The sequence below is a fragment of the Niallia sp. MER 6 genome (assembly GCF_023714395.1).
GTDB lineage: Bacteria > Bacillota > Bacilli > Bacillales > Cytobacillaceae > Niallia.
In genome coordinates, this window is sequence record NZ_JAMAUK010000021.1 from 1 (window position 1) to 84439 (window position 84439).

87 protein-coding genes, 21 tRNA genes, 1 pseudogene and 3 riboswitches are annotated in these 84439 nt (G+C 37.5%); of the genes and pseudogenes, 88 read left to right on the plus strand and 21 right to left on the minus strand.

Going from position 1 to position 84439, the window contains the following annotated elements:
* Window positions 1–302: 302 nt before the first annotated feature.
* Window positions 303–836, minus strand: coding sequence for an MEDS domain-containing protein (locus M3600_RS19985; RefSeq protein WP_233314919.1), 534 nt, complete (start codon window positions 834–836; stop codon window positions 303–305).
* A 437-nt stretch (window positions 837–1273) separates the two neighbouring features.
* Here M3600_RS19985 and M3600_RS19990 point away from each other — a divergent pair, with 437 nt between their 5' ends.
* Window positions 1274–2677 (plus strand): M24 family metallopeptidase, encoded by a 1404-nt coding sequence (locus tag M3600_RS19990; protein ID WP_251647207.1) that lies wholly within the window; start codon window positions 1274–1276, stop codon window positions 2675–2677.
* A gap of 357 nt (window positions 2678–3034) precedes the next feature.
* Here the strand turns inward: M3600_RS19990 and M3600_RS19995 are convergent, their stop codons facing one another.
* Window positions 3035–3670: a pentapeptide repeat-containing protein gene (locus M3600_RS19995; protein WP_233314921.1), complete on the minus strand. Its 636-nt coding sequence runs from the start codon at window positions 3668–3670 to the stop codon at window positions 3035–3037.
* Window positions 3671–4590: 920 nt separating this feature from the next.
* Between M3600_RS19995 and M3600_RS20000 the strand changes: the two genes are divergently transcribed.
* The 4 genes from M3600_RS20000 (at window position 4591) to M3600_RS20015 (ending at window position 8769) form a co-directional block, all read left to right on the plus strand.
* Window positions 4591–5142: a DUF5412 family protein gene (locus tag M3600_RS20000; protein ID WP_233314922.1), complete on the plus strand. Its 552-nt coding sequence runs from the start codon at window positions 4591–4593 to the stop codon at window positions 5140–5142.
* A gap of 398 nt (window positions 5143–5540) precedes the next feature.
* The gene (locus tag M3600_RS20005; RefSeq protein WP_237943116.1) at window positions 5541–6524 is read left to right on the plus strand and encodes a metal-binding protein ZinT; all 984 of its coding nucleotides are present in this window, start codon (window positions 5541–5543) and stop codon (window positions 6522–6524) included.
* 115 nt (window positions 6525–6639) lie between these two features.
* On the plus strand, window positions 6640–8181 hold the full coding sequence (locus M3600_RS20010) for a metal ABC transporter solute-binding protein, Zn/Mn family (RefSeq protein WP_251647209.1): 1542 nt from the start codon (window positions 6640–6642) through the stop codon (window positions 8179–8181).
* Window positions 8182–8598: 417 nt separating this feature from the next.
* Window positions 8599–8769 carry a hypothetical protein gene (locus M3600_RS20015; RefSeq protein WP_233314925.1) on the plus strand — a complete coding sequence of 57 codons (171 nt, stop codon included), beginning with the start codon at window positions 8599–8601 and terminating at the stop codon, window positions 8767–8769.
* A 55-nt stretch (window positions 8770–8824) separates the two neighbouring features.
* Here M3600_RS20015 and M3600_RS20020 read toward each other — a convergent pair whose 3' ends face one another.
* The 4 genes from M3600_RS20020 to M3600_RS20035 all read right to left on the minus strand — a co-directional run bounded on the left by M3600_RS20020 (window position 8825) and on the right by M3600_RS20035 (window position 11094).
* Window positions 8825–8992, minus strand: coding sequence for a hypothetical protein (locus M3600_RS20020; RefSeq protein ID WP_251647211.1), 168 nt, complete (start codon window positions 8990–8992; stop codon window positions 8825–8827).
* Window positions 8993–9055: 63 nt separating this feature from the next.
* A complete protein-coding gene (locus tag M3600_RS20025) occupies window positions 9056–9196 on the minus strand; it encodes a hypothetical protein (RefSeq protein WP_233314927.1) in 141 nt (46 codons plus the stop codon).
* A gap of 61 nt (window positions 9197–9257) precedes the next feature.
* The gene (locus tag M3600_RS29405; protein WP_396953830.1) at window positions 9258–9668 is read right to left on the minus strand and encodes an MFS transporter; all 411 of its coding nucleotides are present in this window, start codon (window positions 9666–9668) and stop codon (window positions 9258–9260) included.
* A gap of 88 nt (window positions 9669–9756) precedes the next feature.
* The gene (locus tag M3600_RS20035) at window positions 9757–11094 is read right to left on the minus strand and encodes an aminotransferase-like domain-containing protein (RefSeq protein ID WP_251647302.1); all 1338 of its coding nucleotides are present in this window, start codon (window positions 11092–11094) and stop codon (window positions 9757–9759) included.
* 116 nt (window positions 11095–11210) lie between these two features.
* Between M3600_RS20035 and M3600_RS20040 the strand changes: the two genes are divergently transcribed.
* From M3600_RS20040 to M3600_RS20075, 8 genes are all read left to right on the plus strand, one after another.
* A complete protein-coding gene (locus M3600_RS20040) occupies window positions 11211–12140 on the plus strand; it encodes a DMT family transporter (protein ID WP_251647214.1) in 930 nt (309 codons plus the stop codon).
* A 197-nt stretch (window positions 12141–12337) separates the two neighbouring features.
* Window positions 12338–12856 carry a general stress protein gene (locus tag M3600_RS20045; RefSeq protein WP_251647216.1) on the plus strand — a complete coding sequence of 173 codons (519 nt, stop codon included), beginning with the start codon at window positions 12338–12340 and terminating at the stop codon, window positions 12854–12856.
* A 60-nt stretch (window positions 12857–12916) separates the two neighbouring features.
* Entirely contained in the window at window positions 12917–13474 is a 558-nt protein-coding gene (locus M3600_RS20050; protein WP_251647218.1) for a hypothetical protein, read from the plus strand.
* A 638-nt stretch (window positions 13475–14112) separates the two neighbouring features.
* A complete protein-coding gene (locus M3600_RS20055) occupies window positions 14113–14394 on the plus strand; it encodes a hypothetical protein (RefSeq protein WP_233314932.1) in 282 nt (93 codons plus the stop codon).
* A gap of 175 nt (window positions 14395–14569) precedes the next feature.
* Entirely contained in the window at window positions 14570–15010 is a 441-nt protein-coding gene (locus tag M3600_RS20060; protein WP_233314933.1) for a MerR family transcriptional regulator, read from the plus strand.
* A 305-nt stretch (window positions 15011–15315) separates the two neighbouring features.
* Complete coding sequence (locus M3600_RS20065) at window positions 15316–15918, plus strand: GNAT family N-acetyltransferase (RefSeq protein ID WP_233314934.1); 603 nt, start codon at window positions 15316–15318, stop codon at window positions 15916–15918.
* The gene (locus tag M3600_RS20070) at window positions 15902–16894 is read left to right on the plus strand and encodes an alpha/beta hydrolase family protein (RefSeq protein ID WP_251647220.1); all 993 of its coding nucleotides are present in this window, start codon (window positions 15902–15904) and stop codon (window positions 16892–16894) included. The genes M3600_RS20065 and M3600_RS20070 overlap by 17 nt, the downstream gene beginning before the upstream one ends.
* Before the next feature lie 171 nt (window positions 16895–17065).
* Window positions 17066–17554 carry a pyridoxamine 5'-phosphate oxidase family protein gene (locus M3600_RS20075; protein WP_251647222.1) on the plus strand — a complete coding sequence of 163 codons (489 nt, stop codon included), beginning with the start codon at window positions 17066–17068 and terminating at the stop codon, window positions 17552–17554.
* Window positions 17555–17623: 69 nt separating this feature from the next.
* On the opposite strand, the gene M3600_RS20080 is transcribed toward M3600_RS20075, so the two are convergent.
* Window positions 17624–18040 (minus strand): hypothetical protein, encoded by a 417-nt coding sequence (locus M3600_RS20080; RefSeq protein WP_251647224.1) that lies wholly within the window; start codon window positions 18038–18040, stop codon window positions 17624–17626.
* A 217-nt stretch (window positions 18041–18257) separates the two neighbouring features.
* Here M3600_RS20080 and M3600_RS20085 point away from each other — a divergent pair, with 217 nt between their 5' ends.
* From M3600_RS20085 to M3600_RS20100, 4 genes are all read left to right on the plus strand, one after another.
* Window positions 18258–18644, plus strand: a complete 387-nt coding sequence (locus tag M3600_RS20085; protein ID WP_233314938.1) for a hypothetical protein — start codon at window positions 18258–18260, stop codon at window positions 18642–18644.
* Between the two features lie 52 nt (window positions 18645–18696).
* The gene (locus M3600_RS20090; RefSeq protein WP_311315945.1) at window positions 18697–19341 is read left to right on the plus strand and encodes an NAD(P)-dependent oxidoreductase; all 645 of its coding nucleotides are present in this window, start codon (window positions 18697–18699) and stop codon (window positions 19339–19341) included.
* Between the two features lie 585 nt (window positions 19342–19926).
* Window positions 19927–20133 (plus strand): hypothetical protein, encoded by a 207-nt coding sequence (locus M3600_RS20095; protein WP_251647226.1) that lies wholly within the window; start codon window positions 19927–19929, stop codon window positions 20131–20133.
* A 110-nt stretch (window positions 20134–20243) separates the two neighbouring features.
* Window positions 20244–21371, plus strand: coding sequence for an SH3 domain-containing protein (locus tag M3600_RS20100; protein WP_251647228.1), 1128 nt, complete (start codon window positions 20244–20246; stop codon window positions 21369–21371).
* Between the two features lie 125 nt (window positions 21372–21496).
* On the opposite strand, the gene M3600_RS20105 is transcribed toward M3600_RS20100, so the two are convergent.
* Entirely contained in the window at window positions 21497–22369 is an 873-nt protein-coding gene (locus M3600_RS20105; protein ID WP_233315622.1) for a YitT family protein, read from the minus strand.
* 213 nt (window positions 22370–22582) lie between these two features.
* Between M3600_RS20105 and M3600_RS20110 the strand changes: the two genes are divergently transcribed.
* Complete coding sequence (locus tag M3600_RS20110; RefSeq protein WP_233314941.1) at window positions 22583–23092, plus strand: CBO0543 family protein; 510 nt, start codon at window positions 22583–22585, stop codon at window positions 23090–23092.
* A gap of 313 nt (window positions 23093–23405) precedes the next feature.
* Here the strand turns inward: M3600_RS20110 and M3600_RS20115 are convergent, their stop codons facing one another.
* The gene (locus M3600_RS20115) at window positions 23406–23855 is read right to left on the minus strand and encodes an RrF2 family transcriptional regulator (protein ID WP_233314943.1); all 450 of its coding nucleotides are present in this window, start codon (window positions 23853–23855) and stop codon (window positions 23406–23408) included.
* Between the two features lie 165 nt (window positions 23856–24020).
* Here M3600_RS20115 and hmpA point away from each other — a divergent pair, with 165 nt between their 5' ends.
* The 26 genes from hmpA (at window position 24021) to M3600_RS20245 (ending at window position 30998) form a co-directional block, all read left to right on the plus strand.
* On the plus strand, window positions 24021–25217 hold the full coding sequence (hmpA, locus tag M3600_RS20120) for an NO-inducible flavohemoprotein (RefSeq protein ID WP_251647230.1): 1197 nt from the start codon (window positions 24021–24023) through the stop codon (window positions 25215–25217).
* A 312-nt stretch (window positions 25218–25529) separates the two neighbouring features.
* Window positions 25530–25604: transfer RNA gene (locus tag M3600_RS20125), tRNA-Glu, on the plus strand.
* Window positions 25605–25610: 6 nt separating this feature from the next.
* Window positions 25611–25686: transfer RNA gene (locus M3600_RS20130), tRNA-Val, on the plus strand.
* A gap of 7 nt (window positions 25687–25693) precedes the next feature.
* A tRNA-Thr gene (locus M3600_RS20135) sits at window positions 25694–25769 on the plus strand.
* Between the two features lie 16 nt (window positions 25770–25785).
* Window positions 25786–25861 (plus strand) — tRNA-Lys (locus M3600_RS20140).
* Between the two features lie 5 nt (window positions 25862–25866).
* Window positions 25867–25951 (plus strand) — tRNA-Leu (locus M3600_RS20145).
* A gap of 19 nt (window positions 25952–25970) precedes the next feature.
* Window positions 25971–26045 (plus strand) — tRNA-Gly (locus M3600_RS20150).
* 7 nt (window positions 26046–26052) lie between these two features.
* A tRNA-Arg gene (locus M3600_RS20155) sits at window positions 26053–26129 on the plus strand.
* A 3-nt stretch (window positions 26130–26132) separates the two neighbouring features.
* Window positions 26133–26209 (plus strand) — tRNA-Pro (locus M3600_RS20160).
* 21 nt (window positions 26210–26230) lie between these two features.
* Window positions 26231–26306: transfer RNA gene (locus tag M3600_RS20165), tRNA-Ala, on the plus strand.
* Between the two features lie 29 nt (window positions 26307–26335).
* Window positions 26336–26412: transfer RNA gene (locus M3600_RS20170), tRNA-Met, on the plus strand.
* 6 nt (window positions 26413–26418) lie between these two features.
* Window positions 26419–26495 (plus strand) — tRNA-Ile (locus M3600_RS20175).
* Between the two features lie 18 nt (window positions 26496–26513).
* Window positions 26514–26606 (plus strand) — tRNA-Ser (locus tag M3600_RS20180).
* Between the two features lie 22 nt (window positions 26607–26628).
* Window positions 26629–26702: transfer RNA gene (locus M3600_RS20185), tRNA-Met, on the plus strand.
* Between the two features lie 3 nt (window positions 26703–26705).
* A tRNA-Asp gene (locus M3600_RS20190) sits at window positions 26706–26782 on the plus strand.
* Between the two features lie 29 nt (window positions 26783–26811).
* Window positions 26812–26895: transfer RNA gene (locus M3600_RS20195), tRNA-Tyr, on the plus strand.
* A gap of 12 nt (window positions 26896–26907) precedes the next feature.
* Window positions 26908–26983 (plus strand) — tRNA-His (locus tag M3600_RS20200).
* An 18-nt stretch (window positions 26984–27001) separates the two neighbouring features.
* A tRNA-Gln gene (locus M3600_RS20205) sits at window positions 27002–27073 on the plus strand.
* A 34-nt stretch (window positions 27074–27107) separates the two neighbouring features.
* Window positions 27108–27181: transfer RNA gene (locus M3600_RS20210), tRNA-Gly, on the plus strand.
* A 9-nt stretch (window positions 27182–27190) separates the two neighbouring features.
* Window positions 27191–27267 (plus strand) — tRNA-Ile (locus tag M3600_RS20215).
* Between the two features lie 9 nt (window positions 27268–27276).
* Window positions 27277–27351, plus strand: a tRNA-Asn gene (locus M3600_RS20220).
* Between the two features lie 37 nt (window positions 27352–27388).
* Window positions 27389–27462: transfer RNA gene (locus tag M3600_RS20225), tRNA-Arg, on the plus strand.
* Window positions 27463–27563: 101 nt separating this feature from the next.
* Entirely contained in the window at window positions 27564–28535 is a 972-nt protein-coding gene (locus M3600_RS20230; protein WP_251647232.1) for a tyrosine-type recombinase/integrase, read from the plus strand.
* 159 nt (window positions 28536–28694) lie between these two features.
* A complete protein-coding gene (locus M3600_RS20235; RefSeq protein WP_251647234.1) occupies window positions 28695–29372 on the plus strand; it encodes a helix-turn-helix domain-containing protein in 678 nt (225 codons plus the stop codon).
* Between the two features lie 807 nt (window positions 29373–30179).
* Entirely contained in the window at window positions 30180–30716 is a 537-nt protein-coding gene (locus M3600_RS20240) for a tyrosine-type recombinase/integrase (protein WP_251647236.1), read from the plus strand.
* Window positions 30717–30812: 96 nt separating this feature from the next.
* Window positions 30813–30998 carry a DUF4177 domain-containing protein gene (locus tag M3600_RS20245; protein WP_251647238.1) on the plus strand — a complete coding sequence of 62 codons (186 nt, stop codon included), beginning with the start codon at window positions 30813–30815 and terminating at the stop codon, window positions 30996–30998.
* 10 nt (window positions 30999–31008) lie between these two features.
* Here M3600_RS20245 and M3600_RS20250 read toward each other — a convergent pair whose 3' ends face one another.
* Genes M3600_RS20250 through M3600_RS20260 form a run of 3 tightly spaced genes read right to left on the minus strand, consistent with a single transcriptional unit; the run spans window position 31009 to window position 32310 of the window.
* Window positions 31009–31434, minus strand: coding sequence for an endonuclease domain-containing protein (locus tag M3600_RS20250; protein ID WP_251647240.1), 426 nt, complete (start codon window positions 31432–31434; stop codon window positions 31009–31011).
* Between the two features lie 42 nt (window positions 31435–31476).
* Complete coding sequence (locus M3600_RS20255; RefSeq protein ID WP_251647241.1) at window positions 31477–32070, minus strand: restriction endonuclease; 594 nt, start codon at window positions 32068–32070, stop codon at window positions 31477–31479.
* Window positions 32071–32124: 54 nt separating this feature from the next.
* The gene (locus M3600_RS20260; protein WP_251647243.1) at window positions 32125–32310 is read right to left on the minus strand and encodes a helix-turn-helix transcriptional regulator; all 186 of its coding nucleotides are present in this window, start codon (window positions 32308–32310) and stop codon (window positions 32125–32127) included.
* A 286-nt stretch (window positions 32311–32596) separates the two neighbouring features.
* Between M3600_RS20260 and M3600_RS20265 the strand changes: the two genes are divergently transcribed.
* From M3600_RS20265 to M3600_RS20275, 3 genes are read left to right on the plus strand one after another with little or no spacing between them, the layout of a single operon-like run.
* The gene (locus M3600_RS20265; RefSeq protein ID WP_251647245.1) at window positions 32597–32782 is read left to right on the plus strand and encodes a hypothetical protein; all 186 of its coding nucleotides are present in this window, start codon (window positions 32597–32599) and stop codon (window positions 32780–32782) included.
* Window positions 32782–33909, plus strand: coding sequence for an FtsK/SpoIIIE domain-containing protein (locus M3600_RS20270; RefSeq protein WP_251647247.1), 1128 nt, complete (start codon window positions 32782–32784; stop codon window positions 33907–33909). The genes M3600_RS20265 and M3600_RS20270 overlap by 1 nt, the downstream gene beginning before the upstream one ends.
* On the plus strand, window positions 33899–34543 hold the full coding sequence (locus M3600_RS20275) for a replication-relaxation family protein (protein WP_251647249.1): 645 nt from the start codon (window positions 33899–33901) through the stop codon (window positions 34541–34543). The genes M3600_RS20270 and M3600_RS20275 overlap by 11 nt, the downstream gene beginning before the upstream one ends.
* Before the next feature lie 15 nt (window positions 34544–34558).
* Here the strand turns inward: M3600_RS20275 and M3600_RS20280 are convergent, their stop codons facing one another.
* A complete protein-coding gene (locus M3600_RS20280; RefSeq protein ID WP_251647251.1) occupies window positions 34559–34780 on the minus strand; it encodes a helix-turn-helix domain-containing protein in 222 nt (73 codons plus the stop codon).
* A gap of 247 nt (window positions 34781–35027) precedes the next feature.
* On the opposite strand from M3600_RS20280, the gene M3600_RS20285 reads away from it, so the two are divergent.
* The 15 genes from M3600_RS20285 to M3600_RS20350 all read left to right on the plus strand — a co-directional run bounded on the left by M3600_RS20285 (window position 35028) and on the right by M3600_RS20350 (window position 45618).
* Window positions 35028–35348: a hypothetical protein gene (locus M3600_RS20285; protein ID WP_251647253.1), complete on the plus strand. Its 321-nt coding sequence runs from the start codon at window positions 35028–35030 to the stop codon at window positions 35346–35348.
* A gap of 109 nt (window positions 35349–35457) precedes the next feature.
* Window positions 35458–35700: a hypothetical protein gene (locus M3600_RS20290; protein WP_251647255.1), complete on the plus strand. Its 243-nt coding sequence runs from the start codon at window positions 35458–35460 to the stop codon at window positions 35698–35700.
* Between the two features lie 113 nt (window positions 35701–35813).
* Window positions 35814–36176, plus strand: a complete 363-nt coding sequence (locus M3600_RS20295) for a hypothetical protein (RefSeq protein ID WP_251647256.1) — start codon at window positions 35814–35816, stop codon at window positions 36174–36176.
* A 757-nt stretch (window positions 36177–36933) separates the two neighbouring features.
* Window positions 36934–37167, plus strand: coding sequence for a helix-turn-helix domain-containing protein (locus M3600_RS20300; protein ID WP_251647258.1), 234 nt, complete (start codon window positions 36934–36936; stop codon window positions 37165–37167).
* Between the two features lies 1 nt (window position 37168).
* Window positions 37169–38083, plus strand: a complete 915-nt coding sequence (locus M3600_RS20305) for a hypothetical protein (RefSeq protein WP_251647260.1) — start codon at window positions 37169–37171, stop codon at window positions 38081–38083.
* Complete coding sequence (locus M3600_RS20310) at window positions 38055–38351, plus strand: hypothetical protein (RefSeq protein ID WP_251647262.1); 297 nt, start codon at window positions 38055–38057, stop codon at window positions 38349–38351. Before M3600_RS20305 ends, M3600_RS20310 begins: the two co-directional genes overlap by 29 nt.
* Before the next feature lie 11 nt (window positions 38352–38362).
* Window positions 38363–38518, plus strand: coding sequence for a hypothetical protein (locus M3600_RS20315; protein WP_251647264.1), 156 nt, complete (start codon window positions 38363–38365; stop codon window positions 38516–38518).
* A 228-nt stretch (window positions 38519–38746) separates the two neighbouring features.
* Window positions 38747–39052 carry an HNH endonuclease gene (locus M3600_RS29410; protein WP_396953831.1) on the plus strand — a complete coding sequence of 102 codons (306 nt, stop codon included), beginning with the start codon at window positions 38747–38749 and terminating at the stop codon, window positions 39050–39052.
* 56 nt (window positions 39053–39108) lie between these two features.
* A complete protein-coding gene (locus tag M3600_RS20320) occupies window positions 39109–39882 on the plus strand; it encodes a hypothetical protein (RefSeq protein WP_251647265.1) in 774 nt (257 codons plus the stop codon).
* 16 nt (window positions 39883–39898) lie between these two features.
* Entirely contained in the window at window positions 39899–41806 is a 1908-nt protein-coding gene (locus M3600_RS20325) for a phage tail protein (protein WP_251647267.1), read from the plus strand.
* 61 nt (window positions 41807–41867) lie between these two features.
* The gene (locus M3600_RS20330; RefSeq protein WP_251647269.1) at window positions 41868–42140 is read left to right on the plus strand and encodes a hypothetical protein; all 273 of its coding nucleotides are present in this window, start codon (window positions 41868–41870) and stop codon (window positions 42138–42140) included.
* Window positions 42133–44097, plus strand: a complete 1965-nt coding sequence (locus M3600_RS20335) for a phage tail tape measure protein (RefSeq protein WP_251647271.1) — start codon at window positions 42133–42135, stop codon at window positions 44095–44097. Before M3600_RS20330 ends, M3600_RS20335 begins: the two co-directional genes overlap by 8 nt.
* Before the next feature lie 17 nt (window positions 44098–44114).
* The gene (locus tag M3600_RS20340; protein WP_251647272.1) at window positions 44115–44546 is read left to right on the plus strand and encodes a hypothetical protein; all 432 of its coding nucleotides are present in this window, start codon (window positions 44115–44117) and stop codon (window positions 44544–44546) included.
* A 52-nt stretch (window positions 44547–44598) separates the two neighbouring features.
* Window positions 44599–45174 carry a hypothetical protein gene (locus tag M3600_RS20345; RefSeq protein WP_251647274.1) on the plus strand — a complete coding sequence of 192 codons (576 nt, stop codon included), beginning with the start codon at window positions 44599–44601 and terminating at the stop codon, window positions 45172–45174.
* A gap of 12 nt (window positions 45175–45186) precedes the next feature.
* Window positions 45187–45618, plus strand: coding sequence for a phBC6A51 family helix-turn-helix protein (locus tag M3600_RS20350; RefSeq protein ID WP_251647276.1), 432 nt, complete (start codon window positions 45187–45189; stop codon window positions 45616–45618).
* Between the two features lie 134 nt (window positions 45619–45752).
* Here M3600_RS20350 and M3600_RS20355 read toward each other — a convergent pair whose 3' ends face one another.
* Complete coding sequence (locus tag M3600_RS20355) at window positions 45753–47447, minus strand: hypothetical protein (RefSeq protein ID WP_251647278.1); 1695 nt, start codon at window positions 47445–47447, stop codon at window positions 45753–45755.
* A 152-nt stretch (window positions 47448–47599) separates the two neighbouring features.
* Between M3600_RS20355 and M3600_RS20360 the strand changes: the two genes are divergently transcribed.
* The 12 genes from M3600_RS20360 (at window position 47600) to M3600_RS20410 (ending at window position 60533) form a co-directional block, all read left to right on the plus strand.
* Window positions 47600–48421 (plus strand): ATP-dependent DNA ligase, encoded by an 822-nt coding sequence (locus M3600_RS20360; RefSeq protein WP_251647280.1) that lies wholly within the window; start codon window positions 47600–47602, stop codon window positions 48419–48421.
* Between the two features lie 122 nt (window positions 48422–48543).
* Window positions 48544–49833, plus strand: a complete 1290-nt coding sequence (locus M3600_RS20365; RefSeq protein ID WP_251647281.1) for a hypothetical protein — start codon at window positions 48544–48546, stop codon at window positions 49831–49833.
* Window positions 49834–49910: 77 nt separating this feature from the next.
* Window positions 49911–50261 carry a YolD-like family protein gene (locus M3600_RS20370; RefSeq protein ID WP_251647283.1) on the plus strand — a complete coding sequence of 117 codons (351 nt, stop codon included), beginning with the start codon at window positions 49911–49913 and terminating at the stop codon, window positions 50259–50261.
* A 458-nt stretch (window positions 50262–50719) separates the two neighbouring features.
* Entirely contained in the window at window positions 50720–51799 is a 1080-nt protein-coding gene (locus M3600_RS20375; protein ID WP_233314945.1) for a GGDEF domain-containing protein, read from the plus strand.
* A 411-nt stretch (window positions 51800–52210) separates the two neighbouring features.
* Window positions 52211–53635 carry a D-xylose transporter XylE gene (xylE, locus tag M3600_RS20380; protein WP_251647285.1) on the plus strand — a complete coding sequence of 475 codons (1425 nt, stop codon included), beginning with the start codon at window positions 52211–52213 and terminating at the stop codon, window positions 53633–53635.
* A 233-nt stretch (window positions 53636–53868) separates the two neighbouring features.
* Window positions 53869–54014: riboswitch (cyclic di-AMP (ydaO/yuaA leader) on the plus strand.
* Window positions 54015–54089: 75 nt separating this feature from the next.
* A riboswitch (cyclic di-AMP (ydaO/yuaA leader) is annotated at window positions 54090–54236 on the plus strand.
* A 42-nt stretch (window positions 54237–54278) separates the two neighbouring features.
* On the plus strand, window positions 54279–54443 hold the full coding sequence (locus M3600_RS20385; RefSeq protein ID WP_233314947.1) for a hypothetical protein: 165 nt from the start codon (window positions 54279–54281) through the stop codon (window positions 54441–54443).
* The gene (gene kdpF, locus M3600_RS29415) at window positions 54440–54520 is read left to right on the plus strand and encodes a K(+)-transporting ATPase subunit F (protein ID WP_396953832.1); all 81 of its coding nucleotides are present in this window, start codon (window positions 54440–54442) and stop codon (window positions 54518–54520) included. Before M3600_RS20385 ends, kdpF begins: the two co-directional genes overlap by 4 nt.
* Before the next feature lie 20 nt (window positions 54521–54540).
* The gene (kdpA, locus tag M3600_RS20390) at window positions 54541–56214 is read left to right on the plus strand and encodes a potassium-transporting ATPase subunit KdpA (protein ID WP_285854825.1); all 1674 of its coding nucleotides are present in this window, start codon (window positions 54541–54543) and stop codon (window positions 56212–56214) included.
* A gap of 14 nt (window positions 56215–56228) precedes the next feature.
* A complete protein-coding gene (kdpB, locus tag M3600_RS20395; protein ID WP_251647287.1) occupies window positions 56229–58283 on the plus strand; it encodes a potassium-transporting ATPase subunit KdpB in 2055 nt (684 codons plus the stop codon).
* 27 nt (window positions 58284–58310) lie between these two features.
* Complete coding sequence (kdpC, locus tag M3600_RS20400) at window positions 58311–58874, plus strand: potassium-transporting ATPase subunit KdpC (RefSeq protein ID WP_233314949.1); 564 nt, start codon at window positions 58311–58313, stop codon at window positions 58872–58874.
* A 67-nt stretch (window positions 58875–58941) separates the two neighbouring features.
* On the plus strand, window positions 58942–60114 hold the full coding sequence (gene kdpDN, locus M3600_RS20405) for a KdpD-like non-kinase potassium sensor (RefSeq protein WP_282581467.1): 1173 nt from the start codon (window positions 58942–58944) through the stop codon (window positions 60112–60114).
* Window positions 60111–60533 (plus strand): CBS domain-containing protein, encoded by a 423-nt coding sequence (locus M3600_RS20410; protein ID WP_233314950.1) that lies wholly within the window; start codon window positions 60111–60113, stop codon window positions 60531–60533. Before kdpDN ends, M3600_RS20410 begins: the two co-directional genes overlap by 4 nt.
* A 41-nt stretch (window positions 60534–60574) precedes the next feature.
* Here M3600_RS20410 and M3600_RS20415 read toward each other — a convergent pair whose 3' ends face one another.
* Window positions 60575–61771 carry an ornithine--oxo-acid transaminase gene (locus tag M3600_RS20415; RefSeq protein WP_251647289.1) on the minus strand — a complete coding sequence of 399 codons (1197 nt, stop codon included), beginning with the start codon at window positions 61769–61771 and terminating at the stop codon, window positions 60575–60577.
* 285 nt (window positions 61772–62056) lie between these two features.
* On the opposite strand from M3600_RS20415, the gene M3600_RS20420 reads away from it, so the two are divergent.
* Together M3600_RS20420 and M3600_RS20425 are read left to right on the plus strand one after the other, a co-directional pair.
* On the plus strand, window positions 62057–62794 hold the full coding sequence (locus tag M3600_RS20420; protein ID WP_233314952.1) for an IclR family transcriptional regulator: 738 nt from the start codon (window positions 62057–62059) through the stop codon (window positions 62792–62794).
* A gap of 71 nt (window positions 62795–62865) precedes the next feature.
* Window positions 62866–64530 (plus strand): M20/M25/M40 family metallo-hydrolase, encoded by a 1665-nt coding sequence (locus M3600_RS20425; RefSeq protein ID WP_233314953.1) that lies wholly within the window; start codon window positions 62866–62868, stop codon window positions 64528–64530.
* Between the two features lie 8 nt (window positions 64531–64538).
* On the opposite strand, the gene M3600_RS20430 is transcribed toward M3600_RS20425, so the two are convergent.
* Window positions 64539–65012: a CBO0543 family protein gene (locus M3600_RS20430; protein WP_251647291.1), complete on the minus strand. Its 474-nt coding sequence runs from the start codon at window positions 65010–65012 to the stop codon at window positions 64539–64541.
* A 107-nt stretch (window positions 65013–65119) separates the two neighbouring features.
* The gene (locus tag M3600_RS20435; RefSeq protein ID WP_233314955.1) at window positions 65120–66322 is read right to left on the minus strand and encodes a CynX/NimT family MFS transporter; all 1203 of its coding nucleotides are present in this window, start codon (window positions 66320–66322) and stop codon (window positions 65120–65122) included.
* 292 nt (window positions 66323–66614) lie between these two features.
* Window positions 66615–66716, plus strand: a riboswitch (SAM riboswitch).
* A gap of 76 nt (window positions 66717–66792) precedes the next feature.
* On the opposite strand from M3600_RS20435, the gene mmuP reads away from it, so the two are divergent.
* The 5 genes from mmuP (at window position 66793) to M3600_RS20460 (ending at window position 73581) form a co-directional block, all read left to right on the plus strand.
* Window positions 66793–68199 carry an S-methylmethionine permease gene (mmuP, locus tag M3600_RS20440; protein ID WP_251647292.1) on the plus strand — a complete coding sequence of 469 codons (1407 nt, stop codon included), beginning with the start codon at window positions 66793–66795 and terminating at the stop codon, window positions 68197–68199.
* Window positions 68174–69109, plus strand: a complete 936-nt coding sequence (mmuM, locus tag M3600_RS20445) for a homocysteine S-methyltransferase (RefSeq protein WP_251647293.1) — start codon at window positions 68174–68176, stop codon at window positions 69107–69109. The genes mmuP and mmuM overlap by 26 nt, the downstream gene beginning before the upstream one ends.
* Before the next feature lie 803 nt (window positions 69110–69912).
* Window positions 69913–71034, plus strand: coding sequence for a CdaR family transcriptional regulator (locus M3600_RS20450; RefSeq protein WP_251647294.1), 1122 nt, complete (start codon window positions 69913–69915; stop codon window positions 71032–71034).
* A gap of 123 nt (window positions 71035–71157) precedes the next feature.
* Complete coding sequence (locus M3600_RS20455; RefSeq protein WP_251647295.1) at window positions 71158–72426, plus strand: GntP family permease; 1269 nt, start codon at window positions 71158–71160, stop codon at window positions 72424–72426.
* A gap of 24 nt (window positions 72427–72450) precedes the next feature.
* Window positions 72451–73581, plus strand: coding sequence for a glycerate kinase (locus M3600_RS20460; protein WP_251647296.1), 1131 nt, complete (start codon window positions 72451–72453; stop codon window positions 73579–73581).
* 34 nt (window positions 73582–73615) lie between these two features.
* On the opposite strand, the gene M3600_RS20465 is transcribed toward M3600_RS20460, so the two are convergent.
* A complete protein-coding gene (locus tag M3600_RS20465) occupies window positions 73616–74389 on the minus strand; it encodes a DeoR/GlpR family DNA-binding transcription regulator (RefSeq protein ID WP_233314961.1) in 774 nt (257 codons plus the stop codon).
* Window positions 74390–74608: 219 nt separating this feature from the next.
* Here M3600_RS20465 and M3600_RS20470 point away from each other — a divergent pair, with 219 nt between their 5' ends.
* The 5 genes from M3600_RS20470 (at window position 74609) to M3600_RS20495 (ending at window position 80601) form a co-directional block, all read left to right on the plus strand.
* Entirely contained in the window at window positions 74609–75361 is a 753-nt protein-coding gene (locus tag M3600_RS20470) for an ABC transporter ATP-binding protein (RefSeq protein ID WP_251647297.1), read from the plus strand.
* Complete coding sequence (locus M3600_RS29240) at window positions 75354–77996, plus strand: extracellular solute-binding protein (RefSeq protein ID WP_311315949.1); 2643 nt, start codon at window positions 75354–75356, stop codon at window positions 77994–77996. The genes M3600_RS20470 and M3600_RS29240 overlap by 8 nt, the downstream gene beginning before the upstream one ends.
* A 14-nt stretch (window positions 77997–78010) precedes the next feature.
* On the plus strand, window positions 78011–79099 hold the full coding sequence (gene phnW / locus M3600_RS20485) for a 2-aminoethylphosphonate--pyruvate transaminase (RefSeq protein ID WP_233314963.1): 1089 nt from the start codon (window positions 78011–78013) through the stop codon (window positions 79097–79099).
* Between the two features lies 1 nt (window position 79100).
* Window positions 79101–79940, plus strand: a complete 840-nt coding sequence (gene phnX, locus M3600_RS20490) for a phosphonoacetaldehyde hydrolase (RefSeq protein ID WP_251647298.1) — start codon at window positions 79101–79103, stop codon at window positions 79938–79940.
* A gap of 166 nt (window positions 79941–80106) precedes the next feature.
* A complete protein-coding gene (locus M3600_RS20495; protein WP_251647299.1) occupies window positions 80107–80601 on the plus strand; it encodes an LURP-one-related/scramblase family protein in 495 nt (164 codons plus the stop codon).
* Window positions 80602–80972: 371 nt separating this feature from the next.
* Here the strand turns inward: M3600_RS20495 and M3600_RS20500 are convergent, their stop codons facing one another.
* Window positions 80973–81605: an esterase/lipase family protein gene (locus M3600_RS20500; protein ID WP_237943054.1), complete on the minus strand. Its 633-nt coding sequence runs from the start codon at window positions 81603–81605 to the stop codon at window positions 80973–80975.
* Between the two features lie 324 nt (window positions 81606–81929).
* Here M3600_RS20500 and M3600_RS20505 point away from each other — a divergent pair, with 324 nt between their 5' ends.
* Window positions 81930–82424, plus strand: coding sequence for a hypothetical protein (locus M3600_RS20505; RefSeq protein WP_251647300.1), 495 nt, complete (start codon window positions 81930–81932; stop codon window positions 82422–82424).
* Window positions 82425–82770: 346 nt separating this feature from the next.
* Here M3600_RS20505 and M3600_RS20510 read toward each other — a convergent pair whose 3' ends face one another.
* On the minus strand, window positions 82771–83178 hold the full coding sequence (locus tag M3600_RS20510; protein WP_233314968.1) for a helix-turn-helix domain-containing protein: 408 nt from the start codon (window positions 83176–83178) through the stop codon (window positions 82771–82773).
* Between the two features lie 339 nt (window positions 83179–83517).
* Between M3600_RS20510 and M3600_RS20515 the strand changes: the two genes are divergently transcribed.
* Entirely contained in the window at window positions 83518–83982 is a 465-nt protein-coding gene (locus M3600_RS20515; RefSeq protein WP_233314969.1) for a hypothetical protein, read from the plus strand.
* A gap of 325 nt (window positions 83983–84307) precedes the next feature.
* On the opposite strand, the pseudogene M3600_RS20520 reads toward M3600_RS20515, so the two are convergent.
* Window positions 84308–84439, minus strand: a pseudogene (locus M3600_RS20520) (IS110 family transposase); the annotation flags it as partial.

The window sequence follows — 84439 nt, forward strand, 5'->3', positions numbered from 1 at the left end:
CTCCGTAAATTAATGAATTAAACCATCATCATACAATGGAGGAGGCATATATTTTACTGGTATATTTGGGTAAATAAGTGTTTCATCTTATCTAGCGAAAACTGTCTACTTTAGTTTAGCAGTCACAAGAAATGGATATTGATGAAGATGAAGAAGAATAACCATAAGTGTTAGTAATTTCATTTCTGCAAAGTTGCTGCCTCACAGCAACTTTTTTTATGGGATTACTTTTGGCAGGATATTATAAGAAGGTAAAAAAACAGCTTCATTCCGAAAAAAGAGTGGGAAACTGTATAATTTTTCTAATTCCTTATAAGAAAGTTATGGTGACATTGAAGGTTTGTTTTAAGCTCCTCGCTCATTCTATCTGAATCATAGGCACAAACAGACAGAATTCCCTTTCTACTGACTATTATTTCAGCTTCCTTTTCAGACTCTGTTAATTTGTTATGTATATAACTAATATCTCCCCATTCTATATGGGCCCAGCTACGTACACGAAATTCTTGTTCATTATAACCCTTATAAAGTCTAGGAAGATAATCAAAAATAGAATTGCATGCAAAATCTCCGTTTGCAAAGTAGAAGTCATAATTATTGATGAATTTAACTTTGCTAATTTGACTTTCATTCAATAGCACAGCAAGTTTTTTTTCTATCAATGGAACAATCCGATCATTCTCAATGATTAAGGAATATTGGTTATGATCCAATCCAGAGATAACAAAATCAATAATATTATTTATATAAGCATTTATATCTTCGAAGAAATATAATACATGACCTTCTGTAAGGTCATTGAGTTGATTGATAACTTTGACATCCCGCTTCTCCAAATTTATAACCGCCTTTAATGGATTAAGTTGTTAAACAGAGGTAAAGTAACGGCCTGGTTATTACTTTCAACAGGACAAAGCCAATGATTATTCTGTTTATACTTACTTACTAAAATAACATTGGTATAAGGAATTTAATAGTAAAAGTACTTATAATGAGTAAATAGTTATAGGGACGATTTTTTATGAGGATTATATTGAAAATTTAGCGTAGAACTATCGATTATGAAAGGGTGATCCTTAAAAGAAGAGGCAATATTTGAGCTGCTAATATTTCTGTATTCATTATGATATGATAATGGTTAAGCAAGAAAATTTACTTTCTAAAATAAATTCAAGTTTTAAAATGGTGTATTAAAAATTAGCTGTTACATATCAATTTATCGACAAATGAATTTTCCGATAAATAACAATTAGAGAAGTGGAGTGAAGCTTTTATGAAGTTTGGCTATAAGTATGAAAATGTTACTTTAAAAGAGATAGAAAGACCGTTAAGTGATTTTAATAATAATACTGTTGTTCTTTCAGATGAAACGATGAATCAACGTAAAAATAGGCTTTTAAATAAAATGAAAGAACATAATATTGATACGGCGATTATATATGCTGACCGTGAACATGGTGCGAATTTTGAATATCTCACAGGTTTTATACCGAGATTTGAAGAAGCCTTGCTAGTTATAAGTCAAGATGGAGAAGCTTACTTATTATTAGGGAACGAAAATCTTAAGATGGCAAAATTTTCACGATTAAAGGCAGAAGCAATTCATGTTCCTCACTTCTCCCTTCCAAATCAACCGATGGAAAACAGCATGAATTTTGCAGATATTCTTAAAACTGCCAATATAAACGAGCAATCAACGATTGGGCTTGTAGGCTGGAAACTGTTTACTAGCAAGTATGATGATAATAAACAGTTATTTGATATTCCTTATTATATTGTGGATTCGTTAAAACAAATTGTTGGCGATAGTGACAATATTATTAACTGTGCAGAACTTTTTATTGGGCAAGAGGGAGTTCGAATAGTAAATAATGCTGATGAAATATCTTATTATGAATATGGTGCCAGTTTATCATCAGATTGTGTATTAAAAGCAATGGATGAAATAGAGCTGGGTAAAACAGATATGGAGCTTGCTAGTTATTTATCTGTTTATGGCCAACCGCATAATGTAACGAATATTTTTGCAACAGGAGAACGATTCACAAATGCTGTTCTTTATCCGCAAAATAAAAAAGTTCACCTAGGAGATAAGTTTTCCATTACTACAGGATATAAGGGTGGTCTAACAAGTAGAGCAGGTTATATTGTAGCTGATCAAGCAGAACTACCGGAAACTGTAGGAGACTATTTAGAGAAAGTGGCAAAACCCTATTATACAGCTGTTGTAGCTTGGTTAGAAAATATCAAAATTGGTTTAAGCGGGGAAGATATGTATAACTGCATTCAAAATGTCCTGCCTAAGGAACAATTTAATTGGTCATTAAACCCAGGCCATTTAGTAGCGGATGAGGAATGGATGAGCTCCCCAATATACCCAGAATCAACAGCGAAAATACGAAGTGGTATGCTGTTTCAAGTAGATATTATTCCGTCTGTTCAAGGCTATGGTGGTGCTAGTGCGGAAACAGGAATTGCGCTGGCAGACGAAGAGTTAAGAAAAGAAATACAGGAGAACTATCCGCAATTATGGGATCGGTTTGAAAAACGAAGAGAATATATAAAAAATGTACTAAATATAAATTTACATCCTGAAGTTTTGCCTTTATCAAACACGGTAGGCTATTATCGACCATTTGCTTTAGCTAAAGACAAAGCATTAATTTATAAAAATTAAGATGAATGATATATTCCTTTTGAGATGAGGAATAGCTTTTCATTACAGTTGCCAATGGCAACTGTTTTTTTTATCAGAATCATCTGTAACGCATTTATTCGGGGACTAAAACCAACTTTCGTATAATATGGTAGAGCAAAGCTAGTAAACAAAAACGATTAAGGTTGATCGGTTAATGGGGCCTTAGAAGGAAAACTTTTTATGGAGGTTTCCTTCTATGTTATATAAACATAATTACCCAGTAAAAGATATACTTCTTTTTTACCTGCTACTTTGTAAATCGCAAAAATTAGCGTTCACATTTCGAGACTTAGAGTAATAGTTTAATTATCCCTATCTATGCTAGAGTTAAAATCATTAATCTTTTATAACTAGTCCCATTAAGGCAGAAAATTGAATAGCTTGATGAGTAGAAACGGTACAACCATTTAAATTATCAATGGAGACGATAAGCGATTCAAAACTAGACGAACTAATGTCTATCCCTTTAAGAGGTGTTTGTTCAAAATTCGCACCATCAAGGTCACATAATTCAAACTCTACCTTTTTAAGTTTACATTCATAAAAATCACTATTCTTTAGAGCGGCTTCTTGAAATACTACTTTCTCAAGTTTCGAATGCCCAAATGCAGCCAAATTTAATATGCTATTATTAAATTTCACATTACCAAGACTAGACTCTGGAAACGTGGTTCCTAATAATTTGCAGTTAGTAAATTCAACTCTATGGATAGAGGATCCACTTAAATTAGCATTGGAGAAATCACAATTCTCAAACACAACATCCGTAATAGAGATATTACTAAAATCAGTGTTAGTGAACTTACAATTCTTTATTAAAGCCTTGTCTAGCCGAACCCTGTTTAAGGACTCATATGTAAAATCTGAGTTTGTTATTGTACACATTTCCAATATGGGATCTTCCTCATAATAAATATCACTAAAATTCTTCGCAGGTAATTCTAGTGAGATTTTAGGTGCTGCAATCTTCATAAAGCAACCTTCTTTCATTATATTAAATAGGTATTAACTAGCGAGAAGTATAGCATATCCAATAATACCTAGCTAATTATAATGTTAAATTTCTTGTTAGCTTATTTTGTAAAAGAAGCTATTAGCATCCTAGATGCTTATATATGTAGAAAGGAATGTAAATCTTCGCGTATAGAAAAGGGTTAATGGCTAAAGAACCACAAAAAGGCTATTTAATCCAATTCACAGAAGATGGATATATTTTGAGAACCAGCTCATGTAGATGTATCTAACAAGTTCCATTGCGAGTAATTTCTGTAATATGAACTAATTTTATCGAAAAAGGATGTTTTTTAATCTCTACGAAACCGCTCTCATAAATGTATAAAATCTCGTATTTTTCTGAACAATGTAGAACCTTTTCGCCTACTTTGTACATATGATCACTCCTTTTTTTCTTCATCATTACTAATAGAATTGCATACTTCTAAGAACTATTGCAAAAGTATTTTTATTTAGTAAATAGGATGAAAAGAGGAGAGTAAAAAATGGTAAAATATCCTATAAGTTTTAACACTTACATTTTGTAAAATTTGTAGAAAGAGCTTCGTAAAACATATACTATATTTAAGCAGAGTCCTCAGGCACTTTTTTACTTAAGTTATTGAAAATTGGTAACGTTTTTGAAGATGTACTGCCGTACTATACGGTACATCTTATTTATTGTAGGTAAATACCTATACCTTAATAATTAAAAATAATAAGATATATTGTCAGCCAGTAATTAAACTTTTTTCTTTGCTCCACTAATACAATTTTTGTCAACCTTCTTAGGTTGACCCTTTTACATAAATGTCAGTAAATTTAACGCTGCATTTTTATAAAATGTACAATGTATAATAAACAATATTAGCTATAAAGTAACAGGAGGATCTATATATTTGTTGAATATAATCGGTTTTTTACTATCCATATTGACAATACTCTTGCTAATTGTTTCTTTTATTTATTTAATAATCTACTTTTTGAATAAGAAACATTTTCCCAAAAAGCTACTACTTGTCACTTTGACAAGTTCACTTCTATTTATAGGAGTACTACTATATGGGATTTATTTTTTTTCGTTTGATAATATTAATAAAGATTATACCCAAAAAGGACCTGGACCGTTATCGTCACCCACAGAAAAGTATACAGCTAATGCTTTTTATGAACTATATGGAGGCGCTGCCGGAGGAGTTAATGTATGGATTGAAGTCACTAATAATGAGGAAAATAAAGTGAAAACTATATATTATAGTGATGCAAAATCTACTTTTTCTATGCATTGGAAGGATGAAGATACTTTGTATATTGTAAACAACGATCCTGAATATCCAAATTCAAATAGAAGCATTGAATTAGAAGTTGATAAAGAAATTTATCATGAAAATGGTTTGGCTTGTACTAGTTGGCTCATGAAAGACGAATTTGAGCAATGTTATCAAAATTGACTACACCTAATGAGTATAACGGGTTTTTTCTAATCAAACAGAAGCTAAAAAGCTTAGAAAAACCGACGACTGTAAGTTGTAGTTGAAAAAAGTTTTCATTCCGTACAAAGATGATTTTTTGGGTGTTTATTATATTAAGATATCGTTAGCTCTCTTTGGTTTAAAGGAGAGTTTTTTAATTAGAGCACATAAAAACCAAGTATAAGGTATTTAGATATCAATGAAATAGGACAGCGTATTAAAGGGTAATATTATATTTAAAAAACGTTATTGTTCTTGTCACTTTCTATTTTTTATTAAATAATTATTAGCAATGCTTGACAGAAGGCTAAGTAAGTGTTAGTTTATAAAACGTAATAATTACGATTTAATTTTACATAAAAATAGGAGGGGAAAAAATGAAAAAGTTATATCTTAGCTTATTTAGCATGTTATTAATTAGTGTTCTTTTAGTAGCATGTTCAGGAACAAAAAGTGAGGAAGTAGATGGAGCAGGGGCGAAAGAATCAGAAGTACAGGAAGATGAAGTGAAAAATATAGATGATGCTCCAGAAGATATAAAAATTGAAGGAATTGGAGATCATTATCATACCGGTGATAAGATTGAGTTAACTGCAGTTTTAGATAAAGAAACAGAATCTGGACATTGGCACTGGTATAGTAGAGAAAATGCCAAGGAAGAATGGAAAGTAGTTGAAGGGCAAGAGAGCGAAATCTTTACAGCTGAAGCAACGGTTAATGGATTAGAAGTAAAAGCTGCTCTGTTTGACAATGACAACAAACCAAGTGCCCAATCAGCACCAGCTAAAATTGTCATTGATGATCATCATGGAACTGACGAAGAAAGTAAAAAAATATATCAAGGATATTTTGAAGATAGTCAAGTAAAGAACCGTGAATTGTCTGACTGGGAAGGTGACTGGCAATCTGTTTATCCATATCTTTTATCTGGAGATTTAGACGAGGTATTGGAACATAAAGCAGAAAACGGAGATATGACAAAAGAAGAATATAAAGAATATTATACAGTAGGCTATAAAACGGATGTTGACCGCATCCTCATTAAAGACAATGTTGTAACTTTTTTTGAAGGTGACAAGGAGTATTCAGGAAAGTATGAGTCAGACGGATACGAAATTCTTACCTATGAAAAAGGGAATAGAGGAGTGCGTTTCATTTTTAAATTAGCAGACGGAACAGAGGACATGCCTAAATACATTCAATTTAGTGATCATGGTATCTTTCCAGCTGATTCCCATCATTTCCATCTATATTGGGGAGATGACAGTGAGACATTGCTAAAAGAAGTCACTCATTGGCCAACATATTATCCTTCTAATCTAGATGCAGCTGGTATAGTGCGTGATATGTTAGCTCATTAATAAATATTGAAATTATTAAGTTATTAATATACTAAGTTTGAATTAAATTCTAAAATCTAGCTTTTAAATCGTAATTATTACGCTTTATTTGGTTGTTTGGAGGTTTATAACGCAAATGAAAAAAAGTTGGTTAATTTTCATTTTGATGATGTCCACTTTTCTTTTTGGGTGTCAAAATGCAGAAGAAAGCAGTACGAATGATGAGAAGCTTTCTGTTGTAACATCATTTTACCCTATGTATGAATTTGCTCGTCAAGTTGCAGGAGATCGAGCGGATATAAGTTTAATGCTATCAAATGGAGAAGATCCCCATCACTATGAGCCAAGTGCAAAAGATGTCGCTCGTGTCAATGATGCAGACGTTTTTGTATATAGCAGTGAAGAAATGGAGTTTTGGGTAGGAAGCTTATTAAAGACGATTGAGAACGATAAATTAGTGATAGCAAGAACGGCAGATGGTGTTGAATCAGAGCACCATCATGAAGATGAACATGAAGCATCTGATGAAGATGCAGAAGGTATAAAAATTCAAGGTGTTGCAGATCATTATCACACTGGTGATAAGATTGAATTAACAGCAGAATTAGAGGATGATTCAGGTTATGAACATTGGCACTGGTACACAAGAGAAAGTGCTGATAAAGAATGGGTTACTGTCCCGAATCAAGGCGGACCTGAATTTAATTATGAAGCTGCAGGGAAGAGTTTTGAAGTTCGAGCAGTATTGTATGATGATGCTCACAATGAATTTGCCGAGTCCCAACCAGTAGAGATTGTTATTAATGATCATGGACAAGCTCATGGAGACGGTGAAGAAGCTGATCATCACGATAACCATGGAAGTGAAGAAAGTGCTGGACCAATAGAGATTATTGGCTTAGCAGATCACTATCATACAGGCGATGTCGTTACACTTGTTGCTGAGCTGCAAGAAGAAGCTGACTATGAGCATTGGCATTGGTATACTCGTGGAAGTGCTGATGAAGAATGGGAAGCAGTGTCAGGACAAGGAACTGATCATTTTGAGTACAAAACAACTGGTGAAAGCTTTGAAGTAAAAGCAGTACTTTTTGATGATTCTCATAATACATATGCAGAATCAGAGCCAGTATCTGTTTTAATTGATGACCATGAAAGCCTTGATCCACATATTTGGTTAGATCCATTATTGGCACAAGAGCAAGTAAATATTATTCGTGATGCACTCATTGAAGCAGATCCAGATGGAAAGGACGATTACGAAAAAAATGCAGCAGCTTTTAATAAGGAACTTCAAGCAGTACATGAAGAATACCAGGCTGCGTTCGAAAATGCAGAGAACCGTGTTTTTGTCGTACAACACCAAGCTTTTGGATACATTGCGGAGCGATATAATCTAAAGCAAATCGCAATTGGCGGTTTATCTACAGAAGTGGAACCGAGCGCATCACGTATTGCAGAAATTAGAGACTTAGTGAAAGAAAATGATGTACCAGTTATCTATTATCAACAAGGTGCTAACTCAGCAATTGCAGAAACAGTAGCAGCTGAAACAGGAACAAAGACAGCTAGTCTGTATGATTTAGAGGTTTTATCTAAAGAATTACAAGATAAGAAATTAGGCTACGTAGCAGCGATGCGTGAAAACTTGAAAGCTTTACAGTTAAGTATTAAATAATTATTCAAAAAAGGAATTGCTTTTTCATAAGCAATTCCTTTTTTATTCGCATAATCTGATGAATTAACAGGAATGCCTCTGACGGGATTCGAACCCGCACTCCTTTCGTAAGCATAGGCTAGGGGGAACACGCTTCCCTACGGACTTTCACCGGCTAGGAATTTCACCTGCCTCAGCTATTTTTGCTTTTCGGTGCTTCTGAAACCCTTGCCTTGCGACCCGGTACTAACAATGTTTTCCGGCGCTCTTCCCTTCTATAGCTACAGAGGCGAAAATAAATTATTATTTAAATGTATCATGATTATACCACATTAAAAAGGAATAATATGTAATAATTTTCTTGCTGTTTTTATATCCTTATTTTGATAAAATCGAGTAAAATAGCTCAACTTAAAAAGAATAATGGGAAGATATAAAATGAAAAGATATAAAGTGAAAAGATATAAAATGAAAAATAAAAGCAGAATAAGAGAATTTTTAAAAGAGAGCTTTTTCGAGGTAGTAGGTGAAGTGATTTGGAATATCTTAATGTTTATACCTAAAATGATAATCCGCTTAATAGGTCGCTTAATAGATAACATTTGGTGAAGTGGTTAATAAAAAAGCATTAATCAGAAAGAGTTAATGCTTTTTTGTGTTCATTTTACATGTAAATGGAATGCTCATTTAATCTTTTTACTTTAAATGAAAATACTGTAGTAATTAATGCTGCTAATACGGTTATTCCCCCAATCCAACCTAGATTATGAATAGAAGTATACTCAACAACCAAGCCTCCTAATCCTGCTCCTAACGTCATTCCAATATTCATTAGTGCTGTATTAAAACTTAGAACTATTTCAGATGATTCTGGTTTTAAAGTTATTAAATAATATTAATTAGCTGGAGTAGTTATCCAAGCAGATGTGCCCAATACCATAAGGACAATAATAATACCGATTGTTGAAGTTGAATTGGATGTAAATGTAATTAAGATAAATGAGTGAATGATTAAGCTAATGATAATTGTCCGCATCGGCCCCCGTTTATTAACAGCAAATCCTCCAACGCGAGAACCGATAAACGAAGAAACACACCTAGAATAAATAGAAGCTAATTCTTGCTGATGGGATATTTAATAAGTTGTTTAGTAATGGCGCAATATAGGCAATTACCATAGTTTTCCCAAGAATCCAAAATACGGTTGTTAATAGGCCAGTAAATACTTTCGTATCTTTAATAATAGAGAATTGCTGCTTGAAAGACATAGAATTGTTACCAGCTAAAGGAGGAATTAATTTAGATAATAGTAGCAGGCTTATCAGTGTAATAAAAAGATACCGCCAATTAAAAAAGTTGGCAATTAATGTTCCAATCGGCACCCCTAATACTAATGAAACCGTAAATCCAGTAATAACAGTTACAATCGCACTACCTTGTTTTTCTGGTAGACTAATTTTTGCAGCATAATAAAGGATAGCTATAGTGTTACATTGAACTTTTTCAATGAGTTTATTTTTGAAGAGTTAAAAGGGAGAGGGATATTATAAGACAAATCACACTCAATCCCTTTTTGCTTGCGAAGCAAGGCATTCATTAAAAATAGTTTTGAGGATTTTTTAATGCTCTTGCTATTTTGAGAATTCCCTCTTGAATTCGATTGTCTTCTACATTGGAAACATTCAGCTTCAAAATCCGTTCTTGGTAAAAGTCATCTAAATAATTTCTTTTAACTGAATCTAGTTGTATGCCTTGGTTTTGCAACTGGTAAACTAATGATTTAAAATTCATACGCTTGTCTAACTGAATATGATTATGCATAACAATTTCTGATGATGATTCGTAAGCAGGTAAATAATCTTGTATAGACTGATGCAGAATTTTAGCACGTGTATGATAGATGGTACTGACTTTCGTTTTATTGTGTTCATAAATTCCATTTTTTAAATAGAGATATAATGCGGCTTGTGAAATCATAGAGCTGTCGATATCTGTTGTCATTTTGTATTTTTGAAAGATATTAAGGATAGAGGGAGGTAGAACTGCCAATCCAACTCTTAATCCTGGAAACATAATTTTAGAAAAACTTTTTAAATAGATCACTTTATCATGTAAATCATCTGCAAAAAGAGGGTCATTCTTAGGGTTGAAATCAAAATCTGCTAAATAATCATCTTCTATAATAAAAACATTATATTTCTCTGCTAATTGTAATATAGCTGCTTTTTCTTTTTTACTGTATGACGAGCCTAAAGGATTATGGAAGCGTGGCATCGTATAAAAGAATTTAATTTCTTTTTTATGAAATAATTGTTCAAGTCGTCCTAAATCAATTCCTTTTGCGGTGCGTTGAATTCCTATGACCGGTAGTTGTAACGTTTTTAGTAAATCCATGTATAAATGGTAGCTAGGTTGCTCTACTAGTATAGTGGAACGATTATTTGGAAAAGGCATCAAACTTAATATAGAAAGAGCCTGCTGAATACCAGAAGTGATGAAAATTTGCTCTTCATGCGTAAAAACTTGGTATGATTCTAACAGTTTTTTTGATGCTGCTATAAGCGGAGGCCAACCGTTGGGTGTTCCGTAGCGAAATAATTCTTCTTGATACGTATCAATAGCTTTATTTATACAGTGTTGAAATTCCTTGTAAGGAAAAGCATGCCAAGTAGGAGCAGAGCTTGCAAAGTCTATTATGTCCGTGGCCGATGGGGTTTTGAAGACATGATTATCTACAACATAATATCCACTTTTTGGTAGTGCGTAAATAATATGTTGTGCCTCCAATTTTTTTAAAGCGGTCAAGACCGTGCTTTTACTACAAGAATATTGTTGTGTTAAATCTCGAATGGATGGTAATTTTGCACCGGTTGAAAATTTATTAGACTGAATTTGCATAAGAAGAGATTGATAGATTGATTCATATTTAAGCATCATAAGCCTCCATTGCATCTGTATCGGTACAGATCGGTATTTTTTATATCGTAAAGGTTAGCGTAATCTCTTACGATAATGGTACCGGCCGGATCATCATAAAGGGGGTAATGAAGATGAATGAAAAAAGAAATGCATATATCGCTGCAATCATCTATGCATTCATTATCGGTTTGTCATTTATGTTTGTTAAAGTGACATTATCTGTTGCAACACCGTTAGATACACTTGCACATCGGTTTACTATTGCGTGGATTGCTGCCACTGTGTTGTTGTTAAAAAAAGGATTAAATAAAGTCAATGTAACAAAAAAAGATGTACTGCGAATTGCCTTGTTAGCCATCTTATATCCGACACTCTTTTTTAGCTTTCAAGTATTTGGGCTAGTGCATACTTCCTCTTCAGAAGCTGGTATTATTCAAGCAACAATACCAATTTTTACGTTAATTCTTGCAAGTATCATCTTAAAGGAAACAACTACCAGTAGTCAAAAAATAGCAGTTAGTTTATCAGTATTTGGTGTCATATCTATTATGTACATGAACGGGGCAGGAGGTACAAAGGCAAGTCTTGTTGGAACGGGGTTAATCTTGCTTTCAGCACTTACCTCCTCCTTATACAACGTATTTGCTAGACAATTAACACAGCGATATTCATTATTCACGATCACATATATAATGACCTTGTTTGGATTTATCGCTTTTAATGGAGTCGCACTGACAACTCATGTTATAAATGGTACACTCCGTCAATATATGCAACCTTTTGGACATTGGGATTTTGTTCTTGCGATTTTGTATTTAGGTATCTTATCGTCTTTAGGAACCTCCTATCTATCTAACTATGCATTATCTAAAATAGATGCATCAAAAATGAGTGTTTTCAGTAACTTTGCTACACTCATTACTATTGTAGCAGGAGTTATTTTTTTAAAAGAGGAGTTTCATTTATATCACATAGCAGGTTCCATTATGATCATTCTTGGTGTCGTTGGTACAAATTATTTGGGTACAAGTAGAAATTTAAGTAAAAAAACTTCTCGCTAATTGTATGCCTACAATGAGATATATAAATTAGAAACAAATGACGAAAGTTCTGTAGTAGCTAAAAGGGCTAAAAGGAGGAAACTGAAACCTTTTAGCTCTTTTTCCGTAGTATTGAATAAATAAGTCAGTGGAAAGGGAGGCGTTACTAAGAAAATATCAACAATTACGATTGGTAAAAAATTTTATAGGGAGATATTATGAAGAAAACTTTAGAAAAAAGATTGAAATATTTATTTTCTGGGGAATTAACTTCCCTTATAGTTTTCCTTTTTTTAAGTTACCTATTAAATTCCGTATATCCTAATTTACACTTATATTCGTTAGGGTCATTTTGGATTTCATTTTTCCTGCTAGAGTTTTTATTATTACAGGGAACAATATATTGGCATCTTAAACTAAAGCAATTAAAAAAACAATATACTCCTAATACAACTATTAATAGTATCCAAAAGTTTAAGTTTTTAAAGAAGCTTAATGGTTTTCTAATTTTTGCTCCTTTTATAGCGTTCGTAACTGATTTGTATTTGTGGAAATCGAACTTACCTGTTGGGGGGGTAAGTATTGCGCTGTTCATATATCTCTTTGCAGTCTTAGAGTATATTAACTATTATTATATTCAACTTTCCTATGATAACATCTCGGATATAAATTATTTATGGAGGACTAAAAAGTTGAAGAGGGCGTGTTTAGATAAAGACTTTAAACGGTTTTATTAACGAGAGAAACCTGCCTGTTCATTTATTGTTTTTCAAATCTACACCAAGGGGAGATAACCTATGGAAATAGAAATTATCCAGAGTATTGAAAAGGAACAAGATTGGGTAATCGTGGATGGGGAATTTGAGCAATTTCATATATCAGGAGATAATGTTGACTATGTGGAAGATACGATAAATCTGATGCAGAAGGCAGCAATTACCTGCTTTAAGTATCCTTTTTATATTCACTTTGAAGGGTATGCTGATGGAATAACATCGGTATTAGCAAAGAGAGATAAATTAGAAATATATTATCAAAATACAGGAAGAAAAGTGCATACAATGTCAAATGGTAAATCCTACCATGCGGAGATACCAGCATACTCTGTGACCATTCCGAACTATGAAGCATTACAAACAGCATTTTCAGAATGGTTTCAATTGGCTCAAGATAATAATATGTGGATGATAACACAAGGCTCATGTGTTCATTATAAAAGTAAGTTTGCTTCTACAAATATAAGCCAAGAACCTATCATTTTAATCCCTGGACACGATGCACAAGAGTTGATTTTTATTACAAACCAGCCTTCTTATCAAAAAGAAGACAGCTTGCGTGTAATCTTTGAAGAATAATTGCCAAAATAACAGTCCATTCATAAAGGACTGTTATTTTATTTCATGAAATATCTCTTCTTTATTACTTGAATAAATATGACAACATCTATAGGCTGCTTCACTATGTTATTCTTTGTTTGTTGGATGGATTAAACCATTTCGTGGGCATATTTATTTTTATTATCCTCATCAAGTTCTGAGTTATTTTTTACAGATAACTGTATGTAATAAGGGAATTTTTCTTTAGATTGTTTATCCATTAAATATTATTCTTGGAGAATATCAAAATTAATACTTTCTTCTGTGTAATATGTTTGGTAGTAAAAAAAGACTCTTTAATAAAGTTATTCTGAATTAGCTGTAAAAGAATCGACAGAACCAAGAAAAAAAAACGGTCTGTTTGCATTTTCACTCTGCATTATCATTTTTTCTTTATTTAGTCTAATAAATGAGGACAATATTAATAAGTTAGACGAGGGGGAAATACACGATATAAGGTAACGGTCGCTTATTTGTCAGAAAGTGAGCATGGAAGCATTGTAATTTCTATTTACTGGTTAATTTGAAACTTTTAAGATAGCAAAACGTATATATAATTACCAGATAATATTAATTAATACTATAAATGGAAGTATAGAGAAAGAAGTGAAGATGATATGGCAAAAGATAAATGGAAAGGTTTCGTTGCTTTAGGGATTTTACTAACTGCTATTGGATTTATTCTACTATTTTTCAGTATTAAATTTGGTACATTCACTGCTGAAAATTGGCTTATTAAACAAGGAGGGGCAGACACTCCTACATACCATTTAGTAATGAAAGGCTACATAAATAATTTTTTGACTGCTGGCAGTATACTTTTTGGAATTGGTCTTGTCACAACGCTGGTTGGGTATTTTAAGATGCTTACTTCTTCGTCACTTAATAGAATGAACTAAAATCGGGCGCTTACCCATAGAAATTATGGGTGTGTCTTTTTTTATGTTAGCCAATGGTGTTATAAAGCAATCATTAGGTTGATATTTCTTTATGGCTTGTAAAAAGTAAATGGAAAATGATTGACTGTGTGGTAACCACACGGTTTTTGCTGTAAATATGATTGGAGGAATAAGCATGCAGCACTTAACAAGTGGAGAATTAGCTAAATTACTGAATATAACGAAATACGTGGTAAGGCATTATGAGGAACAACAATTAATACAGCCCGCATTTATTGATGTAAATGGCTATCATATGTATGGAGAAGCGGAAGTGTATGCGATGTCACATATTTTGCTGCTAAAGCAATTAGGATTTTCGTTAAAAGAAATAAAAAACATTGTGGAGAAGAAAACAGATTATACAGAAGCATTATCTAGTGTACTAGTACATTTCGAGAATGAAATTACACGTCTTACTAAGTTAAAGGGGAATGTACAAACCATTCTCGAGCTTCAACAAACTGAAACATACAAGCTGGTCGAAGAGAATAAAGAAGACAGATATTTTGCCTGCTTTGAGGATGAATTTGTAGATGAAGCATACAACCTAAATTTGAAAAAGCTAGCTAAATAGAAAAATGGCAATAGAAATATTGTAGAAGATGTCTCTTATGCAATATTAGAGAATGGAAGTAATGTCAAAGTAATGTATAGAACGAGTTTGGAAGAAGCAGATTATGCTTTTCGTGCAGGAACCTACTATTGTAAGAAAATATGTGTAGAACTAGAAGACCAACTTTTAGAAGAGATAGAGTGTTTTTACAAGAATCTCGATCTGATAAATGCCAAATTTGAACATGATTTATTGATACTAGAGGAAGCGAATTTATCAGCATTTTATATCAAAGAGATGGTATATAGTTTAGAGGTTAAGGCGAAATGAAGCGAGGAATTGCTAGTTCTAGAAAGGATATAGAAGAGATAGCGGTTCTATTATTGGAAGGATTTCAGGAAGAATTTCAAGCACTAAACTTGCCAGAAGTCGAGCGGAGTTTTGTTTTGCGTTGCCTAGCAGAGCATATTTTACAGAATCACCGAGATAATTTGCTCATAGTAAGAGATAAGAAAATAGAAGGAATTTTATTTATTAAACCAAAAAAGTGGAAGGGACTAAAATTATTGGGTCGGTTGTTTATACAGTTAAATTTACAAGCATTTTTTAAAACATGTATTTTCCTTGTAGCGTTCGATCATAGAAGCAAAGCTAAAGAAATTCACATAGACTTTATAGCCGTAACTAAATGTAACCGAGGAAAAGGAATTGGTACACAGCTTATTAAATTGGTTAAAAACTTGGTGAAGGGTGATCAGTATGTAACATTATATGTTTCTGCAACTAACGCTGCTGCTAGTAGACTTTATGAAAGACTAGGATTCCAGATAAAGAAAAAAGGAACAAGTTTAATAGGAAGGCAGTATGGAATAGAGAGGTGGTATTTCATGGAGTGGAAAGGGATAAAAAATAATGAATACGAGGTTTAAATTACTTATTAGCATTGTATTGATAATAATGACAATCGCTAGTTTCCTTTATGAAAATGACTACGCTATGCTGGAGAAAGAGGTGAACATTAAAACCAAGCAAGGAAATTTAGAAGGCTTTCTTGCCATGCCTAAAGAGAAGAATGAAGGAATTGTTATATTTGTTCATGGAGATGGACCGCAAAACGCAACACAGGATGGAGGTTATAAGCCTTTAATGGAACGGTTTGCAAAACAAGGCTATGCATCTGTATCTTGGAATAAACCAGGAATAGGAGATTCAGCAGGGAATTGGTTAGATCAAACAATGGACGATCGAGCGAAGGAAGTAGAAGAAGTAATCGAATGGGCAAAGCAGCAGAAATCTATGAATACAGAGAAAATCATCCTCTGGGGAGCTAGCCAAGCTGGCTGGGTAGTTCCAAAAGTACAGCAAAATCGCACCGATATTACAGCAGCTATTTTAGTGGGTCCTGCCATCAATTGGCTTAGACAAGGAGAGTATTTTACGACCATGGAAATGAAAAGAGCTGGCAAAACGGATGAAGAAATACAGAGTGAACTAGACAAGGATGAACAAGCGTCTAATCTTATTGAATCAGGCGCTTCCTATAAAGAATACATGCAAAAAACGAATGACAACAGCTTATCCGAAGATAGATACACATTTGTGCAAAAGAATATTTCAGCAGATGGGACAGAAGATATTAAGAAAATTAACTCCCCAGTATATTTGATATTAGCTGAAAATGATGAGAATGTGGATTCTAAGGATACAGTGAAGACATACAAAGAATGGTTACCGGAAACGCAATTAACAGTAAAAACGATATTAGGAGTCAAGCATTCTATGTTAAATCCATACTTGCATGATTCAGAATTTTTAATCTATGTAAGTGCCATCTTAGCTCCAAAGGATACACTGATAAGTAAAGACTATTTGGATTATTGTGAGGAAATAGTTCGTCACATATAAAATAAGGTTTAGATTTTCGTATTAAAAAACATTGTATAATGCTTGATTTAAGGAAGCATTTCGCAGAGATATTATTAAATAATTCAACTAATCATTATTAAGCAGTCCTCCCTGATTAAAAGTTTTGGAAAAGGGTAATATACCTCTATAAACTTAAATGAGGTGATGGAGATGTCTAACATGATAAAACAAGAAGAGTTGGAAACATTAAGAGAGTTAATTAAAGACATAGACACAGCCATGCTAACGACGGTAACAGAAGAAGGGCTTGTGTCTCGTCCTATGAAAACACAAGAAGTAGAGTTTGATGGTGATTTGTGGTTCTTCACGAAAAAAGAGACGGATAAATATGAAGAAATCTTAAATGATCAAGACGTTAATGTTGCTTATGCAGGTAAATCCTATGTTTCTGTTCGCGGAAGAGCGGAAATCGTAGAGGATTTAAATAAGAAAAAGGAATTATGGAGCAAAGCATACGAGCAAATTATGCAAACTTCTTATGATGATCCTAGCGTTGTCTTAATAAAGGTGAAAGCAGAAGCGGCTGAATATTGGGAAACAGGTAATTTCACGAAGAAGATGGCCTTTTTCTATAAACGGATGACAGGGCAAAGCTCTAAATCTACAGATGTTAATGAAACAGTTGAATTGAATCAGTAATAAAATGGGTTGTCTGAATATCAGGCAACCCATTTTATCTTTCTCTTGCTATTAATAATTGCATTTATATTATTTGATTTCGATAGTATCTTTATGAGATTTTCCATCTTTCTCATAAGTAATAATTAATTTGTATACATGTCCCTCAACTAGTTCATCTCCTAATAGAAAGTCAGTAAAGAATGGGTTTGCGGTTGTTACAGAACCATCTTCAGCTCTTCCATAACTAAACTCATCCTGCTCAGCTATTATTTCACCATTATCCATATATTCTAATTTGGACACATTAACTTTTTCGTTATTTAATTGCTTTATTTTACCTTGCCAACCGCTTGGCGCACTTTCATCAAGGTTTTTCTTGTATGTATATTTCCACATACCGTTGTCAGATTTACCAGAAATAGAAATGCTTGAAATGTATGCATATATACCAGAAAAAATAATGAGGAGACTTAAAAATCCAATCAAAAATCTCTTTTTCTTCAACAATTTCTCTCCTTTATGTTTAGTGGGGGGCTTTATGTTATTAAAATAGCAAATACATTGTGTCAATCTTGAAACATTAGACGATGATAAATTGGAAAAGTTTCTTTTTATGTATAATTATGGAACTTTTTTATTTTCCGTTCGTATAGAGAATAGATCGCTTTTTGTAACGGTTTAATAAAAGAGTATCCTGATTAACCAAAAAGGAGTATCAATTATGGTAAAAAGACTTTCTATGATGTTAGTGATTATGATATTGGCAGTCATTACTTTATTCCTAGCTGCTAAAAATCCGACAGGCCCTAATACTGTTTCATTTGATGAACCGCAAAATTTTTTAACGTCCCTTGGTACACTTATAGTTCTGTTATTACCACCATTGATTTTAGCTTTTTTTAATCATGTTGCTTTAAATATTATTTCTGCAGTTTATCAAGCGTTTATAGTACTGACCTTTTTAGGGGTAGTTATCGTAGGTTTAGTGATTCCCAGTATTTTAATAAGCATTATTGGTGGTTTAGGAACCATTGTTGGAATAATTAGTATTGTTATGACCCTATTTGACCTTGGGAATGGAAGGAATTCAGTGGTAGTAAAAAAATGAGGGCGTGGCAAACTCTGAATAAATGGTATAGTGACTATTTTACTTGAGGTGGATGATGGATAATCTAAATAAGATTGCTATTATTGGAGGAACAGGAAAGGTTGGACGTCGAATTGCTGTTAAAGCGTTAGAAAACGGCTATCAAGTTCGAATGCTTGTTAGAACTCCCAAAAAGTTATCTTTAAATGACGATAGGATAGAAATAGTAGAAGGGGCTGTCCAGAATAGAGAAGATATTCAAAAGCTGCTAAAGGATTGTCAAATAGTAATTAATACTTTTGGGCAACCCCTCAAAGAGAAACCGATTTATAGCAGTGTTACGAAGACAATTATTGAGATAATGGCAGAATTACAAATTGAACGTTATATAGGTGTTACTGGAGGTTCCTTAACTATTTCTAACGATAAAAAAAGTCTTATAAATAGACTTGGTGCAAAGCTGTTTGAAAATTTTTACTCTGATATGATGATAGATAAGAAAAAAGAATGGGATTTTCTTAACAGTAATGAACAGATTGAAAAATGGACTCTAATTAGGCTGCCATTCATCACTGATCAGGAGGATATAGGATACATAAAAGAAAATCTAACAGATTTACCAGGAATAAAAATAACAAATGGAGATATCGCTACTTTTATAATTAACCAAATTGAAGATTCGAAATATATACAAAAAGCACCTTTTATTTCCAATTAATTTTATTTAAAATGGAAGGTTCTGTAATAAAATGAATTAAAGCAGACAGTAATTGTAACTTTGGAGGAGAGATATGAGAATCTTCTTTTCAATCTTATCAATAATATCCACACTGTTAGGATTTCTTATGATTGTATCATTTTCTCAGGATGGAGAAATTGCTGAAACATTATCTTTTGGAACAAAGGGAATGTCATTTATGTACATACTAAACCTTTATAATTTTCTAGGAGTATTGTTTGCATTTCCTGCAGAGAGGAACAAATACAGATTCATATTGTTCACTTTTAGCACCATTATGCTCTTGATAAGTCTAAGCCTAACCTTTGTTGGTTTGTATGGATTTCAAGAACCTTAAATTTAAGTAAAATGAAAACAAAACTGGTCATAAACTAATAAGACACGTCGAATATCAATTGGCAAACTGATTCCTTCCTAATTTTCCTACAAAAATAGATAATATAAATAACATTAATTAGCCATCACTACATACGGTATAAATTAGAGTAAGACCAGAAGGAGAATCAGTTACTTTAATGGTGATTTTTAAACGGATTGGTTAAATTATCTCTTAGGAGTGATGACATGAATTTTTTGCATTGGTATGATTGGATACAGCCTACAACACCGTCTGCATCGATTATTTTCGGAATTCTCTTCACTGTGATTGCCGCAGCAACTGTGTGGTTTAATACAAGAAAAAAGAAAAGTACTGGCATTGCCTTTTTAACAGGATTGAGTGTAACGGCTATAGGGGTATATATTTTAGTAGTAACAGGGTTCTATAGCTGAACCCTGTTAAATGTATGTCAACCATTACATTTTGGTGATTTTTATGTGATGGAAACTAGTAATCAGCAAAAAACTGCTACAATATGGTTGTGAAGAAAGGGAGTGATAGGATGAAAAAGTATATTTATATGGTAGTAACCTGCTTTGTGCTAAGTGCAAGTCTTGTTGCAGGTCAAGGGATTTTAGGAACGCCCTCTGCAAAAGCTGCCAGTTCTGTAACATATACAGTAACAGCTGATACACTGAATGTAAGAAGTGGTTCGAGTACAAAGCATAAAGTGATTGGTTCAGTAAAAAAAGGTAGTAAGCTGTCTGTACAAAAGAAGGAATCGAACGGCTGGTATAAGATAACCTTTAAAGGAAAAACAGGTTATGTGAGCGGCAAATATGTGAAAGCGGCTTCAGCAAGTACTACAACTTATACGGTAACCGCAGACACTTTGAATGTAAGAAGCGGCTCGAGCACGAAGTATAAAGTGATTGGCTCTGTAAAAAAGGGAACAAAGCTTACAGTTCAGAAGAAGGAATCAAATGGCTGGTATAAAATTGACTTTAAAGGGAAAACAGGCTATGTCAGCGGTACATATGTAAAAGCAGCAACATCATCTAGTGTTTCATCAAAGTCTTCCATTGAGGATACTGTAAATAATATGAAGACACTTGGTAAGGCCCAACAGTTGATATTAGTGACATCATCGAATGCTTCTTCTAAAACAGCGACAATACGTACATTTGAGAAGACTAATGGCAAATGGAAACAAGTTCAATCGATGACAGGCGTGCTTGGCAAAAATGGAATGACTGACAAAATGTCAGAAGGCTCTCAAGCTTCACCGACAGGGAAATATACAATTGGGACAGCCTTTGGGAGAGGAGCTAATCCAGGTACGAAATTGCCGTATCGCAAAATTACAAGTGATGATGTTTGGGTAGATGATCCAGCCTCCTCCTTATACAATACTTGGCAAAAGGCTTCTAAAAACAATGGACGCTGGAAAAGTGCCGAAAAGATGAATATTCCTGAATATGATTTAGGATTTGTTATCAATTATAATACGAAAAACCCAGTTGCAGGAAAAGGAAGCGCGATTTTCTTCCATGTTGCAGGCAAGTATGGCTATACAGCCGGCTGCACAGCCACTTCTAAAGCTAATGTAACGACAGTGTTAAAATGGTTGAGTCCAGACAAAAACCCTGTAATTATTCAAACGCCAGATTCTGGTCTAGGCAAATACTAGGTTCATTACTGTCTGTCTTAAGTAAAAGGACAAGCCTCACTCACTCTTCGTGAGTGAGGCTTGTCCTTTTATTAGTAAATAGAAAAAAGGCGAGAAAGAATATTTTTCTTTCCCGCCTATGTTGTTTAATGGATATCTTTCTTTTTGAAATTACCGCCTTTAACTTCTGCTACATCATAAACTGTAACGAAGGCGCCACTGTCAATTTCATAGATGATTTCTTTCATTTTGCTTTCTTCCAGTCTGTTGATGACACAAGTGATTTCTTTAAATCTTTCACTAGAATAGGCTCCCTGTACTAGACTGTATGTAGCACTTCTGCCTAGTCTGTCACGGATAGTCTCTACCATCAATTCTGGTTCATTTGTAATGATTTTAAAGGTTTTAGATCCGCTTAAACCTTCTTCAACGATATGGATTACTTTAGAGGCGATAAAGTAGGCGATACCAGAGAGGATTGCTCCTTGTAGACCGAATACGATTGATACAATAGCAAATACAAAAACATTAAGAAATAAAATAAGGTCGCTCGTACCAAAAGGCAATTTTCGTGACAGTAATACTGCAAGCATATCAATTCCATCAAGTGCTCCACCGTTACGCAAAGCAAGACCCATACCAAAACCGATGATGATTCCGCCGACTACAGTAACAAGCAATGTATCTCCATGAATAATCGTATTGATATGGTGCATAAGTACTGTACCTGCAGCCAGTGAGGCGATGCCGATTATGGAAAATATCGCAAAACTCTTACCTATTTGCTTATATCCTAAAAATACAAATGGTAAATTTAAAATAGCAATCAAAATGCCTAGCGGTAAATCTGTCAGTTGGGATATAACAATGCTGATCCCGGTAACTCCACCGTCGGAAACATTGTTTGGAATTAATACTGCTTCAAGTCCATAAGCTGTAATGAACCCGCCAATAATTACTAATAAAATCCGCGATAAAAACTTAACATTATTGGGCTTTTTTTTCGTGATCACACTCATTTCTTTTTCCTCGTTTCTTTCTACACTTTTTTATTTAGCACAATTAATACTACCATAAATTCCGCCTTTTTTCACAAAAGGAAGGTTATTAAGACAAATTCCAAGCATTTTTTACATCATCTTTTCTTACTATGGAAAGAATAGATTCAAAGGACCTCGGTCATTTGTACTAAAGGGATTTGCTGTTTATATTATTACCTGAAAGGGCTGTGTATGATGCACGTCGCCATCACACTTCTGACTATTATAGCCTCTCTTAAATGGGGAGATTGGAAAAACTGGCGAAAATATCATGCCAGTATGTTTTTTATATCTACAGGTGGTCTGCTTTATGAGTATATCGTGAATGAAAATACACTTTGGAAGTTTCATCCCGATTTTTTATACAGCCACGAGATGATTGTCGTTATTTATGCACTTATAACCATGCCGATTAGTATCTTTCTCTTCTTGTCCCATTTCCCTGAAGGGTGGGTAAAGCGCATAATTTACATAGTAGTCTGGTCTGTAATCTATATAGTGATAGAGTGGATACTATTTTTGACAGGAAGAATATCGTACCAAAACAGCTGGCAATTTGGATATTCCTTTTTGTTTGATCTTATTATGTTCTCTGTCATTGCATTGCATCAGCAAAAACCAGGTCGAGCATATATAATATCTATAATCGTTATCGTTTTTCTTATTCTTTGGTTCGATGTCCCATTTAAAGTGCTAAAATGATTTATATGGAGATATATGTATATAATTAACCAACGATTGAGGGGTATGTTTCTATTGGAAAAAATAATCATGAATAATGATGATTCAAGCAAGGGCTTTTACTTATGTATGCAATTGTTATCACTTATAACATGTAAAAGAGTCAGCTTAATAGAAAGATGGAAGGAACAGTTTGAGAGTTGTGATGTAAGAGACAATGAAAAGATTTAATAAAAGCATGCAGTGTCTTCAATTTAAGCAGTATAAACAATGAAGACGTAAGGATAAAGAGGTAAACCTCAAACGCAGTAGTTTGAGGTTTTTTTGTACTCATTTATTTATTAGAAAATGGATCTCCAATTAAGGCATTAAGTTCGTCATCATTATGAAGGAAATCTTCTAGCGTATAGCTGTTAAGAACGGACAAGAATGCCTGAAGCGCCTCATTTAGAGCATGCTTTAGCTTACAGGAAGGGGTTAGGATGCAGTAATTTCTTCCTTCAGTGAAGCAGTTGACAATATGGAAATCTTCTTCTGTTGCTGTTACTACTTTCCCGATATTGATCTCATTAGGTTTCATAGCGAGTTTTAATCCGCCGTTTCGCCCTCTGATTGTTTCAATATAGCCAAGTTTTCCTAAGTGATGAATGATTTTCATTAGATGGTTCTTAGAAATATTATATGTATCGGCAATTTCTTGAATAGTACTTAATTGACCGTCCTTTTTTAATCCTAAATATACTAACACGCGTAAAGAATAATCCGTATAATTTGTTAATCTCATTAGAAAACCTCCATTGAAGCTCTCTTTATTATAGCACCTAACCGCTTAATGTGTAATTGTGACAAATTTATGAAAGATGTATTCAAAATATATCTTTTGTAATTAAGTTAAGTATAATGGAAACATGTAGAACAAATACATGTTTAAATGATGGGGGAAATAATCATGTTAAATGAAAAAACAATTGAAATTATTAAGAGTACTGTGCCTGTATTAGAATTGCATGGAACAGAGATAACAACTCGCTTTTACAAAACACTATTTACTAATCATCCAGAACTGTTGAATATCTTTAATCATGCTAATCAAAGAGAGGGTAAGCAGCAAACGGCTCTCGCTAACGCTGTTTATGCAGCAGCGGTTCATATTGATAAGTTAGGTGCGATTATTCCGGTTGTTAAACAAATTGCGCAAAAACATAGAGCGCTAGGTGTATTGCCAGAACATTATCCAATTGTTGGGGAAACGTTATTACAAGCTATCAAGGATGTATTGGGCGATGCCGCAACAGATGAGATTATCGGTGCATGGGCAGAGGCTTATGGTGTTATTGCAGATGCCTTTATCGGTATTGAACAAGATATGTACAGAGAAGCAAAAGAACAAACAGGCGGCTGGGAAGGCTTCCGAAACTTTGTCGTTACAAAGAAAGTAGCAGAAAGTGATGTAATAACATCCTTCTATTTAGAAGCAGAAGACGGACAGGAAATTGCATCATTCCTACCAGGTCAATACTTAACAGTAAGAGTGCATCCAGAAGGAGAAGAATATTCACATATTCGCCACTACAGCTTATCTGATGCGTCAGGCAAGTCTTACTATCGTATAAGTGTGAAGCGAGAAGAACATGGGGTAGTTTCCAATTACCTTCATAATGAGATCCAAGCAGGTTCTGTCTTAGAAATAAGTGCACCAGCTGGGGAATTTGTTCTTGACCAAAAGGAAACTCCAGTTGTACTAATCAGTGGCGGTGTCGGCATTACCCCAATGATCAGCATGCTTAACACAATTGTCAAAGAGCAGCCAGAGCGAGAAGTAGTATTTGTTCACGGTGCATTGAACAGCTCTGTTCATGCAATGAAACAAGAATTGCAACAGCTAACTGACAAGCATACTAATATAAGAAGTTATGTTGCATACTCTTCACCAACAGAAAAAGATATAGAAGCTAAGGTATTTGATAAAGAAGGCTATATGGATCTTGAATGGCTGCAGTCAATTGTTCCAAGTAAGGATGCGGATTTCTATTTCTGCGGACCAACTGCATTTATGAAACTAATAAACGCTCATTTAAAAGAATTGCATGTGCCAGCGGCTAATATTCATTTTGAATTTTTTGGTCCAGCAAGCAATTTGGAATAGTTGAATAGGGAGGAGCGGGCAAATGTCCGCTTCTTTTTCATCTATTCTAAAAATCAATCTTCGTTTTCATTAGTTTTTTTGGTGCAAAGGGTGCTTTTTTTTAAAACATATTTCGTTTAAAATAAAAAAACCGTCTTAAAAACAGGGCGGTTTTCCTTGATATGACGGCATTTTGCAAAAATAAGCCTATTTTTTTAAAAAAAGTTTTAAAAAAGTGTTGACGTTAACTTGAATAGAGTTATATAATATTACTTGTCGCTGATACAACAAACGAAATAAACGCTGAATCAGCAAGGAAAAAATATAAAAACTGGCCCATTGGTCAAGCGGTTAAGACACCGCCCTTTCACGGCGGTAACACGGGTTCGAATCCCGTATGGGTCACCAATATTCGGAGGATTAGCTCAGCTGGGAGAGCATCTGCCTTACAAGCAGAGGGTCGGCGGTTCGATCCCGTCATCCTCCACCATATAAATGCCGATGTAGCTCAATTGGTAGAGCAACTGACTTGTAATCAGTAGGTTGGGGGTTCAAGTCCTCTCGTCGGCACCATCTTTTAAAATGAGATGAGTCATTAGCTCAGTTGGTAGAGCATCTGACTTTTAATCAGAGGGTCGCAGGTTCGAATCCTGCATGACTCACCATTTACGCGGGTGTGGCGGAATTGGCAGACGCACTAGACTTAGGATCTAGCGCCGCAAGGCGTGGGGGTTCGACTCCCTTCACCCGCACCATGTAATTTAATAATTCTAAGCGGAAGTAGTTCAGTGGTAGAACACCACCTTGCCAAGGTGGGGGTCGCGAGTTCGAACCTCGTCTTCCGCTCCAAAAAAATGCGCCCGTAGCTCAATTGGATAGAGCGTCTGACTACGGATCAGAAGGTTATGGGTTCGACTCCTTTCGGGCGCGCCATATCGGGAAGTAGCTCAGCTTGGTAGAGCACTTGGTTTGGGACCAAGGGGTCGCAGGTTCGAATCCTGTCTTCCCGACCATTAATATTCTAAAATAATAACGGGGCCTTAGCTCAGCTGGGAGAGCGCCTGCCTTGCACGCAGGAGGTCAGCGGTTCGATCCCGCTAGGCTCCACCAATTTTATAAAAATGTATGGATGATAATATGGCGGTGTAGCTCAGCTGGCTAGAGCGTACGGTTCATACCCGTGAGGTCGGGGGTTCGATCCCCTCCGCCGCTACCATATTTCGGACCTTTAGCTCAGTTGGTTAGAGCAGACGGCTCATAACCGTCCGGTCGTAGGTTCGAGTCCTACAAGGTCCACCATCGGAATGCTTTTATCAAGGAGGAATACCCAAGTCCGGCTGAAGAGATCGGTCTTGAAAACCGACAGGCGGGTCAAACCGCGCAGGGGTTCGAATCCCCTTTCCTCCTCCATTAGTTAAATAAATAATATTATCGCGGGGTGGAGCAGTCTGGTAGCTCGTCGGGCTCATAACCCGAAGGTCGCAGGTTCAAATCCTGTCCCCGCAATCTGGTCCGGTAGTTCAGTTGGTTAGAATGCCTGCCTGTCACGCAGGAGGTCGCGGGTTCGAGTCCCGTCCGGACCGCCATTTTTAAAATATGTTTGTAATATAATATCGGAGGGGTAGCGAAGTGGCTAAACGCGGCGGACTGTAAATCCGCTCCTTCGGGTTCGGCGGTTCGAATCCGTCCCCCTCCACCATTTATAACCTTGGCGGTTGTGGCGAAGTGGTTAACGCATCGGATTGTGGCTCCGACATTCGTGGGTTCGATTCCCATCAGTCGCCCCATATTTTCTTCATATTCATTGGGCTATAGCCAAGCGGTAAGGCAACGGACTTTGACTCCGTCACTCGTTGGTTCGAATCCAGCTAGCCCAGTCATAAGGGAATGATTTATTCCCTTTTTATCCTTGCGGGTGTAGTTTAATGGTAAAACCTCAGCCTTCCAAGCTGATGTCGTGAGTTCGATTCTCATCACCCGCTCCAAAATAATATGGGCCTATAGCTCAGCTGGTTAGAGCGCACGCCTGATAAGCGTGAGGTCGATGGTTCGAGTCCATTTAGGCCCACCATATTATTGTTCCGCAGTAGCTCAGTGGTAGAGCACTCGGCTGTTAACCGAGCGGTCGTAGGTTCGAATCCTACCTGCGGAGCCATATAAATTAATATATATACATAACGAAAACAAAACATGCGCCTTTAGCTCAGCTGGATAGAGCATACGCCTTCTAAGCGTACGGTCAGAGGTTCGAATCCTCTAAGGCGCGTACCAAAAACGTTAATAAAGCGTTGAAAATACGCCTTTTTATTCGAATAGTTGTAACGGTCAATGAATCGGTCAACTTGCGAATAAGGAGGCGTATTTTTTATGGCGAAAAAGAAAGCATCGTTAACTGTTGAAACCGATTTAACCGGCTTATTCTCCCAAAAGAAACCACGAAAAAGGTCTTTCGTTGGCATCCCAATCGATAAGGCCCTCGCAACTGTACTCCGTCAAATGAAGGCGGTAGGGTTAAGGCAACGAACCTTAACTGACTACGAAACACACGTAAATCATTTCTGCAGAATTACCAAAGTGATATACATCGAAGAAATAACTGCGGAAAGTATCTTCGAATGGTTGTCCTCCATGAACGTAAGTAACCAAACGAAACTAATACGTTTAAAATGCTTCAAAGCGTTTCTTGGTCGCTGTTTTAACAACGGCTGGATTGAGACGAAATTTTGGATTGATATAAAAATAAAAGCGGATCGGCCGGTAAAAGAAGGAGCGACAGACAGAGATATAAATGTCCTTTTATCTATACTCGACCTTACAAACTTTATTGAACTACGTGATGCTACTGCGGTTTGTTGCATGTATCAGACGGGGATACGCGTTGGAACTCTTGCGCAATTAGAAACGAAGCATGTAGATCTTGAAAATAATCTGCTGAAGATAGATGGTGGCATTCTAAAAAATCACGAATCTATATATCTGCCGTTTGATAACGTTCTATCTAGGTTGTTTCAGGCACTAATAAAACAGAATGATTTAATTCGTAAAGACAGAAGGGTTAAAAATAACTTCTTATTTCTTACTATACACGGGGGACAAGTTGCATCAAGTCCCACTAACAATAACATTACTAAGCGTTTAAGTATGTATGTGAAAGAATACGGATTAAAAAATATCAACGCACATGCTTTAAGACGTGGATTTGCAAAAAAACTCCTTAATAAAGGGGCTAACATAGGACTTATCTCAAAAGCGCTTGGGCATAGCAACTTAGATGTAACAACTCGTTATATCCATTTAGACAAGGAAGAAGTTGTACAAGAGTTAAGAAATTACTTATAAAAAGAAAAAGAGCGCCAGCCGCGGCAACGGCTAACACCCTCTCGAATCGATAATTCCATACTATCGAAAAAAAGCGTAACAGTCAACGCTTATTTAACTACGAACTTTTTTTCGAATACTATGTTTGGGTTTGCGCTCCTTAAACAGGGAGAGAACGAAATGAATGAAAATACGTTTAAGTCAATCGAAGAACTAAACGCTGCAGTACGTGAGCATAGGGACCGCCATGTCTTGAGCGCAACAGAACGGACAGTACTCGATATACTTTCGCAATACTCATGCAAGACTATCGGCGAGTCATTTCTTGCGAAGTCAACAATCGCTGAATTGATCGGCAAGTCACGTCGCACTGTTATTCGTGTTTGCAATCGACTAGAAGCACTCGGTATTATACGCCAAGTTAAGCGCATGCGACAAACGGGTGACCGTAGGCAAACGAGCAATTTAATCGTTATACTGCCGGTAAAAACCGCCGTTGTCACACCAGCTTGTCACAGCGAAGAAGCTCCGCAATTAAACTCAAAATCTATAAATAATGCTAAAGAACGTACGGCCAAGCCGGCGTGGATTGCGCAATCATTCTTCGATTTAGTTTCTGCGCATCATAGTGACGTTAAAACAATCGAGGAGTATTGGCGAGCAGCTTACGCTACTACATACGCATATAACTTTACGTCCGCAACTAAGGCGGAAATAGCGATTGATGCATTCTACGCCATGAAAGCTAAACGCAAGAAACTACGTAAGCCTATTGCGTTCTTTGTTGGCGTAATAAAGCGCCAGGCTAAGAAACGATATGTGACTGAAATGTTTAACGACTATTATTCGTTTGAGTAAAAACCTTGCAGTCGTCCTTACGTCCGCCTGCTGCCCTATTATTGCATATTATTTTATTGCATAAGATTTAAACGAAGTGATGATATGTAGCGCCGTTTGAGCGTTAGCGAAATAAAGGCGCAATGTTGTAGTACTGACTAAGATATACCAGACTTTACGGAAATGGGAGGAAAACGGAGTAATCTGTTGATATATAAGGGTTTTTCGGCTGAAATGGCGATTTTTAAATGCACCCGAAATGTCCCCTTAAATGGCGATTTTGCACCCGAAATGTCCCTATAGATTCCGATATCTTCCGAAATACAGTGATTATAAAGGGTTAGATATCAGGCGCAAGCTGCTGACGCGTGCCTGCCTCCGAAACATCAGGGTTAGATATATTCGTTTATGCAGTATCTTATGCAGAATATACGAACCACTTACGATAAGTAACCGTTGATATACCAACTCTAAACGACTGTATAAAGTCATAGTGAATCGTTAACGCAATGAATATCGAACGAAGACCGTCATATCAACGTTTGAACGACCGACGTTATGTAACAATACATGCAATTGATACATAATTTATGCGGAATAATGAATTCGTTATACAATACGAAGCGACAACCCGAACGAGAATTTTAGAAGGGGGCGGCCCTCCCGAAAACCAATCCGTCTCCAGGCCGTAGCAACTTCCGAGCAACAAAAATGAATCCCGAGGGTAAAAAATTACGCAGCAAAAATTTTAAACTCCGGGGTTGCAAACGCAATGCCTCAGATATACAATGAATGTAACAAAATCGGAGTTATTGGAGGTAACGTTACATGAGTACTGTCGAACCTATTCGCAAAAAGGCGGACATCGAACGAATGAAAAAGTCGCTACATGGCCGTGATCTATTGTTATTTATAGTCGGAATCAATTCAGCGCTACGTATTTCGGACATACTTGCGTTGAGGGTCGGAGACTTGCGCGGTAAGGATTACATCGGAACGGAAATAAAAACGGGTAAGACGAAGCGATTCGAAATAAACAACTCGATTAAGAAGGCGGTAAAGGAACTCGTACCTGCAGACGCAAAGGATAGCGACTGGCTATTTCCGTCACGTAAAGGCGATAAAGCAATCAGCCGAGTTCAGGCATATCGTATTTTAAACGCAGCAGCAGAACGTGCCGACCTTAGCATCGAAATGGGCACTCACACGATGAGGAAAACGTTCAGTTATTTCGCATATAAGTCCGGAGTTGACCTTTCGCAATTAATGACGATACTAAACCACACTTCGCAAAGAGAAACGTTAAAATATATCGGTATTACACAGGAGCAGACTGACGACGTATATAGGGCGATTAATCTTTGACACAAACACATGCAAATTGCGAATTAAAAAACGCTTGGAATTTTTTACAATTATGTTTTTTAGTGCGATATAATGATGTTAAAGGGAGGCGATTGTATGACTACATACGAATACAAGACTATTAAGTTTGACCGAAAAGGTGTGTTCAAATCGAAGGTAGATCCCGACACTGAATTGAACAAACTGGGAGCGGAAGGCTGGAAGGTAGTAACGAGTTTTACTGCAGGAGTTGGCGTCGGTAATTCTGACGAGATATTCTATACTCTTATGCGTGAAAAATAAGCCCGCGACGTTATGTCGGGGCTTTAATATCGTCAATAGACGAATATGTCTCCTTCTTTATCCTAGTTAACACTTTTGGTAGTTGACCATTAATTTGTCTCCCAGAGAATCTTAATACTTTCCATCCATTCTTTTGTAAATATCGATTTTTTCTTCGATCATGTGCCTTTTGTTCAGGTGAAGAGTGCCATTGCTTTCCGTCACATTCAATTGCAAGACGATAGGAGATGAGCGCAATATCAATACGATAAGAACCGCAATGAACCTGTGTTGATACATCGTAACCATTAAATACTAAAGCATCATAAAGTCGTCTTTCAATTGGACTTTCGCATCTATCTCTAGGTGTGGCTGGTGGGGATTCATTGGGCTTATGAAGAATAAATGCGAGTAAACTTAGTGCTAGTAAACCAAAAAATACTATATATTCAAGCATGAGTTATAGTTATACACTCCTAAATTAAAATAAGTACCGCAATTAAGACGGTACAAATTTATTACGGATATTTCTTTCCTTGTTAATCATATATACTAGTTCGTCCCGATCGATTAAGCGTACTTTATTAGCCTTCGCTAGATTCTCTGCAGCAGGTGTAAAATAATTGTTAGTTATAACCATTGCACCATGTGCATTATAATATCCCATTGCAGCCACTATTTCTTGAACGGCCGAAACCCCAATTGTACCGTTATAACGTTTGGCTTGTACCACAAACTTTTTTTGCCTTTTATGTAGGATAAGGTCCGCCCCGTAATCTCCTGAACCTTTTGTTACTTCAGCTTTATAACCGATTTTTTCGAACAGAGGCACTAGAAAATGCTCGAACTCTAATCCCTTCATTTTATCTACTTCACTAAGATCTATAATATGTTGAAATACTTTTTTCCTTCTTAAATAGCGATACAGCAAATAGGAAATACCGGCAAGTATTAGAAGATTAAATATGATTGCGACTATTCGTGCGCCTTGTTCTGTACTTAAAAAGCCTACAAATAAGCAGAATCCAAAAATAATATTGGTCGGTTGTTTCCACCATACTTTGCTGTTTTTCTTTGACCTTTTATTCTTCATTTAATCACCTATGTTTTTTAAAATTAACTTTTCCATAAATAGGTGACTTTATTCTTATACATCGAAATAATCGTCTACTTTAGCTCCGGGGTCAATCTTACGGACCGCCTTCATTAGCTTTTTCAATACATTAGGTGAAGGTACATAGTCTGGATCGTTGCATGCTTTACTTACCGTATTCCTACTAACCCCAGATTCCTCGCGTAATTCTTCCTGCGAATACCCATGACGATCTATCATTTTCCCCAACTTACTGCGTTTTTTTCCTCCGAATCCAAATAACGAAAACACTCTAATGACCTCCTAATGTAAAGATAGTACTAGCATTCTCGTCCAACTTTCCCAAAATTATACGAAAGTTTCTCGAATTTTTGCGAATAATGTACAAACAGTGGCTAATAGGCTTATAACACGATAGCTTCACGTTAATTTCACATTATCGAATAAGTAGTGTAAAAGAATTTTACGACGATAAATGTTATAGGCATGCAAAATAACAAATCTGTTAAGAGAGAAGGGAACATCAATGTTATTTACACCTACAATTATTATTGCGGGAGGAACAATGCTTGCAATAGCTTTACTAGATAAGACTGCAGAGGCATATGGATTCCAAGGCCTTGGCCTAACGCTAAGAATTCTCGTCCCTATTGTCGCTATGATTGCCGGCGTTTACTTTTTGGAAACTAATGCGATATTGAGGTGGCTGTAATGAATTTTTGGTTAAAATTAAGTGTACGTAAGAAACTAATTAATGCATTCCGTTCCGCTGATCTTTACAAAACAATCGGAGACGACCGCAAACTATACCCTCGAATACATTCCGTAGTCACAAACGAAAATTCAACTCAAATTACATTCTCCTTACTAAACGGCATGAATCCCGACTTACTTAAAAAGAACTTTTACGTATTTCAGCAATACTTCGGTAGCAGCATTGAACTTGAAGGCGAAATAAAGAAGTTTACTCTTACGACTCACCAGCAATCAATGCCAAGCGATTTAACCTATAACTTTGCCGATATACAGCCGGTAGTTTCTCCGTTTAGACTCGGTATAATTTGCGGAAAGGACCGCAACGGGGAGTACCATGCGTTTGACTTACTCGAACAGCCCCACATATTAATTGCTGGCGCCACTGGTAGCGGAAAATCCACCCAGATACGCTCTATTCTTACAACGCTTATTAAAACTAAGCGACCGGAAGAACTACAGTTATTTCTCGGAGATTGCAAGCGATCTGAGTTCCATTTGTTCCGCAAAGTGGAGCACGTACAATGCGTCTATAGCAGCGCCCGAGATATTGAACGAATGTTATTGAAGATAAGTTTAGAAATGGAGAGGCGAAGTAAGCTGACAGAGTTATACGAAGTTGACCATATTGACGACTTACCGCCAGAACAACGGTGTCCGTATTGGGTTGTTTGCATTGACGAGTTCGTAATGCTGAGGAAAAACGAAGAGATAATGTCTATGTTAACGGAGATTGTAGCAATTGGCCGAACTTTAGGGGTTATAGCACTTTTATCTATGCAACGTCCTCATAGCAAAGTACTCGATACGACTATTCGGGCCAATCTGACCGTCTCTATGGGGTTTAAATTGCGCGATCGCATCGAATCAAATATTGTGAATACGCCAAATGCCGAAAAAATCGAAGTGAAAGGGCGTTTCATTATGAACAGCGATAAGATACGGGAGATACAAGCGCCTTATCTTACGATGGATAAAGCGAAGAAGCTACTCAATCCGTTTATGGTAATGAAAGAGCAAGCGAAGGAAGTAAAGCCGGAAGAACCGAAACAACTAACCGAGGAGGACGTATTCAATGGCAACTAACCGAGACAAAGCGATTATAAAGGACCTTAATAAATTCCGTGTGATGGACCGTGATAGTATCGCCGAGTTACATTTCGCCAATTTGAAGAATCCACAAGTTGCAGCGAATAACGTTCTATTACGGTTAGTACGTGATGGCAAGTTACAACGTTCCAATGCTTTTGTGCCTTACGTTTATTTCGGTCCTGACGTTAGTATGAAGAAGAATAGCGCCAAGATAGGGCACTTCCTTGCAATCTTAAACGTTTATAAAGAGATGCGAAAGTTAGGACGGTTAGAATCATTTTTGCCGGAACCTAAGTACGGAAAGAAAGGCGTTGCAGAACCGGACATATTCGCCGTATTTAGGGGAACCGGATTCTTTATCGAGGTGCAAAGAACGCTATACAGTCCGAAGCAAATGAACGAAAAACTGGAACGATATGTAGACTTATATAACAGCGGAGTGCTGCCGAATCCCTTTCCGCACGTTTTAATTCTTTCTGCAGAACCGTACAACATTAAAGGCGATTACCCTTTTCGCATATTCCAAAGTAGCAGTTTCGCCGAATTTGTTGAATCGTTACAGCCTCGCAAAGTAACAAAGACCGCTATTAAAAGCGAAGGTGGCGGAATAAAGATGCTCGTAAAATAAAAAAAAGGCCTCCGATTACTTTTCGGAGGTTTTTACGCTTACCCATATATCATAGACCGATAAATCTAATACTTCTGCTATCGCATATGCTTTGTCTAAAGCAGGAACCCCACCGTTTATATACGTATGAATCGTATTACGACTAATACCTGATTGGTTAGATATCCAAGAAACTTTTATTCCTCTGCTTTCAATAATCTCTTTTAATGTGCTCTCAATAGTTTTTTCTTTCTCCACAGGTTATCACCTCTTAATTAATATATCACAATTTCAGTAAATTGCTAAATAAAATAATTTTTTATTTATTTTACTTTACAATAATGACGGTATGCAGTACACTAAGTACAAGCAGAACGTCAGGGGGTGAAATAATGATTTTGTTGAACGATAATCACTGGCTTTGGAAAGTAGCTTTTTGGATTGTACCTGCTAGCATCTTTACATTAATCATGACAGGAGTGATCAGCGGATGAGAGAAGTAAACGTGCTTTACACATGCCCGAGTAACCCGGCATTTGAAACGGTTAGCGGCGTGGCAAAAGTATTAGCACCAAATATAGTTTTATCGTATGTAGAGCAAGGAGATTGGGCATTTCGAGTATTAGAAGAAGAAATAAGCGAAGAGCAAAAATCGGTCGAAATCGACCTGTGTAACTGCGTGAGTGTCTTCTTCACAATGGAAAGTACTACTGGACTTGAGGTTAATGCAGAATTTCTTTCGAAGGCAAACTTTTTAGAAGTTATTGAGGCATTAGCGGGTAAAAAGAAAATGCCCAGCGACGCGGGAACGTCGACGAGCAAATGAAAAAACAATGTATATAAATTATAGCAAATACCGTTAAGAAAAGTAAAGATTGACTATAGAGAGACTTGGCAGCCTCGCAAAATGCAGAGGGATTGAGGAGGAAAATAAAATGGTAAAGGTGACAATTCAATATAGATATCAAGGGGAAATCAACGAGCAAGAAAATACAGAAGGTGTGCTATTTCCAACGGGACAAGTATTTTCGGTTGCAGATGGGGAATTTGATATTTACACCGCAATATATACAGACATTCCTGGCGTTGTTATTGTGGATCTCGATAAAGAAGATAACGGATATATAAATCTAATCAGCAATCCGAATGCATTAGTGGATTTACTTGTAGCGAACTAATACAAGAACGTCTGGCTGGCGGGCATAGCCGTTACGGCAATAACGGTTAGTTTCACGCTCGGATCGGCGGCAAACGACCGAGCTTATCAAACGAATAAGGGAGATAAGCGAAAATGGAAAACTATTACGAAAAATTAGTAGGACTTTATGAAGAAACGAAGGCTACATACGATAAATTGAACGGTCTGCAATCTGCGTTAGATAAAAAAGTATCGAGTATTTACCACGATATCGAAAGAAGCGAGTTTGATTCCGAGGGCGGACATTCCTACGCTTTGAAATTAAAAGAGACTTTGCAATATCGTCGGGTAATCAAAGATACTCTTCAGCAAGTAAGTCCGGTATACACAATGCTACGAGATAATATCGAAACTGTTGAGGAACGATATACAAGGGCTACGGCAAAAGGGTACGAACTAAGAGAATCGTTAAATGTTCGAATGGACATCGACGAGGTATTAGAATTAATCGGTTAAGGGCAGGCTGAACGCTTAGCCCTTTTTTGATAACGTTATTTTTTGAATTAAAATAATGCCCCAAAACATCATTCTACGCACCTATAGGATGAGAAGTGTACTTGCGCAGTTAGTATGATTTTTATTTTGAATAACCGACATTTTATCGCTGTACGCACGTATAGGAGGGAAGTGCGATTTAATGCGCCCCATTCCCACCGAATAAAAGATAATTGGGTCAAAGTGAGAGTTTAGTGGCTTACTTTTCAATAATTTCGTCGTAATAAAGGTGAGGAGATTACTTTTTATTAGATTTCTTAGCAAAGTATATAGGCAATATTTTTAAAGACAGTTACTTTTTAGTGGAAATTGTATCAGGATAGTTGTGAAGGTACCTTTTTATCCCTTCAGTTATCTAGCCTTTTATAGAGGAGTAGTACCATTTTTGCCGAAATGTCTGGCTTATATATGTAGAAATAAATTAACAAAATAGGTTGTTTTTTCTGCGGATTGTCTGCCTTATATATGAGAAGAAATTTTAACAAGTTAGGATGCTATTTTGCTTTCTACGCACCTATAGGGTGAGAGTGTAGAAATATTACATTTGTGTTAAATCGAAATATTATAGGTTGTATTTTTGTTCTCTGCGCACCTATAGGTGGGAAAGGTTAATTTAATAAAACATATCCAGCGTCTTTCAATCGCGATGCCTATGCGATTGAGGGCGCTTTTTTAGTTTCCACTAAAGTTAATAAAAACTCACAAGGAGGTCGAAACAATGTATTTAACAGCTGATGAATTTTATAAGATTCGTAAGGTTTACCGATTAACCCAAACCGAGGTAGGCGCTCTTTGCGAAGTCTCCCCGGCATATATCAACATGATCGAAAAAGGCAGCCGTAACTTATCGGAGCGAGTTAAAAGGAGGCTAATTACGGAGTTAAAACTAACGCCTGAAAAGCTCGCTCGCATTCTCGCAATATACGAAGAAACCAATATTAGGGGGATTTAACTTGGCGATTAATTATCTTGAGGAACAACGCGCTTGGATGGGCCTTACACCGAATCAGAAACGGGCTGTAATGGATGAAAAGAAAGGTCTACAGGTAATCAACGGTAAAGGTGAGGATGTTACACACCGTTATGACGTCGGCATTAAAGTTACGCAACAGCAAATATACGGAAAGAAAACGAAAGATGAATTAGAGGCGCATGAAACCGCGAACGGCGGATTTGTGTACGCCTTTTTTAGTGCCTGCAAATCGATGGAGCAAGAGTTACCGCGGTTTAATCAATCGGACCTCGCACGCGTTATGTTCATCGGCACGTATATCGCATGGGAAACAGGCCAGCTAAAGTATGACAACGGCGTGCCTATCGATAAGAAAGGCCTCGCACAGCTAGTCGGTATTAGTCGCAATAAGTTCAGCGAGTTCTACACTAAGGCGTTACAGAGCGATATCATTCGCGAAGAAGGTTCGGAGCTATACGTTAATCCTGGCTTTTTCTATCGCGGATACCTAAAGGACGTTAAGACAGTGACGCAATCCTTTCGCTATACTCGTCTTTTCCGCAAGACAGTGCGCGACCTATACGCAATGTATAACGGACGCCCTATTAAACAACTTGCGCTCATCTATGCGGTGCTGCCTTACGTTAATTTTAAGTACAACATCATAGCGCATAACCCGGAAGAAAGTAACTACGACTTAATTGAGCCGATGGAGTTGGATGAGTTGGCGACATTACTCGGCTACACAACATCGAAAAGGCTATCGACTGCATTACGCGCTATTAAGTACGAAGGTCAGCCGGTGTTTGGTTTCTTCGATGCCTCCGGAAAGAAAAAGAAAGTCGTAGTAAATCCTCGCGTAGTCTACGCAGGAGACGGAAAGAGCCTTGAAGCTATCCGCATCCTTTTTAAGTAGGTGCGAAATGAAAAGCGTGATTATACAGCAATCAACTATGGCAATGCCCGGCGGTTTCTTGCTAACGACTACCACTGCGGATGAGGAAACAGGAGAGATAACGGAACAACAAACAATCGTTAGATCTTCTTTCGCAAGGGATAGCGCAGTAGAAGGCGCCTTCGATGATGCGGTGAAAATCGCGGAGAGCAAAGGGGCGACCGACATACAAATAGACAGTCCATTTTATGAAGCAATTAAATCAAGACGACAAATGTTAGAGGAATGAGGGGGATAACTATGGCACGAAAAAATTCAAAGAAAACACGTTATGAAGGCATGAGTCAACGCCAACAGCGAAGGGCAGACCGTTCTTTTACACGACGAAACGATGCAACTAATTGGACTAACAAATTATTCGAGAAATTAAAGGAGAATGACAATAATTTAAATTAATAATATTTAAGAAAATGAGGGGTTTAGGTGTTAACTAAAATTTGTAGTAAGTGTGGATTAGCTAAGGACCGTAAGGATTTTAACAAGGATTCGAGAAGTAAAAGCGGGATAAGGTGTCTTTGTCGAGATTGTCAAAAGAAGGAGAACGTAACTTATAGATCTTCCTATAACGGAATTATCCGGCGGGCTTTTCACGTTGCTAAATCCAGGGCTAAAAAGTACGGTGTTGTGGATGACTTAACATTCGAGCAGCTTCGAGATATTTTTGATTTTTTCGATGGGATTTATGCTTATTGTGACCAGAAATTAGAAGACACGCCAAGCGTCGATCATATTATTCCCTTTTCAAAAAACGGGACTAATACAGCATCAAATATAGTGATTTGCTGTCAGAGGTGTAATACAGTCAAGTCTAATTCCTCGGTTGTAGAATTTGCTTGTAATAACGTAGAGCACATAATCACCTACACCGAATGTATGTCAGGACTTCCTCGCGAAGGAGTACGAGATATGTTTAATCGAGGAGTAATGTAATGAATTATGCAATATTCAAAGGAATGAAAATTAAACCTAACTAAGGAGATGGAATTATGAATTATACAGAAATTTATATGGTAGAAAGTGTTATAGACAGAGGAACAAGAAAGTCAGCTGATTATATTTACTCTGTGGAAAAACATGTAGCAGACGAATTAATTAGCCAAGGAAAAGCAAGAGAAGTTAATTATCAATCATTAAATGCACATAAGGAGGGCGTAGATAAATTACTAAAAGAATTTGAACAAAAAATCACCTCAATTAAGGAAAACTATCGTCTTACACCAGAAGGAAAGTTAGAGGAGATTGCTGCGTTAAAACAGGCAACTGAGGTGAAAGTGGAGGAATATCAGAACAAGTATGAGCAGGATTTAAAGACACTAAAGCAAGCAGCAAAAAGAACCGCAGGTACAATAGAACTAACTAATAATTATGATGCAGATAAAGTTCGCCAAACAGTTGGAATCATTAAAACTGAGGTTAGTATGGCAAGCAGTTTTACGCAAGCAATTAAGGCGATTGACGAACATGTTATGAATATCGATCAAGATTCAGCGCGTGAGCTTTTATCGCAATTCAGCGAAATTAAAACTATGTTAGAGCTTAAAGGTAAAAAAATGCAGGCAAGAGATGACATCTCTAGACAAGCAACTGTTAACAGTGTCATTCGTCGAGCCTATGAGTCAATTAAGCAAGTATCAACAAATGAGAGCCAAAGAAATGCCTCCGTTGAGTTTAGAATGCTAGAAGCAGTTGAAAAGTATAGTGGTAATATTCGAGGGGATTTTGATCGGATTGCTCGTAAATACGAGCGAAACATAATTTAACAAGGGGGGAATGTTGATGATTTTAAAAGTCCTGAATAGTGACCGAAAACTAGTCGCATACCTCGAAAATGCATACGAAGTTTCCTATGAAAAGAAGCTGAACGAAATTCCGTTGGCTTCTTTTTCTTTGCCCTTAGATGATCCGAAGGTTGCAGAGTGCAAGCCACTTTATTATGTAGATATTCCAAACCATGGACTATTTCGAATAATGCCAAGTTCTACATTGCGTAACGAAACAGACAAGAAAATAACCTTTAACTTAGAGCACGTTTTAGCCACACTGTTGGACGACGTGCTTTTTCAATACCATCAAACAACAAATCGAACAACACGCTACAACATCGAGTATATTCTATCGCAGCAATCTACAACACATTGGAAGCTTGGTACATGTGCATTTGATAAGTATTTTGCGTATAAGTGGGAGAACGAAAACGGCTTACTTGGAGCAATAAACTCAATAGCCGAACCGTTTGACGAAAATTACGAGTGGACTTACGATACAAGCTCTTATCCGTGGACGTTGAATCTAATTAAACCGAGCAGCACACCTACTTGCGAAATAAGGTACGCAAAGAACTTAGTAGAAAACAAACGCGACGAGGATCCAACAGACATAACTAATCGTATTTATGCACTTGGATATGGCGAAGGAGTAAACCAACTTAAAATCGATAAAGTCAACAGCGGCAAGCCATACGTTGAAGATACTACTTCGATTGCGACATACGGGCTCAAAGCGTATGTATACGCCGATACTTCCATCGAAGATGCTGCGACTTTACTAGCAAACGCGAAAGCGCTATTGAAGCAGTCGAGTGTTCCGAAAGTTTCTTATAGCGTTACTGCTGCGGACTTATCAGCACTAACAGGTGTGAGTATTGACGAATTTAAATGCGGAAAGGTCGTTAGGATAGTCGATCCTGACTTCGGAACATTTGAACAGCGTATAGTTAGCGAATCAAGGTCCGACATTAAAGGGGCGCTGGAAGACGTGTCGCTTGAAATCGCCAATAAGTACGAGGATATAGCGGGTTCTATCGCTGGATTGGAACGGTCTAGGCAAATAAACGAAGTGTACTCACAGGGCGCAACCAACATCGATTCTCATAACTTTGCCGATAACGCTGACAGTGATAATCCTGCGGAAATTACCATCTATTTGCCGGACGAGTTAGTTCGTATAAATAAGCTCGTTATGTCTTATAAGACCGATAAATTCCGCGCATATGAACGCTCGATTAAAGGTGGTGGGGCAATCGTAGACACGACTAGTTCTGGCGGTGGCTCTACTCAAACTAGTTCCAGCGGAGGACAGTCGACACAGACGAGTTCAAGTGGTGGCGGAGTAAGTACTTCAACGGAAAGCGGAGGAGGAACGGTTCAGTCCACGAGTACTAAGTCTTTCGCACAGTTAAACCTTACGTCACAAGTTCCGCAAAATGCTATCGGTGGAAGCGCAGAAGGATATCCAGATTACGGATTCCACTTGCACGAAGTCCAAATACCTGGCGACTATTTTGAACATAGTCATTCCGTTACAGTGCCAGCACATACGCATAATTTCAGTGTTCCGGCTCACACGCATTCTGTTTCAGTTCCGGCTCACACTCACAACGTAACGATTCCAGCGCATACACACGAATTAACATTGCCGAACCATACTCACGATATCGAGTTCGGTATCTTTGAGTTGGACGAATCTGCAACGTCTGTACAGATAGTTGTCGATGGAAACACCGTGCCATTCACGGCTACGAGTGGTAACTTAATCGATTTGATACCGTACCTTGATATCGATTCAAACGGAAAAGTTAATCGTGGTTGGCATACGATTCAAATTAAACCAAATAAGCTGGCCCGCATTACTGCACAAGTATTTTCTCAAGTATTTCTGCAGAGTCGTGGTGGCGGCGATTATTGATAGGAAAACAAGGAGCTGATTAATTTCGGCTTCTTTTTTATTTATAAAAGGAGGAATAACAATGTCCATGAAAAAGAAGGTGCAAATATTAGAGTCGTCTTTGCAGGATCATAAGCAGTTACTAAAGGAGTTTAAACAAGTAACTAATCATGACCAACTCAGAACATTTGCAGCAGAAGGTTTAAAGAAAATGAAGCCGGTAAGTCAAAAGATTCGCAAGTTGAACAAAACGGTTACTGATCGCGAGTTACGAGCCGAATGCCTCAAGGCGGAAGCCGAAGTGTTGAAGTTACTGACGATGTTTGAGCAGATAGTCGGTGAGTCTAATGGCTAATCAAAACAATATTTCTTTTCGAATAAGCGCCCAGGACGACTTTACACACGTATTTCGTTCGCTTGAAAACTCGGTAAGTGGCTTACAAAGTACAGTCTCAGGAATGGGGCGACAACTTAGTTCGTCTCTTTCATCAGTAAACGGAAGCGCTCAACAAACGTCGCAACAAGTCGGCTCGCTTTCTCGCAGTGTTTCTAATGCGTCGGGTTCTATGGTTGCAGCTGGTACCGCAATGAGTGGTGCAGGCATTGCAATTGCTGGGGCACTTGGATTCGGTGCAAATAAGGCGATGGACTTTGAGGCGCAACTATCTAGCGTTAAAGCCGTTTCCGGAGCTACTGCCGAAGAGATGGCAACACTTGAACAAATCGCACTCGATGCCGGAGCTTCTACGAAGTATTCAGCGTTAGAAAGTGCGCAAGGTATCGAGGAACTTATTAAAGCCGGTGTGTCACTCGATGATATTATGTCCGGCGGATTAGAAGGCGCCTTGAACCTGGCAACTGCAGGCGGATTGGAATTAGCGGAGGCAGCCGAAATTGCTTCGACGGCATTAAACGCCTTTAAATCGGACAATCTCGAAGTAGTTGACGCCGCAAACCTTTTAGCCGGTGCCGCCAACGCTTCTGCAACGGACGTAGGCGAGTTAAAGTATGGTCTATCAATGGTTTCTGCGGTAGCTAGTGGCATAGGATTATCGTTTAAAGATACGTCTACAGCACTTGCCTCCTTTGCGCAGAATGGTCTTAAAGGTTCAGATGCTGGTACATCATTAAAGACGATGCTGTTAAACCTTTCGCCTGCAACCGATGGAGCTGCCGAGCAAATGAAGGACCTCGGATTAGCAACGGCGGATGGACAAAGTAAATTTTACGACGCCAATGGATCTATTAAGTCATTAGCTGAAATCGCAGAGCTATTAAAAACGCAGTTAGCCGATTTAACCGACGAACAACGTCAGATGGCACTTAAAACGATGTTTGGTACCGATGCAATCCGTGCAGCGAATATCCTCTACAAAGAAGGTGCTGACGGAATTAACAGCATGTACAAGGAGATGTCGAAGGTTACTGCTGCCGATGTTGCCGCCGAGAAGCTGAAAAACGTTCGAGGACAAATGGAACAGTTGTCGGGGTCAGTTGAGACGCTGGCTATTTCGTTTGGAGACGCATTGCTTCCGTTAATCTCAGGTATTGTTAGTGCGCTACAATGGGTTGCCGACAAATTCAATGCACTATCCGCTCCAATGAAAAGTGTAATTGCAATTAGCGGTGTCTTAGTTGCTGGGCTACTTCTAATCGGAGGACCTATTCTTGCCTTAATTGGATTCCTTCCCTCGATAATTGCCGGTATTCAATTATTAGGGGTCGCACTTGGCGCGGTGATGTCGCCAGTTACGTTAATTATTGCTGGGATAGTCGGACTCGGAGTCGCATTGGTGGCTGCATACAATCATGTCGGTTGGTTCCGCGGCATGGTAGATGCTGCTTGGGAGTGGATTAAAAACGCATTCTTTACCGCGTTGGAATACATTAACGGCGTGGTTCAATGGGTTATGTCAGATATCAGTGCGTTTATTGGCGAGCAGTTAGCGAAAGTTCAAGCGTTTTGGGATGATAACGGCGCAGCGATTATGACATTGGTGCAAACTTACTTCGGAGTTGTTTGGGAGTATATCCAAATGGTTATGGGCCTCATTCAGGGCATATTCCAAATGGTATGGCCTATCATTGTCGGAGTACTTGAAGCAGCATGGGAGACAATCAAAGCCGTAGTTGAAACTGCAATCGATTTAGTACTTGGAATTATTCAAACAACAATGAAAATCTTGCAGGGAGACTGGGAAGGTGCTTGGGAAACGATTAAAGATACGGCTGAATCGATTATGGAGAATATTATCGGAATCTTTGAAGGTATCGATCTCCAGAAACTGGTAAGGACATTATTAATGGCTTAATCGGCGGTATTTCTTCAATGGCCGGAGCAGTTAAAGACGCGGTAACAGGTATCGGAGAAAAGATTAAAAATGGCTTTACTGGATTCTTCGATATTCATTCGCCTTCCCGCGTTATGAAAAATGAAGTCGGTAAATTCATTCCAGCAGGTATTGCCGAAGGTATTACGGGCAACGTGAAGTCCGTTATCAACGCTGCAAAGGTAATGTCGCAGGCTATCATGCCGGAAAGCATGGATATGGCAGTTGCATATAATATGCCGACTGGTAACGCCTCGTTAGGCAATTTCAAGTCAGAGTCGTACGTCGATTCAAGAGATACCGTTATTAACTTTGAGCGAATGTTTGAAGGCGCTAATATCACCGTAAGAAAAGACAGCGACATAACGGCTCTTGCTCGTGAGTTGTTCTCAATGCAAAAATCAGCCACTCGTGGCAACGGAAGAAGATAATATAACGGCTCGGCTGCTTGCAGTCGGGCTTTACTTATGGAGGCGGTAATATATGCGTTCAACTGAACAATTAAAAAGTGAACTAGAAGAACTTAAAAAGCAGGTACGCCAGGACAGAATCGCTAGAGGAGTGCCGGAGGAAACACCGGAATACTTCGTTTCGGAAGCAATGACGACGGTACTAATCGAGCGCTGCAAGCCGTTATTTCAGTACGTTGCAAAGTATACGCAATTATGTAGCGATAGCAATCAAGTACTACCTGCAAGCTTAGAGATATTCGAAAAGTATGCGAATTATTTAACGCTAATTAGATACTCGAAGTCCCGTCAGAACTGCTTTGCAACCGGTATGTCCTTGGCGAAAAGGTACATCGATAAATCTGACCAGTATGCAGGCGCAAGTGAATACGTTCGTCGTTTAGGGATGGCGTTAAGTATTGCGAAATTAGGTTTCGAAATGACACTCGATCAGGCGACGTATAACCACCGTTTAACCACTGAAATGCTCAAGGAAATACGAAGGGAATCAGAGGTAGAGTACAAACAATTGCAGGCCGATGATGCGTTATTTAATGCGGAGGCCCAGCGCTACATGGAACATTACGAATCAATTAAACATTTATTCTAAGGAGGAGCCGAAATGATTACGCTTAGTGAGATTAAATCAAGCCTAACAATTCAACAAATGAATGCAGCACAAATACTTGTTGATAACGAGTTCGCCGGCAAGCAGAAAAGAACTTATGAAGAAATTGCGGAAGAGATAGGCGTCACAGCGAGGACACTGTACGAATGGAGAAAAAACCGAGCATTCTTGTTGTATCAAAACTACATTACGGACAATGCTATCGATTCATTTATGCCGACAGCTATTGCGAAGTTACAAGAATCAATCGAAGGTCGTTCAAATAATGGAATACCGAGCATGAAGGCGTTGGAACTTTACTTCAAATTATCCGGAAGGCTTATCGATAGGAAAGAAATTGTACAGTCAGAAACGCCTAAGACTAGCGTACGTTCTGACGAAGAAATCAGACGTGATCTTGAAGAGCTTAATAAAATTTTGCAATAAAGTAGAGCCCAGACTTATGCCCAGGCTAAATATTTTAAGGTCTTTATGTAATATCCTTTAAACGGTAAAGATCTGGGAGATATGTGAAAATAAAATGATACAGAAAGAGTTAATAAGGAAATCTTTATTAACTCTTATTTTCTAGAAAAGAACCATCTTTTAACATTTAACCATAACATATATAAAACCAGTAAACTCCAGATAATTATGGTGGTCCTTAATGGATGGTTAGTAATTAAAATTCCTATAATTGGTAAATTTAAATTAATTAAGATATCTTCGACAATATACTTTAGGCCTCTATATCCAAGTAGAATAGCCAAAATTGAGGAAAGAATTAGTATTAATGTTTCATTCTTTTTAATATCTCTTTCTCTAAAATTAGAAACATCTTCCCTAACACTTTTGACCATATCTTCTACTTTATCTAATAGATTGTCCACATTAGTTTTATCTAATATGCTTTTATATAATTCCTTAGGGCTTCCTTCTGTAAAGAACAAAATCTCCTCATCGTATTGAAGTTTAATGAAATTGAGTTCCTTTTTTACAGAGTCATAATCCTTAAGTTTTTTGTAGGAGCCTTTTGAGATGTTATTTAGTAATTCTTTCAGAAAGTATCTTTTTATAAAAGTCAATTCATAAAAGCGTAGGCATTGGAGTGAAGCAACAAGCTTTACTTTTTTATATTGAGCATTTAGAACTTCTTCATAAATTCCTTGTTGTTTAAGCTCGTCAGCATGTTCCCCTAACGATTCCAATACTTTCTTGAGAAATGTTTCATGACCTATGGTAAACACTGAAGTAATTGGAGAACAAAAATAACATATTTCAGAAGTCTTTGTAACGGTGGAATTATCAACATACTTGTCTAGCTCTTCCACAGTCTGTCTTTCTGTGATTTCTTTGTTAGAATTTGTTAGTAAACTAAAATACAATCTTTTGTTTTTCTTAATAAATTCTAGGTGATTTTCTTCCTGCCTACTGAAATCCCCTAATGCCCAACTAACTGAACGGAATTCTGGATTTGTATGTAATTTAATACCACATAATTTTGAAAGTTGTTTTTCATAGTATTCACTAATTGAATCTACATTCAGATTTTTTTTGGTCTCTTTTTCCCAGAAATCCTGAAATTTATATTCAGATTTAATCTTATAAAAATCCACTAAAGGAAAACTAATATCTCTAGGAGGGCCTTCCGTTAAACTAATTGTTTCCTTGTGTTCGAAATCAAGGATAAGTTGAATTGTTATAATACCAATGGAGTAAACATTTGCTATAACAATAGGTTCTACATATTTATCATCTTTTTTAGCGATAAACGGTAACAAAAAAAATCTTCGATGTTTATGTAAAATAAATTCAGAACTTAGACAGGATTGGTTAAGTAGTTGTAGTTGAGTATCTAGTTCAGTTGAAAGGTCTAGAATATCTGATTCTATTGGAATAGCTTGAAAAGTACTCACTCGTGCCCCTAAATCTTTTAATGAGTCATCTTCTATTAATGTTTTATGTATATAGTAGTCATCACTAATCCCATACTTATTATGCCATGAATTAATATTTTCTTCAGTTATACCTTCCGGCAGTTTGTATGCAAGGAATGAATTAGAAGATTCACTTCCAGTATATGGTGGGCGAGCGGTGTACAATGCCTGCTTTGACTCAATATACTTTTCATAACGAGGGTTAATTTTTCTTTCTTTCTTACTGGAATCAATGTAAGATATGAATCCCCTAGATTTTTCAATATTTTTAATAACCTTTGAATAATTATCTTTATTAAAAGATAAAATTGAGTAGATGTTCATTGATTGACTAAACATTTAATATTCCCCGCTTAATTATATATGTAAGTAAATTACATCAGTATTGGCATTGTATGTCAATCTTTATTTACACAGAGTCCGTTTCCACTAATCGCCTAACCAAGCACGCTGCATATCCGTGCTATAATTGATGGCGAGGTGTTATATCGATGTTTATTTCGCCAATGTTATTACACAAGTCGGATGAACCGTTTGATTCGGCCGATTATTTGACCGAACTGAAACTCGACGGCATCCGTTTTATATATTCCGTTGATGATGCGGGCAAGGTCCGCTTATATACGCGTCACAAGAACGAAGTTACCGCACGTTTCCCTGAATTAACTGCGCTAGATGTTCCGCCAGGCACCGTACTGGACGGCGAATTGATCGTAACGGACAACGCTGGTAAGCCGGACTTCGAGGCGGCCATGAGCCGTTTTATGAGTTCGCGTGACACCACACCGATTTCGCTCGTTGTGTTCGACGTGTTAAAAGCCGGCGGTAAGTCGATTACTAATCTACCGTTGCTAGAACGCAAGGAAATACTCGCCGGTGTCGTGCCGAATGATACCGAGCTGCTTTCGAAGGTCCAGTTTATCGAAGGTCATGGCGCAAACTATTTCGATGCAGTTAAGGCGCAATCCCTCGAAGGTATCGTGCTAAAGCGCAAGGATTCGCGCTATGAAGTTGGCAAGCGATCACATAACTGGCTGAAAGTGATTAATTATCAATACGCCAATGTATTCGTAACTGGCTTCCGCAAAAAGGAATTCGGCTGGTTACTCGCTGATGCTGACGGTCGTTACCTTGGCGTAATAGAACACGGCGTTCCTCCGGTCGAGAAACAACGTGTGTACCGAGCGCCAATTGCAAAGGAAACCGATGACTTTTCTTACCTTGATTCGCCGATTAAATGCCGCGTTAAGTTCCGCAACTATACCAAGGCAGATTTACTGCGAATTCCTAGTTTCGTAGAATGGCTCGCCTAATTGCTGGCGGGCTTATTCTTGTTTATCTTATAAGTTAAATAACTAAAATTTTGTGATAAAATTAAGTATAATTAGTAGTCAAATAATTATTTATTAAATTAATTAACTGAAAGGAGAACCGTGTGACAAAGACTATTTTTCAAATTAATATTGATACTCATGTACTTAGGGAGTTAAGACACACAGTCACAGAGGAGATAAATATAACATCAAATATAAAATACCGTGAGCAACGTGCTTGGGATAAAATCTGCGCAATTATGGATAGATTAGATGACACTGTAGATTACCTTAATGGTTTGAAATTAAATACGGGAAAGTTTTCAAGAAGTGCATTTGATTTTTTTGATTTTATGAATAATTCTGCAGTTATAGATGAATGTATTAAAGAATTAGCTAAAATCTTTGAAGTGCCAATTGAGCCCTTAAAAAAGTCTACAGAGATTTTTAATCAATTAGGCAATGACAAGAAAGGAACAGATGAGCTATATTTTTTATATCTACGTTCTTTGTGTTCTGTACATCCAGTAGAAACAAGTCGACACAAAAGATATCAAGCCAATGACTTTGAATGTAGTCCATATGCGTCTTGGAATAACAGAGGGCTTTGGAGTGATTGTGATCTTTCTGTATCCGTTTATACAAGCAAAGACGAGGAGCCTCAAAAAAGAATTCCAGTTTATATGTCACAGATATTTAAATATGTTAAAACAAGGGTAAATTTCATTCAAGAAATTACTAATGTGATTGAACAGTACAAGGAAGAAGCTATCTTAAAATTTAAAAAAAGTAATATAAAGAAAACAACTGATTTTGAAAGTTACGTTGATTATTTAAGAAATTTAAACAATGAACTAGAGAAACGATACGGGACAGATCGTTATTATGATTATGATTATGTTATTAAATTATTCGAATTGAACTTATCAAATCCAAAAAATGAAAGTAAGTTAAAACTATATCTAAATGCATTAAAATATGCAATAGAATTTGAACATAGTAGTCTGCAAAATATGAGTTATGAAGGGTTTGAAAATAATGGTTTACTAAAACCAGATAAAAATGTGGAGACATCGTTATTTCTTGAATTATGCTCACCAAACAGTAATAGTGAAGAACAAAGAAAATATAGGTATAATATTGAGAAAATAGGCTATCTAAGTCGTAATTCAGGTTATGATAATAGACAATGGGCATATACACAATTGGATGAAGCTCGAGTATTTTTTGAAAAATATGTAACGTTTGAAGAGGCAACTGGTGATTTTGAGCATTATGTATTAGTAAATTTAGCATTGTATTTGGAATGCTTGGAAAATAAAAGTCTCCTTAATAAAAACCTGCCAAACGAATTAATATATCGTCAGAAATTATTATCTGATAAAGAGTTAATACAATTACTAACTAATTAATTAAAGTTGGCTTTAAAAAAATCAATCAATAGAACGTCTGTTCGTGTATAATAACGACGAGGGGGCGTTTTTTTTATATGGCGATTCGGGATAGAGGAAAGATTAAGTGGTTGCCGGCAGCGTTCTTACCAGAACAAACAAAATCGATAAGCGAAGCATTATACGACCTGGAAAAATCAGCTAAACCGATTCTCGACGAGTATCAAATCGAGGAAATCGAAAACCAAATTTGTTACGCAATGGAGTATTACTTTTCCGTAACAATAAGCATTTGGGAATCAGGGCTAATTCGAAAAGTGAAAGGGTACATACGGTATTTAGAACCGCTGAAAAAAGAAATACGAATGGAGGTCGAGCATAACAACGAATACATAATCGAAAGGATAAGCTTCGATAAAGTTACCGCAATAGATGTCGAAGAGTATTAGGATAAGCGCAACCATGCGAGGAAAGTTATTGACGGACTAGGGAGTCGGATGATAGAATTCGATTAAAACGGTCTGTTGTTCGACTCAATGACCGATTCAACTTTCGAATAAGGGTAACGTTATACATAACGCGTCCAATTAGCGGTCAGAGGTTCGAATCCTCTAAGGCGCGTACCAAATGCAGTTGGACTTACTGCACGGAATGCCTTTCGATACGTAATGACCCAGTTTCATTGCATATCGGGAGGTGTTTTTATTTTGCAAAAATTTGCTTGTTCGTTTAAAAAATAGTCCCAAAAAGATATTATAGATTTTCTGATTATTCCCAATTAATAAGATTTTTGTAAAAAATATATTGTACACACAAAAATAAAATCGCTGTAAACCTATATAATGCTACCGATATAAACAGTAATTGGGCAGTTAAGCCATTAATAATAATTAAGGTGATAAAAATAATGACAATCATTATTATCAAGGACTTTTTTGTAAATTTAACAATATTGATTTCTGTCCTTTTTTTCTATTCCAGAGTCATGAAGGATTCACAGCTTCATCAAGATTCTCCACTTCATATAAAACTACTTATGGGTTTTGCAGGGGGAATTATTGGCATACTTTTAATGATATTTAGCATTCATGGCAGCTTTTTAATCGATCTGCGCCATTTACCAATTATCTTGCTTGCATATTACGGTAGGGGAATTCCTGCTTATCTTTGTGCGGCGTTAATCATTTTCGGTGATTTTTTTATTAACAGAGACTTCTCTTTTGTAGTGATAATCGTCTTGTTTTTAATAGCCTTTGTTTCTATCTTTATTGCTAATAGAAATATTTCAGGTAAGCATAAGGTATTTGCTACTTTAACTACGACAAATATTATACTAACGACGATACTTTATTTTTTTGTATTAGACGATATAAAACATTATATTTTCTCGATGTTTTTGCATGTTATATTCACCTATGTAGCTGGTTATGCATCTTTTAACGTAATCGAGTACATTAGAGCAAGCCAGGAATTATTTAATAAATACAAGTTAGAATCAACGATAGACAGCTTAACAGGCCTAAATAATGTTAGAAAATTTGATTATATTTGTAAGAAACTGATGAAAATAGCTGCAACAAGGAATGAAGCTTTAACACTTCTATATATCGATATCGACTTTTTTAAAAAAATTAATGATACGTACGGGCATTTAGAAGGAGATATGGTGTTAAAAGAGGTTGGTAGCATTCTCAAAAATTCCACAAGACCAACCGATATCATTAGCCGGAACGGCGGGGAGGAATTTACCGTTATTTTAGTAGACTGTTCAACCGAATTGTCATCTGAAATTAGTGAACGGATTAGAAAATCGGTAGAAGATCACGTATTTATGTTAAGTAATGGAGAAACAATTAACATCACTGTTTCCATAGGGGTGGCAGCTTTTGATAAAGCTGTAAATGATATTAACTTATTTATAAATAAAGCGGATAAAGCATTGTATCAAGCGAAAAAGCTGGGACGTAATCAAGTTGTTTATGATTAGAGCGTTGTTTATACAACGCTTTTTGCTTTTCTCAAGTTAAAGTAGTGAACCTTCACATGACCAAATGTAAAAGTAAGCAGCAATAAAAATTTTTCGTCATTACGACATCTTTTTAATAGGATACAGTATTAGTTTTATTAAGCGGATAGGTATTAGTCTAATTATAATTACAAAAACACTTAGTTTGTTGATTGCACAAACTAAGTGTTCGAGATATAATTAAATCGTATTAAAACGCTTTCTTTACATAGGAGAGGAGATGGAATGATGACAAGAATTAGCTGCAGGTAGCATTTTAAGCTAAATTCACCGCTAAATGAAAGTTTGCCTAGTTTTTCAAACACATAAAATAGAAGGAGGTATAGGCAGAGCAGTTTGCAGAAAGCAAATTAATACTCTGTCTAGAAGACTATGAAGCAGAAACGAAATTCACTCTATATCTTCTCATTAACACTCGTAGCAGCAATTGGCGGCCTTTTATTTGGATATGATACAGCAGTCATTTCTGGGGCTGAAAAATCCGTACAAGCATATTTAATAACAAGCTTAGATTTAGGAACATTAGCGCATGGTGCAACTATTTCGAGTGCACTTATCGGCTGTATTATCGGAGGATTAATATCAGGTTATTTTGCGTCTGCATTTGGTCGCAAGAAGTCGCTTATCATTGCAGCAGTCCTTTTCTTTATTTCGGCATTAGGGTCGGGATACCCTGAATTTCTCTTCTTTCAGCAAGGGGAGCCAAGCATTGCATTGTTGTTTGTGTTTAACTTGTATCGAATCATTGGCGGAGTTGGCGTAGGGCTTGCATCTGCAATTACTCCAATGTATATTGGGGAAATTGCCCCAGCGGATATTCGCGGTAAAATGGTCTCTTTTAACCAATTTATGATTATATTTGGAATGCTGGTCGTTTATTTTGTTAACTGGGGGATTGCAAACGGACAAACGGTAGAATGGGTTAATGAAATTGGCTGGCGTTATATGTTTGCTTCGGAAGCAATACCTGCAGTGCTGTTTGGTCTGCTGCTCTTTTTAGTTCCGGAAACTCCGCGCTACTTAGCGTTTAAGAGAGAAGATACTAAAGCAATGCATGTGTTAGCCAAGATAAACGGTGCAGAACAAGCAAAAACGATTCTACAAGAAATTAAACAGACATTGAATGTAACACAAGAACCAACAATGTCTGCTAAACTTTTATCTTTTGGAAAGCTTGTCATTGTTATTGGGATAATGCTGTCTGTTTTTCAGCAGTTTGTAGGAATAAATGTTGCTTTATATTATGCTCCTCGAATCTTTGAAAGCATGGGTGCGGCAAAAGATGCTTCGATGCTGCAAACAATCGTTATGGGGCTTGTTAATGTCGTTTTCACTGTTATTGCTATATTTACCGTAGATAAGTGGGGTAGGAAACCGTTATTAATAACTGGCTCTATCGGGATGGCAATAGGAATGTTTGGTGTAGCCGGCCTTGCTTTTGCCAATATCATTGGAATCAGCACATTAATTTTTATTATTGTTTATACAGCATCTTTTATGATGTCATGGGGACCAATCTGCTGGGTGCTTATTGCAGAAATATTTCCTAATAAAATCAGAGGGCAGGCAGTAGCAGTTGCTGTTGCTGCACAATGGGCAGCAAACTATTTTATTTCCTCTACCTATCCGATGATGATGGAATACAGCGGTGGGTTAACATACGGTTTTTATGGCGTAATGAGCATTCTATCAGCAGTATTTATTTGGAAATGGGTCCCTGAAACAAAGGGAAAAACACTTGAATACATGGATAATTTTTGGATCAATAAGACGAAGGGTCAAAAAAAGGCATCATAAATAAAACATACAGGTAGTGGCAAGACTTTGAAAGTTTTATCTCAGGTCTTGCCACAAGTATTTTTTTGTAAACTGACAATATATTAAGATATTTAAAGAAATTTCGAGCTGGAGTTATATTTGGACATGAAATCTCGGTTAAACGAGTAAATAAAGAGTAATTTATACAAATTTGAACAATTAGCTGTCTTTACAAGAAAATATTGGAGGAGTATGATTGCTAACATAATATTAATTCTTATTCGCTGAGTCTTTTTAAGAGCGGGGGACCCAATCTGTGATGAACAATCACATGGGGTGAATCCTTCTGTAGAAGGTAGGGCTACTCTTTTGGCCCGAATCCGACAGCTAACCTCGTAAGCGTAAAGAGAGAGGATGTGTAACTGGTGATCGAAAAAATCAACTCGACCACGGGGTAATCCTCCGCGGTCTTTTTTCTGTAATTAAATAAAAATATCTTGTATCGCTGAAATCCATTTGGAGCGGGGGACCCATTCAATACGTGAGCAAAACTCACCGGGGTGAATCCTTTATGAGAAGGTAGGGCTACTATCTTGGCCCGAATCCGGCAGCTAACCTCGTAAGCGTTAAGACAGAAGGTATTACCTTGGATTTAAACCCCTTGTGTAATACAGGGGGTTTTTTGTGCAAAATTTTAATGGGAAATATTAACAAAAATGAAAAGGGGCAGTATATGGAAGACTTGCTTATGCTTGCGATTATTGGGATATCAACAGCCGCTATGTTTGGATTAATTACTTGGTGTGAACAAAAAACAGCTGTAGGCGAACAGGAGGAAAAGAAATGATTACGTTTATTTTTGTCCTGGCACTAGGTGTTGTCATCTACTTGCTGTATGCGTTACTGAACCCTGAGAAATTTTAATATAAACGGAGGGGAAACAATTGGTTTTCACCATATTATCAATCATTCTTACACTTCTGCTCATAGTGCTATTAGTAATTCCTATGGGAAATTATATGGCGGTCGCATTTAATGAGCATCCTACAAAGCTGGATAAGATATTTTATCCTGTTGAAAAGTGGATATATAAACTCGGCGGAATAAAAAATAACACACAAACTTGGAAACAATATGCTTTGTCTATGCTTGCAGCAAACAGTTTTATGATTCTATTAGTCTATTTGATTTTCCGATTTCAAGGGTTTCTTCCTTTAAATCCGAACCATATTGCTGGCATGAGTCCTGATTTTGCTTTTAATACAGCAATAAGCTTTATGACAAATACGAATTTGCAGCATTACAGCGGAGAATCAGGGTTATCGCTGCTATCACAATTGATTGCGATCATCTACATGATGTTTGTCGCCCCAGCATCTGCTCTTGCAGTTGCGATTGCATTTATAAGGGGATTAGCGGGGAAAAGGCTTGGCAGCTTTTTTATCGACTTAACCAGAAGCATAACAAGGGTACTGTTGCCGATTGCATTTGTCACTAGCTTTATATTTATTGCTCTCGGAGTTCCACAAACAATGAACACAACAATGGAGGCCGAGACGCTCGAGGGAGATGTACAGACTATAGCAACAGGTCCAATTGGTTCCTTCTTATCGATTAAGGAGCTTGGTAATAATGGCGGAGGATATGTAGGAGTGAACTCAGCGCATCCTTTTGAAAATCCTAATACACTTTCAAATACACTGCAAATTATCTTAATGTTCTTATTGCCAGCTTCTATTCCGATTACTTACGGAAAAATAATCGGAAATAAAAAACAAGGTAAAGTATTGTTTATTTCGATGGCTATGATTTTCCTTGTGTTTCTCAGCACCTCCCTTTATCAAGAATATCAAGGAAATCCTGCTTTTACTAAGATGGGATTATCAGCTGAAAACGGCAGTATGGAAGGCAAGGAAGTTCGGTTTGGCATTGTTCAGTCAGTCTTGTTTGCGATAACAACAACTGCAACAGAAACAGGTGCTGTTAATACGATGCATGATACGCTGACACCTATTTCCGGGATGCTAACATTGTCGAATATGCTCTTAAATACCGTTTACGGCGGTGTTGGCTCTGGTTTTATCAACATTATGATGTATGTGCTGATTGCTGTTTTTCTTTCAGGGCTCATGGTAGGAAGAACACCTGAGTTTTTAGGGAAAAAAATTGAAGGGAAGGAAATGAAGCTGATTGCCGTTACCTTGTTGATTTCGCCATGTCTAATACTGACAGGAACTGCTTTAGCTTTATTCACCCCATTAGGCAATGAAGGAATTTCTAATCCAGGATTCCACGGATTGACACAGGTGCTCTATGAATTTACTTCATCTGTTAATAATAATGGCTCAGGCTTTGAAGGGCTTGGTGATGCGACTCCTTTCTGGAATATATCAACAGGTGTTGCTATGTTCATCGGACGATTTTTTCCGCTTCTTACGATGCTAGCAGTCGCAGGAAGTCTGGCATCCAAAAATATTGTGCCAGAAACTGCCGGAACATTCAAAACAGATACTTCTTTATTCGGTGGGTTGTTTATTGGTACGGTTTTTATCGTCGGAGCTTTGACGTTTTTTCCAGTCCTTGTCTTAGGTCCGATTGCTGAATTTTTGACATGGTGATGGAGGGTTAAATAATGAATTTACAAGAGGAAGTACAAATTCAGAAAGAAACAGCCTTAATGAATAATAATATTATCAAACAAGCTATGAAGGATTCCTTCCTAAAGCTACATCCTAAGCTTATGGTGAAAAATCCAATAATGTTTATTGTGGAATTAGGATTCTTTATCACTTTCACTCTTTCCTTTTTTCCTAATATATTAGGAGCACATGAAAGTGATCGCTGGTTTACTATCACTGTTTCTATCATTCTGTTATTCACCGTCTTGTTTGCAAATTTTGCAGAGTCCATTGCAGAGGGAAGAGGAAAGGCACAGGCCAATGCGCTTAAGACTTCCAAGACAGATGTGTTTGCTAACCTGCTTATTAACGGCAGCATCATGCAAGTTCCGTCTTCCAGCTTAAAAAAAGGGGATATCGTTCTAGTTAAACAAGGAGAAATGATACCTGGTGACGGGGAAGTGATTCAAGGGTTGGCATCTGTTGATGAATCGGCAATTACAGGTGAATCAGCACCTGTGCTGAAAGAAGCTGGAGGAGATTTTAATTCGGTAACAGGTGGAACACTTGTCGTCAGTGATGAAATAAAAGTGAAAATAACAAGCAATCCTGGCGAGTCCTTTTTAGATAAAATGATCTCATTAGTCGAAGGTGCAGAACGGCAAAAAACACCGAATGAAATTGCTTTAAACACGGTGTTAATCAGCTTAACACTTATCTTCCTATTCGTTGTCATGACATTGCCATTCTTTACAAACTACTTAGGCTTTCAGCTGCAAGTGCCTGTTCTTATTGCCTTGCTTGTTTGCTTAATTCCCACAACAATTGGTGGGCTTCTTTCTGCAATTGGAATCGCAGGGATGGACAGGGTGACCAAATTTAATGTTCTGGCAATGTCGGGTAAGGCAGTCGAGGCAGCAGGAGATATTAACACTATCATTTTAGATAAAACAGGCACCATCACCTTTGGGAACAGGATGGCAAGTGAATTTGTGCCAACTGGCAATACGAATAAGAATACGCTTTATAAGTGGATTGCCGCAAGCTCTGTTAAGGATGAAACCCCAGAAGGGCGCTCGGTTCTGGAATTGTTGGAAAAGGAAGGCTATGCAATTGATTTATCCTTGGCAGCCGGAGCAGATATAGTTGAATTTAAAGCTGAAACAAGAATGAGCGGGTTAAATCTGCCTGATGGCAGACTTGTTCGCAAAGGGGCAGTCGACGCAATAAAACAATGGGCTGTTTCAAACGGCGGCAATGTGCCAGAAGATTTGGACAGAAAAGCAAATAAAATAGCCCAAGCAGGAGGCACTCCATTAGCAGTGGCAATCGACAACCAAATTATTGGGCTTATTTATTTAAAAGATACCGTTAAACCAGGGATGAGAGAAAGATTTGACGAACTGCGGCGGATGGGCATCAAATCAATTATGTGTACTGGCGACAATCCATTAACTGCAGCAACGATTGCCAAAGAAGCAGGTGTGGATGAGTTTATTGCTGAATGTAAGCCTGAAGATAAAATCGCAGTAATAAAGCATGAACAAGCAAAAGGGAAATTAGTAGCTATGACTGGAGATGGCACGAATGATGCGCCTGCACTGGCACAAGCGGATGTTGGTTTGGCGATGAACAGTGGCACAACTGCAGCAAAAGAAGCTGCTAATATGGTTGATTTAGACTCTAATCCTACTAAATTGATTGAAGTAGTTAGCATTGGCAAACAGCTATTAATGACAAGAGGTGCCTTGACTACTTTCAGCATCGCCAATGATATTGCGAAGTACTTTGCGATAGTGCCTGCGATGTTTATGCTGGCAATCCCTGAGGTCAGTGCGTTAAATATTATGGGGCTTCACTCGCCAGTTACAGCTATTCTGTCAGCATTGATCTTCAATGCAATCATCATTCCGCTCCTCATTCCACTGGCAATGAAGGGGATAGAATATAAACCAATGAGTTCAGATGCACTATTAAGAAAGAACCTGTTTATTTACGGAGCAGGAGGTGTGATTGTTCCATTCATTGGAATAAAGGTAATAGATATATTAATTTCGTTCGTAATATAACAGTTACGGAAGGAAAGGGATGAAACCATGTTTGCAACCGTTGCAAGAACAAGCTTATTATTTATGCTTATTTGCGGAGTGATTTACCCATTAGCAGTTACTGGTATTGCTGCTGTTTTGCTGCCAGAACAGGCAAATGGCAGTCTCGTCTACAATAACGAAGGGAAAGTGATTGGCTCTGAGTTAATTGGACAGTCTTTTGCTGATGAGGGCTTCTTTCATTCAAGAGTTTCAAGTATTGATTATGATGCTTCTAGTTCTGGGACAAATAACTATGCTCCAACAAATGAGGAAATGCTTGAACGAACAAAAGCGTCTATTACAGAATGGCAGTCTGAGAATCCAGATGTATCATTAAAAAGCTTGCCCATCGACTTAATAACAAATTCTGGATCGGGACTTGATCCGCATATTACTCCAAAAGCGGCATTAGCACAAATTAATAGAGTTGCTGAACATACTAATGTACCGAAGTCAGAGCTGAAAAGCTTGATTGAACGTCACACAGAAGAAAAGGAATGGGGATTGTTCGGAGAGGAAAGAGTAAATGTGCTTAAACTTAATATATCATTAATGGAATTGACCTCTTAATATTTTCCAAGCTTCCTGCTGCTAAAAGGGCAGGGAGCTTGCTTAAAGAAAGGAGCTAGGAATAAATGTGAAGGAAAATCATCCATATTTTAGAAGAAAGACAGCGGAAGAAATTTTAGCAGAAATGGATAAGGAAGGAAGGGGTAAGCTAAAGCTGTATATAGGAGCAGCGCCTGGTGTTGGAAAAAGCTACAGAATGCTGCAGGACGCAAACGAACTGCGTAAAGAAGGTAAGGATATTGTTATTGGCCTGATAGAAACACATAACAGAGCAGAAACAAAAAAACAGATTGGCGTGCTTGAAACGGTTCCGCTCCTTGAATTGAACTATAAAGGCAAGGTATTTTATGAAGTGAATATTCCTGGAATTCTGAAAAGAGCTCCAGACATCGTCATCATTGATGAACTCGCACACTCGAATATAGCTGGATCAAAAAATCGGAAAAGATATATGGATGTAGAAGAAATATTGGCAGCAGGCATTGATGTCTATTCTGCCGTCAATATTCAGCATTTGGAAAGTGTCCATGATATTGTCGCCAATATTACAGGAGTAAAGGTAAACGAAAGGCTGCCTGACCTTTTTATCAATAAAGCAAATGAAATTCAGCTAATCGATATTTCTCCACCAGAATTAAGAAAAAGGCTCCAGGATGGCAAGGTATATGATAGTCCTAAAATTCAGCAAAGCCTACAAAACTTCTTTACAGAGGAAAATCTTTATGCGTTAAGAGAGCTTGCGTTAAGAGAGGTGGCTGATGACGTAGATGGAAAAATCGAAGAGAATAATGGCCATCTATATCAAGGGCCAATCGGTCTCCAAGAAAAAATCCTAGTTTGCGTACAGTATAGCCAAACTGCAGAAAAGCTTATTAGAAGAGGCTGGAGAATGGCAAACCGCCTAAAGGCGAAGCTGTATGTACTGCATGTAACAGACAGCAAAGAGCAGGATATGCCACAGTGGAAACAAGAAAAAATCACAGCATGGAGGGAATTAGCCCTGCAATTCGGTGCCGAATTTCTGTTGAAAAACAAAAGAATGCAAAAGCCTGCTCATATTATCGTAGAAGCGGCGAATGAACATTTTATTACACAAATATTGCTGGGACAATCTGCACGAACAAGATGGGAAGAAATCAAAAAAGGTTCCATCGTCAATGAAATAATGAGACAAACAACAAATATTGATATTCATATAGTTGCAGACAGCAAACCAATCAGAAAGGACAAAAGCCAATGAATGTTGCCTTTTTTCTCATACCAAAACACGAAGTTGCATTCGTATTCCAGCATTGGACAATGAGGCAGGTTATGGAGAAGATGGAGTATCACCGCTACAGTGCCGTTCCAATCCTTGATAAAGCTGGCCGCTACTTGGGCACTGTAACAGAAGGTGATCTGTTATGGAAAATGAAAAATACTGGAAATCTTGACTTCCAACATACTAATGAGGTGAAACTTCAAGACGTACCTCTTCACGCTAGTAATGAAGCGATAGCTGTGAACAGTGAGATAGAAGCAATCGTCAGCACGTTACTAGAACAAAACTTCGTTCCAGTAGTCGATGATTCTGGAGTTTTTATCGGAATTATTAGACGGAGAGAAGTGATACAATGGCTTTCGGAGGAGAGCGGGAATGTGTGGAGGAAGAGAAACTGATTAGGAATGTCCTAATCAGTTTCGTGACTTAATCTATTCTATTATTCTGCAACAAATACTTTAGTAATTCTCTCCATTGCCCAATCAAGCTCCTCCTTCGTAATAACAAGGGGCGGAGCAAACCGGATGACGGTATGATGTGTTTCTTTGCAAAGCAATCCTAGCTCCTTCAACTTCTCACAAAAAGGTCTAGCTTCTTCATGTAATTCCATGCCGATAAATAGCCCTCTGCCTCTTACTTCTTTAATGACAGAACAATTTAACCCTTGAAGTTTGGCAAGAAAATAAGTACCGAGTTGTTGAGATCGGTCTGCGAGCTGTTCGTCCTCTATAACTTCTAATGATGCAATCGATACGGCACAAGCAAGCGGATTTCCGCCAAATGTTGATCCGTGTGAACCAGGATTAAAGACGCCAAGAATGTCCTTATTGGCAACAACACAGGAGATAGGAAATACCCCGCCTCCTAGAGCTTTTCCTAATATGAGCATGTCTGGCTCGATATCCTCCCACTCATAAGCAAACAGCTTTCCTGTTCTGCCGAGTCCGACTTGAATTTCATCTGCGATAAAGAGAACATTATGCTGCTTACATAATTCAAAGGCAGCTTTCATAAAGCCGGGAGGGGGAAGGATAATTCCTGCTTCACCTTGTATTGGTTCAATTAAGAATGCTGCTGTATTAGGTGTAATCGCTTCTTTTAAACTATTTAAATCACCGTATGAAATGAGCTTGATACCAGGCAGCAAAGGACCGAACCCGCGCCTGTACTCTGCTTCGGAAGATAGAGACACAGCTGCCATTGTGCGCCCGTGAAAATTCCCAGAGCATGCAATTATTTCCGCTGAATTTTCATCTACACCTTTAACATCATATGCCCAGCGCCGTGCAGCTTTAATAGCCGTTTCGACAGCCTCTGCACCGGTATTCATCGGCAGAGCCATATCTTTTTTTGTCAGTTTGCACAGCTTTTCATACCACGGGCCAAGCTGAGTATGATGAAAAGCCCTGGAAGTCAAGGTAACTTTATCTGCTTGATTCTTTAAAGCAGCAATGATTTTCGGATGGCAATGTCCTTGGTTTACAGCTGAATAAGCACTAAGCATATCCATATACTTGTTTTTCTCAGGGTCCTCCACCCACACTCCTTCTCCTTTTTCGATGACAATCGGCAGGGGATGATAATTATTTGCTCCGAATTCTTCACTTTGTCTAATAAATTTTTCTGACATAGACATAAGGATTCCTCCAATCATTAGGTGGTTTTCGAAACGAAAGTTTATATCATATCGTGTATGGTACGTACATAAAATAAGTTATCACTTTCCGCATTATGGAAACTTCATCTATAATTTGGAAACTTAATTTTATTGTCAAATAATTATGAGATTATGTCAATGGGTCTTCTAGTTAAATTTCTTATTATTCATACTTTTGTAAAAATTATATTGCAGAATGTATTTCAGTCTGCTACATTGATGGTGTAAAAATATTTTATATGTCAAAAAAGAATGAAGGTTATTATGGTACAGTCTATTGATAGAGCAATGAGTATTATAAAGCTGCTTGCTTCTGATAATGGAGAATGGTGGTCGATTTCAGAAATTGCCGACAGTCTTAGTCTGCCTGTAAGTACAGTTCACCGCCTCTTAAATACGCTTATCCAGCATCAGCTAGTACTGCAAAATGCCGATACAAAGCATTATAAACTCGGCAGTTTATGGATGGAGATTGGTTTGCGCCAGCTCGAGAAGGCAGACTATCGAACGAAGGCGCGCGAAGTAATGGCAGAATTAGCACAGCAAGTGGAGGAAAGTATTTATTTTAATATCCGTGACGGAATGGAATCCATTATTATTGAACGAGTCGACAGTCCTACTAATGTTAGAATTATTGACAAAATCGGCTTGCGGATTCCGCTCTCAATTGGGGCGCCAAATAAAACGATTCTGGCAAATATGCCAGAAGAAGAAACGCAAAGAATCGTTAAGGAATTGCTTCCATCTTCTAAAGCAAAACAGAGTCAATTATTTGATCAATTGTCTTTAATAAAAGAACAAGGGTATGCGGTAAGCTATAGTGAAAGAACAGATGGCACAATATCTGTTGCAGCTCCCGTTTTAGATTTTAATCACCAGCTGGTAGGGGCAATCAGCATCGGAGTCGTCCAATATCGTGTTAGCGAAGAACGTTTATCCTACTTAATTCATTGTATAAAGAAAGCGGCAAAAGAAATTTCTACAGCATTAGGCAGAACCTGAAGTCAGCGGGTTCTGTCCATTTTTATATAGTTAATGGAAACAAATTTCATCATATGGAAAAGAGGGCTAACATGGAAAAATGGAGCACAAAAGAGCAATTAGTTGACCTTTTATGCAAGCTTGTCAATATACCTAGTATTACAGGCTCTGACGCAGAGAAAATTCTTCCTGACTTTGTCGTAAATGAGCTAAGAAGCTTAGATTATTTTCAGAAACATCCAGATCATCTTCAAAAAAATCCAACAGGAGATGGCAGATATTTTGTTACAGGCCTTGTGAAAAATCAACTTCCAACAAAAAAGACAGTAATTCTGATCAGCCATTTTGACGTTGTTGATGTGCAGGACTACGGCAGATGGAAGGAACATGCTTTTGATCCGAAGAAACTAACAGAAATTTTTCAGTTGCATAAGGAAGAACTTCCACAACAAGTCAAGAATGATATGGAAACAGGAAATTGGTTATTCGGCAGGGGAACGATGGATATGAAATGTGGATTGGCCCTTCATATGTCGATGATTGAAAAAGCATGTAATGGAGAGTTTGAAGGCAATATCTTGTTAGTGACAGTTCCTGATGAAGAAGTAAATTCAATTGGAATGAGAGCAGCAGTTCCAATATTGCTGGAACTTGCTGAAGAATATGACTTGGAATATGTGACTGTTTTGAACGGTGAGCCGATGTTTATGAGATATCCTGGTGACAATAATAAGTATATTTATACAGGATCCATCGGCAAGCTGTTGCCAGGTTTCCTTTGCTACGGCAAAGAAACACATGTCGGCGAACCTTTTGCCGGGTTGAATGCAAACTATATGGTATCTCTATTAACAGAAGAAATCGAACTGAATACCGATTTATGTGAAATAGTAGAAGGTGAAACGACACCGCCGCCAACTAACTTAATTCAGTATGGTATCAAAAAAGATTATTCTGTGCAAATACCGCATCGCGCTGTTACGTTATTTAATCTGTTTTTATTAGAAAAGAAAATGGATGATGTGGTGCAGTTACTCATGGAGAAAGCCGGCAATGCAGCTGCTAAAATAACAAAATCCTATTCATTGCAAGCCGCCGAGTTTGCTAAATATACTCCCTTTTCGCCGCCTAGAATGAATGTTTCTGTATTAACATATGATGAGCTTAGTCAATATGCAGTAACGAAGTATGGAAAAGAAAGTGTAGAAAGCATCCATACCTCGATTTTGCAAAACAGGGGAGAAATGGATGACAGAGAAGCAACCATTGAGATGGTCGATAAACTAGCGATACTATGCAAAGAACTTGCCCCTATGATCATCGTGTTTTTTGCGCCACCCTTTTATCCTGCTATTAGTTCCTATAAACATCCATTAATAACTACAGTTGTTCAGCAAATACAGACATACGGAACAGCTGCTCACGGCATAGATTTTGAAAAACGAAATTACTTTAACGGTATATCCGACCTAAGCTATGCTGGTTTGCAATATCCAGCAGAATCGATGATATCACTTACAGCCAATATGCCAATTTGGGAGAGAGGTTACACAGTCCCTCTTAGAGAATTAGAGCTGCTAAATGTACCTGTATTGAATATCGGGCCGGTCGGATTTGATGCCCATCAGTGGACAGAACGATTAGATATTGATTATGCCTTTCATATATTAAAGGATATTCTTGTTGACAGTATAACTACTTTATTTACAGAGGCATATATTTCTGCTTCACCGAAAGAGAATAATACACTTGACTAATTACTAGCTTATGCTTTTTCAACTTTACGAACAATCGATATAAAGGTTCGAACAAATAAGAAGGTTAACGCAATCGAAAGGAAACTGAAAGAAGAATTCCAGCCTTTTTTATATTGGACCAGCTTTGTATGCTTCTCGATAAAATGTTCTGCAACTGCAGAAGGAAGACTAAAAAGCAGACATTTAAACAATATTCCCGGCAATCTTGAATTTTTTGTTGCTTGATTGTAATAAACACAAGTGACAGGAAAGATCAGGTAGCTGAAAAGCACACTAATATCAAAAGATTTGAAAATCCTGACAGGGTATGTAATATAGCCTTTTTTGACAACGAGGTAATCTAAGATTGAAGCAATATAGCTTTTAAACACAAAGATAATCAGCCAGTCCTTTAAAAGTGGTTTTCTAATCAGGTTTAAGAAAAAGCCAATACTGACAACAAATAAAATTCGTAAAAAGATAAGTTCATTTCGTTTAGACATTGCTTTCTCCTTTGGTTTTTTCTTAGTTTGTCCGTATGAATTACAATTATTTACTATAAAATACTAAAAAAACGGTACACAATAATGTGCACCGTTTTTTATAAAGATTATATATGTCTATCCCGACCTGACAAAATCCCAAATATTGTCACAATCCCTGCAATAATGATTAATAGCACGATTGGGATTGACCAAACATGTGTCCAATCAAACAAGGAACCGATAAATAGTGGGCCAACAGCAGCTAAGATATAACCTGTTGATTGGGCCATCCCAGACAGTTCTGCTGCCTGTTTAGCATTTTGAGAACGGAAGCCGATTAAGCTGAGAGCTAATGGGAAAATTCCGCCAAGTGCCAAACCGATTAGGATGATACTGATAATTAGGATTGGATAGTGATCTGCACTAAACAGAAGACCGCTGTATCCTAAAATAGCACAAATGCCTAAACCGCAGGCAATCAACGACTGGGAACGAAGACGGCTTGCTATAAACGGGATGAAAAAGCTTGCAGGTAAACCTACCAGCTGCGTAAAGGACAGCATCCAGCCTGCAGTTTCAAGACTCATTCCATAACTATGCAGGATTTCTGGCAGCCAAGAGATGGTCACATAAAATAAAAACGACTGAAATCCCATGAACACGGCAATTTGCCATGCAATCGGTGATGACCAAACTTTTGTTGAGACTGGCTTTGCACCAGTAATGACCTCTTTATCTTCTCTATTGTATTTCAATAAATAGAACCATACAATAATCGCAGCAACTGCAGGAATTCCCCAAACCATTTGAGCACCTTGCCAGCCCAAGCCTTGTCCGTCAGCTAATGGGACACTTAATCCGGAAGCTAAAGACGCGAACACACCCATTGATGTGGAGTAAACGCTTGTCATTAACCCGAACTTTTCTGGGAATTTATCTTTAACAATGGCAGGGAGCAAAACATTGCCAATTGCAATCCCTATACCGACGAGCAGAGTACCGGCGAAAAGAAAGAACGTATAAGGAATTGACCTAGAGCATATGCCAGTCAATAAAATGATTAAACCGAGAAGCAATGTCTTTTCATTTGATAATCTGCTGGATATTTTAGGGACGAGGGGTGACATGACAGAAAACGTGATCAAGGGCAAGCTCATCAGCAAGCCAGAGCTCCAATGGGCTAGTCCAACATCTTCTTGTATGAAGCCGACAAGCGGTCCTAATGACGTAATTGCCGGTCGAAGGTTGAAAGCGACAAGCACGATGCCTGCAATAAGTAAATAAATAGAAATAGATTTGTTGTAATCAGATGATTTTGATAAGTCCATACTAGGTAACTCCTCTCAAATGTTGCAAACCTTATACAGTATAACATAAGAAAGCAAGTTTTTTTGAGAAGGAATTCACAGGATGTAAGAACTAATAGAATGATATAGCTACTTTTAAAAGAAAAAATTTTGCTGATTTTTGTTATTTTAAAATACTGCTTATACAATCCTCCATTTAGATAATAAGCATAATTACTCTTAAAAAAGAAATGTAAGAATAACTCTCTGCTAACTTAGTCAAAATTGCCCCTATTGACAATAATTTCATAGATTGTTAATGTAATAAAAATATTTCTTATCCAGAGAGGCGGAGGGACTGGCCCTATGAAGCCTCAGCAACAGGTCTTTTTGACACTGTGCTAATTCCAGTCGGGTGACTCCTGATAGATAAGAGCTTATGTTATTTATTAGTCAGCAGCGCACTCTATTTTAGGGTGTGTTTTTTTCTGGATATTTTAAGGAGAGTTAAGATGGAAAAGAACAAACAACAATTTCAGCGGAAAATGCAAACAAGACATTTAGTGATGCTGTCACTTGGAGGAGTAATTGGAACAGGACTCTTTTTAAGTTCAGGCTACACTATACAGCAGGCAGGTCCTATCGGTACAATACTGGCCTACCTCATTGGTGCGCTTGTTGTGTATCTAGTGATGCTGTGCTTAGGGGAGCTGGCTGTGCATATGCCAGAAACAGGAGCCTTCCACAGCTATGCCGCTAAATACATTAACCCAGCTACTGGTTATACAGTTGCCTGGTTGTACTGGCTAACGTGGACTGTTGCATTAGGATCAGAATTTACAGCTGCAGGACTTCTCATGCAGCGCTGGTTTCCATCTGTTAATGTGTGGATTTGGAGCTTAGTATTTGCAATTTTAATTTTCATACTTAATATACTTACAGTCAGATTGTTTGCTGAATCTGAATTTTGGTTTTCCTCTATTAAAGTAATTGCCATTGCCCTTTTTATTATTTTAGGATTAGGAGCAGTGTTCGGGCTTATTCCAATGACTCATTCACAGTCTGCACCGCTGCTGAGTAATTTTACAAGTAGCAGTCTTTTCCCGAACGGTGCTGTCACGTTGTTTATGACGATGCTTGCTGTTAATTTTGCTTTTTCAGGAACAGAGTTAATTGGAATTGCTGCAGGTGAAACGGCAGATCCGCAAAAAAACGTCCCAAAAGCAATTCATACAACATTATGGCGTTTAATCATTTTCTTTGTTGGTACTATTTTTGTATTGTCTGCCCTATTGCCAGCATCCGAAGCCGGGGTGTTAGAAAGCCCATTTGTAACAGTGTTTGAGCGGATTGGAATTCCATATGCGGCAGATATCATGAACTTTGTAATCTTGACCGCCATTTTGTCTGCTGCTAATTCAGGCCTTTATGCAGCTTCGAGAATGCTCTGGTCACTTGCAGATAAAAATACAATTTCACAGAAGTTTAAAAAGCTGTCGAAAAAAGGGGTTCCAGTGTATGCCGTGATTTTCAGCATGTTGGGCGGAGGATTAGCGCTTTTATCAAGCATAGTAGCTCCAGATACAGTTTATATCGTGCTCGTGTCTATTTCTGGACTAGCTGTTGTCGCTGTTTGGATGAGCATTAGTGCTTCACAGTTTTTGTTCCGCAGACGCTTTATTAAAGAAGGAAACTCTGTCGACAGCTTAGTCTATCGCACACCGTTGTATCCATTTGTACCGATTGCTTCTTTCTTATTATGTCTCGCATCATGTATTGGTATTGCCTTTGACCCAACACAACGGATTGCCCTGTATTGCGGAATTCCATTTATCCTATTTTGCTATGTTAGCTTTTATGTAATGAAGAAATTAAAAAAAGGAGAAGTAAAGTATGTCGATCAGCAGCAATCCAATTAACAATATTTTATCAGATTATCCGCTGATGATTTTAGACGGAGCATTAGCGACAGAATTAGAAGCACATGGCTGTAATTTAGATGACCCGCTTTGGTCAGCAAGAGTGCTTTTAGAAAAGCCAGAGCTTATTTATCAAGTGCATACAGAATATTTTCGCGCAGGAGCAGATTGCGCCATCACCGCAAGCTATCAGGCCTCGATTGCAGGCTTTGCAGAAAGAGATATAAATGAAACAAAAGCAATAGAGTTGATAAAAAAATCCGTTGCTCTTGCCAGAAAGGCTAGAGATGACTTCTGGAAAGAGCACGAACAGTCAAACAGACCCAAGCCGTTAGTCGCTGCATCAGTCGGACCATATGGCGCATACTTGGCAGATGGATCTGAATATGTCGGGAACTATGATGTAACAAACAAAGTACTTACAGACTTTCATCGGAAAAGAATGATAGCATTAATGGAAGCAGGAGCTGATATTCTTGCATTTGAAACAATTCCCTCTTTGCAGGAAGCAACCGTACTGACTGAAATACTAAAGGAATTTCCGAATACATACGCCTGGCTTTCTTTCTCATTAAAAGATGAAACACAAATCAGTGACGGCACACCATTAAAGGATTGTGGCAGACAATTCACAGAACACGACCAAATTGCCGCCATCGGCTTTAATTGTGCATCAGCACAAATCATCACAGAAGCAATCAAAAATATAAAAGAAAGTACAAATAAACCAATAATTGTCTACCCGAATTCAGGCGAAACATACGACCCGACCACAAAAACTTGGCATGGCGAGGAAGCATGCGCAAGTTTAAGCCATAAAGAATGGTTTAAAACAGGAGCGAGCATTATCGGCGGCTGTTGCCGAACATCACCGCGGGATATTGCAGTAATTGCTAGAGAATTGCGGTAGTGAATAATTCTGAGACTTGGATATAATCCAAGTCTTTTTTTATAAGGAAAGAGAAAATTTAAGTCTATAATTTATTTTAAATGGAGAGAAGTAAATTTGATAAGAGATAAATAATATAGTTTTTGTAAGTATATCTATAGTTATATATCTTTTTTATAGGGCATTTATATTATATTTTGAAGCGATAGGATAGTGGGTTGATATTCAGGTTGTACCAGCTGAAGATTTAAATTAAGATGTGATTAGAATGGTGAATAGAGGAGGTGTTTTTCATTTCAAAAATAGCATACAGTTCTTTTTGGAAACAAAGTACTTTAAGCTGCTTCATTGTATTTATTATAACTTTCTTTCTTCATGACTTCATACAAAATAATGTTGAATTTATTTTGATAGTAGATTTTCTTATATTTGCGGTAATCTTCTTTGTTTTGCATACGATTTTCTTTCTTGTTGCCCGTCCTAAAATTTCTTCCCACAAAATATAATTACATCAATAATAAACACTTTTGTATTCAGAATAGTTATTCCTAAGTGAAATATAGTTTTTTTATTTCATATAATATGGTGGGTGCCCTAATTTTTAGACTACATTAAGATTAGGGTGCTTTTTTATGGATATCGTTTGTTGCTAGTAAGAGGACCTACGTGATTATAAAGAAAAGGTTGCATTATATTTTTAATAAGATATTTAATAGAAAGAATAACTTAAAAAAATTAAGTGAAGTCAGAATAGACTGCTATGTTAAGATAAATATAATCTTAATAAAGAAGGATATCCTTTTGTACCAGAAAAGAGGGTTCAGATGAAATACTTAAACAAGGAGCTAGCACAGGAAATCGTCAATCGCACGATGACAATTATAAATTGGAATATTAATGTTATGAATGAAAAAGGGGTTATTATTGCCTCAGGGGATGAGGATAGAGTTGATTCTATCCATGAAGGTGCAGTAAAGGTAATCGAAACGCAGACTGGTTTTGAAATTGGTGTTACAGAAGCAGATAAGTTTCATGGGGTGAAAGCAGGTATAAACTTGCCGATTACTTTTCATGAAAAAGTTGTTGGTGTCATTGGGATAACGGGAGCACCTGAGGAAATCCGTAATTATGGAGAGCTTGTCAGAATGGCTGCCGAAATGATCATCCAGCAAGCCTTTTTAATGGAGGAAATGCAATGGGATCAGCGGTTAAAAGAAGAGCTTGTGACGATGCTGCTTAATGGACAGGAGGACTTTGATTCACTCTATTTTGACCGAGCTAGGCGGCTCGGCATGGACTTAACTATTCCAAGAACGGTAATAATTATGGCAGCAGATGATAATGCTAAAGTTTTTAAAACCATTCGTGCAAATCTGTCAAAGGATGATTTATATGTTGTCCACCAACATTATATTATTCTATTAAAAAGGATTGTGTTAAAAAATGGCGTCTGGAATCAAGCAGCCACAAGAGCTGAGCTGGAGAGATGGATGTCTTATCTCGAAAAACAGGAAGAGCTGGCAGTCAAATTTTCTCTTGGAACATACTACAGCGGCTTGGAAGGGATACGTATTTCTTATCAGGAAGCTGTACATTCTTTAAAGGTTGGTAAAAAGCTAGATCCAGATAAGAACATCTATTCCTCAGAGGACAGAAAGCTGCCGATTTTTCTGTCGCAAGCAAAAGAACAGGGGCTAGATGTTAAGTTTGGTACCTATATCGAGAGGCTGAAGCAACAGGATAAAAAAGGGGAATTGCTTGAAACCATGCTTATGTATGTAGAGGAAAATGGAGACGTGAACAAAGTGGCAGCAAGGCTGTTTATTCATCGCAATACACTTCGCTACCGTTTAGAGCGAATTAATGAGCTGACAGGTAAGGACCCGCGGAAAATAAAGGAGTTAGTAGAGCTTTATCTTTCTGTTCTTCAAAATCAACTTTCATAGACTTGTGCAAATGCACAAAAAAGCTTGGAGCTGCCAAGCTTTTTTTTATGGAATGAACGAAGAAAAACATTTAGGAAACGCTTACAATTATTAATAATAACAAACAAATGAGGAGGAGCTATTTTGGACATTCAAGTAAGCGCTTTAGGAGCAATTGTAGCACTTGTTGTAGCAATTGTATTAATACTGAAGAAAGTTTCTCCTGCTTATGGCATGATTGCCGGCGCCTTAGTCGGTGGACTAGTCGGAGGAGTAGATATAGCTAATACAGTTTTGTTAATGATAGAAGGTGCGGAGGGGATTATTCCTGCAGTGCTAAGAATTCTGGCAGCTGGGGTGCTTGCTGGTGTCTTGATTGAATCTGGTGCGGCCGCTGTTATCGCAGAAACGATTGTAAAAAAGCTGGGAGAAACAAGGGCGCTCCTCGCTTTATCATTAGCGACGATGATGTTGACCACAGTCGGTGTGTTTGTTGATGTAGCCGTTATTACAGTAGCACCGATTGCTTTGGCAATTGCTAAAAAGGCCGGCATTTCTAAAACCGCTATTTTGCTGGCAATGATTGGCGGAGGTAAGGCAGGGAATATCATGTCACCAAACCCGAACGCGATTGCTGCTTCGGATGCCTTTAATGTTCCGTTAACATCCATTATGGCTGCAGGTATCATTCCAGCTGTTTTCGGACTCGCCATTACCTATTTGCTTGCAAAAAGACTTGTCAAAAAAGGGTCAGTCGTCCAGTTAGCGGAAATTGACTCTCCTAACAGCATGGAGCTTCCATCCTTTTTAACAGCGATTGTGGCGCCGATTGTAACGATTTTGTTATTAGCATTACGGCCGATATTTAATATTAGCATCGATCCAATGATTGCCTTGCCGGTTGGCGGAATAGTCGGTGCAATTGTGATGGGGAGAGGGAAAAAGATTAATGATTATGCTGTATCTGGCTTAGGAAAGATGTCCGGTGTTGCGATCATGCTGCTTGGAACAGGCACATTAGCAGGAATTATTGCTAATTCTGGTTTAAAGGATGTGCTCATTGATGGGTTAAATGTCCTTGGACTTCCAGGTTATGTGCTTGCACCTGTATCGGGAATTTTTATGTCGGCAGCAACAGCTTCTACTACTGCAGGAACAGCAGTGGCAAGCCAAGTGTTCAGTTCTACCATCCTTGACATGGGTGTGTCAGCCCTTGCCGGTGCTGCAATGATTCATGCTGGTGCTACTGTTCTAGATCATCTTCCACACGGAAGTTTCTTCCATTCTACAGGCGGCAGTGTCAACATGGACATGAAGGAACGCCTAAAGCTATTGCCATATGAAACACTAGTGGGCTTAACATTAGCAATCATATCAACCCTTATTTATGGGGTGTTTAAACTATTTGGCTAAAAAATATAGAAAGGAGCAATAAAGATGAAGATTGTCCTTGCACCAGATTCCTTTAAAGAAAGCTTATCAGCATTACAGGTAGCAGAATCGCTTGAAAACGGCTTTAAGCAAGTATTTCCTGATGCTGAGTATGTGAAAGTGCCTATGGCTGATGGAGGAGAGGGTACTACGCAGTCATTAGTGGATGCAACAGGCGGAAGAATTATCACAAAAACAGTGACTGGCCCGTTAGGCGAGAAAGTAGAGGCGTTTTTCGGAATACTTGGTAATGAAACAACTGCAATAATCGAAATGGCGGCAGCCTCTGGGCTTTATTTAGTACCATCAGAAAAAAGAAATCCCCTTGTTACGACAACAAGAGGCACTGGTGAATTAATTGCCGCTGCACTTGAGCATAATATCGACCATATTATTATCGGTATTGGCGGCAGTGCGACTAATGACGGCGGTGCTGGGATGGCAAGCGCGCTTGGTGCCCGTTTCCTTGATAAGAACGGTCAAAAATTAGAAGATGGCGGCGGTTTCCTCAGCAGTCTTGCTGCCATCGATTTATCGCATTTGGACTCAAGGTTAGCTGGTGTCAAAATCGAAGTGGCTTGCGATGTGGATAACCCCTTGATTGGTCCAAAAGGAGCTTCTGCCATCTTTGGTCCGCAGAAAGGTGCCACTCCTGAAATCGTGCACCAACTAGATGAAAACCTAGCTCATTATGCAGCAGTCATTGAACGAGAATTAGGCATAAAAATAGCTGAAGTACCTGGGGCAGGAGCAGCAGGCGGACTGGGCGGCGGTTTGCTGGCATTTATGCAAGCTGATTTGAAGCGCGGCGTCGACATTGTGATTGAAGCAACCCGGCTTTCTGAGCTTGTTGCTGATGCTGATTTAGTCCTTACAGGAGAAGGAAAAATAGACAGTCAGACGATTTTTGGGAAAAACCCAATCGGCGTCGCTAAGACTGCCAAAAAACATGGTGTCCCTGTAATAGCCATAGCTGGTAATGCTGCAAGTGACAGTGATGTTGTTCATGAACACGGCATTGACGCAGTCTTCAGCATCATTCCAGGTGTTATATCCTTACAGGAAGCATTTCAGAATGCAGAGGAATACGTGGAAAGAACAGCCCGGAATATTGCTGTTGTCTGGGGGATGAAATAAGAAAGGGGAGTCACCGTTGTGTGACTCCCCTTTCTTATTTTTCCGTATTTTCTGCGAGTATTAAAGTGCAATTTGTTTCGCGGAACTGCTCGACAATACTATCAGATAAATTGGCATCTGTAATGATGTAATCAATACTCTCTAGCGGGGCAATGCTAACGGTCACGTCTTTACCAAACTTCGAACTATCAGCAGCAACATAAATTTCCTTGGATATTTCAATCATTTTCTTCCTTGTTAAGACTTCCTCTAAATTATAATCAGAAATTCCCTTTTCTAGCGTAATCCCGCTTGTACAGATAAACGCTTTATAGATATTGAGCTCTTGAAAGTTAAATAGATAATCAAATGTTACTACTGAATTTTCTTCTTTACGGATTTTGCCGCCAATCACAATCAATTCCACATCGCTAGTCATTAGCTCGGTTATGATTGGAATGGAGTTGGTTACGACCGTCAAGTTTTTCTTGTTTTTAATATATTTGGCGATTTGATAGGTTGTAGAGCCGCTGTCGAGAAAGATACAATCGCCATCATTGATGAGATTGCTGCATGTAAGGGCAATGCTTTCTTTTTCAGTCAAGTGGCTGACCATCCGCTCTCCCATAGTCGATTCACCTAAGAACGATTCAACTAGCTTCACACCACCATATATTTTCTCAATTTTCCCCTCATTCGTTAGCGTTTGAATATCTCTGCGTAAAGTATCAACAGAGATGCCAAGCTCTGAAGTTAATTCTGTCATTTTAAGGACTTTTTTGACCATCAACAATTCTATAATTCTTTTTTGTCTTTCTAGTGGAAACATGCTTTTTCCCCTCATTCATTTTAATAGTGAACTTGCCTCTATTTATACTTTATACGTAGATAAAAAGCAAGAAACACTAATTAATTAAAATGAATATATGCAAAACTAATGTATAACTTATGCTTAAAATATGCATATTTTACATTCGCTTAACAAAAAACAGGTTTGTCATTTACATATAGTATTTATACTGAAGTTGTGCAAGAGGAGGTGGAAAGTTTGCTTCAACTACAAAATGTCAGCAAACAATTCGGGGATAAAGAGGTTCTGTCAGATATTAGCTTATCCATCCAAACAGGGGAAATCGTCTCCCTTTTAGGTAAAAGTGGAAGTGGAAAAACAACTCTATTAAAAATCATATTAGGATTAGTAAAAATGGATAATGGCAAAATACTTTTCAATGAGGATAATGTTTCAAAAGTTCCAATGGAAAAACGAGGATTTAATATTGTATTCCAAGACTATGCACTATTTCCTCATTTGAATGCATATGACAATATCCGTTACGGATTAAAAAATAAAAAAGGCAGCATTACAGAACAAGAAATTCAAGAGTACATTGATTTCCTTGAACTGCAGCCTCATTTGACTAAACGAATTCATGAATTATCAGGAGGGCAAAAGCAGCGAGTCGCACTAGCGAGGACACTGGTGACAAAACCGAAAATTCTATTATTGGATGAGCCTTTGAGTGCTTTAGATGGGGTTATTAAAGAATCGATTAAGGAAAGAATTAAAACAATCGCTAAGGAGTTTAAGCTAACGACAATTCTGGTTACACATGATCCGGAAGAGGCGATGACGATGTCAGATAAAATTCTCATCATCAACGACGGTAAAGTTTCCCAGTTTGGAACACCAGAAGATATCATGCAGCGTCCACAAAATGAATTTGTACGCAGCTTTATTTTGAAACAGCTGGAGACGAAAAGACAAAGCATTCTGTCCTTATATGGTGGCGCCCATGTATAGTGTCAAAAAAGAGATGCGCCTTATTTATTGGCTCGTTGTTCTTCTGTTCTCGTTATTTATGCTTGTTCCGCTCATTCTGCTGTTTATTCGGTCGGTGCAGGGAGATGAAGGTTTATCGTTGCTTCATTTTAAGACAGTAATAACAGATAAAGCTTTTGGTGAAGCAGTTTGGAACAGTGTGAAAGTGTCAGGGCTTACTGCTGTATTAACAACCGTTATCGCGTTTGTGCTGGCATACAGTATTCAATGTACTAGGATGTTTCAGCCACTGAAAAAAGCGGTTAGAATTGGCATTCTTGTTCCAATGCTGCTCCCGACAATAACATATGGCTTTGCGATTATTTATTCATTCGGAAAGCAAGGCTTGCTGACAAACATATTTGGCGGGAAATTATTCAATATTTATGGCTTTAATGGCTTATTGCTTGGCTATGTCATTTATACCATTCCACCAGCATTTTTGTTAATTCACAACTCCTTTATGCAGGTAGACAAGAAATATATGATTGTGTCGAAACTAATGGGAGATGGGGTGTTCCGCAGTTTTAATACCACGGTGCTTCGCCCGTTAATTGGAACATTAGGTGGAGCGTTTGTGCTTTCGTTTATCCTAAGCTTCACAGACTTTGGTATTCCGGCCTCTATCGGCGGGACGTACAATGTTGTCGCAACACAGCTTTATCAAGTAATGCTTGGATCTATTCCTAATTTTAACCATGGGGCAGTAATCGCTGTAATGATGCTTTTGCCAAGTGTAATTGGCATTTTCCTGTTAAGCTATTTGGAAAAATCCAATTTTCATAATGACAATGTCTCTGATATGGAGCTGCTGGAGAATAAGAAAAGAGACAGTGCTTTCGGTATTCTGTCTGCACTGATTATCACAGCTATGCTGTCTGTATTTGCGGTTATATTTATCGCACCATTCGTAAACAGTTATCCGTATGATATGTCATTTACTTGGGGGCATTTTCAATCAGTACTTGAATCCAGTGAATTAATTTTCGTTTACAAGAATTCGATTTTAATAGCAGCAAGTACAGCTGTTTTTGGCACAGTAGTAGCTTATTTCGCGGCATTACTAGCAGCGCGAACAAGTATGAAAACGAAGGTGCTGGATGTTATCTCTATCATCTGTAATACAGTTCCTGGCATGGTATTAGGATTATCTTATTTACTACTTATCAATGGTAGCACTCTAAAAGGAACATTTTTAATTATCATCTTATGTAATATCGTTCATTATTTTACAACACCATATTTGATGGCAAAAAACACGTTAGCAAAAATGAATCCAAATTGGGAAACAGCAGGAGGTTTATTCGGAGATAGCTGGTTCAAAACAATTTGGAGAGTTATCTTACCTAACTCTATAACAACAATTATCGAAATGTTCAGTTATTATTTTATCAATTCGATGGTTACCATCAGCGGGATTATCTTTTTAGTATCGACACAGACAGTTGTGCTTGCGAGCAAAATTAAGGAGCTGCAGCATTTTGCTAAATTCAATGAAATATTTGTTCTGTCGATTCTAATATTTGTTACAAACTTAGCAGTAAAGCTTATCTGTGATTATGTCCAAAAACATAAAGCAGCAGGCTTTGTTCCAAAATCCAAAAAAAGTGAGGGGATTAACATGCAAAAAGCGATGAAACAAGTGGCTTTGTTATTGATAACCGTCAGTCTGTTTTTTGTGACGGTTGCCTGCAGTAACAGCAGTGCAGCGTCAGAGAAAGTAGTGATTGCCACAAATGGTGATGAAGAGGCAATAACAGCAATGGAAAATGCATTAAATGCAGCAGGTTATGAAGGCAAATATCAATTACAGTCTTTAGGAACTTCTGAACTTGGCGGGAAACTTATTGCCGAAGGAAAAGACATAGAAGCAGATCTGGTCACAATGAGCTCCTATTTCCTTGAAAGTGCACAACAACAAAATGATATGTTTACAGATTTAACGTTTGAAACAAAAGCAGTTGATGAACATCCAGCCTTTTATTCTCCAATCCTTGCAATTACTGGTGCGATTTTTGTCAACACAGAGGTACTGAAGGAAAATGGTTTAGAAGCGCCAACGTCTATTATGGATTTAACAGAACCTGAGTATAAAGATTTAGTCTCAATTCCAAATATTGCAGATTCATCAACAGGGTGGCTGTTAGTACAAGCCATTCTAACAGAATACGGAGAAGAAGAAGGGAAAGAAGTGTTGGAAAAGCTGATTGCTAATGTTGGTCCCCATTTGGAAAGCTCAGGGTCTGGTCCTATCAAAAAAGTTCAAGCTGGAGAAGTAGCTGCAGGATTTGGTCTTCGCCACCAAGCAGTTAAAGCGCAAGAGGAAGGAGCACCGATCAGCTATGTTGATCCGACAGAAGGGAATTTCTCTTTGACAGAATCAGTTGCAGTCGTAAACAAAGATGATAAGGAAAAAACAAAGCTTGCCATGGAAATGGCGGAAACAATTATCAATGATGCTAGACAGGAATTAATCACGAATTATCCAGTAGCCATTTATGAAGGCGAAACAGTAGATGACATTAACAAACCTGCACATGCCAAACAGTATGCAGAGCAATTAACTGTAGAACTATTAGAAAAGCATCAGCAATTATTTACGGAAGCGAAACAATAAGGAGGAAGACAACAATGAGAAACTATAAATTACTAACACCTGGACCATTAACAACAAGCAAAGCAGTAAAAGAAGAAATGCTGTTTGACCGCTGTACATGGGATGATGATTACAAGCAAATTACCCAAAAAATTAGAGCACAGCTACTAAAACTGGCGGGTGCACCGGAAAGCGACTATACAGCAGTATTAATGCAAGGGAGCGGCAGCTTTGTAGTAGAATCTGTGTTGCATACAGCTCTTTCGGAGCAAGATAAACTGCTTATTATTACTAACGGGGCCTATGGCGAGCGGATTGTGAAAATGGCGAAATATTTGCGTCTTAACTTTGTAGAATACCGTACAGCGTATAATGAACATCCAAACGAAGCAAAAGTGAGAGACATTCTTGAGGCAGATGAGACGATTACCCATATTGCGATGGTTCATTGTGAAACAACAACAGGAATCTTAAACCCTCTAACTCTAGCAGCTCAGTTAGCAAAGGATTATGATAAAAAGCTGATAATCGATGCAATGAGCAGCTTTGGCGGTGTGGAAATGAACATTGCAGAGCTGGGAATAGATTTCTTAATAAGCAGCTCAAACAAATGCATCCAAGGAGTACCTGGCTTCGGTTTTGTATTAGCCAACAAGCTTGAACTGATTGCATGTGAAGGCAATGCCCGCAGTTTATCGCTAGATCTGTTTGATCAATGGAAGGAAATGGACAAGGACGGAAAATGGCGCTTTACATCCCCAACACATGTAGTAGCAGCATTCTCAAAAGCAATCGATGAACTGCTAGAAGAAGGCGGTGTTTCTGCTAGATTTGAAAGATATCACAAAAATAATTCAGTACTAAGAAGCAGGCTAGCAGAGATCGGCTTTACCGCTTATATTACAGAAGAAAAGCAATCACCAATTATAACAACCTTTCTGTATCCAAGTGAAACTTTTAGCTTCATTGATTTCTACTCGTATGTTAAAGAAAAAGGTTTTGTTCTATACCCAGGTAAACTAACTGATATAGACACATTCCGTATTGGCAATATCGGCGAGATCTATGAAACAGACATACAAGAACTATGTGATGTTATTAAAGAATATATGGGAGGACTTTAATATGAACAGAGTAGAAGGCATTATTCTAGATTGGGCAGGAACAGCAGTAGATTTTGGGTGCTTTGCACCAGTAAATGTGTTTATTGATATTTTCCACAATGCCGGAATCGATGTAACAATGGCAGAAGCAAGAGAACCGATGGGGATGCTGAAAATCGACCATATCCGAGCAATGCTTTCCATGCCAAGAATCTCAAGCCTATGGGAAGAGCAATACGGACGTGAGTTTACAGAAGCAGACGTAGAGCGGCTATATGCTGAATTCGAGCCAGCCCTGCTCGCAAGTTTAAGCGAATATACCAATCCAATTCCAGAAGTGCTTGAAACAGTCCAAGTTTTACGCGAGCGCGGCATCAAAATCGGCTCCACAACAGGCTACACAAAAAAAATGATGGACATCGTCGTACCAAACGCTAAACAAAAAGGCTACAGTCCAGACTTTCTCGTTACTCCAGACGAAACAGATTCATATGGCAGACCATATCCCTATATGATCTACCGTAATATGGAGGAATTAAAGCTGACAGCCTCTTGGAACGTTATAAAAGTTGGCGATACAGTATCCGACATAAAGGAAGGCATTAATGCAGGAGTCTGGTCTGTAGGAGTTGTAATTGGAAGCTCGGAAATGGGACTAACGCAAGAAGAATTCACAGCACTCACAGAGGAAGAAAAGGAGCAAAGCATCTACACAACAAGACAGCGTTTTATTGAAAATGGTGCAGATTTTGTTATCCAAACGATGGGAGAGCTTCCTCTATTAATGGAGAAATTGGAAGAGATGATAGAGGCAGGTAAAAAACCTGGTGCAGGTGCTGAAATAAAGATGCCAATTGCTTAAAAAAACACACTTGAAATATTAACCGTTGCAAAAGCCTTCCGTTAGGGAGGCTTTTGCTTTTTTTGCAATGGACGAATCTTTTGGTATGGCTAATACGTATTGTTAACAAATAGGAAAACTTAAAAATCAGCACTTTTGGATTGCCCAATTTTACAGGAGGTGCCTTATGAAACAACTTTATATAAAGCAAAAGGTATTCAGTTTAAGTGGAAAGTTTACAGTGAAAGATCAAACAGAGCAGGATTTTTATTATGTGGAAGGAAGCTTTATGCAAGTCCCAAAGACCTTCTCCATAATGAATACAAATAGACAAGAAGTTGCCCTTATTACTAAAAAGGTATTCAGCTTTTTACCGAAGTTTTTTGTAGAGGTAAATGGCCATGAGGCGTTAACGATAAGAAAAGAGTTTTCATTCTTTAAACCACGGTATACGATAGATGCAGCAGATATTGAGGTACAGGGTAACTGGTGGGACATGGATTTTCAAGTCAAACAGCATGGCAATGTGATTGGTACCGTGAGCAAGGAATGGTTTACTTGGGGAGACAGCTATAAGGTTCAGATAGAGAATGAAGAGATGGAGGCTATTATTATCGCGTTAGTTGTAGCAATTGATTGTGTGAAGGCTGATGAAGCAGCGGCTGCTTCGGCAGCGACATGATGAAGATGCAGAAATAAATATGCAGATGGAAAAAAGATAATTAGGGAATCATCACGGCTATATTTTACTTGATAAAACCTCATTTATATATGGTACGTATTAGTACTATAAATAAATGAGGTTTTATCGGTCTTGCTCTAAATTAAATGTGGGGAATAGTGAGTATAGAGGTAGTGAGTCCGAACAGAATTAAATTTTCAAGCTACGCTATAAAGATAATCTATATTAATGAAGATTATGCTTGCTCAAATATGATAAAGGGGTAGTACCACTTACTAGATAATTAAATCAAAACTCTTTCATAATTATGAACGGATATACTGATGAACTATAAAAAGAACCGTAATAGTACGGTTCCAAGGAATTGTCTTTTAATTTGTATTAAGGCCTCCACCATTTAACCCTTCTTTGATATAACCATTTACTTGGCTGTTAGACAATAACCCGATATGACCAATTCCATACAGTTGAATATTTCTAGCACCTTCTAATCTAGATAAGTATGGATATACAATCCTATCACCTGTACTATAGATAGATGTATAGAGAATTTTTTGGTTTGGATCTGTTCCTGGTAGTGCAGTAGAGGAAACAAGACCGTTAGCACCACCAAGTGTTACCACATTTCTAATCTTATCTCCTCCACCTAGATACTTAATGTAATAGAGAGTATTTGCTCCCCCCATACTATGAGCAACAATGTCTATTTTATCTGCTCCAGTCTCTGCTAACACACCCTCTATATATCTAGAAAGTTGTGGTCCATTGTTTGAATTTCTACCAGTTTTGTCTAAGAAATCAATTGCATAGAGACTGTCTCGATTCCAACCTTGACTCACTAAATAATTCTTTATAGCATAAAAGTTATAGCTATTGCCACTAATGCCATGAACTAAAACAACTGGATTATGGTCAGTGGCTGCGTTTGTGTTAGTTGGATGTATCCCAACTGCAGACAAAATTAGAATGATACTTAGTATAAAACCTACTAATAGTTTTTTCATTTAACTCCCTCCAAAAATAATAATTTACTATAAAATTATACTTTAAATTACTAATTTGTTAAATAGTTCCTATTTATTTATAGTTTGTATTCTTGAATAGTTTTAATATCTATAAGAAGAGGAATTTTAAGTAATGCAAATTCGTGGTATTAACGGGGCAGTATAGAGAAAGAAGGGATACTCCCAGTTTAAATATTTTTAATTAGAAGGTTTTGTGTACAATAATTTTTTTAAAAGCTAATCAAAAAATAACATTCATACTTATATTCAACGTTGCATTTGGTATATAATGGATATTAATATACAGAAGTTTTGGAGGTTTTTATGTTTTTAGTTAACAAGACTATGGATACACTTTTAGAAAGCCTAAATAAATATACGGATACTCTGATAGAAAAATTAAAAGAAATACAGCAATATAATTTTTCGCCTGATATTGATTTATTAGACTTTGTAGTTTTTATGGATCAATCAACAATTGACATTAGAATGTTTTCAATGGATAGAGATAATAATGAAGTTTTCAAAGAAACGGAGGATTCATTGCTATTTGCTGGTAGCAAAGGAATACTCTCAGACGTGGAATTTAGACACCTATCAGATGAACAGCTTGATGAATTTTACAGCTTTTATGAGGCAAATGAAGAAGAGTTAGTCCCAAAGGAAGAAGGAGCAATAGCAGAATGGTTTCAGAATTGCTGGAGGATGGCAGATGCAGATGCATTAGTATTACCTTCTTATTTTGTTTTCCATGATGCAGTAGTCGCATTCGATTTAACTACTTGGAAATGGATCGATGAAAATGAAAAATGGTTATGATTATTCTATAGATACTCTCAACATTCTTAATTAATAAAAACAAAAAGCATACTTTTTGGAGTGCAATTTTTTAGTTTCAATCCTATATTTCGGCGGCTTTCCTTAAATATAGGGAGATGCATTTATTATGTTAAAACGAGGCACCATTTCTGAGACAAAGAAAATTAGTACTTTTATGCAGAAATCATGGCAGGTTAACGAAAGTTAATTGTTTGCAAATGAATGAAACATAAGAAATTGGAAAAGTGCTGTATCCATATAGACAAGGGATATGACATATATTTGGTGAATAGCTAGCCGGACTCCCTCAAGTAATTTCAGTCATCCGTCTAACCATTATGACTTGCTATTGTCGACCTTCTTCTATGGAGCAGCCTACATCATTCATTGGTTCCATTCTATTCTCTAACAACATCTCTAATAATACTTTCACGTTTTCTTTATCCTTATATGTTAATTCAATGCCCCTATAGTTAATGTTTTCGTGTGATAAAATCCAATCTATATCTGTTGGAGATTTTGTTTGTTCTACTTTTTCGGGGCTTCCTAATAGATAATCAGTTGTAGTATCAAAAACCTCCGCAATCTTTGACAATAATTCCATTGGTGGCAGACGAAGTTGAGACTCATAACCAGAATACATAGATGCTCCTATTCCGATTTTTTCAGCTGTATGTTTGATAGTCCAGTCCCTTTTAAGCCGGAGTTCTTTAAGACGATTTACAAGCTCCCCAGCAAATTGGTTGTTTTTCATATTGACCCCCCCTTATTTCGTTCTTTATTAAGAATTATTTAGAATATTATACCAGAATCTTCTTCAGAATTCATACATTAATTAACGCTTCACAGAACTAAAAACAAAGAAGGAGATCAAGTTTCCAGTTTAATTATTGTAAAGGGGCATGAAAACACTAACAGCCAAATTTTGAACCTCTTCCGAATAATTATATTTTATTAATGGTTTAAATAAGGGGATTGAACTAAAGGAAACAGGTATTTTGATTGGAACTCCGTTTCTAGAACACAGAAGGGACAGTTTAAGCTCTACACTGCAGATATATTCGGGTAAACGGGCAAACAAATGAGGTGTGATATGAAAGTAGTTATTAAACTATTTATAGGATTGATTTTTACTTGTACACTAACAGGGTGTTTTGCAGAAGATTATGATGTTGGAGTTCCAACTGCCCACTTGAATTTTGATATTTCATCTGTTCAATTAAAAGAAGCAAATATTAGTTGGGATACAGCAAGTGAAGATGTGCAAAAAAAAGTAGAAGATATTGAAAAATACGCATCATCACTGGATGAAATCAAGGTTTTTTCAGATCAAAAAGTGTCTTTGGAGTTTAAAGAGAACGATAAAAATGGTGGAGATATTTGGACTGACCCAGATATAACAGTTGCTCTATTAAAAGATAAAAAAGATACGGAACTTGCGTTGGATGACTCTGGGGAATTTACATTTCCTAGTGACAAAGGGAAATATGTTTTAAAAGTTGAATTTATTAATTCAGCGGGTAGTGCTCAATATGTAGGGAACGTTGTAATTGAATAAGTTGCATAAACAAAAAAATAGGTGCATTAAATTGGATATTAAATTACACATCACCAAAACGCTCGGAATAAAATCGGAGCGTTTAGTTTTGTTTAAATATTAGTAAGTTGTTAGGTTTGTGTAGTGTTTTACTTAAATTAGGGGGAGCTTTGATCCAGTTAGATTATGGTTCTGCCTTGTTCTGGTGCTAAACCAGCTAATAGTTTGTCAATATTTTTCATTAAATACTAAAAATATTTCATGTTATACTAAAAAAGGGTATACCAAATAACCTTCCTACTTCTCATAATTGGAAGGTTTTACGTTATTTAGTTAGATATAGGTTCTATTCTATATCTTGGAAAGTTGTTTTACTTTTTAACAGGGCAAAAACCCAATGTAAGAGCTTATTCACACAAGCAATAACAGCTACCTTAAAAGGCTTTCCTTCTTCGCGTTTTTTATCATAATATTTTCG

Bases quoted from the DNA above. Each gene is read 5' to 3' on its own strand.
- M3600_RS20510 (WP_233314968.1), bottom strand. From the start codon at position 83,178: ATGAAAAACAACCAATTTGCTGGGGAGCTTGTAAATCGTCTTAAAGAA.
- M3600_RS20500 (WP_237943054.1), bottom strand. From the start codon at position 81,605: ATGAAAAAACTATTAGTAGGTTTTATACTAAGTATCATTCTAATTTTG.
- M3600_RS20430 (WP_251647291.1), bottom strand. From the start codon at position 65,012: ATGTCTAAACGAAATGAACTTATCTTTTTACGAATTTTATTTGTTGTC.
- M3600_RS20060 (WP_233314933.1), top strand. From the start codon at position 14,570: ATGCAGCACTTAACAAGTGGAGAATTAGCTAAATTACTGAATATAACG.
- M3600_RS20420 (WP_233314952.1), top strand. From the start codon at position 62,057: ATGGTACAGTCTATTGATAGAGCAATGAGTATTATAAAGCTGCTTGCT.
- xylE (WP_251647285.1), top strand. From the start codon at position 52,211: ATGAAGCAGAAACGAAATTCACTCTATATCTTCTCATTAACACTCGTA.
- kdpF (WP_396953832.1), top strand. From the start codon at position 54,440: ATGATTACGTTTATTTTTGTCCTGGCACTAGGTGTTGTCATCTACTTG.
- M3600_RS20075 (WP_251647222.1), top strand. From the start codon at position 17,066: ATGTCTAACATGATAAAACAAGAAGAGTTGGAAACATTAAGAGAGTTA.
- mmuP (WP_251647292.1), top strand. From the start codon at position 66,793: ATGGAAAAGAACAAACAACAATTTCAGCGGAAAATGCAAACAAGACAT.
- M3600_RS20095 (WP_251647226.1), top strand. From the start codon at position 19,927: ATGAATTTTTTGCATTGGTATGATTGGATACAGCCTACAACACCGTCT.
- M3600_RS20515 (WP_233314969.1), top strand. From the start codon at position 83,518: ATGAAAGTAGTTATTAAACTATTTATAGGATTGATTTTTACTTGTACA.
- M3600_RS29240 (WP_311315949.1), top strand. From the start codon at position 75,354: ATGTATAGTGTCAAAAAAGAGATGCGCCTTATTTATTGGCTCGTTGTT.
- M3600_RS20295 (WP_251647256.1), top strand. From the start codon at position 35,814: ATGGAAAACTATTACGAAAAATTAGTAGGACTTTATGAAGAAACGAAG.
- M3600_RS20115 (WP_233314943.1), bottom strand. From the start codon at position 23,855: ATGAGATTAACAAATTATACGGATTATTCTTTACGCGTGTTAGTATAT.
- M3600_RS20055 (WP_233314932.1), top strand. From the start codon at position 14,113: ATGGCAAAAGATAAATGGAAAGGTTTCGTTGCTTTAGGGATTTTACTA.
- M3600_RS20415 (WP_251647289.1), bottom strand. From the start codon at position 61,771: ATGTCTATGTCAGAAAAATTTATTAGACAAAGTGAAGAATTCGGAGCA.
- kdpC (WP_233314949.1), top strand. From the start codon at position 58,311: ATGTTTGCAACCGTTGCAAGAACAAGCTTATTATTTATGCTTATTTGC.
- M3600_RS20230 (WP_251647232.1), top strand. From the start codon at position 27,564: ATGGCGAAAAAGAAAGCATCGTTAACTGTTGAAACCGATTTAACCGGC.
- M3600_RS20345 (WP_251647274.1), top strand. From the start codon at position 44,599: ATGCGTTCAACTGAACAATTAAAAAGTGAACTAGAAGAACTTAAAAAG.
- M3600_RS20330 (WP_251647269.1), top strand. From the start codon at position 41,868: ATGTCCATGAAAAAGAAGGTGCAAATATTAGAGTCGTCTTTGCAGGAT.
- M3600_RS20465 (WP_233314961.1), bottom strand. From the start codon at position 74,389: ATGTTTCCACTAGAAAGACAAAAAAGAATTATAGAATTGTTGATGGTC.
- M3600_RS20435 (WP_233314955.1), bottom strand. From the start codon at position 66,322: ATGGACTTATCAAAATCATCTGATTACAACAAATCTATTTCTATTTAT.
- M3600_RS20035 (WP_251647302.1), bottom strand. From the start codon at position 11,094: ATGCTTAAATATGAATCAATCTATCAATCTCTTCTTATGCAAATTCAG.
- M3600_RS20350 (WP_251647276.1), top strand. From the start codon at position 45,187: ATGATTACGCTTAGTGAGATTAAATCAAGCCTAACAATTCAACAAATG.
- M3600_RS20110 (WP_233314941.1), top strand. From the start codon at position 22,583: ATGATGCACGTCGCCATCACACTTCTGACTATTATAGCCTCTCTTAAA.
- M3600_RS20425 (WP_233314953.1), top strand. From the start codon at position 62,866: ATGGAAAAATGGAGCACAAAAGAGCAATTAGTTGACCTTTTATGCAAG.
- M3600_RS20270 (WP_251647247.1), top strand. From the start codon at position 32,782: ATGAATTTTTGGTTAAAATTAAGTGTACGTAAGAAACTAATTAATGCA.
- M3600_RS20340 (WP_251647272.1), top strand. From the start codon at position 44,115: ATGGCCGGAGCAGTTAAAGACGCGGTAACAGGTATCGGAGAAAAGATT.
- M3600_RS20505 (WP_251647300.1), top strand. From the start codon at position 81,930: ATGTTTTTAGTTAACAAGACTATGGATACACTTTTAGAAAGCCTAAAT.
- M3600_RS20085 (WP_233314938.1), top strand. From the start codon at position 18,258: ATGGTAAAAAGACTTTCTATGATGTTAGTGATTATGATATTGGCAGTC.
- M3600_RS20050 (WP_251647218.1), top strand. From the start codon at position 12,917: ATGGAAATAGAAATTATCCAGAGTATTGAAAAGGAACAAGATTGGGTA.
- hmpA (WP_251647230.1), top strand. From the start codon at position 24,021: ATGTTAAATGAAAAAACAATTGAAATTATTAAGAGTACTGTGCCTGTA.
- M3600_RS20015 (WP_233314925.1), top strand. From the start codon at position 8,599: ATGAAAAGATATAAAGTGAAAAGATATAAAATGAAAAATAAAAGCAGA.
- M3600_RS20325 (WP_251647267.1), top strand. From the start codon at position 39,899: ATGATTTTAAAAGTCCTGAATAGTGACCGAAAACTAGTCGCATACCTC.
- M3600_RS20335 (WP_251647271.1), top strand. From the start codon at position 42,133: ATGGCTAATCAAAACAATATTTCTTTTCGAATAAGCGCCCAGGACGAC.
- M3600_RS20045 (WP_251647216.1), top strand. From the start codon at position 12,338: ATGAAGAAAACTTTAGAAAAAAGATTGAAATATTTATTTTCTGGGGAA.
- M3600_RS20265 (WP_251647245.1), top strand. From the start codon at position 32,597: ATGTTATTTACACCTACAATTATTATTGCGGGAGGAACAATGCTTGCA.
- M3600_RS20375 (WP_233314945.1), top strand. From the start codon at position 50,720: ATGACAATCATTATTATCAAGGACTTTTTTGTAAATTTAACAATATTG.
- M3600_RS20460 (WP_251647296.1), top strand. From the start codon at position 72,451: ATGAAGATTGTCCTTGCACCAGATTCCTTTAAAGAAAGCTTATCAGCA.
- M3600_RS20240 (WP_251647236.1), top strand. From the start codon at position 30,180: ATGAGTACTGTCGAACCTATTCGCAAAAAGGCGGACATCGAACGAATG.
- M3600_RS20090 (WP_311315945.1), top strand. From the start codon at position 18,697: ATGATGGATAATCTAAATAAGATTGCTATTATTGGAGGAACAGGAAAG.
- M3600_RS20065 (WP_233314934.1), top strand. From the start codon at position 15,316: ATGAAGCGAGGAATTGCTAGTTCTAGAAAGGATATAGAAGAGATAGCG.
- phnX (WP_251647298.1), top strand. From the start codon at position 79,101: ATGAACAGAGTAGAAGGCATTATTCTAGATTGGGCAGGAACAGCAGTA.
- M3600_RS20025 (WP_233314927.1), bottom strand. From the start codon at position 9,196: ATGCGGACAATTATCATTAGCTTAATCATTCACTCATTTATCTTAATT.
- M3600_RS20260 (WP_251647243.1), bottom strand. From the start codon at position 32,310: ATGATAGATCGTCATGGGTATTCGCAGGAAGAATTACGCGAGGAATCT.
- M3600_RS20245 (WP_251647238.1), top strand. From the start codon at position 30,813: ATGACTACATACGAATACAAGACTATTAAGTTTGACCGAAAAGGTGTG.
- M3600_RS20105 (WP_233315622.1), bottom strand. From the start codon at position 22,369: ATGAGTGTGATCACGAAAAAAAAGCCCAATAATGTTAAGTTTTTATCG.
- M3600_RS20300 (WP_251647258.1), top strand. From the start codon at position 36,934: ATGTATTTAACAGCTGATGAATTTTATAAGATTCGTAAGGTTTACCGA.
- M3600_RS20315 (WP_251647264.1), top strand. From the start codon at position 38,363: ATGGCACGAAAAAATTCAAAGAAAACACGTTATGAAGGCATGAGTCAA.
- M3600_RS20005 (WP_237943116.1), top strand. From the start codon at position 5,541: ATGAAAAAGTTATATCTTAGCTTATTTAGCATGTTATTAATTAGTGTT.
- M3600_RS20495 (WP_251647299.1), top strand. From the start codon at position 80,107: ATGAAACAACTTTATATAAAGCAAAAGGTATTCAGTTTAAGTGGAAAG.
- M3600_RS19995 (WP_233314921.1), bottom strand. From the start codon at position 3,670: ATGAAGATTGCAGCACCTAAAATCTCACTAGAATTACCTGCGAAGAAT.
- M3600_RS20360 (WP_251647280.1), top strand. From the start codon at position 47,600: ATGTTTATTTCGCCAATGTTATTACACAAGTCGGATGAACCGTTTGAT.
- M3600_RS20355 (WP_251647278.1), bottom strand. From the start codon at position 47,447: ATGTTTAGTCAATCAATGAACATCTACTCAATTTTATCTTTTAATAAA.
- M3600_RS20370 (WP_251647283.1), top strand. From the start codon at position 49,911: ATGGCGATTCGGGATAGAGGAAAGATTAAGTGGTTGCCGGCAGCGTTC.
- M3600_RS20020 (WP_251647211.1), bottom strand. From the start codon at position 8,992: ATGAATATTGGAATGACGTTAGGAGCAGGATTAGGAGGCTTGGTTGTT.
- M3600_RS20250 (WP_251647240.1), bottom strand. From the start codon at position 31,434: ATGCTTGAATATATAGTATTTTTTGGTTTACTAGCACTAAGTTTACTC.
- M3600_RS20040 (WP_251647214.1), top strand. From the start codon at position 11,211: ATGAATGAAAAAAGAAATGCATATATCGCTGCAATCATCTATGCATTC.
- M3600_RS20410 (WP_233314950.1), top strand. From the start codon at position 60,111: ATGAATGTTGCCTTTTTTCTCATACCAAAACACGAAGTTGCATTCGTA.
- phnW (WP_233314963.1), top strand. From the start codon at position 78,011: ATGAGAAACTATAAATTACTAACACCTGGACCATTAACAACAAGCAAA.
- kdpB (WP_251647287.1), top strand. From the start codon at position 56,229: ATGAATTTACAAGAGGAAGTACAAATTCAGAAAGAAACAGCCTTAATG.
- M3600_RS20100 (WP_251647228.1), top strand. From the start codon at position 20,244: ATGAAAAAGTATATTTATATGGTAGTAACCTGCTTTGTGCTAAGTGCA.
- M3600_RS20320 (WP_251647265.1), top strand. From the start codon at position 39,109: ATGAATTATACAGAAATTTATATGGTAGAAAGTGTTATAGACAGAGGA.
- M3600_RS20275 (WP_251647249.1), top strand. From the start codon at position 33,899: ATGGCAACTAACCGAGACAAAGCGATTATAAAGGACCTTAATAAATTC.
- M3600_RS20010 (WP_251647209.1), top strand. From the start codon at position 6,640: ATGAAAAAAAGTTGGTTAATTTTCATTTTGATGATGTCCACTTTTCTT.
- M3600_RS20070 (WP_251647220.1), top strand. From the start codon at position 15,902: ATGAATACGAGGTTTAAATTACTTATTAGCATTGTATTGATAATAATG.
- mmuM (WP_251647293.1), top strand. From the start codon at position 68,174: ATGTCGATCAGCAGCAATCCAATTAACAATATTTTATCAGATTATCCG.
- M3600_RS20255 (WP_251647241.1), bottom strand. From the start codon at position 32,070: ATGAAGAATAAAAGGTCAAAGAAAAACAGCAAAGTATGGTGGAAACAA.
- M3600_RS20290 (WP_251647255.1), top strand. From the start codon at position 35,458: ATGGTAAAGGTGACAATTCAATATAGATATCAAGGGGAAATCAACGAG.
- M3600_RS19990 (WP_251647207.1), top strand. From the start codon at position 1,274: ATGAAGTTTGGCTATAAGTATGAAAATGTTACTTTAAAAGAGATAGAA.
- M3600_RS20450 (WP_251647294.1), top strand. From the start codon at position 69,913: ATGAAATACTTAAACAAGGAGCTAGCACAGGAAATCGTCAATCGCACG.
- M3600_RS20235 (WP_251647234.1), top strand. From the start codon at position 28,695: ATGAATGAAAATACGTTTAAGTCAATCGAAGAACTAAACGCTGCAGTA.